At 53.4% G+C, this 93,714-nt stretch carries 90 protein-coding genes, 2 tRNA genes, 1 other RNA gene and 2 pseudogenes; 48 read left to right on the top strand and 47 right to left on the bottom strand.

Annotated features, from left to right (window positions below; all coding sequences use genetic code 11):
* Positions 1-173: 173 nt before the first annotated feature.
* Positions 174-335: pseudogene (locus ACFX4U_RS21955) on the top strand (arsenical resistance protein ArsH); the annotation flags it as partial.
* Positions 336-490: 155 nt separating this feature from the next.
* Here ACFX4U_RS21955 and ACFX4U_RS21950 read toward each other — a convergent pair.
* The 7 genes and pseudogenes from ACFX4U_RS21950 to ACFX4U_RS21920 all read right to left on the bottom strand — a co-directional run.
* A pseudogene (locus tag ACFX4U_RS21950) lies at positions 491-844 on the bottom strand (resolvase); the annotation flags it as partial.
* A gap of 22 nt (positions 845-866) precedes the next feature.
* Positions 867-1,145, bottom strand: coding sequence for a hypothetical protein (locus tag ACFX4U_RS21945; protein ID WP_313507322.1), 279 nt, complete (start codon positions 1,143-1,145; stop codon positions 867-869).
* A complete protein-coding gene (locus ACFX4U_RS21940) occupies positions 1,142-1,828 on the bottom strand; it encodes a hypothetical protein (protein WP_313507324.1) in 687 nt (228 codons plus the stop codon). Before ACFX4U_RS21940 ends, ACFX4U_RS21945 begins: the two co-directional genes overlap by 4 nt.
* Entirely contained in the window at positions 1,825-2,370 is a 546-nt protein-coding gene (locus ACFX4U_RS21935) for a hypothetical protein (RefSeq protein WP_313507325.1), read from the bottom strand. Before ACFX4U_RS21935 ends, ACFX4U_RS21940 begins: the two co-directional genes overlap by 4 nt.
* Positions 2,371-2,427: 57 nt before the next feature.
* Positions 2,428-3,624: a conjugal transfer protein TraF gene (locus ACFX4U_RS21930; protein WP_380218659.1), complete on the bottom strand. Its 1,197-nt coding sequence runs from the start codon at positions 3,622-3,624 to the stop codon at positions 2,428-2,430.
* A 108-nt stretch (positions 3,625-3,732) separates the two neighbouring features.
* Entirely contained in the window at positions 3,733-4,749 is a 1,017-nt protein-coding gene (locus ACFX4U_RS21925) for a hypothetical protein (protein ID WP_349350415.1), read from the bottom strand.
* Positions 4,750-4,925: 176 nt separating this feature from the next.
* Positions 4,926-5,486, bottom strand: a complete 561-nt coding sequence (locus tag ACFX4U_RS21920; RefSeq protein ID WP_380218652.1) for a pili assembly chaperone — start codon at positions 5,484-5,486, stop codon at positions 4,926-4,928.
* 197 nt (positions 5,487-5,683) lie between these two features.
* Here ACFX4U_RS21920 and ACFX4U_RS21915 point away from each other — a divergent pair, with 197 nt between their 5' ends.
* Positions 5,684-7,222: a TraI domain-containing protein gene (locus tag ACFX4U_RS21915; protein WP_313507326.1), complete on the top strand. Its 1,539-nt coding sequence runs from the start codon at positions 5,684-5,686 to the stop codon at positions 7,220-7,222.
* Between the two features lie 40 nt (positions 7,223-7,262).
* Positions 7,263-8,216, top strand: a complete 954-nt coding sequence (locus ACFX4U_RS21910) for a tyrosine-type recombinase/integrase (protein ID WP_313507327.1) — start codon at positions 7,263-7,265, stop codon at positions 8,214-8,216.
* Between the two features lie 276 nt (positions 8,217-8,492).
* On the opposite strand, the gene ACFX4U_RS21905 is transcribed toward ACFX4U_RS21910, so the two are convergent.
* Both ACFX4U_RS21905 and ACFX4U_RS21900 read right to left on the bottom strand, forming a co-directional pair.
* Positions 8,493-8,568 (bottom strand) — tRNA-Phe (locus tag ACFX4U_RS21905).
* Between the two features lie 105 nt (positions 8,569-8,673).
* Positions 8,674-9,390 carry a DUF554 domain-containing protein gene (locus ACFX4U_RS21900; protein WP_017457551.1) on the bottom strand — a complete coding sequence of 239 codons (717 nt, stop codon included), beginning with the start codon at positions 9,388-9,390 and terminating at the stop codon, positions 8,674-8,676.
* 399 nt (positions 9,391-9,789) lie between these two features.
* On the opposite strand from ACFX4U_RS21900, the gene ACFX4U_RS21895 reads away from it, so the two are divergent.
* Positions 9,790-11,925: an ornithine decarboxylase gene (locus ACFX4U_RS21895; RefSeq protein ID WP_313507328.1), complete on the top strand. Its 2,136-nt coding sequence runs from the start codon at positions 9,790-9,792 to the stop codon at positions 11,923-11,925.
* 35 nt (positions 11,926-11,960) lie between these two features.
* Here the strand turns inward: ACFX4U_RS21895 and ACFX4U_RS21890 are convergent, their stop codons facing one another.
* Positions 11,961-12,653, bottom strand: coding sequence for a response regulator (locus tag ACFX4U_RS21890; protein ID WP_017457553.1), 693 nt, complete (start codon positions 12,651-12,653; stop codon positions 11,961-11,963).
* Positions 12,643-14,280: a sensor histidine kinase gene (locus tag ACFX4U_RS21885; RefSeq protein ID WP_313507329.1), complete on the bottom strand. Its 1,638-nt coding sequence runs from the start codon at positions 14,278-14,280 to the stop codon at positions 12,643-12,645. Before ACFX4U_RS21885 ends, ACFX4U_RS21890 begins: the two co-directional genes overlap by 11 nt.
* A 335-nt stretch (positions 14,281-14,615) precedes the next feature.
* On the opposite strand from ACFX4U_RS21885, the gene ACFX4U_RS21880 reads away from it, so the two are divergent.
* Genes ACFX4U_RS21880 through citG form a run of 8 tightly spaced genes read left to right on the top strand, consistent with a single transcriptional unit; the run spans position 14,616 to position 21,962 of the window.
* The gene (locus tag ACFX4U_RS21880; protein ID WP_200553449.1) at positions 14,616-15,980 is read left to right on the top strand and encodes a 2-hydroxycarboxylate transporter family protein; all 1,365 of its coding nucleotides are present in this window, start codon (positions 14,616-14,618) and stop codon (positions 15,978-15,980) included.
* Positions 15,981-16,001: 21 nt separating this feature from the next.
* Positions 16,002-16,865 carry a fumarylacetoacetate hydrolase family protein gene (locus ACFX4U_RS21875; RefSeq protein ID WP_313507330.1) on the top strand — a complete coding sequence of 288 codons (864 nt, stop codon included), beginning with the start codon at positions 16,002-16,004 and terminating at the stop codon, positions 16,863-16,865.
* Positions 16,866-16,881: 16 nt separating this feature from the next.
* Positions 16,882-17,901 carry a [citrate (pro-3S)-lyase] ligase gene (gene citC, locus ACFX4U_RS21870; protein WP_313507332.1) on the top strand — a complete coding sequence of 340 codons (1,020 nt, stop codon included), beginning with the start codon at positions 16,882-16,884 and terminating at the stop codon, positions 17,899-17,901.
* A 17-nt stretch (positions 17,902-17,918) separates the two neighbouring features.
* Entirely contained in the window at positions 17,919-18,212 is a 294-nt protein-coding gene (citD, locus tag ACFX4U_RS21865) for a citrate lyase acyl carrier protein (protein ID WP_020455183.1), read from the top strand.
* The gene (gene citE / locus ACFX4U_RS21860; protein ID WP_086873483.1) at positions 18,209-19,084 is read left to right on the top strand and encodes a citrate (pro-3S)-lyase subunit beta; all 876 of its coding nucleotides are present in this window, start codon (positions 18,209-18,211) and stop codon (positions 19,082-19,084) included. The genes citD and citE overlap by 4 nt, the downstream gene beginning before the upstream one ends.
* Before the next feature lie 10 nt (positions 19,085-19,094).
* A complete protein-coding gene (gene citF, locus ACFX4U_RS21855) occupies positions 19,095-20,621 on the top strand; it encodes a citrate lyase subunit alpha (RefSeq protein ID WP_313507333.1) in 1,527 nt (508 codons plus the stop codon).
* Entirely contained in the window at positions 20,618-21,157 is a 540-nt protein-coding gene (gene citX / locus ACFX4U_RS21850) for a citrate lyase holo-[acyl-carrier protein] synthase (protein ID WP_313507335.1), read from the top strand. The genes citF and citX overlap by 4 nt, the downstream gene beginning before the upstream one ends.
* Entirely contained in the window at positions 21,135-21,962 is an 828-nt protein-coding gene (gene citG / locus ACFX4U_RS21845; RefSeq protein WP_313507336.1) for a triphosphoribosyl-dephospho-CoA synthase CitG, read from the top strand. Before citX ends, citG begins: the two co-directional genes overlap by 23 nt.
* 243 nt (positions 21,963-22,205) lie before the next feature.
* Here the strand turns inward: citG and ACFX4U_RS21840 are convergent, their stop codons facing one another.
* The 4 genes from ACFX4U_RS21840 to mutY form a co-directional block, all read right to left on the bottom strand.
* A complete protein-coding gene (locus tag ACFX4U_RS21840; RefSeq protein WP_200553439.1) occupies positions 22,206-23,459 on the bottom strand; it encodes a nucleoside permease in 1,254 nt (417 codons plus the stop codon).
* A gap of 238 nt (positions 23,460-23,697) precedes the next feature.
* Positions 23,698-24,780: a membrane-bound lytic murein transglycosylase MltC gene (gene mltC, locus ACFX4U_RS21835; protein ID WP_313507337.1), complete on the bottom strand. Its 1,083-nt coding sequence runs from the start codon at positions 24,778-24,780 to the stop codon at positions 23,698-23,700.
* A 109-nt stretch (positions 24,781-24,889) separates the two neighbouring features.
* A complete protein-coding gene (locus ACFX4U_RS21830; RefSeq protein ID WP_200553435.1) occupies positions 24,890-25,165 on the bottom strand; it encodes an oxidative damage protection protein in 276 nt (91 codons plus the stop codon).
* Positions 25,166-25,190: 25 nt separating this feature from the next.
* Complete coding sequence (gene mutY, locus ACFX4U_RS21825) at positions 25,191-26,240, bottom strand: A/G-specific adenine glycosylase (protein ID WP_313507338.1); 1,050 nt, start codon at positions 26,238-26,240, stop codon at positions 25,191-25,193.
* A gap of 142 nt (positions 26,241-26,382) precedes the next feature.
* Between mutY and trmB the strand changes: the two genes are divergently transcribed.
* Genes trmB through ACFX4U_RS21810 form a run of 3 tightly spaced genes read left to right on the top strand, consistent with a single transcriptional unit; the run spans position 26,383 to position 28,203 of the window.
* Positions 26,383-27,102 carry a tRNA (guanosine(46)-N7)-methyltransferase TrmB gene (trmB, locus tag ACFX4U_RS21820; RefSeq protein WP_017457567.1) on the top strand — a complete coding sequence of 240 codons (720 nt, stop codon included), beginning with the start codon at positions 26,383-26,385 and terminating at the stop codon, positions 27,100-27,102.
* Positions 27,102-27,428: a YggL family protein gene (locus ACFX4U_RS21815; RefSeq protein ID WP_313507339.1), complete on the top strand. Its 327-nt coding sequence runs from the start codon at positions 27,102-27,104 to the stop codon at positions 27,426-27,428. Before trmB ends, ACFX4U_RS21815 begins: the two co-directional genes overlap by 1 nt.
* 55 nt (positions 27,429-27,483) lie before the next feature.
* Entirely contained in the window at positions 27,484-28,203 is a 720-nt protein-coding gene (locus ACFX4U_RS21810; RefSeq protein ID WP_200553429.1) for a DUF2884 domain-containing protein, read from the top strand.
* Between the two features lie 185 nt (positions 28,204-28,388).
* Here the strand turns inward: ACFX4U_RS21810 and hemW are convergent, their stop codons facing one another.
* The 5 genes from hemW to ACFX4U_RS21785 are packed head-to-tail and all read right to left on the bottom strand — an operon-like array spanning position 28,389 to position 31,696.
* Positions 28,389-29,525: a radical SAM family heme chaperone HemW gene (gene hemW / locus ACFX4U_RS21805; protein WP_305735039.1), complete on the bottom strand. Its 1,137-nt coding sequence runs from the start codon at positions 29,523-29,525 to the stop codon at positions 28,389-28,391.
* Positions 29,518-30,111 (bottom strand): XTP/dITP diphosphatase, encoded by a 594-nt coding sequence (locus ACFX4U_RS21800; protein WP_305735040.1) that lies wholly within the window; start codon positions 30,109-30,111, stop codon positions 29,518-29,520. The genes hemW and ACFX4U_RS21800 overlap by 8 nt, the downstream gene beginning before the upstream one ends.
* Before the next feature lie 8 nt (positions 30,112-30,119).
* Positions 30,120-30,410: a DUF167 family protein YggU gene (gene yggU / locus ACFX4U_RS21795; RefSeq protein ID WP_305735041.1), complete on the bottom strand. Its 291-nt coding sequence runs from the start codon at positions 30,408-30,410 to the stop codon at positions 30,120-30,122.
* On the bottom strand, positions 30,407-30,973 hold the full coding sequence (locus tag ACFX4U_RS21790) for a YggT family protein (RefSeq protein WP_200553422.1): 567 nt from the start codon (positions 30,971-30,973) through the stop codon (positions 30,407-30,409). Before ACFX4U_RS21790 ends, yggU begins: the two co-directional genes overlap by 4 nt.
* Before the next feature lie 18 nt (positions 30,974-30,991).
* Positions 30,992-31,696, bottom strand: a complete 705-nt coding sequence (locus tag ACFX4U_RS21785) for a YggS family pyridoxal phosphate-dependent enzyme (protein WP_313507343.1) — start codon at positions 31,694-31,696, stop codon at positions 30,992-30,994.
* Positions 31,697-31,713: 17 nt separating this feature from the next.
* Between ACFX4U_RS21785 and ACFX4U_RS21780 the strand changes: the two genes are divergently transcribed.
* On the top strand, positions 31,714-32,694 hold the full coding sequence (locus tag ACFX4U_RS21780; protein WP_380218654.1) for a type IV pilus twitching motility protein PilT: 981 nt from the start codon (positions 31,714-31,716) through the stop codon (positions 32,692-32,694).
* Here the strand turns inward: ACFX4U_RS21780 and ACFX4U_RS21775 are convergent.
* Positions 32,691-34,949 (bottom strand): FAD-dependent oxidoreductase, encoded by a 2,259-nt coding sequence (locus tag ACFX4U_RS21775; RefSeq protein WP_313507345.1) that lies wholly within the window; start codon positions 34,947-34,949, stop codon positions 32,691-32,693. The two genes, ACFX4U_RS21780 and ACFX4U_RS21775, sit on opposite strands and share 4 nt — an antisense overlap.
* A gap of 66 nt (positions 34,950-35,015) precedes the next feature.
* Here ACFX4U_RS21775 and ACFX4U_RS21770 point away from each other — a divergent pair, with 66 nt between their 5' ends.
* Positions 35,016-35,708, top strand: a complete 693-nt coding sequence (locus ACFX4U_RS21770) for an IclR family transcriptional regulator (protein WP_313507346.1) — start codon at positions 35,016-35,018, stop codon at positions 35,706-35,708.
* Between the two features lie 153 nt (positions 35,709-35,861).
* Here the strand turns inward: ACFX4U_RS21770 and ruvX are convergent, their stop codons facing one another.
* The 8 genes from ruvX to metK form a co-directional block, all read right to left on the bottom strand.
* Positions 35,862-36,278, bottom strand: a complete 417-nt coding sequence (ruvX, locus tag ACFX4U_RS21765) for a Holliday junction resolvase RuvX (RefSeq protein WP_017457579.1) — start codon at positions 36,276-36,278, stop codon at positions 35,862-35,864.
* Positions 36,278-36,841, bottom strand: a complete 564-nt coding sequence (locus ACFX4U_RS21760) for a YqgE/AlgH family protein (protein ID WP_017457580.1) — start codon at positions 36,839-36,841, stop codon at positions 36,278-36,280. Before ACFX4U_RS21760 ends, ruvX begins: the two co-directional genes overlap by 1 nt.
* Positions 36,842-36,961: 120 nt before the next feature.
* Entirely contained in the window at positions 36,962-37,909 is a 948-nt protein-coding gene (gene gshB, locus ACFX4U_RS21755) for a glutathione synthase (protein WP_305735047.1), read from the bottom strand.
* Positions 37,910-37,922: 13 nt separating this feature from the next.
* A complete protein-coding gene (rsmE, locus tag ACFX4U_RS21750; RefSeq protein WP_305735048.1) occupies positions 37,923-38,654 on the bottom strand; it encodes a 16S rRNA (uracil(1498)-N(3))-methyltransferase in 732 nt (243 codons plus the stop codon).
* Between the two features lie 81 nt (positions 38,655-38,735).
* Positions 38,736-39,434, bottom strand: coding sequence for a deoxyribonuclease I (gene endA, locus ACFX4U_RS21745; protein WP_305735049.1), 699 nt, complete (start codon positions 39,432-39,434; stop codon positions 38,736-38,738).
* A gap of 87 nt (positions 39,435-39,521) precedes the next feature.
* Positions 39,522-40,031, bottom strand: a complete 510-nt coding sequence (locus ACFX4U_RS21740; protein ID WP_313507347.1) for a SprT family zinc-dependent metalloprotease — start codon at positions 40,029-40,031, stop codon at positions 39,522-39,524.
* Between the two features lie 80 nt (positions 40,032-40,111).
* Positions 40,112-41,506, bottom strand: a complete 1,395-nt coding sequence (locus ACFX4U_RS21735) for a sugar porter family MFS transporter (protein WP_305735051.1) — start codon at positions 41,504-41,506, stop codon at positions 40,112-40,114.
* Between the two features lie 402 nt (positions 41,507-41,908).
* The gene (metK, locus tag ACFX4U_RS21730; RefSeq protein ID WP_305735052.1) at positions 41,909-43,063 is read right to left on the bottom strand and encodes a methionine adenosyltransferase; all 1,155 of its coding nucleotides are present in this window, start codon (positions 43,061-43,063) and stop codon (positions 41,909-41,911) included.
* A gap of 676 nt (positions 43,064-43,739) precedes the next feature.
* On the opposite strand from metK, the gene yqgB reads away from it, so the two are divergent.
* Complete coding sequence (yqgB, locus tag ACFX4U_RS21725) at positions 43,740-43,922, top strand: acid stress response protein YqgB (RefSeq protein WP_200553403.1); 183 nt, start codon at positions 43,740-43,742, stop codon at positions 43,920-43,922.
* Between the two features lie 8 nt (positions 43,923-43,930).
* A complete protein-coding gene (gene speA, locus ACFX4U_RS21720; RefSeq protein ID WP_305735053.1) occupies positions 43,931-45,907 on the top strand; it encodes a biosynthetic arginine decarboxylase in 1,977 nt (658 codons plus the stop codon).
* Between the two features lie 298 nt (positions 45,908-46,205).
* Here speA and ACFX4U_RS21715 read toward each other — a convergent pair whose 3' ends face one another.
* Positions 46,206-46,964 (bottom strand): M48 family metallopeptidase, encoded by a 759-nt coding sequence (locus ACFX4U_RS21715; RefSeq protein WP_313507348.1) that lies wholly within the window; start codon positions 46,962-46,964, stop codon positions 46,206-46,208.
* Between the two features lie 279 nt (positions 46,965-47,243).
* Between ACFX4U_RS21715 and tkt the strand changes: the two genes are divergently transcribed.
* The 8 genes from tkt (at position 47,244) to ACFX4U_RS21675 (ending at position 56,829) form a co-directional block, all read left to right on the top strand.
* Positions 47,244-49,235 (top strand): transketolase, encoded by a 1,992-nt coding sequence (gene tkt, locus ACFX4U_RS21710; RefSeq protein ID WP_313507350.1) that lies wholly within the window; start codon positions 47,244-47,246, stop codon positions 49,233-49,235.
* 302 nt (positions 49,236-49,537) lie between these two features.
* Positions 49,538-50,287 (top strand): phage antirepressor KilAC domain-containing protein, encoded by a 750-nt coding sequence (locus ACFX4U_RS21705; protein WP_313507352.1) that lies wholly within the window; start codon positions 49,538-49,540, stop codon positions 50,285-50,287.
* 354 nt (positions 50,288-50,641) lie between these two features.
* A complete protein-coding gene (gene epd, locus ACFX4U_RS21700; RefSeq protein ID WP_313507354.1) occupies positions 50,642-51,661 on the top strand; it encodes an erythrose-4-phosphate dehydrogenase in 1,020 nt (339 codons plus the stop codon).
* A gap of 48 nt (positions 51,662-51,709) precedes the next feature.
* Positions 51,710-52,873 (top strand): phosphoglycerate kinase, encoded by a 1,164-nt coding sequence (gene pgk / locus ACFX4U_RS21695; RefSeq protein ID WP_305735058.1) that lies wholly within the window; start codon positions 51,710-51,712, stop codon positions 52,871-52,873.
* Positions 52,874-53,088: 215 nt separating this feature from the next.
* Positions 53,089-54,168, top strand: coding sequence for a class II fructose-bisphosphate aldolase (fbaA, locus tag ACFX4U_RS21690; RefSeq protein WP_131408558.1), 1,080 nt, complete (start codon positions 53,089-53,091; stop codon positions 54,166-54,168).
* Between the two features lie 187 nt (positions 54,169-54,355).
* Positions 54,356-55,216 carry a small-conductance mechanosensitive channel MscS gene (locus ACFX4U_RS21685; protein ID WP_017457595.1) on the top strand — a complete coding sequence of 287 codons (861 nt, stop codon included), beginning with the start codon at positions 54,356-54,358 and terminating at the stop codon, positions 55,214-55,216.
* Positions 55,217-55,354: 138 nt separating this feature from the next.
* Positions 55,355-55,990, top strand: coding sequence for an arginine exporter ArgO (gene argO / locus ACFX4U_RS21680; protein WP_313507355.1), 636 nt, complete (start codon positions 55,355-55,357; stop codon positions 55,988-55,990).
* Between the two features lie 95 nt (positions 55,991-56,085).
* Entirely contained in the window at positions 56,086-56,829 is a 744-nt protein-coding gene (locus ACFX4U_RS21675; RefSeq protein ID WP_017457597.1) for an oxidative stress defense protein, read from the top strand.
* Positions 56,830-56,868: 39 nt separating this feature from the next.
* Here ACFX4U_RS21675 and argP read toward each other — a convergent pair whose 3' ends face one another.
* Entirely contained in the window at positions 56,869-57,762 is an 894-nt protein-coding gene (gene argP / locus ACFX4U_RS21670) for a DNA-binding transcriptional regulator ArgP (RefSeq protein WP_017457598.1), read from the bottom strand.
* A 164-nt stretch (positions 57,763-57,926) separates the two neighbouring features.
* On the opposite strand from argP, the gene rpiA reads away from it, so the two are divergent.
* A complete protein-coding gene (gene rpiA, locus ACFX4U_RS21665) occupies positions 57,927-58,586 on the top strand; it encodes a ribose-5-phosphate isomerase RpiA (protein ID WP_017457599.1) in 660 nt (219 codons plus the stop codon).
* Positions 58,587-58,854: 268 nt separating this feature from the next.
* Positions 58,855-60,087: a phosphoglycerate dehydrogenase gene (gene serA, locus ACFX4U_RS21660; protein ID WP_017457601.1), complete on the top strand. Its 1,233-nt coding sequence runs from the start codon at positions 58,855-58,857 to the stop codon at positions 60,085-60,087.
* 36 nt (positions 60,088-60,123) lie between these two features.
* Here the strand turns inward: serA and ACFX4U_RS21655 are convergent, their stop codons facing one another.
* The 3 genes from ACFX4U_RS21655 to zapA form a co-directional block, all read right to left on the bottom strand.
* Positions 60,124-60,720, bottom strand: coding sequence for a 5-formyltetrahydrofolate cyclo-ligase (locus ACFX4U_RS21655; protein ID WP_313507357.1), 597 nt, complete (start codon positions 60,718-60,720; stop codon positions 60,124-60,126).
* A 20-nt stretch (positions 60,721-60,740) separates the two neighbouring features.
* Positions 60,741-60,924: non-coding RNA, 6S RNA (gene ssrS, locus ACFX4U_RS21650), on the bottom strand.
* Between the two features lie 43 nt (positions 60,925-60,967).
* On the bottom strand, positions 60,968-61,297 hold the full coding sequence (gene zapA / locus ACFX4U_RS21645) for a cell division protein ZapA (RefSeq protein ID WP_017457603.1): 330 nt from the start codon (positions 61,295-61,297) through the stop codon (positions 60,968-60,970).
* 227 nt (positions 61,298-61,524) lie between these two features.
* On the opposite strand from zapA, the gene ACFX4U_RS21640 reads away from it, so the two are divergent.
* From ACFX4U_RS21640 to ACFX4U_RS21605, 8 genes are all read left to right on the top strand, one after another.
* Positions 61,525-62,103 (top strand): YecA family protein, encoded by a 579-nt coding sequence (locus ACFX4U_RS21640; RefSeq protein WP_305735061.1) that lies wholly within the window; start codon positions 61,525-61,527, stop codon positions 62,101-62,103.
* A gap of 24 nt (positions 62,104-62,127) precedes the next feature.
* Positions 62,128-63,441 carry a Xaa-Pro aminopeptidase gene (pepP, locus tag ACFX4U_RS21635; protein ID WP_305735062.1) on the top strand — a complete coding sequence of 438 codons (1,314 nt, stop codon included), beginning with the start codon at positions 62,128-62,130 and terminating at the stop codon, positions 63,439-63,441.
* Positions 63,438-64,616 (top strand): 2-octaprenyl-6-methoxyphenyl hydroxylase, encoded by a 1,179-nt coding sequence (ubiH, locus tag ACFX4U_RS21630; protein ID WP_313507358.1) that lies wholly within the window; start codon positions 63,438-63,440, stop codon positions 64,614-64,616. The genes pepP and ubiH overlap by 4 nt, the downstream gene beginning before the upstream one ends.
* A gap of 18 nt (positions 64,617-64,634) precedes the next feature.
* On the top strand, positions 64,635-65,837 hold the full coding sequence (ubiI, locus tag ACFX4U_RS21625) for an FAD-dependent 2-octaprenylphenol hydroxylase (protein ID WP_305735064.1): 1,203 nt from the start codon (positions 64,635-64,637) through the stop codon (positions 65,835-65,837).
* A 423-nt stretch (positions 65,838-66,260) separates the two neighbouring features.
* Positions 66,261-67,355 (top strand): glycine cleavage system aminomethyltransferase GcvT, encoded by a 1,095-nt coding sequence (gcvT, locus tag ACFX4U_RS21620; protein WP_305735065.1) that lies wholly within the window; start codon positions 66,261-66,263, stop codon positions 67,353-67,355.
* Between the two features lie 23 nt (positions 67,356-67,378).
* Positions 67,379-67,768: a glycine cleavage system protein GcvH gene (gcvH, locus tag ACFX4U_RS21615; RefSeq protein WP_086873521.1), complete on the top strand. Its 390-nt coding sequence runs from the start codon at positions 67,379-67,381 to the stop codon at positions 67,766-67,768.
* A 176-nt stretch (positions 67,769-67,944) separates the two neighbouring features.
* Entirely contained in the window at positions 67,945-70,818 is a 2,874-nt protein-coding gene (gene gcvP, locus ACFX4U_RS21610; protein ID WP_313507359.1) for an aminomethyl-transferring glycine dehydrogenase, read from the top strand.
* Positions 70,819-70,879: 61 nt separating this feature from the next.
* Positions 70,880-71,623 carry an SDR family oxidoreductase gene (locus tag ACFX4U_RS21605; RefSeq protein ID WP_313507360.1) on the top strand — a complete coding sequence of 248 codons (744 nt, stop codon included), beginning with the start codon at positions 70,880-70,882 and terminating at the stop codon, positions 71,621-71,623.
* Between the two features lie 36 nt (positions 71,624-71,659).
* Here ACFX4U_RS21605 and ACFX4U_RS21600 read toward each other — a convergent pair whose 3' ends face one another.
* Together ACFX4U_RS21600 and ACFX4U_RS21595 are read right to left on the bottom strand one after the other, a co-directional pair.
* Positions 71,660-73,093, bottom strand: a complete 1,434-nt coding sequence (locus ACFX4U_RS21600; RefSeq protein ID WP_313507361.1) for a 6-phospho-beta-glucosidase — start codon at positions 73,091-73,093, stop codon at positions 71,660-71,662.
* Positions 73,094-73,209: 116 nt separating this feature from the next.
* On the bottom strand, positions 73,210-73,938 hold the full coding sequence (locus ACFX4U_RS21595) for a MurR/RpiR family transcriptional regulator (RefSeq protein WP_305737554.1): 729 nt from the start codon (positions 73,936-73,938) through the stop codon (positions 73,210-73,212).
* A 239-nt stretch (positions 73,939-74,177) separates the two neighbouring features.
* On the opposite strand from ACFX4U_RS21595, the gene ACFX4U_RS21590 reads away from it, so the two are divergent.
* Entirely contained in the window at positions 74,178-74,837 is a 660-nt protein-coding gene (locus ACFX4U_RS21590) for a hemolysin III family protein (protein ID WP_313507362.1), read from the top strand.
* 62 nt (positions 74,838-74,899) lie between these two features.
* On the opposite strand, the gene ygfZ is transcribed toward ACFX4U_RS21590, so the two are convergent.
* Entirely contained in the window at positions 74,900-75,883 is a 984-nt protein-coding gene (gene ygfZ, locus ACFX4U_RS21585) for a tRNA-modifying protein YgfZ (RefSeq protein ID WP_313507363.1), read from the bottom strand.
* A 246-nt stretch (positions 75,884-76,129) separates the two neighbouring features.
* Between ygfZ and sdhE the strand changes: the two genes are divergently transcribed.
* Complete coding sequence (sdhE, locus tag ACFX4U_RS21580) at positions 76,130-76,396, top strand: FAD assembly factor SdhE (protein ID WP_131408523.1); 267 nt, start codon at positions 76,130-76,132, stop codon at positions 76,394-76,396.
* Positions 76,377-76,793 carry a protein YgfX gene (locus tag ACFX4U_RS21575; RefSeq protein ID WP_305735070.1) on the top strand — a complete coding sequence of 139 codons (417 nt, stop codon included), beginning with the start codon at positions 76,377-76,379 and terminating at the stop codon, positions 76,791-76,793. Before sdhE ends, ACFX4U_RS21575 begins: the two co-directional genes overlap by 20 nt.
* Positions 76,794-76,806: 13 nt before the next feature.
* Here ACFX4U_RS21575 and fldB read toward each other — a convergent pair whose 3' ends face one another.
* A complete protein-coding gene (gene fldB / locus ACFX4U_RS21570) occupies positions 76,807-77,328 on the bottom strand; it encodes a flavodoxin FldB (RefSeq protein WP_017457618.1) in 522 nt (173 codons plus the stop codon).
* A 99-nt stretch (positions 77,329-77,427) separates the two neighbouring features.
* Between fldB and xerD the strand changes: the two genes are divergently transcribed.
* The 5 genes from xerD (at position 77,428) to lysS (ending at position 83,518) form a co-directional block, all read left to right on the top strand.
* Positions 77,428-78,324: a site-specific tyrosine recombinase XerD gene (xerD, locus tag ACFX4U_RS21565; RefSeq protein WP_313507364.1), complete on the top strand. Its 897-nt coding sequence runs from the start codon at positions 77,428-77,430 to the stop codon at positions 78,322-78,324.
* A 24-nt stretch (positions 78,325-78,348) separates the two neighbouring features.
* Positions 78,349-79,062, top strand: a complete 714-nt coding sequence (gene dsbC / locus ACFX4U_RS21560) for a bifunctional protein-disulfide isomerase/oxidoreductase DsbC (protein ID WP_313507365.1) — start codon at positions 78,349-78,351, stop codon at positions 79,060-79,062.
* Between the two features lie 5 nt (positions 79,063-79,067).
* Positions 79,068-80,801, top strand: coding sequence for a single-stranded-DNA-specific exonuclease RecJ (gene recJ / locus ACFX4U_RS21555; protein WP_313507366.1), 1,734 nt, complete (start codon positions 79,068-79,070; stop codon positions 80,799-80,801).
* 91 nt (positions 80,802-80,892) lie between these two features.
* Positions 80,893-81,991 (top strand): peptide chain release factor 2 gene (gene prfB, locus ACFX4U_RS21550; protein ID WP_305735075.1). Its coding sequence is split into 2 segments (ribosomal slippage): positions 80,893-80,967 and positions 80,969-81,991, totalling 1,098 coding nucleotides; the frame shifts between segments, so codons are not numbered across the junction.
* A 9-nt stretch (positions 81,992-82,000) separates the two neighbouring features.
* On the top strand, positions 82,001-83,518 hold the full coding sequence (gene lysS, locus ACFX4U_RS21545) for a lysine--tRNA ligase (RefSeq protein WP_305735076.1): 1,518 nt from the start codon (positions 82,001-82,003) through the stop codon (positions 83,516-83,518).
* A 48-nt stretch (positions 83,519-83,566) separates the two neighbouring features.
* Here lysS and idi read toward each other — a convergent pair whose 3' ends face one another.
* The 4 genes from idi to ACFX4U_RS21525 form a co-directional block, all read right to left on the bottom strand.
* Complete coding sequence (idi, locus tag ACFX4U_RS21540) at positions 83,567-84,118, bottom strand: isopentenyl-diphosphate Delta-isomerase (RefSeq protein WP_313507367.1); 552 nt, start codon at positions 84,116-84,118, stop codon at positions 83,567-83,569.
* A gap of 116 nt (positions 84,119-84,234) precedes the next feature.
* Positions 84,235-84,951 (bottom strand): DUF554 domain-containing protein, encoded by a 717-nt coding sequence (locus tag ACFX4U_RS21535; protein WP_313507368.1) that lies wholly within the window; start codon positions 84,949-84,951, stop codon positions 84,235-84,237.
* 15 nt (positions 84,952-84,966) lie between these two features.
* Positions 84,967-85,554 carry a UbiX family flavin prenyltransferase gene (locus ACFX4U_RS21530; protein ID WP_313507369.1) on the bottom strand — a complete coding sequence of 196 codons (588 nt, stop codon included), beginning with the start codon at positions 85,552-85,554 and terminating at the stop codon, positions 84,967-84,969.
* A 10-nt stretch (positions 85,555-85,564) separates the two neighbouring features.
* Positions 85,565-87,058: a UbiD family decarboxylase gene (locus tag ACFX4U_RS21525; protein ID WP_313507370.1), complete on the bottom strand. Its 1,494-nt coding sequence runs from the start codon at positions 87,056-87,058 to the stop codon at positions 85,565-85,567.
* 218 nt (positions 87,059-87,276) lie between these two features.
* Here ACFX4U_RS21525 and ACFX4U_RS21520 point away from each other — a divergent pair, with 218 nt between their 5' ends.
* Complete coding sequence (locus ACFX4U_RS21520) at positions 87,277-88,176, top strand: LysR family transcriptional regulator (protein WP_313507371.1); 900 nt, start codon at positions 87,277-87,279, stop codon at positions 88,174-88,176.
* Between the two features lie 65 nt (positions 88,177-88,241).
* Complete coding sequence (gene actS / locus ACFX4U_RS21515; RefSeq protein WP_313507373.1) at positions 88,242-88,976, top strand: amidase activator ActS; 735 nt, start codon at positions 88,242-88,244, stop codon at positions 88,974-88,976.
* A gap of 55 nt (positions 88,977-89,031) precedes the next feature.
* Here actS and ACFX4U_RS21510 read toward each other — a convergent pair whose 3' ends face one another.
* On the bottom strand, positions 89,032-89,448 hold the full coding sequence (locus ACFX4U_RS21510; RefSeq protein WP_313507375.1) for a hypothetical protein: 417 nt from the start codon (positions 89,446-89,448) through the stop codon (positions 89,032-89,034).
* A 202-nt stretch (positions 89,449-89,650) separates the two neighbouring features.
* Here ACFX4U_RS21510 and ACFX4U_RS21505 point away from each other — a divergent pair.
* A tRNA-Gly gene (locus ACFX4U_RS21505) sits at positions 89,651-89,724 on the top strand.
* 192 nt (positions 89,725-89,916) lie between these two features.
* Here ACFX4U_RS21505 and ACFX4U_RS21500 read toward each other — a convergent pair.
* From ACFX4U_RS21500 to ACFX4U_RS21485, 4 genes are all read right to left on the bottom strand, one after another.
* On the bottom strand, positions 89,917-90,180 hold the full coding sequence (locus ACFX4U_RS21500) for a hypothetical protein (protein ID WP_313507376.1): 264 nt from the start codon (positions 90,178-90,180) through the stop codon (positions 89,917-89,919).
* 258 nt (positions 90,181-90,438) lie between these two features.
* A complete protein-coding gene (locus ACFX4U_RS21495) occupies positions 90,439-91,563 on the bottom strand; it encodes a PAAR domain-containing protein (protein WP_313507378.1) in 1,125 nt (374 codons plus the stop codon).
* 202 nt (positions 91,564-91,765) lie between these two features.
* Positions 91,766-92,014, bottom strand: coding sequence for a hypothetical protein (locus tag ACFX4U_RS21490; protein ID WP_313507379.1), 249 nt, complete (start codon positions 92,012-92,014; stop codon positions 91,766-91,768).
* Between the two features lie 608 nt (positions 92,015-92,622).
* Positions 92,623-93,138, bottom strand: a complete 516-nt coding sequence (locus tag ACFX4U_RS21485) for a ClbS/DfsB family four-helix bundle protein (protein ID WP_313507380.1) — start codon at positions 93,136-93,138, stop codon at positions 92,623-92,625.
* Between the last annotated feature and the right edge of the window lie 576 nt (positions 93,139-93,714).

Here is a 93,714-nt window from a genome sequence, read left to right as displayed (position 1 = left end):
CTTCATGGGGATGTCCTCATGTGGCTTATGAAGACATTACTAACATCGCGGTGTATTAATCAACGGGGAGCAGGTCATTATTGCTGAAGGTGGGGAATTAAAAGATTTTGAAATCAGCTAAAAAGAGCCGGGTATAACCCGGCTCTTTTTTGTGTAGGCCTCAAGTTGCCTTAGAGAATAGTCGAGAAACATTTAGTTCTGTCGATGTAGCCGAGAAGCTGTTTAAAATCACAGTGCTGCTTAAGAGACAAACCGGTTATCTTGCAGATCGTTACAGCGAGCAAAAAGGGAGCCATCAGGAGCTTTCATCCCCATTCAATCAGGACAATATATAATGTATGTTCTTCGTGAATCCATACTGCATGAGCTTAACAACGTCCGTTATTGGCACACAGCGGACTTTACTTACATAGATGAAGCGTCAGGCTGCTAGTTACAGGGCGCTAACTATTATGCCATGATTGCAAAAAAATACTGTTATTTTAATTTTTCAGGCAGATTCACTATTTTTATGAAGCGCTTGTATCCGACAAACCTGTGAAGCACTGTAGCCCGTAGCATCAGCTATTTCCCGGAAACTCAGTTTCTTTGCTTGTCGGTAGTACTGGACTTTCTGATGCAGTTCCTGAACGGCCTGCTTACCCCCGTATTTCCCAAGTGTATGAGCCTGTTCGATTCCCTACTTTTGCTGCTAGCGACGGCTCAGCCAGCCCTTATGTGACATTGCGGCCATCAGGTCGATAAGCATGTTATTGATGGCGATTATTACTGCGCAAGTCATCGGGGCGGCCTGCGAAGGGGCCTTATCTGACAGCTCCTGCCATGATATGGGCATATCAAGGCTGAAAGATATTCAAACTGATCCATTATAGTAGTCTTATCTGAGATGGCATTGCTCCGCGAACGAATTTAATGGTTAGCGGAGCATCAGTTCTGACCTGCAAAAGTGCTTTTACTTCCTCTTCAATTTCAGGCCAGTACAGGCCTGTTTTCTTATATGCAGGGAAAAAGAAAAACCTGATAACGGCAACGATCCTGTTCATCCAGTTTGCCTTCACGGAATTTTGGATGTATTCAAACTCATCCAGTGTCATAGCGCCAATTTCCTTCCCGTTGGCTTCGACTACCCAGAACACATCTTTCATTCTGTCACCTCATCGTTAAGGCTTTCCCGTTTATCTGCATCGTCTTTTAAGGTGTTTGCCTGGAGATGACGAAGTGCGGATTCCAGTGAGGGAAACCCCATCGTTTCCTGACGTGACATAAAGCGATCTGTGGCGATGCCATATGTGCCTGTTTCGATGTTAAAAACGAAGCTGTGGCAGCAGTCCACTGCGGGGTAGTTATAAATCATTAATGATTTTTCTTTTCGCTCATCAGCAATAAGGTATGGCAGAACAAACTCCACCATGTGGATTTTTTGCTCCAGTTCTTCCTCAGACTTTGTTGTGAAGCCGATCCCGTAAACTGACTGTCCGGTATAAATATTGCCGAAGGCAGTCAGACGCAGACCTGCGATCGTACCGACCCATCTATCACGGTATGCTCGCATGGCAGTTGAGGCATCCTCACCCATACTAAATATTCCATGCCAATTGGGAGCATCTCCCCAGCTCGATATGACGAGTTCATCTCTCTGATTTTCAAGGTCTGCAAGGTGGTCTTCGGCTATTTCCAGATTTCGTTCTGCACGTCTGACTGAGCGCTCGCGTTTTGAAATAACCTCTGAGGCATCGCTAATTAGCTTTTCAATGGCTTTGATATTTTCACCAGTTGGTAAACTGGACACATCAGTCTTCTGCGTCCGTGGAGAAGGTGACTTGTTCATTGTCCGACCTCCCGGCTAACCTTCGTACCTCGTGCGACTTCCGGAATTTGTTTCCACAGGCGCGCGGTCCATTCGGGTTTAAGATGATCCGGATTGGAGGAACGATAAGTTGCTGTCACGTTGCTGTGTTTAGCATCGCCTGTGACTTCTATTGTCAGACGATCATTAGCTGCCCAGTTCCGGCTCATGCGATAATAAGACCCAGGTTGGGCTGACCAACTGGCACCTTCTGAAATTGCCGATGCTGACCAGCCAGCATTTCCCTGACCATTGTTTCTTGCGGCTGAAACATCTTCATCAGAAGGAAAACCATAATGCTGCTTCAGGCGTAGTGCAGCAGTGTCTACGCCGACTGGCAGGCTGAATGCCTGGGCAATCTCATTACGTTCAGCCTGTTTTTCAGAAGGATGCTGCTCACCAGGTGATATCATCGTGCTGACATCTGACAGTTGCCGCTGAAACTGATTGAGCTGGTTCTGGCTACACCCAGCAAGAGCCATAAGTACAAAAGAGATACCTGAGCAAAGAATGAGTTTTTTCATAGTGTTCTCCTGAGGACTTCCAGGGCTGTCAGTAAACAGCCCCTTCATTTTGCTGGATCAGAAAGTGAATTGAAGTTGTGCAACCGCCCCGTAGGTACGATCAGTGCCTGCGATGCCCGTGATATCCAGGTGAACCACATCAAACGGAGAGAACCCCAGGCCGGCAGTGAAAGCATTGCCTTCTCCGGAAGCCATGTTCTGGCGGTAACCCGCGCGCACCTGCATCCAGTTCCAGGCATTAATCTCGGCACCTAGACTTGCAAACTGACGCTTATTATCACTGGTGAAACCACTCGCCTCAGTCAGGTCGACATCGAGCGCGGTTGTGATGAAGCTGTTGTGCCATGAGGCGCCGGCAGTGGCCTGCGGTTTAATCTTGAACGTTCCCTTTTCACCATTTACTTCTTTGGTATCGATTGAGCGGGGGATGATATTTTGTACGGCCAGACCAAGAGTCCAGTTGTCGTTCAGGTTTGTGGACAGACCGACGTCGGCGTTAAAACCGGTTTTGGTATTGCGGTACTCGATGGAGTCAATGTCGTTTTTGTCAAAATTACTGACGGAAACGTTGTAGTTAAACAGGTCAACGCGCTGGTATTTTGGTGTGATACCAAAGGACCAGGCATGTCCTGCAGTTTCGAACTCATGCGCCATGGCCACTCCGACATCGGTGATCACAGCCGCACGACCGTAGGCTCTTGACGTAAGTGAGTCAGTATCCACTGCAGAAGGGGGGATTGTGCCATCGGCGACCTTGTCGAGGTATTCCAGGTCGTGATCGCTGACCTTACCATCGACAGAGACAGTACCCCATGATTTCACCACAACGGCGAACGGTAGTGTCTGGTTCGGCACAGTTGCAATAACTGAAGCCCCGACCTGGCCGTTCGCATGTGTGTTTTTCAAATCCTGAAGCTTACTCTTGAGTGCCGCAGCGCTTTCGCTGAAACCGGACTGATTAGCGACGGCGCTGTCGAAACGATCCCAGAGGTCCTTAACATCATCCGCTTTATCCACGGTTTTATCCGGGTCAGAGACCTGGGCGCCCACCGATGGCAGCACCAGGCTGAAATCATCGGTTGGTCCGGACGTAGTTAACAGAGCAGGGTTAGACAGAGCAGCTGTACCGTAGTGCGCGGATGCCACGCCGGTGCCACCCATAGCATCACCGCGTGCCTCCATCCAGTTCGTCGCAGCATTAACCGACTGCGCTGCGGAAACCAGAAGAGCAAGGGAAACGCAGCGGGTAATCATTGAAATTGAAGCTTTCATCATTTATATCCTTTGTCGTTTATGGTGTTTAAGGCAAAAAAATCCCCTGGCGCTGGCGCACCAATAAAACAATGTGTCTGACTGGTTATTTCACTTAATATTGAGGGCTGTTATTTGGCTAACAAATTTACTCCATTCTGGTGTTATAAATTCCTCAGGGAAAAGAAAAGGTTCTCTTTCCTCTTCGGTCCATATATTTTGAGAAAACTTACCTGACTCTGTTCGTTGAAGTTTCTGAATTTCCCACAGTGCAGCGGCCGGAAGTATCTTTCCTTCTCTCAGCGCATCCAGTAAATAACCGGATGCATAAAATGTGTCGAAACTGTTGAGAATATGCGCTCTGAAGAGAATGTTGCTCATACTCAGGAATGAATTAAGTTGTGTTTTATAAGCACCTGAAGATGGACAATGCCCGATACATTCAACTACACGAATTGTTGTGTTATTAACGGTTTTATAGCGCCGAATAAAAATGAAAACATGTCCGGATTCGTCTTTGATATCTCCTGAGGTGTATTGATTCTCTCTGACCAGGAATATGTCAGGACGGGTCAGGTTGTCGTCAGATGTATATTCCTGAATTCTTTTTTTAATTATCATGGCAACCTGAATCCATTCGCTGAAAGCGGTCAGATACACTGGCCGGGGATCACTTCCTTCCAGCCATCTGGTACTTACACAGAACCAGTCAGATAGCTGTTTCAGCAAAGGTGCAGTTAAGTAATCCATCGTTCTTTCACGGCTTTCCAGAACGCTCAGACCGATATTCCAGTCCGAGAGCAGGCGAGCCACGTCCAGTACCGACAGGCGGTGCTCATCCATCAGCAGCCAGAACCGTTCGTGGATATGTGTGATCACAGCCTGTCGGGGGATAAGCGTCTCGCGCATGATACCCTCGACGAGAATATTGACCAGTTCAGCTGATGAAATACCCAGGCGTCCTGATACCAGTGTGACGAAATCCCTGACAGCTGGTTTAAAACGTATTGCAATAGGGCTGCCAGACGTTTTCTTTCCGTCCGAAAGCTGGGCTACCAGCTGCTGCATATTTTCATCCCGTTCAGTGATGATACTGGCAAGGATGGAGGTGACGTTCAGACGGTTCATATAATTTCCCGGTGTTGGCTAATACATTAATTCGACTTAAGTTATTAATTATTGTATCCACTGTGGATACGTTACCGCGCACCAGAGTGGATGTATAACGATGAAAATCGATCGTTCAGATCGACTACATTGATGTAGCCAGTGTGACAACGGGTGAAAAATCAAAACAGGGGAAATTATTTTTCCGGATTGAAAGTTTTTCGTATGACAAGAACGGGCCATAACGTTCTGGACGGTACACGCCAGCGCCACTGTGCAAGAAGAATTTCCAGTTGCATAACTGCACGCGCAGCGGGTGTGAAGGGGACATGTATGACATGGCTTCGGTAATGTCCGGCATGAATCTGAAGATGCCTTCTGATACGTTTAATTCGATAAGAGGTGAGGAGATGGGAGGCAATCACGATGGTGTTCTCTCTGCCACTGAGAGCGTCCTCTATACTGGTTAGCACTCCATTCCAGAACCAGGCCACACGTTCGGATGAAATACTGACGGTTGGCTGGTTTGGCGACAGATGCACGAATATCCTTGAGCTGCGCTTATGGTAGCTCAGGATGCAGGGCTGGTTGATGAGTCTGCGCTGCATCCAGTTCACCACTCTCAGAGAAAAAGGGGATATCAATACAAGCCCCCAGAGATACACCATCCCATCCTGATACCCCGTAATTAGAGCGATGAGCCCGTAACTCGCAAGACTCCAGCAGAGGATAATTCCAGAGACCACTAATCTTTGCATTCCTGTCGCTTCCCTCAGATTTCTGATGGCGCTTAAGGAAGCATGCTGATTAATTCTCTTCATCTGAAAACTGTGAACCGGCCTTTAAGGATTAATGCAAGTTCGTTTTGTTTAATCAGGAACTAAGGCTTTTGACTTGCAAAATACAACCGTCTCCATAGCGTAGCGTCAATTCGGAATTTGGTTATGGGGTGGTTATGCGTGGACTGAAATGGTTAACAGGCCTTGGGCTGGCAGTCGGAACGGAACACTCAGTAAGGCCATCCGTGCAGCCGGCACAAGCGGGAGGGTTCCGGAACGTACGGTCCGGTCAGTTGTTACTGGGAACTGCGGAGCGACAGAAGAACGTCCGGATGTTGCGGGAAAATTGCCCACTGTCACAGTCAGCCTTTGACGAATTCTGGCTAAAACCCTTAGAGCAAATGGCTGCTCGCGTTCAGGAAGTACCGGCAGCCTGGGCGGGGCCGTTCGCCACACCAGGGAGCTTTACTGACCTCAGTTTATCCGTGGCCGCAAGTGCCGTGAGGCTGGTACGCGGTATGATGTTACCTCCGGGAGCGACGCCTGAGGAGCAGGCAGAGCAGGGGCCTGCCTGGATATGCGCAGTGTTCTGGGCTGGGCTTTTTCATCATCTTGACTGGTTGTCGCAGATTGAAGGGAGCCTGGCGAACGGAAAAGCCTGGTGTCCGGGGATGGAAATACCCGGTGCAAACTGGCGGGTGCGTCCCCGGCAGGGGAGAACGGCTTCAATGAACGGCATGTACATTGCCAGTAAACTCATCCCGGATGCTGCGGCTATCTGGCTTCAACGCTGGCCGGCGATTTCAGGTGCGCTATTTTTATACCTCAGCGGACAAAAAGCTCAGTCTGGAATTCTCAACAGCATCATCAGCGATGCGCTTGCCAGCGTTGCCAATAAATCAGGAACCGTTTCTGGTACAGCAAGCCCCTCTGAAAGCGATAAGGTGATCACCTCAGGGGAGGAAGGGGAGGAAGAATCCAGAACAAACAATATCCCAAATTTAATAGACGACGATATGCATCAAACGTCCAGTCACAAAAATATAACACCGGTTCCAGAGCCAATTAACAATGCTTCAATAGGTTACGATACTAACCAGACAGGTGATTATGCTGCTAAGGATGTTACCGGTCAGGTTACGTTGCTTTCGGCATTTGATAATCATGATACACAGTCATCCGATGAACGAACAGGTGATGAAACTGTCCCGGATGAGTCGGTATCAACCGCAGAACTTCTTAGCGTGCTTGACCAGATGTCGGGCTCTGGTGCTCCTGTTGTTGAAGAGAAGGTTGAAACTACTTCTTCTGAAGAGCCTTCGCTGGTCGGGATGGAATCTGGCACTCCAGGAGAAAAGTTTCTGGACTGGCTGAAATCCTCAATCCTTGACGGTACGGTTAGTGTCAATGAGGGCGAGAGTTTTGCACATATTCTGGCTCAGTTTGTATTCATTGTTTCACCTGAGTGTTTTTTTAAATATTTATCGCTGAATACAAACGAGTCACTGGATAAATCAGAGTTACAAAAAAGCTTTGAAGCTCTGAACGTTCATTATTCACGAAATGGTAAAGGCCTCTGGCATTACCATAAATACGATACGCCGGACAAAAGCGGTCGTTACACCAAAATGTCAGGATACATGCTGAGTGCTGACATTATTTACAGAAAAGGAACCTGTCCACCGGACAGTTTATGGCTTGCACGAAGAAATTAATACTATTGTTTAAGTCAGAATAACAATATACGAGGTGAATATGAACAATGCATTTGAAGAAGTGCTGGATGATTATTTTTTCAGTAAATCTTTGCGCCCGGCTACGGAGTGGAGCTACAGGAAGGTAGTCAGATCATTCATTTCCTTTAGCGGGAAAGGTATTTCACCTGAGCAGGTTGATAAAACGCTGGTTTTAACGTGGCGCCGAAAAATTATCCATGAGGAAGGACTGAGCAGAACGACATGGAATAATAAAGTGACTCATATGCGCGCTATATTTAATCACGCCATCGTTAATGGGCTTGTAGCGATGAGGGAAAATCCTTTCAACGGGGTAATTACCCGACCCGATGTCAAACGCAAAAAAACACTGACTGATGTACAGATGAATAAAATTTATCTGCACATGCAGGCGAGGGAGGAGGATGAACGGACTGGTATGATGGAGTTAAGAAAAAGCGCCTTACGGCCAGCATGGTTCTGGTTAACGGTACTGGATGCATTGCGGAGAACAGGAATGCGCCAGAACCAGCTGCTGCACATTCGCCTGGAGGATGTAAATTTTGAGCACCGATGGATTAATCTCCGGCCTGAGGGTTCCAAGAACCATAAGGAACACCGGGTTCCGATTACTGAAAACCTACGACCCAGACTTGAAAGGCTCTATAACCTTTCCCTTGAGCGTGGCGCGAAGATGCAGGACCAGTTGTTTAATCTTTCTCGCTTTGATGGCCGGAAGAATGAAATCAGTAGCAACATGGATTATCCGCCGTTGCGTGCGTTTTTCAGACGACTTTCACGAGAATGCGGTTTTACAGTCAGTCCGCACAGGTTCCGACACACCATCGCGACTAACCTGATGCGTTTGCCGGATCGTAACCTGAAGATGGCACAGGACCTGCTGGGTCATTCAACACCGGCGGTCACGCTGGAGTATGTTGAAAGTGACCTAGATAAGGTCCGGGACATGCTGGAGGAACTGGATGCGGCATAAGACTAATCTTAAGTTAAATCTAAGTTGATGAAATTAAAAATGGAAAAAAAAGGGATGTTTGCTTTACAAAAGATTGACACAGGGAAGATCTGAGGGTAAATACGTTCGTGAAGTAAATTGTGGACGTGAGAAATACAGAGGATGTTGGCATCATCCTCTGGATTTAAGTCCCGTGTTCAACTGATGCGGTAACGCAAGTACCATCATCATGCCGTCTGGGGATTACTGTCTTGCCCGTTAAGGATCTCATCTCTTAACGAACAGGCTCTGAATAAGTGGTGCCCGGACTCGGAATCGAACCAAGGACACGGGGATTTTCAATCCCCTGCTCTACCGACTGAGCTATCCGGGCAACGGGGCGCATTAAACCTGATTCGCCGCGCTCCGTCAACGAAATTTCTTCAATTCGTTGCGGACTGCACAATCTATCACCACTTTGCGCATAATGCACGTTCGCTCAGGCAAAAAATGCTGTCCACAGGGCAGAAATCGGCATCGCAATCACCAGCGCGGGCAGCATATTCGCCACGGCAAACATCTTTATGCCGCAGATGCGCAACCCGGTCGCCAGCAGCAGGATGCCGCCAACGGCGGTGAAATCGCCCATCATTGCGGGCGTGGTCAGCGGCAGGATCAGTGTCGCGCAGGTGGCGAGAGTAAGCTGGATAATCAGCATCGGCACGGAAATCATCGCGACAGCAAAACCGAGCGAAGTCGCGAAGATCACGGCGGTAAAGAAATCGAGAAAAGCTTTGGCGATAAGAATGCTCGGATCGCCGGTCATTCCTTCGCGCATGGAACCAAAAATCCCGGTGCCGCTGGCGCAGAACAGAATAATGATTGCCACCAGGCTCTGAATAAACGACTCGTGAGCGCTGTTGGCATCCCCGTCTTTGCGTTTTTGCAGCAGATTACGTAACGCGTTAACACCGCCGCTGATACCACGCTCGACGTAACAAAGTTCGCCAATTAACGTACCGACCAGCGTGGCGAGCACCATTACGGGTAAATTCACGCATTTGATCACCAGCAAAATACCGATACCCAGTGACGCAAGGCCGAAAATCGAAGGCATGGAGGAACGGATGCGCTCGGGCAGGCGATGGCTGAGCAACGCGCCAAGGGTGCCACCAATTAATACCGCAGCGGCGTTAATAAAAGGACCTGTAAGCACGAGTCACTCCTGTGTTTCATATAACTGAATAATATGCCGCGTAGAATAGCATTTTTATGCGCGACCACGCCCGGCCTGGTTGCGCCTCTTTGGGAAAGGTGACATGATTGCGCGAATTTTATTCCACCTTACGGGAGCTGCCAGATGACGCACATGACTGCTGTTTGTCACGCGTTTTGCACCTGCATGCCTTCGGGCACCCGTGTCATTTTCCCCCATACTTCACTCACCATGCGGTGAGGGTAACGCACGCTCACTGTAGGACAACAGTAAGATCAGAAGCTGTCTGCTTTTACTGATGTCTGGCGGTCGGAGCTGGTTCCAGTCAGACACGTTCGTTGGGCGAAGCAACTGCTTTGTCCGGGGTCTTTTACTCCCCTGAAACGGGTATTCGTGCTTATGAAATCAATGAAAATTGCCGTCAGCCGCGAGCTGATATCTGCGCTTTCCACCCACCGCGAAGTGGTGACGCTGGACAGTACCGATTTTACGGATGTGGCGGCAGTCGTCATGACATTAGCGGAGAGTCGCAGCGGCATTCTTGCGTTACTCAAACGGACGGGGTTTAACCTGCCGGTTTTTTTGTTCACTCAAGAGCCGGAGAGTGCGCCGCAGGGCGTGACAGCGGTGATCGGCGGTAAGGATCAGGACTGGCTGGAGCTGGAAACCGCCGCCTGCGACTATGAAGACAATCTGTTGCCGCCATTTTTCGATACGCTGCGCCAGTATGTCGAAATGGACAACAGCACGTTTGCCTGCCCCGGTCATCAGCACGGTGAGTTCTTTAAAAAGCACCCGGCGGGCCGCCAGTTTTACGAATTCTTCGGCGAGAACGTTTTTCGCGCCGACATGTGCAACGCCGACGTCAAGCTTGGCGATTTACTGATTCACGAAGGTTCGGCCAAACATGCGCAGAAGTTTGCCGCGAAGGTATTCAACGCCGATAAAACCTACTTTGTGTTGAACGGCACTTCTGCCGCCAACAAAGTGGTGACCAATGCGCTGCTAACGCGGGGCGATCTGGTGCTGTTCGATCGTAATAACCACAAATCCAACCATCACGGCGCCTTGATCCAGGCCGGTGCAACGCCGGTCTATCTGGAAGCGGCGCGTAACCCGTTTGGTTTTATTGGTGGCATTGACGATCACTGCTTTGACGAAACTTACCTGCGCGAGCTGATCCGCGAAGTCGCGCCGGAAAAGGCCGATCAGCCGCGTCCGTTCCGCCTGGCGGTGATCCAGCTAGGTACTTACGACGGCACGATCTACAACGCACGGCAGGTGATCGACAAGATCGGCAGCCTGTGTGACTACATTCTGTTTGATTCTGCGTGGGTAGGGTACGAGCAATTTATCCCGATGATGGCGGATTGCTCGCCGCTGCTGCTGGAGCTGAACGAGAATGATCCGGGCATTTTTGTCACCCAGTCGGTGCACAAGCAGCAGGCCGGGTTCTCACAAACCTCGCAGATCCACAAAAAAGATAACCATCTGCGCGGGCAGGCGCGTTTTTGCCCGCATAAGCGGCTGAACAATGCGTTTATGCTGCATGCGTCAACCAGCCCGTTTTATCCGTTATTTGCCGCGCTGGACGTTAACGCCAAGATTCATCAGGGAGAGAGCGGGCGTCGTCTGTGGGCAGAATGCGTAGCGTTGGGTATTGAAGCGCGCAAAGCGATCATCGCGAACTGTAAGATGATCAAACCTTTTGTGCCGCCGGAGATCGCCGGACGACCGTGGCAGGATCATCCGACAGACGTGATCGCCCGCGAGCGGCGCTTCTTCAGCTTTGAGCCGGGTGATAAATGGCACGGTTTTGAAGGGTATGCGCACGAGCAATACTTTGTTGATCCCTGCAAGCTGTTGCTGACCACGCCGGGCATCGACGTGGAAACGGGTGAATATACCGAGTTTGGCATTCCGGCCACCATTCTGGCGCACTACCTGCGTGAAAATGGCATTGTGCCGGAGAAGTGCGATCTCAACTCGATCCTATTCCTGCTGACGCCGGCCGAAAGCGCCGAGAAGATGGCGCAACTGGTGGCGATGCTCGCCCAGTTCGAACAACATATTGAAGACGACACGCCGCTGGCTGACGTGCTGCCAACCATTTTTAACAAATATCCGGTGCGTTATCGCGACTACACGCTGCGTGAGCTATGCCAGGAGATGCACGATCTGTACGTGAGTTTTGATGTAAAAGATCTGCAAAAGGCGATGTTCCGCAAAGCCAGCCTGCCAGCGGTAGTAATGAATCCGCAGGATGCCAACAGCGAGTTTATTCGCGGTAATGTTGAGCTGGTGCGCATCAGTAAGGCGGAAGGGCGCATCGCCGCCGAAGGTGCGCTGCCTTATCCGCCGGGCGTGCTCTGCGTGGTGCCGGGAGAAGTATGGGGCGGGGCGGTGCAGCGCTACTTCCTCGCGCTGGAAGAGGGCGTCAACCTGCTGCCGGGCTTTTCACCGGAGCTGCAGGGCGTTTATTCAGAGACTGACACCGACGGCATCAAACGCCTGTATGGTTATGTACTGAAGTAGTTTTTAGCCCCTCGACCGCACGGTGAGGGGCCATTTCACGCAGCCACCCGGCGGTACATGCGCCTCGGGTGGCCAATTTTCCCGTACTGCATCTCCACCGCCAGAAACCCGGCTTCCACGCAGTGTTCCAGATAGCGCCGGGTGGTGGTTTTGCTCAATCCCGTTTCGCTCACCACTTCATCGACGGAGAAACAGCGCGCGATCTCGTCGGCAAACAGTTTCTGAATCAGCGCCAGCGTACTCTCTTCAATGCCTTTACTGCCATTATCCTGGCGGAAATTCTTTGCCTGTAACTGGTAAAGCGAGTCCACGTTCTGCTGGTCGACAATTTTCCATACGCGTTGCTGCTCGGCGAATTGCACAAAGCGCTCCAGCGACTGGCTCAGCCGCTTCCACGACACGGGTTTGAGAATATAGTCGAACGCGCCATTACGGATCGCCTGGCTACAGGTGTCCATATCACTGGCGGCGGTAATGAAAATCACCGAGCAGTTTGCGCGAATAATCTGCGGATCGTTAATAAGGGTAATGCCTTTGCCATCCGGCAAATAGTTATCCAGTAACACTAACTGTGGTTGCGTATTGCTCAATAACTCCCGCGCTTCGGCAAGCGACGAGGCAATGCCCACCAGGCGCAAGCGCGGGTGTCTGCTGACCAGTTCCGCATTAAGCTGCGCAAGCGTGTTTTCATCTTCTACTATCAGCACGTCTATCAGTTCATGTTGCATAATTCTGATCTTCCAGGGTCGGCACGGGACGCGGTACGTTACCCGTTTCAGGAATAAACAAAGAGAAAATCGTGCCGCGAGGCGTGTTAGCGGAGACCTCAATCGATCCGCCCACTTGCGTGACATAGCTGGCAATCAGGTACAGACCGATACCATGATCGCCACTGCGCTTGGTGGTCATCCCGCGTTCAAAAATATGATCGCGAATCGCTGGATCAATGCCGATACCGCGATCCGCCACTTCAATAATCAACTCCCGTTCGTTCAGCAAAATCAGCACTTCAACCGGTTCGTGAGGCAGTGTGGCGCGCTGGGTTGCTTCAATAGCGTTATCCAACAGGTTACCGATGATTGAGATAAGCTCCGCTTCACCCAACAACCGGCAGGCTCTGTCCATCTGACACAGCGGATCAAAGGCCAGTTCTACCCCTTTTTCACGGGCGCGTGCCGCTTTCCCCAGCAGCAAACCGCACAGCGTCGGCGAGCTAAAACGCGAAGAGATAAAGTCCAGCAACTCCTGCGCATGCTCTGACTGAGCCTGAATGTAGCGCACAGCTTCATCGTAGCGCTCCATATGCAGCAGGCCAGAGAGCGTGTTCATGCGGTTCAACTGCTCATGGCGCATAATGCGCAGGTTATCCACATAGCGCTTCACCTGGCTGAGTTGCGCGCTCAACGTGTCTATCTCGTTGCGATCGCGAAAGGTAATCACCCAGCCCTGCAATTTATTCTCCAGCATGATGCGTACCCGGCTGGCAATCACCGTTAACTGATTAAAACGGCAAATCTCATCGTGCGTGTCGTTTTCCAGCATCATCGAACGGTCAAAAAACGGTACCGGAGCAATGACTTCATCGATGGTTTGCCCGCGCAGCTCGCGCGTCGGCTGGCTTAACTCCAGAAGCTTGCGTGCTGCCTGATTGATCACTTCTATGCGCAGTTCGCTGTCAATTGCAATCACCCCTTCGTAGATCGATTCCATCATCGCCTTTTGCTGGCGTACCAGCAGGCCAATCTCCCGTGGCTCAAGGGAGAAAATCTGTTTTTTAATGCTGCGGGTAAAGAACCAGGAAAAAATAAACAGCGCTGCCAGCAGCAATACAGCGGCAATAAAAATATTGATCACTTTACCGAGCGTGATGGTATCGAGATAACTGGTCAGATACCCCACCGACACAATCCCGACAACGCGCCCGGCATCATCAAAAATCGGCGCTTTACTGCGTAACGAAATACCCAACCCGCCCTTGCGGATAGTGGTGATGCTTTTCCCGTGCAACACCTCGGTATTATCGTCACCCACTAATGTTTTTCCGACCACATCAGAATCGACTGAATGAAATAAATGCATGCCTTTGTTATCGCCGATAACAATAAAGCTTGCATCGCTATGCGCCACCACTTTATGCATAAATTGCGCGATAGCTCGAATATCTTTATCGGCAACCGACTGGCGTAAATTCGGAATAATGGCTATTTCCTCAGCCTGTATTTTTGCTCGTGCGCTCATTTCCTGATATAGCTGGCGACCGACATCCTTGTAATAATAAACGCCAAGCAGAACGAACAAACCGGAGAAAAAAAGCACCAGCGAAATAAAAAGTTTGATTTGGAAAGAGACTTTCATGACGGTTCGCACAGCAGCCAGCAAAGCGCCAATGTAGCATCTTTTTGCGCACGCGTGCGCAGTTTACTGGAAACTTGTGATCCCTTGCACAGCCAGCACTGAAGCGGAAAAATGGTCTGTTAAATATTCTTTTTTGGAAATGTTATTAACTTGTATTTCTATTTAAAAAAACCATAAAAACCACGCCAATAATTAAGGCGTAAATCACACAAAATAAAAGAAACCTTAAAAACCATAGGAGCCATTAAAACTCCGGTTTTAATATGCTATTCCTCACATAAAGTATGCGTTTAGCCCTTTACTCTACAGCCACAAAATAACCAAGGGGCTTAATTATGAGCACAACTGACGATTCATTCTCTGTTACCTCTGAATCGCTGGCGATTCAAAAAACATCACTGAAGGATAAGTGGTGGCACATTATGGATACGTGGAAAGTTGGGATTATTCCACTGCCATTATTCCTGCTAGCCGGTGCGTTAATTGCTATCGATTGTCTTGGTGGCAAGTTGCCGAGCGATATCGTCGTGATGGTAGCGACGCTGGCGTTCTTTGGCTTTGCATGCGGTGAGTTCGGTAAACGTCTGCCGATCGTGGGCAAACTGGGCGCAGCGGCGATTTGCGCCACCTTTATTCCTTCGGCAATGGTGTATTACGGTTTGCTGCCGGATGTGGTGGTCGAGTCCACCACCAAGTTCTACAAATCAACCAACATCCTCTATCTCTACATCTGCTGCATCATTGTCGGCAGTATCATGAGCATGAACCGTACCACCCTGATTCAGGGCTTCCTGCGCATCTTCTTCCCGATGGTGTGTGGCGAAGTGGTTGGCATGCTGGTGGGTATGGGCGTTGGCCTGGCGCTGGGTATGGAACCGTTCCAGATTTTCTTCTTTATCATTCTGCCAATCATGGCGGGTGGTGTAGGTGAAGGCGCCATTCCGCTCTCTATCGGTTACGCCACCTTACTGCATATGGATCAGGGCGTTGCTCTGGGTCGTGTATTGCCGATGGTGATGCTGGGCGGTCTGACTGCAATCATTATTTCCGGCTGCCTGAACCAGTTGGGTAAACGCTTCCCGCATCTGACCGGCGAAGGCCAACTGATGCCAAACCGCAGCAATGGTGATGAACCAGCGCCGGCTGCCCCCGCGTTTTCCGGTAAAACTGATGTCACCACCATCGCGGCGGGCGCACTGCTGGCTGTGTTGCTGTACATGATCGGCATGCTCGGCCACAAACTGATTGGCCTGCCTGCACCGGTCGGCATGCTGTTTGCCGCCGTGCTGGTAAAGCTGGCGCACGGTGTTTCTCCGCGCCTGCTGGAAGGTTCTCAGGTGGTGTACAAATTCTTCCAGACCTCTGTGACTTACCCAATCCTCTTCGCCGTGGGCGTTGCCATTACGCCGTGGGAGGAGCTGGTTCACGCTTTCACTCTCGATAACCTGCTGGTGATCGTGAGTACCGTTTCCGCACTGGTTGCCACTGGTTTCTTCGTAGGTAAAAAGATTGGCATGCATCCGATTGATGTCGCCATTGTTTCCTGCTGCCAGAGTGGCCAGGGCGGTACAGGGGATGTTGCCATCCTGACTGCCGGTAACCGTATGAGCCTGATGCCGTTTGCACAGATTGCGACCCGTATTGGCGGTGCGATCAACGTGTCGGTATCGCTGCTGGTTCTTGGCAATTTCCTCGTCTGATTAAGCACTACAGGAACTGATATGAAACTCGCAAGCTTTGTCCATCAGGGGATCCGTAGCTACGGCATCGTCAAGGCTGATGGTGTCATCAATCTGGGCCAGCGCCTGGGTGACCGCTACGGTGATTTGAAATCGTTGCTCGCAGCCGACGCGCTGAGTGAGGCACAACAGCTGAGCGGTGAAGCGACGGATCTGCGCTTTGACGATCTCAACTTCCTGCCGGTTATTGAAAACCCGGGGAAAATTCTCTGCGTCGGCATGAACTACGCCGAAAAACGCAAAGAGTTTGATCAACATAACCCGGCACCAACGCTGTTTGTACGCTTCGCCGACTCGCAAACCGGACATAACGCGCCGGTGCTGAAACCGCGCCACTCCAGCGAATTCGACTACGAAGGTGAGCTGGCGGTGATCATCGGTAAAGGCGGAGAAAACATCTCTCGTGAGACGGCGTTAAGCCATGTCGCAGGTTACAGCTGCTACATGGATGGCTCTGCGCGTGACTGGCAGCACACCTGGTTCACCGCCGGTAAAAACTGGCGGCAGACCGGCGCGTTCGGCCCGTGGATGACCACGGCTGATGAGATCCCCGATCCGCATCAGCTCGCTATCCGCACCTGGTTGAATGGCCGCATGGTGCAGGACGACAACACCGCCAGCATGATCCATAAGGTCGCCGAGCTTATCGAGTACATCAGCACCTTTACCAGCCTGACGCCGGGCGACGTCATCATCACTGGCTCACCGGGCGGCGTTGGCAAGAAACGCAATCCGCCGCTGTTCATGAAAGCGGGCGATCGCATCGAAGTGGAGATCGAAAACATCGGTCACCTCAGCAATGTGATTATTGATGCGCCAGCCCATGCGCTGACAGCAGCGCACTAAGGACGAAGGCAATACGATGCAAGCACGACCCTCCATCGACTTCCGCGTTGCGGAAGTCAACGGCAATACTCAACGGCTGGCCTCTATCCGCGCGTTGCTCGCAGACAGTGGTTTAGGTATGGACAGTGATATCACCACCTTCGTTGAAGCCTGGTCGGGAAACCGGCTGGTGGGTTGTGCAGGTCTCGCCGCCAACGTCATCAAGTGTGTAGCGGTTGAAGAGCAGTTGCGTGGGGAAAACCTTAGCGCGCGGTTGCTGGCGGAAGTTGAGCACCTGGCGCTGGCGCGTGGACATTTTCATCTGTTCCTGTGCACGCGCCCTTGCAATCGGGAGCGTTTCCAGCACAGCGGTTTTTGGCCGGTTGCCCAGAGCGGCAACAATGCGATATTGATGGAAAATACACCGTCTGGCATTCAGCGTTACTGCCGCACTTTGCAGGCGCGCCGCGTTGCCGGAAATCGCATCGGTGCCATTGTGATGAACGCCAATCCCTTCACGCTTGGCCATCGGCATCTGGTTGAGCAGGCCGCACAGGCCTGCGACTGGCTGCACTTGTTTGTGGTGCGGGAAGATGCTTCGTTCTTTCCTTTCTCCGCACGGCTGAAAATGGTGAAAGCGGGCGTGGCGCATCTGCCAAATGTCACGGTTCACGAAGGCTCTCAGTACATTATTTCCCGCGCTACCTTTCCGGCCTATTTCCTCAAAGAGACTGGCAAAGTGCAGCAGGCGTGGAGCGAAATCGACCTGCTCATCTTCCGTAACCATATTGCCCCGGCGCTCGGTGTTACCCACCGCTTTATCGGCAGCGAGCCGTTTTGCGATATCACCCGCCAGTACAACCAGACTATGCATCAGTTGCTCGCGGGGGCTGTCGAGGTGGTGGAAGTTCCGCGCATTAAAGCGACCGGCACCGCCATCTCTGCCTCGGAAGTGCGTCGTTTACTCAAAACACACCAGTTTTCCCGTATTCGGGAAATTGTACCGGATACCACTTTTGCGCACCTTGAGTCTCATTACAGCGCGGAAGTCGCTTAAAAATCAGGAAAATAACTATGAAAATTGTAAGGGAGGCGCTGGCCGGGACGATGGAGTCCAGCGACCTGATGGTGAAAATCGCCCCCGCAGAAGGCGAGCTGGATATTGTTATCCATAGCGAGGTGATGAAGCAGTTCGGCGATCAAATCCGCAAGGTAGTGGATGCCACGCTGCGCGCGATGGAAGTCCGCCAGGGCTTAATCATCATTGAAGACAAAGGCGCACTGGATTGTGTAATCCGTGCCCGCCTGCAAAGCGCCATTCTGCGCGCCGCCGAAGGCACTGAAATCGACTGGGGGAAACTGCTGTGAAAAAACTACGTCGTAGCATGCTGTTCCTGCCAGGCGCTAACGCCGCCATGCTCTCCACCGCATTCATCTATCGCCCTGATTCGATCATGTTCGACCTGGAAGACGCGGTAGCGCTGCGCGAAAAAGACACCGCGCGCTTGCTGGTGTTCCACGCGCTGCAGCACCCGATGTATCAGGATATGGAAACCGTGGTACGTATTAACCCACTGAACACGCCGTTTGGCCTGCCAGATCTGGAAGCAGTGGTTCGTGCCGGTGTTGATGTGGTGCGTTTACCGAAAACGGATACGCCGGAAGATATCTACGAACTGGAACGCCACCTTGAGCGCATCGAACTGGCCTGCGGTCGCGAAGTGGGATCGACTCGCGTAATGGCGGCGATTGAATCGGCGATTGGCGTGATTAACGCTGTCGCGATTGCGCGCAGCTCGCAGCGCTTAATTGGCATCGCGCTGGCCGCGTTTGACTACGTAATGGATATGCAAACTGAACGTGGCGACGGCACTGAGCTGTTCTACGCGCGCTGCGCAGTGCTGCACGCCGCGCGCGCCGCCGGAATTGATGCGTTCGACGTGGTGTGGTCAGACGTCAATGATGAAGCCGGTTTCCTGCGAGAAGTCGACCTGGTGCGCAAAATGGGTTTCAACGGCAAGTCACTGATCAACCCGCGTCAAATCGATCTGCTGCATAACGCCTATGCGCCAACTCAGCAGGAAGTGGATCACGCGAAAGTGGTTATCGAAGCGGCAGAAGAGGGCGAGCGCAACGGCCTGGGCGTGGTTTCGCTGAACGGCAAAATGATTGACGCCCCGATTATTAATCACGCGCAGATGGTGCTGGAACGTGCAGCTGCGTCCGGCGTGCGTCGTTAAGGACAGAACAATGAATCAAACAGAGCTTCTTCACGTTAATTTTCCCCATCTGCGTGATTTAAAACCCTTTGAAAGCGCGCACTCGGCGACGCCGTGGCTGGCGGATATCAACACCAAACACACGCGCAAACTCTGCGCGACGCTGGAAGACGCGATTTCGCGCAGTGGTCTGAAAGACGGCATGACCATCTCTTTCCACCACGCTTTTCGCGAAGGCGATCGTGTGATCAACAACGTCGTGGCAACGCTGGCGCGGCTGGGTTTTAAAAATCTGACGCTGGCGTCCAGTTCGCTGATGACCTGCAACGACGCGCTGATCGAGCATATTCAGAACGGTGTGATTTCGCGTATTTACACCTCCGGGATGCGCGGCAAGCTGGCGGATGCAATCTCTCACGGCCTGATGGCGGAACCGGTCCAGATTCACTCACACGGCGGCCGCGTGAAGCTGTTGCAGGATGGTGAGCTGAACATTGATGTCGCTTTCCTCGGCGTGCCGTGCAGCGACGAGTTCGGTAACGCCAACGGCACACAGGGGAAATCCTGTTGTGGTTCGCTGGGTTACGCGATGGTGGATGCGCAGTTTGCCAAAAAAGTAGTGTTACTGACCGAAGAGCTGGTGCCGTTCCCCAATATGCCTGCGAGCCTTGGTCAGGATCAGGTTGATCTGATCGTGCAGGTAGAGAGTGTGGGCGATCCGGCGAAAATCAGCGTCGGCGCAGCACGCGTCACCAGCAATCCGCGCGAGCTGATGATCGCCCGCTATGCGGCAGATGTGATTGAACATTCGGGGTATTTCAGAGACGGTTTCTCCATGCAGACCGGCTCCGGCGCAGCAGCGACCGCAGCGACGCGTTTCATGGAAGAAAAAATGGAGCGCCACGGGGTAAAAGCCCGCTTCGCGCTTGGCGGCATCACCGGTAGCCTGGTGGATCTGCATGAGAAAGGGCTTATTGAAAAACTGCTGGATACGCAGTGTTTCGATGGCGAAGCGGCGGCTTCGCTGCACCGTAACCCGAACCACGTTGAGATCTCCACCAACGTCTATGCCAATCCGGGCGGTAAAGCTGCCAGTTGCGATCAGCTGGATGTGGTGATCCTCAGCGCGCTGGAAATTGATGTCGACTTCAACGTTAACGTTATCACCGGTTCTGATGGCGTGATGCGCGGCGCATCCGGCGGCCACTGCGATGTGGCGGCAACGGCTAACCTCACCATTGTCGTGGCGCCCTTGCTACGTAGCCGCATTCCTACCGTTGTAAAACGCGTCACCACGTTGCTGACGCCAGGGGAAAGTATCGATGTGCTGGTCACCGATCACGGTATTGCTGTTAACCCGGCGCGCCCGGATATTCGTGAGCGTTTGCTGGCGGCAGGGCTGAAAATCGTCGACATCGAAGCGCTTTACCAGCGTGCGATTTCACTGACCGGCGAACCGAAACCGATCGCATTCACTGACCGCATTGTTGGCGTGATCCGTTATCGCGACGGCAGCGTGATCGATGTGGTTCGTCAGGTTAAAGAGGACAATCTATGACCACTCTGACGCCCGTGAGAGCGGGCGTCAGCCTCGAAGCGCTGCTGGCGGCGAAAGATAGCCGCGCGGCGCGTCAGGCTGACTGGCTCACTCACTATCAACAACCGGTTATTTCGCTGACGCTGGTTACCCCCGGCGCGATAAAAGACAGTATTCGCTACCGCAATACCATGGGCGTGGCACTCCAGGCCTGCGACCAGTTGCTGTGGCAAAACCACTGGCGCGTGCTGGACAGGCAGGTGTTGTGGCTGCCAACCGGTGCGGAAGCGCTGTGGTGCGTGGAGCATCCGGCAGTGGAAATCAAAGCGCAATGCGTGGAGATGGAACAGACTCATCCGCTTGGCAGACTGTGGGATTTCGATGTGTTTTGCCCGAAAGAAGGACAGGTTGGGCGGCATTCGCTGGATTTAAATACCCGACGCTGCCTGGTATGTGATGAACCTGCACACGGCTGCGCCCGCTCGCGTCGCCATTCGGTAGAAGAAGTCGTGGCTCGCGTGGAGAGATTAATCGATGGCTGGTTTGCTCGCGACTAAATCCGCCATTGCTGACGTGCCTGAGCTTGCGGCGCAGGCGCTGCGTCTTGAGCTGGATTTAACCCCCAAACCGGGGCTGGTGGACAGAGCCAATAACGGCTCGCACCAGGATATGGATCATGCGCTGTTTTTAAAAAGTATTGCGGCGATCGCGCCGTGGTTCAGGGTTTTTGCCGAAGCAGGAAAAACCCATGCACATAAACCGGCCAGCGAACAGCTACGGCTGCTGCGTCCGATGGGTATCGCCTGCGAGCAAGCGATGTTCACGGCGACAAGGGGCGTGAACACACACAAAGGCGGCATTTTTTCACTGGGTCTGCTCTGTTTTGCTGCCGGGCGTTTGCAGGGACAAGGGCGCATGGTTAGCGCTGACGCGCTTTGCCAGCAGGTGAGTGAAATCTGTTGTGGAGTAGTGGCACGTGAGCTGGCAGATCGCCCGCAGGCTATCACGGCGGGTGAAAAACAGTTTCGCCAGTATGGGCTGACGGGCGCACGCGGTGAAGCGGAACAGGGGTTTATCACTGTGCGCCGCGCAGTGTTGCCGTACTGGCATCAGGAGCACGGGGAGCGGCGGTTACACAATGCGCTGCTGCGCCTGATGGCCGCAAACCGCGACAGCAATCTGGTATCTCGCGGTGGTATTGAAGGGCTGCACTACGTACAGGATTATGCGGCGAGATTGCTGGTAACGGGCTGGGATAGCGACGCGCTGCGCGAAATGGATAAGGCGTTAATGGCGCGCCGGCTAAGCCCCGGCGGGAGCGCCGATCTGCTGGCGGTGGCCTGGGTTCTTGCCGGGCTGTAAGCAGGCCATAAAAAAACATTTGTCTGGCAAATGGTATTGATTACGACCCAGAGGCGCGCATTAAAAGCTTTAATAAAACGTCTCTGCCTGTTCTGAACAATTTACATCCAAAGACACTAAGCCAAAGCCTGTTGCTGACCACCTCCGCAAAAAGAGGTGGTCAAATGGCCACAAAAAACCCGGCGCTCAGGCCGGGTTTTGTCTTTGCATCTTTAACCACCTTCAGAGAGGTGGTTAAGGGGCTCAGGCTTTCTGCGCTACGCCTGCCGGCTCGCGCACATGTTTGTATTTAAACAGCATCACGAAAGCGAAGGCCAGCACCAGCGAGTAACCTGCGAAAATTAGCCACACGGTTTTCCAGTCGGTGATGCCCGCAGTGGTGTAGATCTCAACCACTTTGCCGCTCACCATCCCGCCGAGAATACAGCCGAAGCCGTTGGTCATCATCAGCAACATACCCTGCGCACTGGCGCGGATAGCTGGATTCACCTCTTTCTCCACAAATACCGACCCGGAGATGTTGAAGAAGTCGAATGCGCAGCCGTAAACGATCATCGACAGAACCAGCAGCACGGTACCGAACGGCGTCGGGTCACCATAGGCAAACAGACCAAAACGCAGTACCCAGGCAATGATACTGATCATCATGACGTTCTTGATGCCGTAACGGCTCATAAAGAACGGGATCGCCAGGATAAACGCGGTTTCGGAAATCTGCGAAATCGACATCATCACCGACGCATGCGTCACGATGAAGCTGTTGGCGAACAGCGGGTTCGCGTCGAAGCTGTGCAGGAAGGTGTTGCCGAACATGTTGGTGATTTGCAGTTCGGCGCCCAGCAGCATCGAGAAGATAAAGAAGATTGCCATGCGCTTGTTTTTAAACAGCGCGAAAGCGTTCAGGCCCAGCATTTCCACCCAGGTCTGTTTCTCTTTGCTTTTGGCAACCGGCATATGCGGCAGCGTCAGAGAGAACAGACTCAGCACCAGCGACAGCGCCGCGCCAATGTAAAGCTGCATGTGGCTCAGTTCGAAACCGGAGAAGCTCACCGCCCACATCGCCAGAATAAAGCCGATGGTGCCCCAGATACGAATCGGTGGGAAATCGGTCACGATATCGTGGCCTGCGGATTTCAGGCGGAAGTAAGAAATGGTGTTCACCAGGCCCAGCGTTGGCATGTAGGCCAGCGAGTTAAGCAGGATGATGACAAACATTGCGCCAGGCGTGGTGACGCCTGCGGCGATAAATAACGTAATCGCCCCAATCAGATGGCACAGCGCATAAACCCATTTTGCGCTTAGCCACTTGTCCGCAACGATACCGAGCAGCGTTGGCATCAACAGTGATGCAATACCCAGCGAGCTATACACCGCGCCAATTTCCGCGCCCTGGAATTTCAGGGTAACGAACATATAAGAGCCAAGCGTAGTCAGCCAGCTTCCCCACAGGCAGAACTGCAGAAAGATAATGACTTTCAGCTGCAGCTTAAGATTCATGCTAATTTCCTCACAAAGGAGAGTGATAGATGTTGGAATGGGCACAATTGCGTTTGTTATGTGTCAGGATTCTACCATCTACGGGGTGGCGAATTTGTTATGCCCGACATAAAAATGCAAACTTCCTCTGATTGCATTTTTATATGGTGACGTATCTCACACTTTAGCGCAACCGTTTGCATCACTCACATGAATACCTTATGCCTCTTTCGTCGGGGCAGACGAAAGAGGCAGCAGATTAGTTGCGACGGTAGGTTTTTTGCGCAGCGTTAACTTTGTAGAGATAGCGGCGGGATTCCGCCGAGGGGTGACGGGTAGTCAGGGTTTGGTACACATCTCCTGGCGTCATGGTGTTGATGATATTTGCCGCCTGCACTTTATCGGCGGAAAAGACGCGCAACACGCTGCCGGCACCGCCGTTATAAGCGGTAATAACCGCATAGCGCCGTGACGTTGGGTTATTGATCCCGGAGAGATAAATGTTATTCAACATCGCCAGATAGGCAGTGCCGGTATCAATGTTACTTTGTGGATCAAACAGATAACTGCGATCGGGCGTGCCAGATTTCCCCTGTGCGCGGAATACATCTTTACCGGCGCTATGCTGCACAACCTGCATTAAGCCCAGCGCATCGGAGCGGCTAACGGCGTACGGGTTAAAGGAGGATTCGGTTTGCATAATCGCCAGAATCAGCGACTCTTCAACGCCATATTTATGCGACGCTTTTCGCACCATACCGACGTATTTATGTGCGCGTTTATCCAGGTGGTTTGGCACCAGTTTAATGGTCACGCTGTAGATCATACGTAAACCATTGCTGCGGCTTTTCAGCCGTGTTTGCAGCAAATAGTCCGCAAACTGCGCGGCACGCCATTGCCAGCGAATGGCTTCGCCGTTGTTATCCAGCACCTGGCCGTACAGGAACGGCTCTTTCGAGATCTGGATATCGTCAACATCAGAGTAAAGATCGATAGAACCCGGATCGTCGCCCATCAACAGGGTTTTAATAATCGCCTGGCGCAAATGCGCCGCAGGATCGGTGCCGGAGATCGTCTCGACGGTGATCGTTCCCTCATCGAAGTTGATGTGGCTGCGGGTTTGGTACTGGTCGGTGTATTTAACGTAGTCCTTTGGGCCTGCGATCAGAACTTCGTTAAACCCCCATAAATTCTCAATATTATGGGCAAATTGACCCATCAGGATGTCAAAACCGTTGGTGTCTTTAATCCAGGCTTCGTTGTAGTCGTCGCCCGTTTTATTCGAACTGGAACAAGAAATCAGCAACGGCGCAATAATCGCTAGCGCTAAATATTTTTTCATCATTCCGGGATGCAATTGTGTTGGTGTGTTAGCGCCGGTGTCCTCTGCGCACTGGCAATGCCTTCCCATGCATTCGCGGCATTACCAGTGATTGCGCATGAACAGCGGCTTATTTTTTTTCTTGCGGCGTATAGCCTTCAATGTGCACGTCTTTGCCTTCAAACAGGAAATTCACCATCTCCTCTTCCAGCAGCTTGCGGTGCTCGACGTTCATCATGTTGAGTTTTTTCTCGTTAATCAGCATGGTTTGCTTATGCTGCCACTGTTTCCAGGCCTCTTTCGAGATCTCGTTGTAAATGCGTTTTCCGAGATCGCCCGGATAGAGCTGGAAGTCTTGCCCTTCCGCTTCACGTTGCAGGAAGGTACAAAAAATAGTTCTGCTCATAACATAATCCTCTTTGCTTGCGCGCTTAACGGACTTCGGCGCGTAATTGCTGTATCAGGCGTTCCACGGGAGCCGCCAGACCGACGGATGGCGGTTGCGCTAAGTTATACCAAAGACCTGCGCCCTCATCCATGCAAGACGAGAACGAGGACACGCCAAGCCACATAGGCACAATATCCAGATGGAAATGGCTAAATGTATGGCGAAACGCCACAAGTTGGCTGAGATTATCGGCGCTAATCTTCCTCTGCGCCAGCCAGGCGCGCAGGCTGGCCTCATCGCTGAACTGCGGGAAGCAGAATAACCCGCCCCACAGCCCGCTTGGTGGTCGCTGCTCAAGGTACACCTCACCTTCATGCTGCATCAGCAGAAGATAACCGGTGCGTTCGGGCAGTGTCTGTTTCGGTTTTTTACCCGGATATTGCGCCCAGGCGTTCGCCGCGTAGGCTTCACAGCCCGTTTGCAGCGGGCAGAGCTCGCATTTCGGTTTCGAACGGGTGCAAACCATCGCGCCCAGATCCATCATCGCCTGGTTAAAGCGCTCGACGCCCTGAGCCGGGGTGACCTCTGTGCTGATCTCCCACAAACGCTTTTCCACCTCTTTTTTACCCGGCCAGCCGCCGACAGCGTAACAGCGCGCCAGCACGCGCTTCACGTTGCCATCGAGAATAGGATAGTGTTTACCCAGCGACAAAGAGAGGATGGCGCCCGCGGTCGAGCGGCCGACGCCCGGCAACGCAGCAACCTCCTCGAATGTTTCCGGGAAACTACCCGCGTGCTGGTTTGCGACCTGCTGCGCGGCTTTATGTAAGTTGCGTGCGCGAGCGTAATAACCCAGCCCGGTCCATAAATGCAGCACTTCATCCAGCGGTGCGTTCGCCAGATCGGTCACCGTTGGAAAACGCGCCATAAAGCGCTGGAAGTAGGGGATTACGGTTGTTACTTGCGTTTGTTGCAACATCACTTCCGATAGCCATACTTTGTAAGGCGTTTTTTCAATTTGCCAGGGCAGGGTTTTTCGCCCGTATTTGTCGTACCAGCCCAGCACCTGGGCTGAAAATTGAGACGCTTGCATGGTCACCAGAATCACGTAATCAGGGGCGAAGATTGCAGCACAGAGGCGATGAGCTGTAAACCGGAACTTTCCGGTGCTTGCATCGGGCGATTAACTTTGGATAATGCCCGTTTCCTGAACACTCTCACAAGCAGATCACTTTATGAATAACGACGTCATTTCACCGGAATTTGATGAAAACGGCCGCCCGTTGCGCCGCATTCGCAGCTTTGTCCGTCGCCAGGGCCGCCTGACGAAAGGGCAGCAACACGCGCTGGATAATTACTGGCCGGTGATGGGCGTTGAGTTCACTGAACAGCCGCTTGATTTCACCGCGCTGTTTGGCCGCACTGCCCCGGTTACGCTGGAGATCGGTTTTGGCATGGGTGCGTCGCTGGTTGAAATGGCGAAGATGCGCCCCGAGCAGAATTTTCTCGGCATTGAAGTGCACTCGCCGGGCGTTGGCGCTTGCCTCTCCTCCGCACATGAAGAGGGCGTGGAAAACCTGCGCGTGATGTGCCACGACGCAGTAGAAGTGTTGCACAAGATGATTCCTGACAATTCTTTGAATATGGTGCAGCTCTTTTTCCCTGACCCGTGGCACAAAGCGCGTCATAATAAACGCCGCATCGTTCAGGTACCCTTTGCTGAGCTGGTGAAAAGTAAGCTTAAGCTGGGCGGCGTGTTTCATATGGCGACAGACTGGGAAGCTTACGCGCAGCATATGCTGGAAGTGATGACGTCCATCGATGGTTACAAAAACCTGTCGGCGACCAACGACTTTGTGCCGCGTCCAGAGTCACGCCCGGTAACCAAATTTGAACAGCGTGGCCATCGTCTTGGTCACGGCGTATGGGACTTAATGTTCGAGAGGGTGAAATAATGGCAACAAACCGCAGCCGTCGTTTGCGTAAAAAAATGCACATCGATGAATTTCAGGAACTGGGTTTTTCTGTTGCATGGCGCTTCCCGGAAGGCACCAGCGAAGAGCAGATTGATAAAACGGTTGATGACTTTATTCAGGAAGTGATTGAGCCGAACAAGCTGGCGTTTGACGGTAGCGGTTATCTGGCGTGGGATGGTCTGATTTGCCTGCAAGAGATTGGCAAATGTACCGAAGAGCATCAGGCTATCGTGCGCAAATGGCTTGAAGAACACCAACTGACCGATGTGCGCGTCAGCGAACTTTTCGACGTTTGGTGGGACTAACTAAAGCATAAGGGGCCAGCATTTGCTGGCCCGTTTTGTCTCTACAGGAGTTTTTATGATGCGCAAAACGCTACTGGCGGCGGCTCTAACGCTCACAGCATTCGCGGCTCAGGCCGACTATCAATGTAGCGTCACGCCGCGTGACGATGTGATCATCAACCCGCAAACCGTGCAGGTGAAAGGGGAGAACGGCAATCTGGTTATCACACCGGATGGCAATGTGATGTTCAACGGCAAACAACCGACACTTAGCGCCGCTCAGCGCGAGCAGGCAAAAGATTACCAGGCCGAACTGCGCAGCGCGCTGCCGTGGATTGACGATGGAGCGCGTAGCCGCGTTGAGAAAAACCGCATCGCGCTGGATAAAATCATCGTTAAAGAGGTAGGTGAAAGCAGCAGCATGCGTAATCGCCTGACAAAGCTTGATGCACAATTAAAAGAGCAGATGAACCGCATTATTGAGCATCGTAGCGATGGCCTGACCTTCCACTATAAAGCGATTGAGCAAGTGCGCGCGGATGGCCAGCAACTGGTGAATCAGGCAATGGGTGGCATTCTGCAGGACAGCATTAATGAAATGGGCGCGAAAGCGGTGCTGAAAAGCGGCGGCAACCCATTACAAAACGTCTTAGGCAGCCTGGGCGGTTTACAGACCGCTATCCAGAACGAGTGGAAAAATCAGGAAGCGGATTTCCAGCAGTTCGGGAAAGATGTTTGTAAGCGTGTAGTGACACTGGAAGAGAGCCGTAAGGCATTAACCTCTGGGCTTAAGTAACCGCTATCAGCAGCCTTTTTTCTACGAAGGCTGTTATTTTACCTTTCGCGTCGTCATTTTCTCGTTGCGGCAGTCACCCTGACTGCGTTAATCGACGGGATGTTCTGCGGTACTTGCGGAGTATTTTGTAGGGCCTGGCTAATATCTGGCTGGCTGTTCAAATAACCGAACAGCCAGCACCTGAATTATTCGGCAAGAAATAGTTCCAGCAGGGAATTAAGAAATAACTTACCGTGTTCTGTTATCTGCCAGCTCTCTTCATTTTCCGTCAAATAATTCAGCTTCAGTGCTTCCTCAATTTGCGGGCGAATAACGCGTTCATCCAGCCCGGTATACCGTGAAAAATCAGCACGCGGTGCGGGTTCCAGCAGGCGGAAACGGTTCATAAAGAACTCGAACGGTTTATCTTGCGCTTCCACATCGTGCTGCTTATCCAAGTAATTGCCCTGCATATAACCGCGCGGATGACGTGTTTTTGCCGTACGTAGAATACGTCCATCCTGAAACGTCACTTTACCGTGCGCACCGCAGCCAATCCCCAGATAGTCGCCAAAACGCCAGTAGTTGAGATTGTGCTGGCACTGATAACCGGGCTTCGCGTAAGCCGAGGTTTCATATTGCTGATACCCGGCGGCGGTCAGGATCTGGTGGCCCTGTTCGAAAATGTCCCAGAGCGCATCGTCGTCTGGCAGCACCGGAGGACGTGAGCCAAACAGCGTATTAGGTTCAATGGTGAGCTGATACCACGACAAATGCGGCGGGTTGAGCGCAATCGCCTGGCGCAAGTCATCCAGCGCTTCTTCCAGCGACTGATCCGGCAGCCCGTGCATTAAATCAAGGTTAAAGCTGCGTAACCCCAGCCCGCTCGCCAGGCGCGCGGCGCGTTTGGCTTCCTGCGGGCCGTGAATACGACCCAGGCGCTGCAACTTCGTTTCGCTAAAACTTTGTACGCCAATGGAAATGCGGTTCACGCCGGCACGTTGGTAGTCGACAAAGCGGTCGGCCTCCACGGTTCCGGGGTTGGCTTCCATCGTTATTTCTGCATCCAGTGCGAGCGGCAAACGCGCACGCACGCCGTCCAGCAATGTTTGCATTGCCGGGCCAGAGAGCAGGCTCGGCGTACCGCCACCAATAAAAATGGTCTTTATTTCACGCCCCTGTGCGTAGGCGACATCCGCATCGAGATCGCTAAGCAAATGCTGAACGTAGTCATCGTGCGGCACTTCGCCCTTCAATGCATGGGAATTAAAATCGCAGTACGGGCATTTCTGCACGCACCACGGAATATGTATATAAAGGCTCAGAGGTGGCAAATCAGCCATTACGCAGTGCTTCCAGTAACAGTTTCAATGCTTGTCCACGGTGGGATATCGCGCTTTTTTCTTCGCGGGTGAGCTCCGCTGCGGTTTTGCCCTCAGCAGGGACAAAGAAAATCGGATCGTAGCCAAAGCCGCCGTTACCCGCAGCCTGCCGCGTAATTACGCCAGACCAGCGGCCGTGGCACACCTGCGGGGTCGGGTCATCCGCATGACGCATATAGACCAGTACGCAATGGAATTGCGCTTTGCGCTCAGCGTCCGGCACATCTTTTAGCGCGTCGAGCAGTTTTTCCAGGTTCTGCTGGTCGCTGGCATCAACGCCGGAATAACGGGCGGAATAAATCCCCGGCGCGCCGCCGAGGGCATCGACAGCCAGGCCGGAATCGTCAGCGATAGCGGGCAGGCCGGTAACCTGTGACGCGTGGCGCGCTTTGAGGATCGCGTTTTCAATAAACGTCAGGCCGGTCTCTTCGGCGGACTCCACGCCCAACTCAGTTTGTGCGACAACATCAAAGCCAAAATCATTCAGCAGCGAGGCCAGCTCGCGCACCTTACCGGCATTACCGGTAGCGAGGACAACTTTTTGCATAGCGGATCCTAATGTATCAGCGCCGCGACTTCCGTCGGGATCTGTTGCGGATGTGAGATTTTAATCTGTTTGTGGCGGCCCAGTTCGCCTTTTTCAATCACGACCTGGTTTTTCGCCACGCGGAACTGCTTAGCGAGGAATTTTACCAGGTGCGCATTGGCCTGGCCGTCCACTGGCGGGGCGGTGATGGCGACTTTTAACTCGTCGCCATGCAGCCCGATAATGGCGTCACGGCTGGCTTTAGGCTGAATATACAGCCGCAACACCAGCCCGTCTTTACAGGTAACAACGGCACTCATAGTGCCATCCACAGCCCCGGCAGCAGAATATCGCCGGTAGACTGCAGCACTTCCGCAATCCCCATATTCAGAACATACAGCAGCAGCACCAGAATCATCGGTGAAAAATCGATGCCGCCCATGGCTGGCAGCAAACTGCGGATTGGGCGCAGCAGGGGCTCGGTCAACTGCATCAGCACATACTCTACCGGGCTGCGTCCCTGGCTGACCCAACTCATGATGGCCATCACCAGCAGTACCCAGAAAATCATCAAGCCGATGGTTTTCAGTAAAATAAGCAGGGCGGAAATCCAGATAATCGGCTGGAAAGTGATCACCATAAATATCACTATCGCTTTGATAAACGACAGAATAAAGGCAATCAGCAGCGAGGCGCTATCCAGCGGCCCCATTGCGGGCAGCACGCGGCGCAGCGGCCCGACAATCGGCTGCGTGGCTTTGACCACGAACTGCGAAAACGGGTTGTAAAAATCGCAGCGTGCCCACTGCATCCAGACACGTAACAGCAGAACCATTGTGTAGAGTTCAATCACTGTCGAGAGCAGGAAAGTCAACGTCTTCATGGCGTTCCTCAGTTTTCCTTAATTTTTCGTGTAATCGCGCGCACCAAAAATGGCCGTACCAATGCGCACCATCGTGCTTCCCGCCGCAATGGCGGCGGTCATATCGTCGGACATGCCCAACGACAGGGTATCCACCGTCGGATAGCGTGTTTTCAACGCCTCAAATGCTACAGCCATTTGCCGTGCCACGGCAAACTGGCGTTCGTAATCTGCTTGCGGCGCGGGTATCGCCATCAACCCTCGCAGACAAACGCCAGGTAGCTCGACCACCTGAGCGGCCAGCGCATCCAGCTCGCTGAGCGCAATACCGGATTTGCTCTGCTCATCGCTGATGTTGATTTGAATAAGCACATTCAGCGGCGCCAACGTTGCCGGGCGCTGCTCGCTTAAACGGCTGGCAATGCGCAACCTGTCTACCGTGTGGCACCAGTCGAAGTTCTCTGCCACCAGACGGCTTTTGTTGGACTGTAGCGGGCCAATAAAGTGCCATTGCAAACCCTGAAAGCCTAGTTGCCTGAAGTGATTAATTTTATCCACCCCTTCCTGAACATAGTTTTCGCCAAAAGCACGTTGCCCGGCGTCGATCGCTTCTGCGACAGCGCTCGCAGGTTTGGTTTTACTGACTGCAAGCAATGTCACTTCTTCTGAAGCACGGCCGCAGCGCGTTGCGGCGGCTGAGATTTTGTCCCGGACCTGTGCCAGGTTATGCGCAATATCGTTCATGATTCCAGGATGGCTATATGGATATAGAAGAAATAGTGGCGCTTAGTGTAAAGCATAATGTCTCGGATCTACACCTGTGCAGTGGCTCAGCGCCGCGCTGGCGGCAGCAAGGCCGTCTGGAACCCGCGCCGTTTGAAATAGCAGATCTCACCGGGCTGATTGATCTGCACCTCAATACGGCTCAGCAGCGTCTGTGGCGAGAGCGGGGGCAGGTCGATTTTGCCCTGACGACAGCCGCAGGGCATAGGCTGCGGGCAGGTGCCTTTACACGTCACGGTGGCGTTTCGCTGGCGTTACGTGTGCTGCCGCAAAGCTGCCCACTGCTGAGTGAGCTGGATGCGCCCATATCGCTGAGCGAATTACTTGGGCGTGAAAACGGCCTGATACTGGTGACGGGCGCGACCGGCAGCGGCAAATCCACCACTCTGGCAGCCATGGTGGACTACCTGAATCAGCATAACGATGCGCATATTCTGACGCTGGAAGATCCGATCGAGTTTGTTCACACCAGCAACCGCTGCCTGATTCAGCAGCGGGAAGTGGGTCTGCATTGCATGTCATTTGCCGACGGCCTGCGCGCGGCGTTGCGTGAGGATCCGGATGTGATCCTGCTCGGTGAGTTGCGCGACAGCGAGACCATCCGTCTGGCGCTGACCGCCGCAGAAACCGGGCATCTGGTGCTGGCGACGCTGCATACGCGCGGTGCGGCACAAGCTGTAGAGAGGTTGGTCGATACCTTTCCGGCGCAAGAAAAAGATCCTGTGCGCAGCCAGCTGGCGGGAAGCCTGCAGGCGGTGCTGGCGCAAAAACTTGAGGCGGACAAGCGAGGAGGACGAGTGGCGTTATTCGAGTTGCTGATCAACTCTCCGGCGGTGGCGAGCCTGATTCGCGAAGGCAAAACCCACCAGTTGCCCGGCGTAATGCAAACCGGGCAACAGGCGGGAATGCAAACTTTCGCACAAAGCCACCAACAACGGGTACTGCAAGGTTGGCTTTAGCGGATGTTTAGCGAGTAAACCGCAGGCAGCGCACCCGCCGTTTTTAGGACCTCCAGCCTGACGCTACGCACCGTCAGCGGTTCTTCCAGCCTGTGCTGGCACACCGAGTGGTGGTTGTTTTCCACCTCGGCCAGGAGCTGTTCATCGGCCCACAGGCGGTAGTGCGTGATGCAATGCGGCGTTACGGCATAGTGGTGACCCATCTGGACCGACTCCATCGCGTTATCGAAGTCGTTATCCTGTACCAGTGTAAGATGCTGCAACGTCTGCGGCTCCGCCCAGCGCCAGATGATCTCCGGGGCGACATCGTCAGCGGCGGGCGTCCATGCGTTGGTTTGCTGCTCCGGACGCAAGCGGCCATTTAATACATTCTGCGCACACCAGGCATTCAGTGGCTGGCTGAAACGCAGGGCAGGGAAAATCTGCTGCGGGTGGCGGCGTGGCAGCCAGAAATCGAACTCGTCGACGCCATAATCGCTGTCTGCGACCTGCCGGGTGTGTTTTGCCACACGGGCGTTAAGGCTGTTAAAAACCGTCATAATGCCTGGCAGGTGGGTATCCGTGAGCGCAATTTCGATACCTTCCTGCGCTTCGAAAGCGACAAACACATACTGGTCGCGATCGCTTTGCCACTGGAAGGCCAGGGTATACTCCGCTTCGCCGGAGACCTGAAGCAGGTTTTCGTCGTATTGATAGTCCGGGGTGAAGTTCCCGGCGCGTGCGCTGCCAAGCAGCGAAACCGCCAGTGGCTGCGGTGTTGATGACCGTAAACGCAGTGTCATCTCGGGTAGTTGCGCGCCTGCGCGTACGGGTAACAGTAACGCCATGCGTTCCGAAAGCGACTGCCAGCTGCCGTTGGGTTTCAGCTCGCTCAGTTGGTATTCGCTGCTGGCGCTGACGGTGGCGCCTTGCGCCGGGTCGTTCAGCCACTGGCGTGGGATATAACAGCCAGTGGCCTGTAAATGTTGCTGCAAAGCGCTGATATGCTCGCGCTGCGCCAGCTCACGCGGTAGCAGGTTAAGTGCTTTACACTGCGCGGCGGCGCGCCCGACAACTTCGCCCAACAGACCGCAGGTACACATCACACGGGCGCTGCCGAAGGCGACATGCGAAGCGGAGATCAGCCGCCCGGTAAGCAATAAGTTATCGAGCGAGCGGCTGTAGAGGCTGCGAAACGGAATGGTGTAGGTGCCTTTGCTGTGAAACTGCCGGCAACCGTCGTGGGTGCTGTAAACGCCATCCGCCGGGTGCAAATCTATCGACCAACCGCCATAACCTACGGCGTCGTAGTGATCGCGCTGCTCAATAATGTCCTGCTGGCACAGCAAATGATCGCCAAGGAAACGGCGGCTTTCGCGTTTGCCGGGGATCGCGCCGACCCATTCGATAGTCATATTGGCAGCTTCAGGGAATTCGCCAGAATTTTTAATGTGATCCCAGACGCCCCAGACTATCTTCCACAGTTCCCATTTGATCTCTTCACTTTCATGCACGGTATCGAGGCGGCCTCCCCACTCCAGCCACCATAAATCGCAGCCGTTCAGCGTTGATGTCAGGCGCTTATAGCGCGGGATCTCAGTGATATCTTTCAGGGCAAAAGAGGGGGGCACAAAGTTTACTGGCCCGGCGGTTTGCTTAGTGTAGAAATAGATGGAGTGCCCCAGCTTATGACCAAAATTGTCACCGGGCGCCATTTTTTCGCCCAGCTCTTCTGCTTCTTCCGCGCCTTCGCGGTATTCTGCACCCGCCAGAAAACCGAGCACGCCGTCGCCGGTAGCGTCGCAGAACTGCGCGGCGCTGACGGTGTAAAAGGTTTCGTTAATGGGGTTGAAGGCTTTTACCGCAGTGAGGGCATTTTCCGTTTTTTCGACCTCAAAGACGGCAGTATTGAGCAGCAATGTCAGCCCCGGCTGGCTTTTGGCAAGATCCAGCAGCACCAGGTCGAACATCACCGGATTCCCCTCTTTGTTCCGCCAGAGGTTCTCTTCCATGATTTCGCCCATGATGCCGCCTTCGCGCGCCCAGCGGTTATTATTGCCCATATGTGACGTTGCGCCGTTGGCCCACAGACGCACTTCGCTGGAGGCATTACCACCCAGCACTGGCCTGTCCTGAACGAGCACTACCTGCAGGCCGTCTCGCGCTGCCGCCAGCGCGGCACAAAGCCCTGCCAGCCCGCCGCCTGCAACTAACAGGTCTGCGTACAGTTGCTGCGCTGGAAATGTTCTGGCATCGGTTTGAGGAAAGATTTTCATAACCTTGTTTCCTTCTTTACTGGCGGTAAAATCGGTTTTTCGAGCAACCTGAAAAGTGAACCTGCAATGTCTTCACAACCCAATCAAAGCCTGATCGACGGCATTCGCTGCCTGCAGTATCTGGTTTCCAGCGATCGTGCCATTGGCTGTCGCGAACTGGCGCGCCTGATGGGCATTAACACAACCCGTGTAAACCGGCTGTTGATGACCATGGCTTCTATTGGCCTGACGATGCAGGACGCACAGCGTCGCTATTTGCCTGGCCCCGGTATTCATGCGCTGGCGGCGCAGGCCATCCGTGGTTCAGCACTTTTCTCCCAGGCGCTGCCTCTACTGGAAAGCCATGCCCCGAAAGACATCGTGGTGGCAATGGGCGTGCTCTGGGAGGATCAGGTGATCTATATCTATCACTCCGAGCCCGGTAGCCAGGTCAGCCAGGCGCTGGCTGGTTTTCATATGCTCCCGGCCTGGCAGTCCGTCATCGGCATGGCGTTACTGGCGGCAGAAAGTGATGAAACCCTGCAACAGCGCTTTAGCGAAGAGCAGTGGCTGCTGCTTGGTCCGCATGTCGCTGAACAGCGCGAGCGTGGCCATGTGGTCTGGCACCATGACGACGGTGAAGTCTCAATGGCAAAACCCCTTGGCGCGCACTCCGCCGCGCTCGCCTTTGCCGGAATGTGGCACGTTGACGACACGGTCGTGGAAACACGACTGCAGGCACTGCACGCGCTGGTCGAACGCCTGACGGAAAAATCGTGATACTGGCTAATGTCTGTATGTTTCTTTTATAGAAACAAGCGGTGAAATGCAAAAAGCACAGCCAGAAATTGTGAGAACGATCGGCAGAAAGCCGCGAACAGGTCGCGGCTTTCGTCGGGTCAGTAACAGGGAGAACTGCTGGTCGGGGCAGGTTCAGAAGTGTTGTTCGAAGTAGCTCTCAAGGATGATAACTGCGGAAGCGGAATCGACACTGCCTTTATCGAGTGCGCGAAACCCGCCGCGTTCGAACAGCCCGGCGCGGGCTTCTACGGTGCTTAAGCGCTCATCATGCAACGTAACCTGCACGCCAAAACGGCCATGAACTTTGTTGGCAAAATTACGGGCACGGGCGGTGAGGGGTTGCTCGGTACCGTCCATATTCAACGGCAAACCCACAATCACAGACTCGGGCTGCCACTCTTTTAATAGCTTTTCGATAAGCTTCCAGTCCGGCGTGCCGTCCTGCGCTTTCAGCGCGCTGAGCGGGCGAGCCGTGCCCGTAATGCGCTGCCCTATGGCAACGCCAATGCTTTTGGTGCCGAAATCAAAGGCTAGCAGGGTTCCGCTCATCAGGCGTGCCCCGCCACGCCAGGCATGGTGGAGATATCGATGCCGATAAGTTTGGCCGCTTCACGCCAGCGATCGGCGATCGGCGTTTTAAACAGAATGTTGAGATCCGCAGGCGCAGTGAGCCAGGCGTTATCAAGGATCTCCTCCTCGAGCTGCCCTTTCTCCCACGAGGCATAGCCCAGCGCTACCAGCACTTCGCTCGGTTGCTCTGCCGTGCCAAGCGTCTCCAGCACATCGCGCGAGGTGGTGATCACGGTGTTATCCGACACGCGAATGCTCGACGAGAATGCCGCTGGTGGCGTGTGCAGAATAAAGCCGCGATCTTCGGCCAGCGGGCCGCCAAGCAGCACCGGCTTATCCAGGCGGATTGCTGGATCGCGTTCTGTGGGCTGGATTTTGAGTTTTTCCAGAACACCTTCCACTTTCAGGTTTTCCAGAGGCTTATTAATAATCAGCCCCATCGCACCTTCATCGTTGTACTCGCAAATGTAAACCACGGAGCGACGAAAGAGGGGATCCTGAAGAGCAGGCATGGCAATAAGAAAGTGATGCTGTAAATTCATTGTCAGAGGTTCTGTTTCCTGGTTCAAAAAAGCGACAGCTTAGTATGGGGGGAAAGCGGAGTGCTGTCACTAGCCAAAGCTGGCGAGGGGCGGGATCCGTCCCGCACCTTTCTATGATAGTTATTTTTCGAGGCGTTTCTCGATAGCGTCCATCAACATACCGGTAATGGAGATCGGGAATTCCGCTTCGATTTCGCGTATGCAGGTCGGGCTGGTAACGTTAATTTCGGTCAGGCGATCGCCGATAATATCCAGGCCGACAAAGATCAACCCTTTGGCTTTCAGCACCGGCGCGACTTTACGCGCGATAGCCCAGTCGCTTTCGCTTAACGGGCGTGGTTCGCCACGTCCACCTGCGGCGAGGTTACCGCGGGTTTCACCGCCCTGCGGAATGCGCGCCAGACAGTAAGGCACCGGTTCGCCATCAACGACCAGCACGCGTTTGTCGCCATCTTTGATGGCGGGCAGGTAGTTCTGCGCCATGCAGTAGCGGCTGCCCAGCTCGGTGAGCGTTTCGGCGATAACCGAGAGGTTTGGATCGCCCTCTTTCACGCGGAAAATTGAGGTGCCGCCCATGCCGTCCAGCGGCTTAAGAATGATGTCGGTGTGCTTTTGCCAGAAGGCTTTCAGTTGTGCTTTGTTGCGGGTGACCAGCGTTTCCGGGGTTAATTCCGGGAACCAGGCGGTGAACAGCTTTTCGTTGCAGTCACGCAGGCTCTGCGGTTTGTTAACGATCAGCGTGCCTTTTTCTTCCGCGCGTTCAAGGATGTACGTCGCATAAATATATTCGGTATCGAACGGTGGATCTTTACGCATCAGGATTGTGTCCAGCTCAGCGAGAGCAAGATCCTGTTCGCTGCCGAACTCATACCATTTGTCGTAATTGTGTTCGACGGACAACGTACGGGTACGGGCGCGGGCTTCACCGTTAATCAGATAAAGATCTGCCATCTCCATATAGTGCAGCTCGTAGCCGCGGCGCTGAGCTTCCAGCAGCATGGCGAAGCTGGAGTCTTTTTTGATATTGATGTCCGCGATGGGATCCATCACGATGCCGAGCTTGATCATTCTGCTTCTCCTTTCATCCCAGGTCGCCGAAGCGCACCTGAAGCGCGGTGATGGCGGTAAGCGCCGTAGTCTCTGTGCGTAGCACACGGGGGCCTAACAAAATATCTGTGAACTGATAACGCGCGGTCATCGCAATCTCGTCGGCGGATAACCCGCCCTCCGGGCCAATCAGTAAGCGCACGCGTTCAACGGGCAACGGCAGCGTGTTGATGCTCTGGCTGGCGCGCGGATGCAGATTCAGCTTTAAACCTGCTTCCTCTTCGGCGCACCAGGCTTCGAGATCCATCGCCGGGCGAATTTCCGGCACCCGATTGCGCCCGCACTGTTCACAAGCGGCAACGGCAATCTTTTGCCACTGCTGAAGCTTCTTGTTCAGACGTTCAGCATCCAGTTTAACCCCGCAGCGCTCAGAAAAAAGTGGCGTAATGAGGCTTACCCCAAGCTCAATCGATTTCTGGATAGTGAATTCCATTTTTTCACCACGCGACATCACCTGGCCGAGGTGAATATGCAGCGGCGATTCACGATCGTCCACTTCACTGCTCAGGATTTTCACCACCACGCTTTTTTTATCAGCGCTGATAATTTCGGCCTCAAACACCTGATTGGAGCCGTCGAAAAGCTGAATGGCCTGACCTGGTCCCATACGCAGCACGCGTCCGACATGGTTGGCAGCATCTTCGCTGAGGGCGATATCATGGCCTGGCTGGATAAGTTCTGGGTGGTGGATGCGGGGAATGCGCATGGTATTTCGAATCCGCTTAGGTTGCTGCCCCGGCCGGGATTAACGGGCGGGGCGGACTGTAACAAATGTCGCTAGTGTAGGTTAGCTCTTTCGCGCCATGCAAGCGCGCTGCACGTAAGGGTTATGGTTGCCCTGCACGTTGGCGATGCGCTCATCACGTTTGCACTCCCAGTCAGTTACCGGATAAAGCTTGTCCCATGCAGTGAAAAGCTGAGTTTGCTGGCGTGAAAGGCTGAGCTGGTACTGGTCACGCATATAGAAATAGGTACGGGCAATCGCACCGCGGGCGCGCACCGGCGGTTCGGCGAGTTTTTCTTTGAAATCGATTTTCATGCCGCACTGACCGTACTGGCTTTCACCGCCGTTCCATTGACCGTACATAAAGTTGCCGCGATCGCCATTTACCTCACCAACGGCAGGTTGCAGGTTGTGCATATCGCTTTCGATTTTACGGTACACCGGATCTTTGGCGCAGTTTTTACGCCCGCCATCCTGCCAGCACTGGCGCAGATGGCCGAACTGCCAGGCGGGCATGACATGTTCCCATTCGACCCGGCTGGCGCGGTTTTCGTTTTTACGCACCTGATAGCCGCAAGACGCGAGGTCGATAACCCCTTTTTTACCCTGCCAGTTGATTTTACAGCCGCAGTAGAAATCACCCGGCACATCGGCGTTAACTTTAACGCCCGCTGCTTTGGCCTGGGCAAAACTGTTAATGCCGTCCGCTGCGAAGGCGGGAACAGCGATCAGCGCGAAGAAGAGTGAGATAAAACGGAACATGGCGAACTCCCTGTCAAAACGAGTTCGCAACGTAGCGGAAGCTGTTGCCTGATGCAATCAGTTCGCGCGGAAAACTTCTTAATGGATTCAGTTACTCGCGCCGCCGGCAGCCAGCGGCTCGCCGCAGTGTACGCAGCGGTAAACCGCCTCGCCGCGCAGCACACGGTTGTGTCGTCGCACCGTTAACTGGTGCTGCTGGCATTTGCAATGGTATGGGAAAGTATTGCGTCGCACGGATTCCAGTTCGAACTGATGAGTGCGGCGAGCGGGCACACCGAGCACGCTCTCCATCATCCACTTCCACTCTTTGCCGTGCGGTGCGACGCGCCCAAAGTGCTTCCACACCAGCAAGTGCGCCAGTTCGTGGGGAACCACCTCTTTAATAAACGCCTGCTGGTTTTCGAGTAGCAAAACGGGGTTAAGCCGGATCTCATAATCGGCCAGCCAGGCGGTGCCCGCTGCCGTGCCGCGCTGTTGATACACCAGCTTCGGTTCCGGGTAGTTGCGCCCCAGTTTCAGATTCGCTTGCGCGAGTTTATCCCGCAGGCTGCGCATCACGGCTTGCTGAAGGGCGATTGGGAGACGGGGTGTTTTCATAAGTGCAGAGAATAGGTGGGGCGGGGCATGAGTGCAACAGGCAAAAGCAAAGGCTTCCTCTGCGGAGGAAGCCTTTAGGGTTAGTTATGGGAACCAATTTCGCGCAGCGGGCGGCCACGCATCAGGTTACGCTCGATGTGCTCCAGCGAAACATGTTTGGTTTCAGGCACCAGCCACAGTGTCAGTACGATGAACAGGACGTTCAGACCGCCGTAAACCCAGAAGGTATTTGCGTTGCCCAGCGTGTTCAGCATAGTCAGGAAGGTTGCGCCGACAATCATATTGGCAATCCAGTTGGTCGCGGTGGAGCAAGTGATACCGAAGTCGCGGCCTTTTAGCGGCTGAATTTCGGAACACAGCACCCAAATCAATGGACCGGCACTCATGGCGAAGCCAACAATAAACATCAGCAGCATGGCGACCGCAAAGTATTGTGCCGACGGCGAATGGATACCCAGATGCAGCATGGTGCCCAAAATGCCCATACCGGCCGCCATTACCATGAAGCCCAGTACCAGTGTGGGTTTGCGTCCCCAGCGATCCACAAGGCCGATGGCAATAAAGGTCGCCAGTACGTTAGTCAGACCGACAATCACCGTGCCCCACATCTGCTCGGTGGTGTTGGTGTAACCCGCCAGTTCAAAGATCTTCGGCGCGTAATACATGATGACGTTCATCCCGGTGAACTGCTGCATTATCTGCAACAATACGCCCAGGAACACCGCACGGCGGAAGTTGCTGTTCTCTTTGAACAGCGCCCAGCCTGACTGTTTTACCTGCAGGCTTTCGCGGATCTCTTCCAGCTCGTTTTTCGCTTCGGCGCTGGTATCACGCAGGCGCAATAACACGCGTTCGGCGTCATGGAAGCGGCGCTTGGCAGCAAACCAGCGCGGGCTGTCCGGCAGGAAGAACACGCCAATCAGCAGCAAAATCGCCGGAATGATGATAACGCCCAGCATCCAGCGCCATGCGCCACTATAGCTGAACGCGGTGTCAGAGAGATAAGCGCCCAGAATCCCGATAGTGATCATCAACTGATACATGGAAATCATGCTGCCGCGAATTTTTTCCGGCGCGATTTCAGAGAGATACAGTGGCGCGGTATAGGAAGCAATACCAACGGCCAGACCAAGCAGTACGCGGGAAATAATCAGCACTTCCACGTTTGGCGCAGCCGCAGAACAGAGCGAACCGATGACAAACAAGATCGCGCCAATCATCAGGCTTTTTTTACGTCCCAGGCGCCAGGAGAGCCAGCCGCTGCCGACGGCACCAACAGCGGCACCGAACATCATTGAACTGACCACCCACTCCTGCGTGTGTGCGCTAATCTGAAAATCTTTGGTAATAAAGGGCAACGCACCAGCGATTACCCCAATATCCAGGCCAAAAAGCAGTCCTGCCAGTGCAGCGAGGAAACAAACAAAGAAGGTCATTGCCTTGTTTGAATACCCCTGTTTTTTATTGTCAGGCATTATGCCCTCCATTCATGTCATTGGTTTTTTCGATGTAAAAGGTAGGCCACTCGTCACTAAAAATACGTGATTTACATCACACGAGTGTAATCGGTTACATTGCGATAAGGCCGTCAATGTAAATAAAAGTGTTAATTATTATAGAATTGTTGGGCAGTAAAGGAGAGGAGACGCGGCGAGTTTCAGACTAAACCGAAACGGAATGTAACAGTCATGTTGTATTCGATTTTCAAAAGGAAAAGTCTGAAAAATCAGCGAAGCGCAGCGGTGTAATCGCTTTCAGATAGATGCGGTGCGGGATAAGTGAGTATAGGTGCTGGAGAAAATCGTGGCGGAATGAACAGAAGTAAAAAATGAAAAGGCCAGCACAAGGCTGGCCTGAATAGCAACACGGTTAGAGAATTATTCCAGACCGGCCGCTTCACGCAGCAGCGCCGCTTTGTCGGTTTTTTCCCATGGGAACGTTTCGCGACCAAAGTGACCGTATGCAGCGGTTTGTTTGTAGATCGGATGCAGCAGATCCAGCATCTGGATCAGGCCGTACGGACGCAGATCGAAGAATTCACGCACCAGCAGCGTCAGCTGTTCGAGGGCAATTTTCTCCGTACCGAACGTTTCCACCATGATGGAAGTGGGTTCAGCCACGCCGATAGCGTAAGAAACCTGGATTTCGCAACGATCGGCAAGGCCAGCCGCAACGATGTTTTTCGCCACGTAACGCGCAGCATACGCCGCAGAACGGTCAACTTTTGACGGATCTTTACCGGAGAATGCGCCGCCGCCGTGACGAGCCATGCCGCCGTAGGTATCAACGATGATTTTACGCCCGGTCAGACCGCAGTCGCCCATTGGGCCACCGATAACGAAACGGCCGGTCGGGTTGATGAAGAATTTGGTTGAGGCATTCAGCCATTCGGTCGGCAGGATCGGTTTGATGATCTCTTCCATCACCGCTTCTTGCAGGGATTTCTGATCGATATCTTCTGCGTGCTGAGTAGACAGAACTACAGCGTCGATACCGACGATTTTGCCGTCGTCATACTGGAACGTCACCTGGCTTTTCGCGTCCGGACGCAGCCACGGCAGCGTACCGTTTTTACGCACTTCAGCCTGACGCTCAACCAGACGGTGAGCATAGGTGATCGGTGCCGGCATCAGCACGTCGGTTTCATTGGTCGCGTAGCCAAACATCAGGCCCTGGTCGCCAGCGCCCTGTTCCAGCGGGTCTGCACGGTCAACACCCTGGTTGATATCCGGAGACTGTTTACCAATTGCGCTCAGTACGGCGCAGGAGTTCGCGTCAAAGCCCATGTCCGAATGCACATAGCCGATTTCACGTACGGTGTTACGGGTGATCTCTTCGATATCTACCCACGCGCTGGTGGTGATTTCGCCACCTACCAGTACCATGCCGGTTTTGACGTAGGTTTCACAAGCAACGCGTGCTTTCGGATCCTGCTCGAGAATAGCGTCCAGCACGGCATCGGAAATTTGGTCTGCGATTTTGTCAGGATGCCCTTCAGAGACGGACTCGGACGTAAAAAGGTGTTTTGCCATAGTAAGTTTTCACCCTGGAGTAATACGGTTAGCTCGAATTCTGTGTCCGGAGGTCTTCGCGTCTGGCGGACGCGGACTGCAGAAGGTGACACATGAAGTCTGCGTGTTAATCGGTTCTGCGCATACATTCTTCACGTATGGACGGATTAACATCTGGATGGCTATTCTAGGTTAACTCTTGACCCTATTGCCAGCGTTTTTTGATGCTCGCCACATCCTGTCACAAATAGTGACGGAAAATTTTCCTGGCAATGCGGCAAACACAGCTTTTTTATTTTGCATTTTCACCCCGTTATCGGTATAAAACGCCGCGCGCGGCTCATTAAAAAAGCGCACGGCAGAAACGCTGTGTCGCCACTTCCAGCCGGGTTAAGCAGTGAATTTAATGGCTTTGGCTTGTCGCGGGTCTTAACGGCTTGCGTGGAGGTGATAAGAGATAATGAAGCGCTGTTTTCTACAGGACCTGTCGCGTCGTTCTGACGTGCGTTTATTCCCCGCAACCTGCATTTCGAATCTGCAAACCTGCCGATGTTATACCCATTTCGGCGCTTCTCAGGACTCCAGGGCCGGTAAGGCATTGTGATAACTGAACAAGGGCTCTCCTGTTAGATCAGGGGTTTTCTCGTGGTTTCGCCGGGCTGTCATACTCGAGTCCCGATACGTGTTTTACAATGAAATGAATAAGAAACCGGTCGCACAGTCGGTGCTTCAGCATATTTCGCTGAAAAGTCAGACTGTTTATGGGTTGTTATCGCTATGTGTCACTGCGATAGTAGTCAACTATTTTATCCGTATGCATTTTCGCGCAGCCGCCTTTGGGCGTCGTGATGTGCACAGGGTATACACTTTCATCTATTGAGGTTCGTTATGTCTGACGACATGTCTTCGTTTTCGCCTTCGTCAGCAGGCGAACAGGGTGTACTACGTTCCATGCAGGAGGTTGCGATGAGCTCCCAGGAAGCCAGCAAGATGCTTCGTACTTATAACATTGCCTGGTGGGGCAATAATTACTACGACGTCAACGAGCTGGGCCATATCAGCGTTTGCCCGGATCCGGACGTCCCACAAGCCCGTGTCGACCTGGCGCAGCTGGTGAAAGCGCGTGAAGCGCAGGGGCAACGTTTGCCCGCGCTGTTCTGTTTCCCGCAGATCCTGCAACACCGTCTGCGTTCGATTAACGCCGCCTTCAAACGTGCGCGTGAATCCTACGGTTACAACGGTGACTATTTCCTGGTTTACCCGATCAAGGTGAACCAGCATCGCCGCGTGATTGAATCGCTGATCCATTCCGGCGAACCGCTGGGGCTGGAAGCGGGCTCCAAAGCGGAGCTGATGGCGGTACTGGCGCATGCGGGCATGACCCGTTCAGTGATTGTGTGTAATGGTTATAAAGACCGTGAATACATTCGCCTCGCGCTGATTGGCGAAAAGATGGGCCATAAGGTCTATCTGGTGATTGAGAAAATGACCGAAATCGCCATCGTGCTGGAAGAAGCCGAACGCCTGAACGTGGTACCGCGTCTTGGCGTACGTGCGCGTCTGGCATCGCAAGGCTCCGGGAAATGGCAGTCCTCCGGCGGCGAGAAATCAAAATTTGGTCTGGCGGCAACCCAGGTTCTGCAACTGGTGGAAATGCTGCGCGAGCGCGGGCGTCTGGACAGCATTCAACTGCTGCATTTCCACCTCGGTTCGCAGATGGCGAACATTCGCGATATCGCCACTGGCGTGCGTGAATCGGCGCGTTTCTATGTTGAGCTGCATAAGCTTGGCGTCAATATCCAGTGTTTCGACGTGGGCGGCGGCCTGGGCGTGGACTATGAAGGTACGCGTTCCCAGTCAGATTGTTCAGTGAACTATGGCCTGAACGAATACGCCAACAACATCATTTGGGCGATTGGCGATGCCTGTGAAGAGCACGGCCTGCCGCACCCGACGGTGATCACCGAATCTGGTCGCGCCGTCACCGCGCACCATACCGTGCTGGTTTCCAACATTATTGGCGTTGAGCGTAACGAATACACGCCAGCGATCCCTCCGGCCGAAGACGCGCCGCGCGCGTTGCAGAGCATGTGGGAAACCTGGCAGGAGATGCATGAGCCGGGTACGCGTCGTTCGCTGCGCGAATGGCTGCACGACAGCCAGATGGATCTGCACGATATCCATGTCGGTTACTCTTCCGGCACATTCAGCCTGCAAGAGCGCGCGTGGGCCGAACAGCTGTATCTGAATATGTGTCACGAAGTGCAGAAACAGCTCGATCCGAGCAACCGCGCACATCGCCCGATTATCGATGAGTTGCAGGAGCGCATGGCGGACAAAATGTACGTCAACTTCTCTCTGTTCCAGTCGATGCCGGATGCGTGGGGTATCGATCAGCTGTTCCCGGTTCTGCCGTTAGAAGGGTTGAATCACGCGCCGGAACGCCGTGCCGTGCTGCTGGATATTACGTGTGATTCCGATGGCGCTATCGATCACTACGTGGATGGCGACGGGATTGCGACGACCATGCCGATGCCGGAATATGACCCGGAGAACCCGCCGATGCTGGGCTTCTTTATGGTCGGTGCTTACCAGGAGATCCTCGGTAACATGCATAACCTGTTCGGCGATACCGAAGCGGTTGACGTATTTGTCTTCCCGGATGGTAGCGTTGAAGTGGAGCTTTCTGATGAAGGCGACACCGTGGCGGATATGTTGCAGTACGTGCAGCTCGATCCGAACACGTTGCTGACGCAGTTCCGCGATCAGGTGAAACAGACCGGGCTTGATGAGACGCTGCAACAGCAGTTCCTCGAAGAGTTCGAAGCCGGGCTTTACGGTTACACCTATCTGGAAGACGAGTAACGCATTTATAGCGTCTGACCGGTAACGAACGGAATCCCTTCCTCGCCAGCACGGCGCGGAAGGGATTTTTTTATCAGCAGGTCAAGCTGCTCTTCTGGTAGAGACTGACTTTATTTCGGCGGGATAACTCGCCATTGCAACCGCTGACAACATCCTGCCGCGTAATCGGGAAACACGCGTGTTGTAAATTATTCACCGTGTTGCGATCCGTTCGAACTCTTTGGTAATTGAAGCGTTTTATTCGCTGTGCTTCTTTTCAGGTGAAACAAAAAGGGAGGCAAGGTTGCCTCCCAATAGATTATTTAATGCCATCTGCCGCCATGCGATCGCGGATATGCTGCGCACGTTCAGCCGAAGCCGGGTGATCGTCAAACATTGTACTCTCACGGCCTTCTTCCATCTTCGCCAGTTTTTCGAAGCTGGTGGCTAACCCGGCTGGACTAATGCCGCGTTTGCGCAACAGGTCATAAGAGTAATCATCCGCTTCGGCTTCCTGGCGCTGAGAGAATTGGGAGTTAACCAGTTGCTCGCCTAGTGCGCCAAGCTGCGACTGTGACAAGCTGCCCACAATCCCGCCGGCGGAGGCTGCTGCCGCGCGCACCGCATTGGTGCCGAGCGCAACCTGCATGCCTTTCTTCACATGACCTAACGCCACGTGGCCCATTTCGTGACCAATCACCGCTTCGACTTCGTTATCGGTCATCATGTCCATCAGCGCACTGTAAACACGGATGCAGCCATTCGCCATGGCGAAGGCGTTGACGTCTTTCGCCACGTAGACTTTGTAATTCACCGGCTGGCCATTGATGTTGTCACCCAGAGCGGTGGCAATTTTATTCAAACGCTGCGTGTACGGGCTGCTCGTCGGAGCGATGGTCGCTTTGCTGTCCATTTGTTTACAGGCGTCATCGCTTAGCGCTTTTACCTGCGCGTCGCTCAACGTGTAGGCCTGGAACGCTTCCGCTCCTGAGCTGAGAAAACCGTTGGAGTTCATGTTCTGACACCCGGCAAGCAGGATGGTCATTCCCAGAGCAAGCAGGGCTGGGCGAATTTTCATTTGTTCTCTTCCGCAATGATTGGATAGCCATTCTGTTCATACACCAATTCAGGCGAACCGGTGGTGAACGTAAGTATAAGGAACAGAACAGAAGGCGGGCGAGGAGATTGCGCAACATGCGAGCAGCTTCCAGAGATTTCTGAATCGGCAAAAGGATGCTCCATGTACATGACTTGTCGCTTGGGTTACATTGTTGGCACTTTTTTCCGGCGTAGCCCAAAACGCGCTGTCGTCAAGTCGTTACGGGAATAGCCCTTAACAGTCCGATCTGGAGTCAAAATGTCCTCACGTAAAGAGCTTGCTAATGCTATTCGTGCGCTGAGCATGGACGCGGTACAGAAAGCCAAATCCGGTCACCCGGGAGCCCCGATGGGGATGGCCGATATCGCCGAAGTGCTGTGGCGTGATTTTCTGAACCATAACCCGACAAATCCGGCCTGGGCTGACCGTGACCGCTTTGTGCTGTCTAACGGCCACGGCTCAATGCTGATTTACAGTCTGCTGCACCTCACCGGCTACGATCTGCCAATGTCCGAACTGCAGAACTTCCGTCAACTGCACTCAAAAACGCCGGGCCACCCGGAAGTGGGTTACACCGCAGGTGTTGAAACCACTACCGGTCCACTGGGCCAGGGCATTGCCAACGCGGTAGGTATGGCGATTGCTGAGAAAACTCTCGCAGCGCAGTTCAACCGTCCTGGGCATGACATTGTTGACCACTTCACCTATGCCTTTATGGGCGACGGCTGCATGATGGAAGGCATCTCCCATGAAGTTTGCTCGCTGGCCGGTACGCTGAAGCTGGGCAAACTGGTGGCGTTCTACGATGACAACGGCATCTCCATTGATGGTCACGTGGAAGGCTGGTTTACCGACGATACGGCGAAACGCTTTGAAGCCTATGGCTGGCACGTGGTTCGTGGCGTCGACGGTCACAACGCAGACGCCATCAAACGCGCCGTTGAAGAAGCACGTAGCGTGACGGATAAACCGTCTCTGTTGATGTGCAAAACTATCATTGGTTTCGGTTCACCGAACAAAGCCGGTACCCACGACTCCCACGGTGCGCCGCTGGGCGACGCGGAAATCGCGCTGACCCGTGAGCAGCTTGGCTGGAAATACGCGCCGTTTGAAATCCCGTCTGAAATCTATGCGCAATGGGATGCAAAAGAAGCAGGCCAGGCGAAAGAAGCGGCGTGGAACGACAAGTTTGCTGCTTACGCAAAAGCCTTCCCGCAGGAAGCGGCTGAATTCACCCGCCGTATGAAGGGCGAGCTGCCGTCTGACTTCGACGCTAAAGCGCAGGCCTTTGTTGAAAAACTGCAGGCCAATCCGGCGAAAATCGCCAGCCGTAAAGCCTCTCAAAATGCTATCGAAGCCTTCGGCCCGCTGCTGCCGGAATTCCTCGGCGGTTCCGCTGACCTGGCTCCGTCTAACCTGACTATCTGGTCTGGTTCGAAAGCAATTAACGAAGACACTGCCGGTAACTACATTCACTACGGCGTGCGCGAATTCGGTATGACCGCGATTGCCAACGGTATCGCGCTGCACGGCGGTTTCCTGCCGTACACCTCCACCTTCCTGATGTTTGTCGAATATGCCCGTAACGCGGTGCGTATGGCAGCGCTGATGAAACAGCGTCAGGTGCTGGTTTACACCCACGACTCGATTGGTCTGGGCGAAGATGGCCCAACTCACCAGCCGGTAGAGCAGGTTGCTTCCCTGCGCGTTACCCCGAACGTCAGCACCTGGCGTCCATGTGACCAGGTAGAATCTGCGGTGGCGTGGAAATACGGTGTTGAGCGCCATGACGGCCCGACCGCGCTGATCCTCTCCCGCCAGAACCTGGCGCAGCAGGAGCGTACCGCGCAGCAGCTGGCAGATATCGCCCGCGGTGCGTATGTACTGAAAGATTGCGCAGGTCAGCCGCAGCTGATCCTGATTGCCACCGGCTCAGAAGTTGAACTGGCTGTCTCAGCGTGGGAAAAACTCTCTGCCGAAGGCGTGAAGGCGCGCGTGGTTTCTATGCCGTCCACCGACGCGTTCGACAAACAGGATGCGGCTTACCGTGAGTCCGTACTGCCGAAAGCGGTCTCCGCTCGTGTGGCGATTGAAGCCGGTATTGCTGACTTCTGGTACAAGTATGTCGGCCTGAACGGCGCAATCGTCGGTATGACCACCTTTGGTGAGTCCGCCCCGGCAGAGCAACTGTTCGAGGAGTTTGGCTTCACCGTCGACAATGTTGTAGCAAAAGCGAAAGCGCTGCTGTAATCATCCTCTGGCCCGGCGGCGCAAGTCCTGCCGGGCCAGCATGATCTCCATTCCAGAGGGTATCTGTAAGACTACAGCTTTGCAGGCCTGCTAAACATAGCGTCATCCACCCATATCAACCCATCAATCAGCCTACCTCTGCTTTAACTTCTCCAGCCGCTTATTACTTATTTAGCCCGCTCTTCACAGCACGACGTATACGCTGTTGAGTTATGCATAAAAAATATACTGGATATTTGTACAGTAAGTCGTATAATAATTCTACAAATTATCCAAGGTGAGTATGTGTAAGGAGTGAACCTATGGTAATCCCTGGTGAAAATTTCAATTCGCAACAGGCTCCGGCGACGATCAGCAGCCGCGAAATCGCAAAACTGACAGGCCTGACTCACACCGAAGTGAAACGGATGGTGAAAAGCCTGGAAACTGCGCAACGACTCTCCCAGCCGGTGAACGAGCATATGTATGAGCGGGAAGGTGAGATGCGACAGGAGTTTTTGCTCAATAAGCGAGATTCATTGATGACGGTTTCGCGTCTCTCGCCCGGCTTTACCGCAGAAATGCTCGATCGCTGGCAGGAGAAAGAGACGCTTATCAGTTTGCCCGATTTTACGAACCCCGCAGCCGCGGCGCGCGCGTGGGCCGAACAGTATGAAAAGCGTCAGCGTGTGGAAGCGCTGCTTGCCGTTTCTGCCCCAAAGGCGGAATTCTTTGACCGGTATGTCAAGGTTGAGGAGTCGCTTGGCTTCCGTCAGCTTTGTAAGATGCTGCGGGTGAAGGAGTCCCTGTTCCGTAGTTTTTTGCTTGAGCGCAACATTATGCAGCGCGTCGACGGTGCGCTGATGCCGCCGCAGTACCATATCGATGCGGGCTACTTTACCGTCCACGGCGGCGTAGGGGAAAATAAGCGTAGCTGGTCTCAGGCGCGTTTTACCGCCAGGGGCGTGAAATGGGTAGCCGATCTGTGGGCTAAACAACTCTCTTCGCTGCCGGTTGAGATGCCGCGCACAGAACGCAGCGAATCAAAAGCACCGGAACGTAGCTGGTTTTAACCATCCTCAGTAAAGCGTTTTGCCGGGATCACCCCTTCTTTATCAACACATCGCGCAGGGATGCTTTGTTGCGCTTGTTCCCCCTTTCTGTAAATTCTTAACCTCAGCAAAAAGCCCTCCGGGCACGCCAATTATTCCAGTAAAAATGTGATGCAGGTCAGATAACTGGCGAAACCGCCTGGACAATCATTCCTTTTATTCCAGGTTTCGCTTATTCTAGCTGAAGCGTTTCAGTCGGCTAAATGTTCGACAAATAATCAAACAGACGCAGTTTAAGCAGGCGAGGATTCCCCTTCTGTGGTGGCTGGATTACTCTGTCATCCACTTCAGGCTGGCTAGCCTTGCAGGAGAGTTATGACCGTACGCATAGCGATTAATGGTTTCGGTCGCATCGGGCGCAATGTGGTTCGTGCTTTATATGAATCAGGGCGTCGGGCGGAAATCACTGTGGTGGCAATCAACGAACTTGCCGATGCCGTGGGCATGGCGCATTTGTTGAAATATGACACCAGCCATGGACGTTTCGCATGGGATGTTCGCCAGGAGCGTGAACAACTGATTGTCGGTGATGACGTTATTCGCATCCTACATGAGCGTGCTATCGACGCGCTGCCGTGGCGTGAGTTAGGCGTCGATGTGGTGCTCGACTGTACAGGCGTGTATGGCAATCGTGAAGATGGCGAGGCGCATCTGGCGGCGGGCGCGAAAAAAGTGCTCTTTTCCCATCCTGGTAGCCACGACCTTGATGCAACGATTGTTTTCGGCGTTAACCAAAACACGCTGCGAGCCACTGACCTGCTGGTATCTAACGCGTCCTGTACGACGAACTGTATTATTCCGGTCATAAAACTACTCGACGATGCGTATGGCATTGAGTCAGGAACCGTGACAACGATTCACTCGGCGATGCACGACCAGCAAGTGATTGACGCCTATCACCCCGATTTGCGGCGTACGCGCGCGGCCAGCCAGTCCATCATCCCGGTGGATACCAAACTGGCGGCAGGCATCACGAGAATTTTCCCGCAGTTTAATGACAGATTTGAAGCGATAGCGGTACGTGTGCCGACAATTAATGTCACCGCTATCGATCTGAGTGTAACGGTGAAGAAACCGGTAAAAGCCAGTGAAGTCAATGCGTTGCTGCAAAAAGCAGCGCAGGGAACATTTCATGGTATAGTTGACTATACGGAATTACCGTTGGTTTCAACCGATTTTAACCACGATCCGCACAGTGCCATTGTTGATGGCACGCAGACACGGGTCAGTGGCGCGCACCTGATTAAAACCCTGGTATGGTGCGATAACGAATGGGGCTTTGCTAACCGAATGCTCGACACGACGTTAGCAATGGCGGCTATTGGTTTCAGGTAGGGCGCAATAGCGCTCGCAAAACTTTAAGAATCATTGAGAGGATTCACCATGTCTGTAATTAAGATGACCGATCTGGATCTGGCTGGTAAACGCGTTTTCATCCGTGCTGATCTGAACGTGCCGGTTAAAGATGGCAAAGTGACCAGCGACGCGCGCATTCGTGCTTCTCTGCCGACCATTGAACTGGCGCTGAAGCAAGGTGCGAAAGTAATGGTGACTTCCCATCTGGGTCGTCCGACCGAAGGCGAGTACAACGAAGAATTCTCTCTGCTGCCGGTTGTTAACTATCTGAAAGACAAACTGTCCAACCCGGTTCGCCTGGTTAAAGATTACCTGGACGGCGTAGAAGTTGCCGCAGGTGAACTGGTCGTTCTGGAAAACGTTCGCTTTAACAAAGGCGAGAAGAAAGACGACGAAGCGCTGTCTAAAAAATACGCTGCACTGTGCGACGTGTTCGTGATGGACGCATTTGGTACTGCGCACCGCGCGCAGGCGTCTACGCATGGTATCGGTAAATTTGCTGATGTTGCTTGCGCAGGCCCGCTGCTGGCAGACGAACTGGAAGCACTTGGTAAAGCGCTGAAAGAACCGGCTCGTCCGATGGTTGCTATCGTTGGTGGTTCTAAAGTTTCCACTAAACTGACCGTTCTGGATTCTCTGTCCAAAATTGCCGACCAGCTGATTGTTGGCGGCGGCATTGCTAACACCTTCGTTGCTGCGCAAGGCCACAATGTTGGTAAATCCCTGTACGAAGCCGATCTGGTTGATGAAGCCAAACGCCTGCTCAGTACTTGCGATATCCCGGTTCCGACAGATGTTCGCGTTGCGACTGAGTTCTCTGAAACCGCAACCGCGACCCTGAAATCTGTTTCTGATATCAAAGATGATGAGCAAATTCTGGATCTGGGCGACGTTTCTGCACAAAAACTGGCTGAAATCCTGAAAAACGCCAAAACTATTTTGTGGAACGGTCCGGTTGGCGTGTTTGAATTCCCGAACTTCCGTAAAGGTACCGAAATTGTGGCTAACGCGATTGCAGACAGCGACGCGTTCTCCATCGCAGGCGGCGGCGACACTCTGGCGGCGATTGACCTGTTTGGTATCTCTGACAAGATTTCCTACATCTCCACTGGCGGTGGCGCGTTCCTCGAATTTGTGGAAGGCAAAGTACTGCCGGCAGTAGCCATGCTCGAAGAGCGCGCTAAGAAGTAAGACATTCAAGGGCAGGGAAACCTGCCCTGTTTTCAGCGCGCTTTCGGGCTCGCTTTAATTCTCTACACAAAATCATTCAAGTTGCATCAAGGCGGCAACGGAGTGAATCATCAGGAACTGACTGAAATAAGTCTCTGATGTAAGCGAAGGCAGCCAGCGCCGAGTCAGCTTGATGGATGATGTGTACAACGGCCGAAGATACAGGACTACGTAACATGTCTAAAATTTTTGATTTCGTAAAACCTGGCGTGATCACTGGTGATGACGTTCAGAAAGTGTTCCAGGTAGCTAAAGAAAACAACTTCGCTCTGCCTGCGGTTAACTGCGTGGGTACTGACTCCATTAACGCTGTTCTGGAAGCTGCAGCGAAAGTTAAAGCGCCTGTTATCGTTCAGTTCTCTAACGGCGGCGCTGCGTTCATCGCAGGTAAAGGCGTGAAAACCGACGTTCCTCAGGGCGCGGCAATCCTCGGCGCAATCTCTGGTGCGCATCACGTACACCAGATGGCAGAACATTACGGCGTGCCGGTTATTCTGCATACCGACCACTGCGCGAAAAAACTGCTGCCGTGGATCGACGGCCTGCTGGACGCGGGTGAAAAACACTTCGCAGCTACCGGTAAACCGCTGTTCTCTTCTCACATGATTGACCTGTCTGAAGAGTCTCTGGAAGAGAACATCGCGATCAGCTCCAAATATCTGGCGCGTATGGCCAAAATGGGCATGACGCTGGAAATCGAACTGGGTTGCACTGGTGGTGAAGAAGACGGCGTAGACAACAGCCATATGGACGCGTCTGCACTGTACACCCAGCCGGAAGACGTTGATTACGCTTACACCGAGCTGAACAAAATCAGCCCGCGTTTCACCATCGCTGCTTCCTTCGGTAACGTACACGGCGTGTACAAACCGGGTAACGTGAAACTGACTCCGACTATCCTGCGCGACTCTCAGGAATATGTTTCCAAAAAACATAACCTGCCGCACAACAGCCTGAACTTCGTATTCCACGGTGGTTCCGGTTCTTCCGCTCAGGAAATCAAAGACTCCGTAAGCTACGGCGTTATCAAAATGAACATCGATACCGACACCCAATGGGCAACCTGGGAAGGTATTCTGAAGTACTACAAAGAAAACGAAGGCTACCTGCAGGGCCAGTTGGGCAACCCGAAAGGCGCAGACCAGCCGAACAAAAAATACTACGATCCGCGTGTATGGCTGCGTGCAGCGCAGTCCAGCATGGTGACTCGTCTGGAGCAGGCTTTCAAAGAGCTGAACGCGGTAGACGTTCTGTAATTTGTACTGCTTTTGTCTGAAAAGGCCCGCAAAATGCGGGCCTTTTTTATTGCGAATTCAACGGAATGCCTGAGAACACAAAATGTGATCAGCTTGGCGAAATGGCGGCTTTTTGTTTACCCTTTAGGGATCTCTCCTTACTTGAAGGGGTGGTTTTCCCGTTTTGGAACAACATAAGGAAGCTCGAATGGAAGATCTTGACGTTGTCGACAGCATTAATAATGCAGGTTCATGGCTGGTAAACAACCAGGCGCTGTTATTGAGCTATGTCGTTAATATCGTGGCGGCTATCGCCATTATTATTGTCGGGATGATTGTGGCACGCATTGTCTCGAATACCGTTAATCGCCTGATGGTGGCGCGACACATTGACGCCACGGTGGCGGATTTTCTTTCCGCGCTGGTACGCTACGGTATTATCGCGTTTACGTTGATTGCCGCGCTGGGGCGCGTTGGTGTGCAAACAGCCTCGGTGATCGCGGTTCTCGGTGCAGCCGGTCTGGCTATCGGTCTGGCGCTGCAGGGCTCGCTCTCTAACCTCGCGGCTGGTGTGCTGCTGGTGACTTTCCGCCCGTTCCGCTCTGGCGAGTATGTCGATCTGGGTGGCGTGGCCGGTACGGTATTGCAGGTGCAAATTTTCTCCACCACCATGCGCACTGTCGACGGGCGTATTGTGGTTATTCCTAACGGCAAAATCATCGCCGGAAATATCGTTAACTTCTCTCGCGAACCGGTGCGTCGCAACGAGTTTATTATTGGTGTGGCGTATGATTCCGATATCGATGAGGTGAAACGCATCCTGACTGAAATTATTCAGGCTGACGAGCGCATTATCAAGGATCGTGAAATGACGGTACGCCTCAATGAACTCGGGCCTTCATCGATTAACTTTGTGGTACGCGTCTGGAGCAAGAGCAGCGATCTGCAAAACGTTTATTGGGATGTACTGGAACTTATCAAACGCCGTTTTGATGAAAACGGCATCAGTTTCCCGTATCCACAAATGGACGTGAACTTCAAACGCGTGAAAGATCCCGCCGCGCAATAAACATCAAGGCCGGGGTTCCGGCCTTATTTATGCTCTTCATTATTAGGCGAGCTTATTAGCGATTAGCATTATCCATTTCATCTAATGATTTTCCCGCGCTATAGTCAGCGTTCGAAACAACTCTGACGGAATTACCACGTGCTATCTTATTATTTTCAAGGAGTTATGCTTGGGGCTGCGTTGATCTTGCCGCTTGGGCCACAAAATGCCTTTGTCATGAATCAGGGCATCCGCAGGCAGTACCACATTATGACTGCGGCGCTTTGCACGCTCAGCGACGTATTACTGATTTGCGCGGGCATTTTCGGCGGGAGCGCATTGCTGATGCAGTCGCCGTGGCTATTGGCACTGGTGACGTGGGGCGGCGTGGCGTTTCTACTGTGGTACGGCTTTGGCGCACTGAAAACGGCGTTCGGTAGCACCATTGAACTGGCGAATGCTGAAGCAATGCGCCAGGGACGCTGGCGCATAATCGCCACCATGCTGGCGGTTACCTGGCTGAACCCTCACGTTTATCTCGATACGTTTGTGGTACTCGGCAGTCTTGGCGGTCAGCTTGATGCGGAGCCAAAACGCTGGTTTGCACTGGGCACGGTGAGCGCCTCCTTCCTGTGGTTTTTCAGCCTTGCTTTACTTGCGGCCTGGCTTGCTCCTCGTTTGCGCACGGTGCAAGCACAGCGGGTGATTAACACCCTGGTGGGGTTGGTGATGTGGTTTATCGCTTTCCAGCTGGCGCGCGAAGGCGTGCACCATATGCTGGGATTATTCAGTTAAGGTAAGTCCGATGGACAATTCACGCTTAGCCGCTAAGCTTGCTGCCAGGCGTCCTGCAATTCTGGGCGTAACAAAAGCACCATGGAGGAGCAACTGTGAAATTTAAAGTGATGGCCCTGGCGGCAATGGTCGGTTTCAGCGGGATGGCAGTACAGGCGAGCGAATTGCCGGACGGTCCGCATATTGTCACCTCAGGTACGGCAAGCGTGGACGCGACCCCGGACATCGCCACGCTGGCGATTGAGGTTAATGTCGCCGCGAAAGACGCTGCCTCAGCCAAAAAACAGGCCGATGACCGTGTTGCGCAATATCTTAGCTTTCTTGAGCAAAACGGCATTGCCCGGAAAGACATTAATTCCGCGAACTTACGCACACAACCTGATTATGACTACCAGAACGGCAAAAGTATCCTGAAAGGCTACCGCGCAGTGCGTACCGTGGAAGTCACGCTGCGTGAGCTGGATAAACTTAATTCACTGCTGGATGGCGCGCTGAAAGCGGGGCTGAACGAAATTCGTTCTGTATCGTTGGGCGTTGCGCAACCGGAGTCATTCAAAGATAAAGCGCGCAAAGCGGCTATCGATGATGCAACGCATCAGGCGCAGCAGTTAGCGGCAGGCTTTAACGCTAAACTCGGTCCGATCTACAGCGTGCGCTACCATGTGTCCAACTATCAGCCGAGCCCGATGGTACGCATGATGAAAGCGGATGCGCCAGAAGCCGCTTCCGCACAGGAAACCTATGAGCAACCGTCGATTCAGTTTGCTGATCAGGTAGATGTCGTATTCCAGTTGGAACCGACCCAGAGCCAGCCGCAGACTGCGGCACCGGCGAAGTAATCCTTTTCGCCCTCTCCCGACCGGGAAGAGGGCGTTTTATTAATCCTGCCGTAACACCCGATGCCCATATTCCAGCAGCGCGTCCGTGACGTTGCGCATCATCCGGCTTTCCGGCGCAAAACGGTGCCAGTACAGCATCCGGCGTTGCAGCAAACCGGGAGTCAGGTCGATCAGATCACCACTGTTCAGCTCTTTTTCGATTTGCAGATGCGGGATCATGCAGCAGGTCGTCCCCTGGCGCGCCAGTTGAACAAACGCTTCGGAAGAGTTGACGATATGGCAAGGCACGCTGCCCGGCGGTAAGTCGAAATACTGCTGTAAAAACGCCTGATGCATATCATCGAGATGATCAAACGCGACCGCCGGTGCTTTTAGCAGCGCAGAGCGGGTGACGCCGTTCGGGAAATAACGCTCGGCGAACGCTTTCGAACCGACAAACAGGTAATCCAGCGCGCCAAGTTGGTCGACAAGGCAACTGGGCAGCGCTTGCGGCTGAATACTCACTGCGCCAACCACTTCACCGCGACGCAAACGCTCCTGAGTGCGGGTTTCATCTTCCACCTGAAGATTCAGGCGAATCGGTGAGTCGGCCAGTACCGGGGCTAATGCAGGCAGCAGCCAGGTCGCCAGGCTGTCGGCGTTGACCGCCAGCGATAACAGTAGCGGTGTGGAGCCGGTTTGTTCGTCGCCAAGCCACTCCTCTTCCAGCAGTTCGACCTGGCGCAGCAACGCCAGCAGTTTTTGCCCCTGCTCGGTAGGGCGAGGCGGCACGGTGCGCACCAGCAGTGGCTGACCAAACATATTTTCCAGTTGCTTAATGCGCTGCGACACGGCGGACTGGGTAATACACAGCTTTTGTGCGGCACGTTCAAATCCGCGCTCACGAATAACCGCATCAAGCGCCTGTAATGTTCTGTAGTCCGGACGTTTCATTGCTCGGGCATTCTCCTGAAAAAATCGTACTCAGCACTATGACATAAATTTTTGTTCGGTACAGACGAAATTGGACGTTGCGTAATGTGACACTGGTCACAGGGACATTTAGGGTAACGCTGGTCTATAATGCGCCTGAAATTTCACACCACAGGCAAACGACCATGACGCAGGATGAACTCAAAAAAGCAGTGGGCTGGGCAGCGCTGAAGTATGTAGAACCTGGCACCATTGTTGGGGTTGGCACCGGCTCTACCGCGGCACACTTTATTGACGCGCTGGGCACGATGAAAGGCCAGATTGAAGGCGCAGTTTCCAGCTCGGACGCGTCCACCGAGAAACTGAAAAGCCTTGGTATTACCGTATTCGATCTCAACGAAGTGGACCGCCTGGGCATTTATGTGGATGGCGCGGATGAGATTAACGGCCAGATGCAGATGATCAAAGGCGGTGGTGCGGCGCTGACACGTGAAAAAGTTATCGCCTCGGTGGCGGATAAATTCATCTGTATCGCGGATGCTTCCAAGCAGGTTGATATCCTAGGTAAATTCCCACTGCCGGTGGAAGTGATTCCGATGGCGCGTAGCGCTGTTGCCCGCGAGCTGGTCAAGCTGGGCGGTCGCCCGGAATATCGCCAGAACGTGGTGACGGATAACGGCAACGTCATCCTGGATGTTTACGGTCTTGAGATCATCGACCCGATTGCGCTGGAAAACAGCATCAATGCGTTGCCGGGCGTAGTGACTGTAGGGTTATTTGCTAACCGTGGTGCGGATGTGGCGCTGATCGGCACCGCTGACGGCGTGAAAACTATCGTGAAATGATCTGACAGGGAGGCGCATGCCTCCCTGTAAAAAATCTGCAATGGGCAAATTTGGTGATATCTGTCACGTTTTCGCCCTTGTCATGCTTTACCTGCCGCTTGCTTCTTGTTTCTTAGCATTTTTCTCTGCCATTTCCCGCTGTATGACATTTCTTCAGGTGCCTGACGCAAACGTTCATATTGCCGCGATAGTTTTTTTTGATATGTTGACTAACGCGGATTGCAATCTGCACAACATCACAGTCAAGACAAAAAACAGGGTCGGGTAAATGGCAAAGGTATCACTGGAGAAAGACAAGATTAAATTTCTGCTCGTCGAAGGGGTGCACCAGAAAGCTCTGGATAGCCTTCGCGCTGCGGGTTACACCAACATTGAGTTTCACAAAGGTGCGCTGGATAGCGAGCAACTGAAAGAATCCATCCGTGATGCCCACTTTATCGGCCTGCGATCCCGTACTCAACTGACTGAAGATATCATCGCTGCGGCGGAAAAACTGGTGGCTATCGGCTGTTTCTGTATTGGTACCAACCAGGTGAATCTGGATGCGGCGGCGAAGCGTGGTATTCCGGTATTCAACGCGCCGTTCTCCAACACCCGTTCGGTGGCAGAGTTAGTCATTGGTGAACTGCTGCTGCTGATGCGCGGTATTCCTGAAGCGAACGCCAAAGCGCATCGCGGTATCTGGAACAAGCTGGCAGTTGGTTCGTATGAAGCGCGCGGTAAAAAACTCGGTATTATCGGTTACGGCCATATTGGCACGCAGCTCGGTATTCTGGCGGAATCGCTGGGGATGCACGTCTATTTCTATGATATTGAAAGCAAACTGCCACTCGGCAATGCAACACAGGTGCAACATCTCTCGGACTTGCTGAATATGAGCGATGTGGTGAGCCTGCATGTGCCGGAAAACGCTTCTACAAAAGATATGATCGGGCCGGAAGAGCTGGCGCTGATGAAACCGGGCGCACTGCTGATCAACGCCGCACGCGGTACGGTGGTGGATATTCCGGCACTGTGCGATGCGCTGAAACGTAAACATCTGGCGGGCGCGGCAATCGACGTGTTCCCGACTGAACCAGCAACCAATAGCGATCCGTTTGACTCTCCGCTGTGTGAATTCGACAACGTCCTGCTGACGCCGCACATTGGCGGTTCCACGCAGGAAGCGCAGGAAAACATCGGCCTGGAAGTCGCCGGTAAACTGATCAAGTACTCCGACAACGGTTCGACGCTTTCTGCTGTGAATTTCCCGGAAGTCTCTTTGCCGTTGCATGGTGGGCGCCGTTTACTGCACATCCACGAAAACCGCCCTGGCGTGCTAACCGCACTCAACCAGATTTTCGCCAGCCAGAATATCAACATTGCAGCGCAGTACCTGCAAACCACGCCGTATATGGGTTATGTGGTTATTGATATTGAAGCGGATGAGGATGTGGCGCAGAAAGCGTTGCAGAGCATGAAAGCGATTCCGGGCACCATTCGTTCCCGTCTGCTGTTCTAAACGTTGCTTTTTCCTCTCCCGCAAGGGAGGGGAAAGTTACCACTGCCATATTCTGGACGGCGTAACCACTGCAGGCAGCGGGATATCCCACTCTTCCACCGGCAGCTTCTCCACACCCTGGCAGTCATGCGCGTAACCCACCGGTTGCAGGCCGTATTCGCGCCAGTTTTGTAATGTGCGATCGTAAAAACCACCGCCCATGCCTAAGCGCTGCCCTTGTTCATCAAAGGCGACCAGCGGCGTAATCAGCACGTCGAGCTGGCTGAGCGGCAACACATCGCGCACATCCAGCTTCGGTTCCTGAATTTTCAGACGGTTGACGACCAGTTCACTGTGTGGGTGGTAATGCAGAAACAGCAAATTGCCGGGGCTGAATGGATGCAACACCGGCAGGTAAACGCGTTTACCGCTACGCCAGAGTTGCTCAATCAACGGTTGGGTATCCAGCTCGCCATCAAAAGAGAGAAACAACGCTACGCTATGTGCCATCACAACCGGCGCATATGCCATCATGCGTGCCGCAGCCTGCTGGGCGAAGTGCGTTTGTTGTTCAGGAGTGAATTCACGCCGGCGCTGGCGAATAACTTTGCGGATTTCTTGTCGTGACGAAGGGAAATCAGGAAATTGCGTCATGGTGATTATAAAAAAAGAAGGGAATCTCCGAGATGCCGCCGCTGGCTGTAACCCTTGAACCCTTGGTTCAAGGTGAATGCGTCGTCATAGCTTTAAGGCTTCTCGGACGGACCGAGCATGCTCACCAACCATGGATCGCCACATTCTTGTGGTATGAAATATCGGCTCAGGGGACTGGCCCGCTTGCAAACATCTCAGAGATATTTTTTGGCTTCACGGTCACTCTAACACAGATGACCCTGAAGCGTTATTCAAACTTTGGTCCCGGTCTTTCTGTTATGCGACCTTGATCAAGCAATGCTTGTTCGATGGTCTGCTGTAACATCCGAATACGCTGTTCCATGCTGGCGGCGTATTCGCGGGTCTTTGCTTTTTCCTGAGTCAGCTCGTAACTAATGTTTAACGCGGCGATAAACACCAACTGCTCAGTATTTGTGACTCTAGTGCGAACCTTCAGATCTTGCAACCGCTGATTCAGATCCTCCGCGGCCTGATTCAGAGCATCTCTCTGTTCAGGCGGGCAATTCACTCGCAGTGAACGGCCAAAAATTTGGATATCGACGGGTTGTGCAGACATGCCACCTTCCTGCTGTTTGACTGCGCTCTGCCTTCGCATTCGAGCCCTGGGCTGCGAAGGGGCGACACTATAAGCTACCCCGGCGCGCGCTTTCAAGCTTTTTGCGTCTATACCTTAATGATTCGGAGTGCATGCAAACGCATGGAACGTGAAGCATCACGGGTATATCACCAGGGGCCAAAGTGGTAGCATATCATGAATATTCCCCCCAACGACGACGAATGCGCATGTCTATACAGAACGAAATACCTGGTTACAACGATGTAGCCCAGCTACTCAACCAACAGGGCGTGGGATTACTTCCTGCTGAAATGCACGGGCTTATCGCGGGGATCCTCTGCGGCGGTAACAAAGACAGCTCCTGGCAGCCGCTGCTGCATGATTTAACCAACGACGGTCTGGCATTCGGTCACGAACTGGCGCAAGCGCTGCGCAGCATGCATTCAGCAACCAGCGACTCGCTGGAAGACGACGGTTTCTTGTTCCAGCTCTATCTGCCGGATGGCGACGATGTTAGCGTTTTCGACCGCGCCGACGCGCTGGCGGGCTGGGTGAACCATTTCCTGCTGGGGCTGGGCGTCACCCAGCCGAAGCTCGATAAAGTGACGGGTGAAACCGGCGAAGCGATTGACGATCTGCGCAACATTGCGCAACTGGGTTATGACGAAGACGAAGATCAGGAAGAGCTGGAAATGTCGCTCGAAGAGATCGTCGAATACGTCCGCGTCGCGGCGCTGCTGTGCCACGACACGTTCACGCGCCCGCAGCCTACCGCACCGGAAGTGCGTAAGCCCACGTTACATTAATTCACTTTGTAGGGAGTCGGTGTCATGACACAGCTTGAATTTCTCCGTCGCCGCCAGGCATTGCTGGCGCAAATGGTGCCGGGCAGCGCGGCGTTAATTTTCGCTGCACCGGAAGCCACGCGCAGCGCAGACAGTGAATACCCGTACCGCCAGCACAGCGATTTCTGGTATTTCACCGGTTTTAACGAGCCGGAAGCGGTGCTGGTGCTGATCAAAAGTGATGACACCCACAACCACAGCGTGCTGTTCAACCGCGTGCGCGACAAAACCGCCGAGATCTGGTTTGGTCGTCGCCTTGGTCAGGAAGCCGCACCGGAAAAGCTGGGCGTCGATCGCGCACTGGCTTTCCCGGAAATCAACGAACACCTTTATCAATTACTCAACGGTCTTGATGCGGTGTACCACGCGCAGGGTGAATTCGGCTATGCCGACACCATTGTGTTCACTGCGCTGGATAAGTTGCGCAAAGGTTCGCGTCAGAATCTGCTTGCGCCGCCAACGTTAACCGACTGGCGACCCATCGTACACGAAATGCGTTTGTTTAAATCTGCCGAAGAGATAGACGTGATGCGTCGCGCCGGGGAGATCTCCGCGCTGGCGCATACCCGTGCGATGCAGGTTTGCCGTCCGGGGATGTTTGAATATCAGCTTGAAGGTGAGATTCAGCACGAGTTTAACCGCCACGGCGCGCGTTTTCCCTCCTATAACACCATCGTGGGTTCCGGCGTCAATGGCTGCATCCTGCACTACACGGAAAATGAGAGCCAGATGCGTGATGGCGATCTGGTGCTGATTGATGCCGGTTGTGAATACAAGGGATATGCCGGTGATATCACCCGCACCTTCCCGGTAAACGGCAAATTCAGCCCGGCGCAGCGCGAAATCTACGATATCGTGCTGGCGTCACTGGAATGTGCTCTTGCGCTTTTCCGCCCAGGTACGTCGATCCAGGAAGTGACCAGCGAAGTGGTGCGCATCATGATTACCGGGCTGGTGAAGCTCGGCATCCTGAAAGGTGAAGTCGATGAACTGGTGGAAAAAAACGCGCACCGCCCGTTTTTTATGCATGGCTTAAGCCACTGGCTCGGGTTGGATGTGCACGATGTCGGTGTGTATGGCAAAGATCGTTCGCGTGAACTGGCACCTGGCATGGTGCTGACGGTTGAACCAGGTCTTTACATCGCGCCGGATGCCGATGTGCCGGAGCAGTATCGCGGTATTGGTATTCGTATTGAAGATGACATCGTCATCACTGAAGACGGCAACGAAAACCTGACCGCCAGCGTCGTGAAAAGCGCTGACGAGATTGAAGCGCTGATGGCGGCACCACGTTCATGAGTGTGATTATCGTTGGCGGTGGCATGGCTGGCGCAACGCTTGCGCTGGCGATTTCTCATCTTACTCACGGCAAATTACCCGTTCATCTGGTAGAAGCCAGCGTTCCTGGCGCATCCGCGCATCCGGGATTTGACGCCCGCGCCATTGCGTTAGCGGCAGGCACGTGCCAGCAGCTGGCGCGCATTGGCATCTGGCAAGCCATCACTTCCTGCGCAACGCCAATTTCAACGGTGCATGTCAGCGATCGCGGCCATGCAGGCTTTGTCACGCTGGATGCACAGGATTACCACATCGATGCGCTTGGTTACGTTGTTGAACTGCATGACGTTGGGCAGCGGCTGTTCACGCTGTTGCAAAATGCGCCCGGCGTGATGCTGCATTGCCCGGCGACAGTCAGTGCGGTTGCCCGTAATGAGCAACAGGTGAGCGTGACGCTGGAAAGCGGTGAATGTATTACCGGTCAGTTATTGGTGGCGGCAGACGGCTCCCGTTCACGCATTGGTGAGCAACTGGGTGTGGACTGGCAGCAAGCGCCTTATCACCAGGCGGCAGTTATCGCCAATGTCACCACTTCTGTGGCGCATCAGGGGCGGGCGTTTGAGCGTTTTACCGAACACGGCCCGCTGGCAATGTTGCCGATGTCACAAGGTCGCTGTTCGCTGGTGTGGTGCCATCCGCTGGAGAAACAGCAGCAGGTTGCCGGCTGGTCTGACGAACGTTTTTGCCACGAGTTACAAAAGGCTTTTGGCTGGCGGCTCGGGCGCATCCTGCATGTGGGCAAACGCAGCGTTTATCCGCTGACGCTGACCGTGTCCTCTTCGCCGGTCTCGCACCGCGCGGTGCTGGTCGGCAATGCCGCGCAAACGCTGCATCCTATCGCCGGGCAGGGTTTTAACCTCGGCATGCGCGATGTGATGACGCTGGCGGAAACGCTGGCTGAGGCGTGGGCGGCACAACAAGATGTTGGTTACTACCCCGTGTTGACGAGCTACCGCGATCGCCGTCATGCAGATAAAAAAGCCACTATCGGCGTCACCGATGGACTGGTGCATCTGTTTGCCAATCACTGGATGCCGTTGGTCGTTGGGCGGAATGCAGGGCTGATGGCTATGGAATTATTTACCCCGGCGCGCGATGCGCTGGCGCAGCGTACCCTCGGTTGGGTTGCCCGTTAAAGACAAAAGGAGCGAAGAGTGCAGAGTGTTGATGTTGCGATTGTCGGCGGCGGTATGGTCGGGCTGGCGCTGGCCTGTGGTTTACAGGGCAGCGGGTTGCGCGTGGCGGTGCTGGAGCAGAATGAACCGACACCGCTGGCGGAAGATGCTCCTCCGGCGCTGCGCGTGTCAGCGATTAATGCTGCCAGCGAAAAGTTACTGACGCACCTTGGTGTCTGGTCAAACATTATTGCCCAACGTGCCGGGCGTTATCACGGCATGGAAGTGTGGGACAAAGATAGTTTTGGCAGTATCGCGTTTGACGACCAGAGCATGGGCTACAGCCATCTTGGCTACATTATTGAAAACGCGGTGATCCACCAGGCGCTGTGGGATAAAGCCCGGCAATGTAAGGACGTTACTCTCCTGGCACCGGCTGAACTGCAGCAGGTGGCGTGGGGCGAAAACGACGCGTTTCTGACCTTAAAAGATGGCACCATGCTTACCGCACGGCTGGTGGTTGGCGCAGATGGCGCGAACTCCTGGCTGCGCAACAAGGCCGATATTCCGTTGACGTTCTGGGATTACCATCATCATGCGCTCGTGGCGACCATTCGCACCGATGAACCGCATCAGGCGGTGGCGCGTCAGGTGTTTCACGCCGACGGCATTCTCGCTTTTTTGCCGCTTAGCGATCCGCATTTGTGCTCAATTGTCTGGTCGCTGCCGCCAGAGCAGGCGAAAGCTATGCAGCAGGCGAGTGATGAAGCATTCAACCAGGCGCTGTGTGTGGCGTTCGATAACCGCCTTGGGCTGTGTCGCGTTGAGAGCGAACGTCAGGTCTATCCGCTCACCGGACGTTATGCACGCCAGTTTGCCGGGCACCGCCTGGCGCTGGTTGGCGATGCCGCACATACCATTCACCCGCTGGCGGGGCAGGGTGTGAATCTCGGGTTTATGGATGTCGCTGAGTTGATCACTGAACTGAAGCGTCTGAGCCGCGAAGGTAAAGACATTGGTCAACATCTCTATTTGCGCCGCTATGAGCGCAGCCGTAAACACAGCGCGGCGCTGATGCTGGCCGGGATGCAGGGCTTTCGCGAACTCTTCTCGGGTTCAAACCCGGCGAAAAAGCTGCTGCGTGATATTGGCCTGAAACTGGCGGATACCCTTCCCGGTGTGAAAACGCGGTTGTTACGCCAGGCAATGGGGCTTAACGATCTGCCTGAGTGGTTACGTTAACTGCGTCACACTTTCCCTTCCCGGTCCCGGGAGGGGATGTCTCTTCCTCATTTGAAATATTCTAATTTCACCGCATTTTTCGGATTAGATTTTCTCATGTCGTGTTTTTTTCTTTTCGGGAAAACTCGCTCTTTTGCAGAGTGAAATACTGCAATATCCTCATCGGCTTCATTAATGTTGATTTTTTATGAAGGGTGAATCGTCATTGACCAGAATAATACTCTGATGGCATTTTGTGCGCGATGGGTCATAAGCTAATGTGATGGACCATTTTTCTTTATGGTTAAGCGCTGCTTTCGGTGATAAGTTCAGGCCAAAGAGAACGTTTGCGTCGACGTCGTAAAACGGTGTCGGCACCAGTTGTTTTGGCGCAAATCACGCCGCCGAAAAACGTGATGGCTCCGCTTATTCGACGAGGAAAAGATGGCTCAGCAGACCCCTTTATACGAACAACACACGCTAAACGGCGCCCGCATGGTGGATTTCCATGGCTGGATGATGCCGCTGCATTACGGCTCGCAAATCGACGAGCACCACGCGGTGCGCACCGATGCCGGAATGTTTGATGTGTCGCACATGACCATCGTCGATCTCAAAGGCAGCCGCACCCGGGAGTTTCTGCGTTATTTGCTGGCAAACGACGTCGCCAAACTCACGAAGCCCGGTAAAGCGCTCTATACCGGCATGCTAAATGCCTCGGGCGGCGTAATTGATGACTTAATCGTCTATTACTTCACTGAAGATTTCTTCCGCCTCGTTGTAAACTCCGCCACCCGCGAAAAAGACCTCTCCTGGATTTCCCAACACGCTGAACCTTATGCCATCGACATCACCGTCCGTGATGATTTGTCGCTGATTGCGGTCCAGGGTCCGAACGCGCAGGCGAAAGCCGCCAGCCTGTTTACTGACGAGCAGCGCCGCGCCGTTGAAGGTATGAAGCCGTTCTTTGGCGTTGAAGCTGGTGATCTGTTCATTGCGACCACCGGTTATACCGGCGAAGCAGGGTATGAAATTGCGCTGCCCAACGAAAAAGCGGCCAGCTTCTGGCAGGCGCTGGTCAATGCTGGCGTGAAACCCTGCGGCCTTGGCGCGCGCGATACTCTGCGTCTGGAAGCGGGCATGAACCTGTATGGTCAGGAGATGGATGAAGGTATCTCTCCGCTGGCCGCCAACATGGGCTGGACAATCGCCTGGGAGCCGCAGGAGCGAGACTTTATTGGCCGCGATGCGCTGGAACTGCAGCGTGAAAAAGGCACCGAACAGCTGGTTGGCCTGGTGATGACGGAAAAAGGCGTATTGCGTAATGAATTGCCGGTGCACTTCACCGATGCGCATGGCAATGTGCAAAAAGGCGTGATCACCAGCGGTACGTTCTCGCCAACGCTCGGCTACAGTATTGCACTGGCGCGTGTTCCGGCGGGGATCGGCGAAAACGCCGTTGTACAGATCCGTAACCGTGAAATGCCGGTCAAAGTCACTAAACCTGTTTTTGTGCGCGCTGGCAAAGCTGTCGCGTAACCTTTTTATCTGGAGAGAATGAAATGAGCAACGTACCAGGCGAACTGAAATACAGCAAAGAACACGAGTGGCTGCGCAAAGAAGCGGACGGCACCTACACCGTTGGCATCACCGAACACGCGCAGGAACTGCTGGGCGATATGGTGTTTGTCGATCTGCCGGAAGCGGGCGCAACTGTTAGCGCGGGCGATGATTGCGCCGTTGCCGAATCAGTAAAAGCGGCTTCTGATATCTACGCGCCAATCAGCGGTGAAATCGTGGCGGTCAACGACCAACTGGCGGATTCGCCAGAGCTGGTCAACAGCGAGCCGTATGGCGAAGGCTGGATCTTTAAAATCAAAGCCAGCGACGAAGCAGAAGTTGCCGCGCTGCTGGACGCCACAGCCTACGCCGCACTGCTCGAAGACGAGTAAATACGCCTTATCCTTCGCGTAGCAGACGCGTTGGCTTCCTCGCTCCCCCCAGTCACTTACTGATGTCAGCGCCTGGGGATGTACTGCGTCGCCGCCTTCCTGCTTAACGCAAAGGACTTAGCGTATTCAGGTAATTTCCAAATACGATTCACTGCACGTTTCAGGAACCATCGCTCATGACACAGACTTTAAGCCAGCTTGAAAACCGTGGCGCTTTCATTGGACGTCACATCGGGCCGGATGCTCAGCAACAGCAGGAGATGCTGAACACAGTTGGCGCGGATTCGTTAAACGCACTGATTGGCCAGATCGTGCCAAAAGACATCCAGCTTGCAACACCGCCGCAGGTTGGGGAATCGACCACTGAATTCGCGGCCCTGGCCGAGCTGAAAGCCATTGCCAGCCGCAACAAGCGCTTTAAGTCTTACATTGGCATGGGTTACACCGCCGTGCAGTTGCCGCCGGTTATTCTGCGCAACATGCTGGAAAATCCAGGCTGGTACACCGCTTACACCCCGTATCAGCCGGAAGTGTCGCAGGGCCGCCTTGAAGCGCTGCTCAACTTCCAGCAGGTTACGCTTGATCTCACCGGGCTGGATATCGCGTCCGCGTCGCTGCTGGATGAAGCCACCGCGGCAGCAGAAGCAATGGCCATGGCGAAGCGCGTCAGCAAACTGAAAGGTGCCAACCGCTTTTTCGTCGCGGCCGATGTGCATCCGCAAACACTGGATGTCGTGCGCACTCGCGCGGAAACCTTCGGTTTTGACGTGATTGTTGATGATGCAGCCAAAGTTCTTGATCACCAGGATGTGTTCGGCGTACTGCTCCAGCAGGTCGGCACCACGGGTGAAGTGCATGATTACAGCGCGCTGATTAACGAACTGAAATCCCGCAAAATTGTGATCAGCGTTGCCGCCGATTTGCTGACGCTGGTGCAACTGACAGCGCCTGGCAAACAGGGCGCCGACATTGTGTTCGGCTCCGCGCAGCGCTTTGGCGTGCCGATGGGCTACGGTGGCCCGCACGCGGCATTCTTTGCTGCAAAAGATGAATTCAAACGCTCCATGCCAGGCCGCATTATCGGCGTGTCGAAAGATGCCGCCGGTAACACCGCGCTGCGCATGGCGATGCAAACGCGCGAGCAGCATATTCGCCGCGAGAAAGCCAACTCCAACATCTGTACTTCGCAGGTGCTGCTGGCCAACATTGCCAGCTTGTACGCGGTGTTCCACGGCCCGGACGGGCTGAAACGCATTGCCGGGCGTATTCATCGCCTGACCGATATTCTTGCTGCCGGCTTGCAGCGTGGCGGCCTGAAACTGCGCCACGCGCACTACTTCGACACTCTGTGTGTTGATGTTGCCGATAAAGCCGCCGTGCTGGCCCGCGGCGAAGCGCACGAGATCAACCTGCGTAGCGACATTCTCAATGCCGTTGGCATCACGCTGGATGAAACCACCACGCGTGAAGATGTGCAGGTGCTGTTTAACGTGCTGCTGGGTGATAAACACGGTCTGGATATTGACGCACTGGATAAAGAGGTTGCGCTCGACAGCCGTTCCATCCCGCAGAGCATGCTGCGTGAAGACGCTTTCCTGACGCACCCGGTGTTTAATCGCTATCACAGCGAAACCGAGATGATGCGTTACATGCACTCGCTGGAGCGTAAAGATCTGGCGCTGAACCAGGCGATGATCCCGCTGGGCTCCTGCACCATGAAACTGAACGCGGCGGCGGAAATGATCCCGGTAACCTGGCCGGAATTTGCCGAACTGCACCCGTTCTGCCCGCCGGAACAGGCGGAAGGTTATCACCAGATGATCGCTCAGCTCTCCGACTGGCTGGTAAAACTGACCGGTTATGATGCGCTTTGCATGCAGCCGAACTCCGGCGCGCAGGGCGAATATGCGGGATTGCTGGCGATTCGTCACTACCATGAAAGCCGCAATGAAGGTCACCGCGATATCTGCCTGATCCCAAGCTCTGCGCACGGTACTAACCCGGCATCGGCGCAGATGGCGGGGATGCAGGTTGTGGTGGTTGCTTGTGATAAAAACGGCAACATCGATCTGGCCGATCTGCGTGCGAAAGCAGAGCAGGCGGGCGACAACCTCTCCTGCATCATGGTGACGTACCCGTCCACCCACGGTGTGTATGAAGAGACGATCCGCGAAGTATGCGAAGTGGTGCATCAGTTTGGCGGCCAGGTTTACCTGGATGGCGCGAACATGAACGCCCAGGTGGGTATCACATCGCCGGGCTTTATCGGCGCGGATGTGTCGCACCTCAATTTGCATAAAACCTTCTGCATTCCGCACGGCGGCGGCGGCCCAGGAATGGGGCCGATTGGCGTGAAAGCGCATCTGGCACCGTTTGTACCGGGTCACAGCGTGGTGCAGATTGAAGGGATGCTTACCCGTCAGGGCGCGGTTTCTGCAGCACCGTTTGGCAGCGCGTCGATTCTGCCGATCAGCTGGATGTATATCCGCATGATGGGCGCGGAAGGGCTGAAACAAGCGAGCCAGGTGGCGATCCTTAATGCCAACTACATCGCCAGCCGTCTGAAAGAAGCTTTCCCGGTGCTGTATACCGGTCGTGATGGTCGCGTCGCGCACGAATGTATTCTCGACATTCGCCCGCTGAAAGAAGAGACCGGCATCAGCGAGCTGGATATCGCTAAGCGCCTGATCGATTACGGTTTCCATGCGCCGACCATGTCCTTCCCGGTTGCCGGTACGCTGATGGTGGAGCCGACTGAATCAGAAAGCAAAGTCGAACTGGATCGCTTTATTGATGCCATGCTGGCAATTCGCGCGGAAATCGAACGTGTGAAACAGGGTGAGTGGACGCTGGAAGATAACCCGCTGGTTAACGCACCGCATACGCAGAACGAACTGGTAGCCGAGTGGAATCACAGTTACACCCGCGAACTGGCGGTGTTCCCGGCAGGTTTTGCCAACAAATACTGGCCGACCGTGAAGCGTCTGGACGATGTGTACGGCGACCGTAATCTGTTCTGTTCCTGCGTACCGATGAGCGAATATCAGTAATACGCTGATTCAGCTATCTTTTGAGGGCGCTTCGGCGCCCTTTACTTTTCAGGAGACACAGATGGCGATTGCATTAGTCACCGGTGGTAGCCGGGGAATTGGCCGCGCAACCGCGCTGCTGCTGGCGCAAGAAGGCTACACCGTTGCAGTCAATTATCACAGCAACAAACCGGCTGCCGACGATGTGGTGGCGGAAATCACCGCGCAGGGTGGACACGCGTTCGCGGTACAGGCCGATATCAGTGATGAAGCGCAGGTACAGGCCATGTTCGCCTGTCTTGATGAAAAACCGGAACCGCTTACCGCGCTGGTCAATAACGCCGGGATCTTGTTTCAGCAAAGCCGGGTAGAGCAACTGAGCGCAGAACGCATTAATCGCGTGCTGGCGACCAACGTGACGGGTTATTTCCTCTGCTGTCGCGAAGCGGTCAAACGGATGTCCACTCAACACGGTGGGCACGGCGGCGCGATTGTTAATGTTTCTTCGGCTGCGGCGCGTCTCGGCTCGCCCGGTGAATATGTGGATTATGCGGCGTCCAAAGGGGCCGTCGACACGCTCACCACCGGGCTGGCACTGGAAGTTGCGGCGAATGGTATCCGCGTGAATGGCGTGCGTCCGGGTTTTATCTACACCGAAATGCATGCCAGCGGCGGTGAGCCGGGGCGTGTGGATAGGGTGAGTAGCGCGATCCCGCTGCGGCGCGGTGGGCAACCGGAAGAAGTGGCGCAGGGCATTGTCTGGCTGTTGAGCGACAAAGCGTCGTATGTCACCGGCAGTTTTCTGGATTTAGCCGGTGGCAGATAAGTACTCCTCTCCCGTCAGGGAGAGGAGTTGATAGCGTCAAAGATTTTCGCCGTTGCTGGCAATCACTTCTTTGTACCAGTTAAAGCTCTTTTTACGGGAACGCGACATATCGCCGGTGCCGTCATCGTGCTTGTTCACGTAGATAAAGCCGTAGCGTTTGCTGTACTGGCCGGTGGTAAAAGAGACGCAGTCGATACAGCCCCACGGGGTATAACCCATCAAATCCACACCGTCGTAGGTCACTGCTTTGACCATCTCTTTAACGTGCGCACGCAGATAATCGATGCGGTAATCGTCGTTGATGCTGCCGTCCGCTTCGACTTTATCGTACGCGCCGAAACCGTTCTCCACGATAAACAATGGTTTCTGATAGCGTTCGTATAGCTCGCACAACGCATAACGCAGGCCAACCGGATCAATCTGCCAGCCCCAGTCAGACGCTTTAACATGCGGGTTAGGGACGCTGCCCTGGAAACCGGAGAGCGCATCGCCAGCGCCGCCTTCCGCTTTCACCGCGTTGGTCATGTAGTAACTGAAGCCGAGGTAATCACAGCAACCTTCGCGAAGAATCGCCTCGTCACCGGCTTCCATGTTGATGATAAAACCACGGCGTTCCCATTCGTTCAGCACATAAGAAGGGTAGTAGCCGCGCAGTTGCACGTCGGTAAAGACATAACGCTCACGCATTGATTCCTGCGCGTACATTACATCGTCCGGCTTACAGGAGAAGGGATACAGCGGCACCATCGCCAGCATGCAGCCAATTTTCATTTCCGGGTTAATACGATGGCCGATTTTCACGGCCATGGCGCTGGCAACAAACTGGTGGTGCAGCACCTGGTACATGGTCTCTTCCGGGTTTTCATGTTCGGTGTAGACCACGCCGGAACAGCAGTAGCCAAACAGCGGCGCGCGCCAGTTGCGCTGGTTGTTGATTTCGTTAAAGGTCATCCAGTATTTGACCTTGCTCTTGTAGCGCTCAAAAACAACTTCGGCGAAGCGTACAAAGAAATCGACCACTTTACGGTTGGTCCAGCCGCCGTATTCCTGCACCAGGTGCAGCGGCATTTCGAAGTGGGACAGCGTGATGACCGGCTCGATGTTGTATTTCAACAGCTCATCAAACATGTCGTCGTAAAACTTCAGCCCTTCTTCATTCGGCTGTTGCTCATCGCCCAGCGGGAAGATGCGGGTCCAGGCGATGGAAGTGCGAAAACATTTGAAGCCCATTTCGGCAAACAGCTTGATGTCTTCTTTGTAGTGACCATGAAAATCAATGGCTTCGTGGTTCGGGTAGTACTTGCCGGCTACTACTTCCTGTGTGATTTCACGTGGAACACCGTGCGCGCCGCCGGTCAGGACATCGCAAATGCTCGGGCCTTTGCCGCCTTTATTCCAGCCACCTTCAACCTGGTGTGCGGCAACCGCGCCGCCCCATAAAAAGTCTTTCGGTAAGGTCAATTTTTTCATCGTTGCTATTCCCGTTATATTGGCTGATAACGAGTCTAACAAAGGCGAATTAAATGTCACGATATAACAAATTGCCGCTGGGGTAATTTGTTACACCGAAAAAACACACTGTTTTTTTATGCTATTTTCTTCGCCAGTTTACGTCCCAGCGACTCGAGAATATAAATAACAGGGATTTGCGTAGTAATATCGTAGCCGCCGCTAATGCGCATTTGCGGCACATGCCAGGAGATATTAAAGTCCGCCAGTTTTGCCAGTCGCGAGTGTTCGTGGCTGGTGATCGACAGTACTTTGCAGTGGTGCAGGCTGAACTGGCTGGCAAAGCGCAGGATCTCTTCCGTCTCACCAGAAACTGACAGGACAATTGCCAGCGCGTTTTTGGCCATATCATTGGTGACCGGGAAATAAGGGTCGTCGATATGGTTACTGAATTTACCAATATTTGAGAAGAATCTTGCGCCATATTTCGCCAGCGCGCCAGATGTGCCTGCGCCGACAAATATAATGCGCTCGGAAGATAATATAATATCAACGGTGTTATCTAATAATTTATCAAACTCGTCATTGTTGACGCTTTTAAAAAAGCTGATTACTTCGCTGGCGCCAAAATTCGCTTGCGGCGGCTCATTTTGTTCTAAATATAATTTAAAACGTACGCGAAATTCAGAATAGCCTTCGCAATTGAGCTTGCGGCAAAAGCGCAACACGGTCGTGGTGGAGACGCCTGCGGCATCGGCCAGCTCACGAATGGTCATGTACATCACTTTGTCGCGATTTTTGATGACAAAGTTGTAAACCAGCATCTCCAGAGTATTCAGGCCGGCGATGGCGGAGTGAGTAAACATTGTCACGGCGATATCCTTTGCTTGCTGTAAACGTAGCCCAGTGCAACCCGGCAGGCTTTTTGCGTGCTCACATGCTGCCATAACTCCGGCGCCGTTTCCCTGACTTTCGCATTCATGGAGGGCTGCCCGCGTCATGAAACATTCATCAACGATATTTATTTTAGCGTACAGGTGTGCACTGGAATCATTCTCAGTTACTCTAGTGTTGCGACGTTTTTTTGAGTTTTCCCGGAGTTACCATGGTTAAGAAACCTTTAATCGCACAGGGATACACACTGGCAGAGGAAATTGCCAACAGCATCAGCCACGGTATCGGGCTGGTGTTCGGTATTGTCGGGCTGGTACTGCTGCTGATACAGGCGGTAGACAGCAACGCCAGTATGACGGCGATTACCAGCTACGCGCTTTATGGCGGCAGCATGATCCTGCTGTTCCTCGCCTCCACGCTTTATCATGCGATTCCGCACCAGCGCGCAAAAAAATGGTTAAAGAAATTTGACCACTGCGCCATTTATCTGCTGATTGCCGGAACCTATACGCCTTTTTTACTGGTCGGGCTGGATTCACCGCTGGCGCGTGGGCTGATGATTGTTATCTGGAGCCTGGCCCTACTGGGGATCTTGTTTAAGCTCACCATTGCGCACCGGTTTAAAGTGCTGTCGCTGGTGACATACCTGACGATGGGCTGGCTGTCGTTGATTGTGATTTATCAGCTTGCGACGCGGTTATCCGTGGGCGGCGTGACGCTGCTGGCTGTCGGTGGGCTGGTGTACTCGTTGGGCGTCATTTTCTACGTCTGTAAACGTATCCCCTATAATCATGCAATCTGGCATGGCTTTGTGCTGGGCGGCAGCGTGTGTCATTTCCTGGCGATCTATTTGTACGTCGGACAAGTTTAAGCAGTAGCGCCGGGCGGCTTGTGCCAGCCCGGCTGTAGCATGTGCAGATGTGTTAACGCGGATTATTCTTCTTCAAGCGAGTAGGGCAGCGGCTCAATGCTTAACGTACTGGCGTCGTCGCGTACGCGGAACACGCTGTTTGGCTCCATGTCATTATTCATCACGACCTGAACCAGCACGCGGCCGTCATCCAACTGAGTCGATGCCAGCACCGTACCGGTTCGACGCCAGTTTTCACCCATTTTTAATTCAAGATCTTCACCCGCATCCGGCGTGCGGCTGGCAGTGCCTGCCAGGTACCACAGCGCACGTTTGTTGGCACCACGGAATTTCGCGCGAGCCACCATCTCTTGCCCGGTGTAGCACCCTTTTTTGAAGCTAATGCCGCCTAACGCCTGCAGGTTGGTCGCCTGCGGAATAAATTGTGCGCTGTTTGGCTCGTCAATCACCGCTAACCCGGCTTCGATATTCAGCGCCAGCCACTGTTGGCTATTGTTGAACTGTGCCTCACCGCGCAATTTTTCCGTTACCTGCTCTGCCGTTGCGACATCGGTAACCAGCAGGAAGCGTTCACCTGGATGTTCAAACCACAGAATGGTTGTTTCCCCTTCTTGTACAACCTGCTTTTCGCTGTCCGGCAGCGTTGTGAAGAGATTGGCCAGTGCGGCGCGAGCCTGAAAACCGGCAACGCCCAGCAGCACATGTTCGTCATCTGCGGCGATAGTGACTTTTGAGAAAACGGCGTACTTTTTCAGTTCACGAAGTTGCGATTCACGCACGCTGCGGCGCAAAATCCAGGCAAACCCTTCCTGATAGTGAAACAACCGCATATTGCTCCACATTTTGCCTTTAGAATCGCAATGCGCCGCCAGCAGATGCTGATCTGCCGCCATCTTCGACACATCCGCGGTGACCTGGCCTTGCAGGTATTTCTCGCTATCCGCACCGGTAATGGTAGCCAGCGCCCAGTCATCGAGCGTCATAAGCGTCAGCGGCAGACGGGCGGATGCGGTCGGCTGGCGCGGAGGAAATGGAGTAAAAGCCATAATAATGTCCTGATTAGCTTAACGCTGTGTTGGTACTTAATGGTAAAAGAGCCATTGTTCAATGCAAGCGATAAAGCATGCGATTTGTGCCATTGTGCGAGCATTGCGAGGCGCTACGCAGCACAGTGATAATTTTGCAGACGATGCGATTTATTCTGGAAGCTGGCCCGGGAAGCTAAATATTCCGCAAAAGGAATATTAAAAACACGTTACAATAGGCCTTCATGCCTATGAAGGGAGAAGAACATGGATATTAATAATAAAGCCCGTATCCATTGGGCCTGTCGCCGCGGAATGCGCGAACTCGATATCTCCATCATGCCTTTTTTTGAACACGAGTACGACTCGCTCAGCGACCATGACAAGCAATTGTTTGTACGTCTGCTTGAAAGCGATGATCCTGATTTATTCAACTGGTTGATGAATCATGGCAAACCCCAGGACGCGGAGTTGCAGCGAATGGTGCAGTTAATTCAGACACGGAATCGGGATCGTGGTCCTGTGGCAATCTGATTTACGCGTCTCATGGCGCGCACAATGGATTTCGTTATTACTGCACGGATTGGTGGCGGCCTTCATTCTTTTTATGCCCTGGCCGTTGAGTTATACGCCGCTATGGCTTTTGCTGCTGTCGCTGGTGGTTTTCGACTGCGTACGCAGCCAGCGGCGGATCAACGCCTGCCACGGCGAAATCAAACTGCTGATGGATTCCCGCCTACGTTGGCAAGGTGTGGAGTGGGATATTGTCGGTACCCCCTGGATGATTCGCGGCGGCATGATGTTGCGTTTACGCCGTGCAGAAGATGGGCGGCGCCAGCATTTATGGCTGGCGGCAGACAGTATGGATTCGCAGGAGTGGCGCGATCTACGCCGGATGATTATCCAAAAGCCGGCGCAGGGGCTGCATTAAGGCGGGTGATGGCTCAGCCGAGCCGTTCCGCCATTTCCGTCAGTATTTGCTCGCACCAGCCTTGAATGCGTTCATCGCTCAAATCGTACTGATTGGTCTCATCCAGCGCCAGCCCGACAAAGAGCTGCCCATCGGCAATAACCGGTTTTTTACTGGTAAATTCGTAGCCTTCCGTCGGCCAGTAACCGATGAACGTTGCGCCTTTGGGTGCCAGTTTGTCGTGGAGCATGCCGAGCGCGTCGAGGAACCATTCGCCGTAACCGAGCTGATCGCCCATGCCGTACAACGCAATTATTTTTCCGTCGAGATTGAGGTTATCAAGCTGATCCCAAACCGCTTCCCAATCTTCCTGCAGTTCGCCGAAATCCCAGGTTGGAATGCCCAGAATAAGCGCGTCGTACTGTTCCATCAGGGTGGGCGCATCGTCTTTCAGGTTGTGCAGCGTCACCAGTTCCGGGCCGATAATATCGCGGATTTTTTCCGCCGCCATTTCGGTGTAGCAAGTGCTGGAACCGTAAAACAGACCGATATTCATAACGTAAACTTCTCGATTCTTGATGTGTCTTTTCACGCAGTGTACCAGAATCGTACATCAATCAGGCATAATGCAGCGTTTGAGTAAAGGAGACGCTGGATGGAACAGGATCTCGCAAGTATCGAACATTTTCTCGATGCTCTCTGGCTTGAGAACAACCTGGCGGAAAATACGTTAAACGCTTACCGCCGCGATTTGAAAAGCGTGGTGGAGTGGCTGCACCACCACGCCAGTAGTTTAGAAAAAGCGCAAAGCGGTGATTTACAAGCGCTATTAGCTGAAAGGGTAAGCGGTGGTTATAAGGCTACCAGCTCGGCGCGCTTGCTTAGCGCCGTGCGACGTTTTTTTCAGTATCTTTACCGGGAAAAAGTACGCAGCGACGATCCCAGCGCATTACTCGCATCACCTAAATTGCCGCAACGTTTACCGAAAGACTTAAGTGAAACGCAGGTGAGCAGGCTTTTGCAGGCACCGATGGTTGACCAACCGCTGGAGTTACGCGATAAAGCGATGCTTGAGGTGTTGTATGCTACCGGCCTTCGCGTCTCGGAACTGGTTGGCCTGACGATGAGTGATATCAGTCTGCGCCAGGGCGTGGTACGAGTGATTGGTAAAGGCAATAAAGAACGCCTGGTGCCGCTGGGCGAAGAGGCGGTGTACTGGGTCGAAAACTATCTGGAGTATGGCCGCCCGTGGCTGCTTAACGGTGTTTCAATTGATGTGCTGTTTCCAAGCCAGCGCGCGCAGCAGATGACGCGCCAGACTTTCTGGCATCGCATCAAGCACTATGCGGTGCTTGCGGGCATCGACAGTGAAAAGCTCTCGCCCCACGTTTTGCGTCATGCGTTTGCCACCCATCTGCTGAACCACGGCGCGGATCTGCGAGTGGTGCAAATGCTTTTAGGCCACCAGGATTTATCGACCACGCAAATTTATACGCATGTCGCTACCGAGCGGCTGCGCAAGCTTCATCAACAGCATCACCCGCGGGCGTGAATGCTGACAATTAAAGGATGTGTTATGAAAAAAGGTTTAGTGATGTTCACCCTGCTGGCGGTGGCGTTTACCGGCGCGGCACATGCTGATGACGCGGCTATCAAACAGTCGCTGGCAAAATTGGGTGTACAGAGTGGCGAAGTTCTGCCCGCGCCTGTTGCCGGAATGAAAGCCGTGTTGACCAACAGCGGCGTGCTGTATGTGACCGAAGATGGCAAACATATCATCCAGGGCCCGATGTACGATGTCAGCGGCGCACAGCCAGTGAATGTCACCACTAAGATGCTGTTACCGCATCTGAACGCGCTGGAAAAAGAGATGATTGTCTACAAAGCGCCGCAGGAAAAACATGTCATTACCGTGTTCACCGACATCACATGTGGCTACTGCCAGAAACTGCACAGCGAAATGGCAGACTACAACGCGCTCGGCATCACCGTGCGTTACCTTGCATTCCCGCGTCAGGGTGTGCCGAGCGAAGTTGAAAACCAGATGAAGGCTATCTGGTGTGCAAAAGATCCTAAAAAAGCCTTCGATAGTGCGATGGAAGGTAAAGACGTCAAACCGGCCAGCTGTGATATCGACATCGCCAATCACTACGCGCTGGGCGTACAGTTTGGCGTCAACGGCACGCCAGCCATCGTGCTGAATGACGGCTACCTTGTTCCGGGGTATCAGGCTCCGGCGGAAATGAAAGCCTTCCTCGATCAACATCAGAAAGCGACCGGCGGTAAATAATTCGCGTGAAAGCTCAGATACAACTTCGCCGCCGTGAGGTGGATGACGCAGCAGAACTGGCAGCAGACTTGCCGCCGCTGCTGCGTCGCTTATACGCCAGCCGCGGTGTGCGCACGGCCAGTGAACTGGAACGCAGTGTTAAAGGCATGCTGCCGTGGCAACAACTTACCGGTATCGATGACGCGGTGGCGCAGCTTTATAACGCCTTGCGTGAAGGGCTGCGCATTATTGTGGTGGGTGATTTCGATGCGGATGGCGCAACCAGCACCGCCCTTAGCGTGCTGGCATTGCGCGCGCTCGGTTGCGAAAACGTCAGTTACCTGGTGCCAAACCGTTTTGACGACGGGTACGGGCTTAGCCCGGAAGTGGTCGATCAGGCGCATGCGCGTGGCGCACAGCTCATTCTGACGGTGGATAACGGCATCTCTTCACATGCCGGCGTGGCGAGAGCTCATGAACTGGGGATCCCGGTGGTGGTAACCGATCACCATCTGCCGGGTGACACGTTGCCGGATGCCGAAGCGATTGTTAACCCGAATCTGCGCGACTGCGATTTTCCGTCGAAGTCGCTGGCCGGGGTTGGCGTCGCGTTCTATCTGATGCTGGCTTTGCGTGCCTTTTTGCGTGACCACGGCTGGTTTGAGGCGCGCGGCCTGGCGATGCCAAATCTGGCGGAGCTGCTCGATTTGGTGGCGCTGGGAACGGTGGCAGACGTGGTGCCGCTGGATGCCAATAACCGCATTCTGACCTGGCAGGGGCTGAGCCGTATTCGCGCCGGGCGCTGCCGTCCGGGCATCAAAGCGCTGCTGGAAATTGCCAACCGCGATGCGCAGAAGCTGGCGGCAAGCGATCTCGGTTTTGCGCTCGGGCCGCGCCTTAACGCGGCGGGCAGGCTGGACGATATGTCGGTGGGGGTTGCGCTGTTACTGTGCGATAACCTTGGCGAAGCGCGCCAGTTAGCCAGCGATCTCGACGCGTTGAACCAGACGCGCAAAGAAATTGAGCAGGGGATGCAGGCAGAAGCGCTGACGCTGTGCGAGCAGCTTGAGCGCAGCGGCGAAACGCTGCCCGGCGGCTTAGCGATGTACCATCCCGAGTGGCATCAGGGAGTGGTCGGTATTCTCGCTTCGCGCATTAAAGAGCGCTTTCACCGCCCGGTGATCGCCTTTGCGCCAGCCGGAGACGGGGTGCTGAAAGGCTCGGGGCGTTCGATTCAGGGGCTGCATATGCGCGATGCGCTGGAGCGTCTGGATATGCTGTTTCCTGGCATGATGCTCAAATTCGGCGGTCACGCAATGGCAGCCGGTTTGACGCTGGAAGAACACCGTTTTGAAGAGTTCCGCCAGCGCTTTGGCGAGCTGGTGACCGAATGGCTGGATCCGGCGTTATTACAAGGTGAGATTGTCTCTGACGGCCCGCTGTCGGCGCAGGAGATGACGCTGGAAGTCGCGGAGATGTTGCGAGAAGCTGGCCCCTGGGGGCAAATGTTCCCGGAACCGCTGTTTGACGGTGAGTTTCGCCTCCTGCAGCAGCGGCTGGTGGGCGAGCGTCATCTCAAGGTGATGCTGGAGCCGGTTGGCGGCGGCCCGTTGCTCGATGGCATCGCTTTTAACGTCGATACCTCCTGCTGGCCGGACAACGGTGTGCGGCAGGTAAATATTGCTTATAAACTGGATGTGAACGAGTTTCGTGGCAATCGTAGCGTACAGCTGATCATCGAGAATCTCTGGCCACTTTAGCGCCAGTATTCGCTATAAAACAGGGCGGGAATCCGGTAAACTTCCGCCCTTATCACCGCATTTTGACTAGTCCATTAAAAGAAATCAGACCATGTTTGAAATTAACCCGGTAAAAAATCGTATTCAGGACCTCACGGAGCGCTCCGACGTTCTTAGGGGGTATCTTTGACTATGACGCCAAGAAAGAGCGTCTGGAAGAAGTAAACGCCGAGCTGGAACAGCCGGACGTGTGGAACGAACCTGAGCGCGCACAGGCGCTGGGCAAAGAGCGTTCCTCACTCGAAGCTATCGTTGATACGCTGGATCAAATGCGTCAGGGGCTGGAAGATGTCAGCGGCCTGCTGGATCTGGCGGTTGAAGCCGAAGACGAAGAAACCTTTAACGAAGCGGTCGCTGAACTGGATGTGCTGGAAGAGAAACTGGCGCAGCTGGAGTTTCGTCGCATGTTCTCTGGCGAGTACGACAGCGCCGACTGCTACCTGGATATTCAGGCCGGTTCCGGCGGCACCGAAGCGCAGGACTGGGCGAGCATGTTAACGCGCATGTATCTGCGTTGGGCGGAAGCGCGCGGCTTTAAAACCGAGATCATTGAAGAGTCCGAAGGTGAAGTGGCGGGCATCAAATCCGTCACTATCAAGATCATTGGTGACTACGCCTACGGCTGGCTGCGTACCGAGACCGGCGTTCATCGCCTGGTGCGTAAGAGCCCGTTCGATTCCGGCGGCCGTCGCCACACCTCGTTTAGCTCCGCGTTTGTCTACCCGGAAGTGGACGACGATATTGATATCGAAATCAACCCGGCGGACCTGCGCATTGACGTGTATCGCGCATCCGGCGCGGGCGGTCAGCACGTAAACCGTACGGAATCCGCGGTGCGTATTACCCACATTCCAACCGGGCTGGTCACGCAATGCCAGAACGACCGCTCCCAGCATAAGAACAAAGACCAGGCCATGAAGCAGATGAAAGCGAAGCTTTATGAACTGGAAATGCAGAAGAAAAATGCTGAGAAACAGGCGATGGAAGACACCAAGTCGGACATCGGTTGGGGCAGCCAGATCCGTTCTTATGTCCTGGATGATTCCCGCATTAAAGATCTGCGCACCGGGGTTGAAACCCGCAACACGCAGGCGGTGCTGGACGGCAGCCTGGATCAATTTATCGAAGCAAGTTTGAAAGCAGGGTTATGAGGAACCAACATGTCTGAACAACAAGCACAAGGCGCTGACGCGGCAGTCGATCTTAATAATGAACTGAAAACTCGTCGCGAGAAGCTGGCGCAACTGCGTGAGCAGGGCGTGGCGTTCCCGAACGATTTCCGTCGCGATCAAACCTCTGACAAGCTGCACGCACAATTCGATGCCAAAGAGAACGAAGAGCTGGAAGCGCTGGGCATCGAAGTTGCCGTTGCGGGCCGTATGATGACCCGCCGCATCATGGGTAAAGCCTCTTTCGTTACCTTGCAGGACGTGGGGGGCCGTATTCAGCTGTATGTCTCTCGTGACGATCTGGCGGAAGGCGTCTACAACGAGCAGTTTAAAAAATGGGATCTCGGCGATATCCTCGGCGCACGCGGCAAGCTGTTCAAGACCAAGACCGGTGAACTCTCTATCCACTGCAGCGAGCTGCGTCTGCTGACCAAAGCGCTGCGCCCGCTGCCGGACAAATTCCACGGTTTGCAGGATCAGGAAGCGCGCTATCGTCAGCGCTACCTGGATCTCATTTCGAATGATGAATCCCGCAACACTTTTAAAGTGCGTTCGCAGATCCTGGCCGGTATCCGCCAGTTCATGGTAGGCCGCGACTTTATGGAAGTGGAAACGCCAATGATGCAGGTGATCCCGGGCGGTGCCTCTGCGCGTCCGTTTATCACCCACCATAACGCGCTGGATCTCGACATGTACCTGCGTATCGCGCCGGAACTGTACCTCAAACGTCTGGTGGTTGGCGGCTTCGAGCGCGTGTTCGAAATCAACCGTAACTTCCGTAACGAAGGTATCTCCGTTCGCCATAACCCTGAGTTCACCATGATGGAACTCTATATGGCATACGCGGATTATAAAGATCTGATCGAGCTGACCGAATCGCTGTTCCGTACGCTTGCGCAGAACATTCTCGGCAAAACCGAAGTGCCGTACGGCGACGAAGTGTTTGATTTCGGCAAGCCGTTCGAAAAACTGACCATGCGCGAAGCGATCAAGAAATACCGTCCGGAAACCAACATGGCGGATCTGGATAACTTCGACAGCGCGAAGGCAATCGCCGAAAACATCGGTATCAAGGTTGAGAAGAGCTGGGGTCTGGGCCGCATCGTCACGGAGATCTTCGAAGAAGTGGCCGAAGCGCACTTGATCCAACCGACCTTCATTACCGAATACCCGGCGGAAGTTTCGCCGCTGGCGCGTCGTAACGATCAGAATCCGGAAATCACCGATCGCTTTGAGTTCTTCATTGGCGGACGTGAAATCGGTAACGGCTTTAGCGAGCTGAACGATGCAGAAGATCAGGCGCAGCGCTTCCAGGATCAGGTTGATGCGAAAGCCGCGGGCGACGACGAAGCGATGTTCTTCGACGAAGATTACGTGACCGCGCTGGAACATGGCTTACCGCCGACTGCCGGTCTGGGCATCGGTATCGACCGTATGGTGATGCTGTTCACCAACAGCCACACCATTCGTGATGTGATCCTGTTCCCGGCGATGCGTCCGGTGAAATAATCGCTCAGCGATAAAAAAAGCCCCGGCGTTTGTCGCGTCGGGGCTTTTTTATTGCGCTAGTTCTGCGGCAAAGTGTCGTAACTGTTGCTCTGCGCTTGCGGCTTCTGCCGCCATCCACGGGCTGAAAGCCCACGGCGCGGCGTTAAGCGCACGCAGCAATGCATCCAGTTCAACCCACTGATATTCCATTACTTCATCACTGTTTATTTTAAGCGGCGATACGATCTCTGCGGCAAAAACCGGGCAAATCTCATTTTCGACAATGCCTGAAGGATCGGTTTCGCGGTAGCGAAAACCCGGTGCGATGGCGGTGATAGCGGCGATCTCAACACCCACTTCGTAGCGGCAGCGGCGGACAATCGCCTGCTCAATGGTTTCACCCATTTGTGGATGACCGCAAACTGAGTTGGTCCAGACGCCGGGCCAGGCTTTTTTACTCATTGCGCGGCGGGTAACCAGACATTCGCCTGTCGGGCGAAAAAGCCAGGAGGAGAAAGCCAGATGCAGCGGTGTATGCGATGTGTGTGCGGCGTATTTTTCCTGCGTGCCGAGAACCTCTCCCTGGTCGCTAAGCAAAATAACGTGTTCTTGAATAACCATAACGACTCCCGAACATAACCACGCCGGGTGGCGCTATGCGTGACTTACCGGGAGAACGCGATCTCACGGATCTACCAGGCACAGCGCCACCGGGCAAACGCTAGTATATCCGAGGCTCAGGCAAAAAGAGTGGCCCAGAGAGCGGAAAAGGGCATCACCAGCACCAGACCGGGAAGCATGTTCGCCACCGGAAAGGGCTTGATATTACAAATTCGCAGCCCGGTCGCCACCATGATCAAACCACCCGCACAGGAGAAGTCGCCCATCATATCCGGGGTGATGATATGCAGGATAAAGATCGCGAGCGTAGCCAGCGCCACCTGGACGATGATCAGCGGAATACCGATAGTCATCACCGAGAAGCCGAGCATGGTGGCAAAAATCGCCGCCGTGAACAGATCCAGCACCGTCTTGATATACAAAATCGACGGATCGCCGGTCATGCCCTCATGCATGGCACCGAAAATCCCCGTGCCGCTGGCGCAAAACAGCACCAGAATGGCGACGAACTTCTCGGTGAATTCATCATGGGTAAGCCCCTGGACCGGCGGGAAAATACGGTTGATTAAACCGCGCGTGGTGCCGGCCGCTTTGCCGATCTGTTTTTCGAGGAAAAACGCTTCGCCGATCACCGCGCCGATCACCATCGCCAGCACCACGGCGGGCATAAATTTCACTTTAATAACGAGATTGATACCCAGACCAACGGAGCACAAACCAAATGTCAGCGGCAGCGCCACTTTCACGCGTTCGGGAATGCGCGTACCAACCAGTGAACCGAGCAGACCACCAACAATGACGGCGGCGCCGTTCACATAAGGACCGATTAACATAATGTTTCCTGCACGTTACGCGTGATGAGCGAGGTTTCTCTCGCCCCAGCGCGGGAGATTTTTCACATCAATACCAAACAGATCCAGCGCACGGCTGACGCTGTGGGTAATGATCTCATCAGTGGATTGCGGGCGCTGGTAGAGCGCTGGCACCGGCGGGAAAATAATCCCGCCCATTTCTGTCACCGCCTGCATATTGCGAATATGCCCGAGATTAAGCGGCGTTTCGCGCGCCAACAACACCAGACGGCGGCGCTCTTTGAGCACCACGTCGGCGGCGCGGGTTAGCAGGTTATCCGTCAGGCAGTTGGCGATAGATCCCAGCGTTCGCATGGAGCAGGGCGCAACCAGCATGCCCATGGTTTTATACGATCCGCTGGAAATGGCAGCACCAAGATTGCCGACAGGATGCACCACATCCGCAAGCGCCATCACCTCATCCAGCTGGTAATCCGTCTCCAGTGCACAGGTTTTTTCCGCCCCTTTCGAGACAACCAAATGGACTTCCAGTGGCTGCCCGCGCAAAAGCTCAAGTGCTTTCACGCCATACTGAAAACCGGAAGCGCCGCTGATGCCAACAATGATGCGTTGCAATGTGGTCACACCGGCCTCCTTATTCGAAATCTGGCAGGAAGCGTTTCACATCCACCGCTTTGAATTTCGAGCGTTCAAAGTGGCTTTTCAGATGGAACGGCACCGTACAGTCAAAGATGGTTTTGCAGGACATGCCCTGCTGCAAAATGCTCGGGCTGTATTCCGGCACCTGCGATGGATCGAGCGGGTGACAACGTACGCCGGGAATGGTGACGGTATCGACATCACCCTGATAACGGGTTTGCATCGCCCACAGCACATCGTCGCTGTCAAAAATGTCGACATCTTCATCAACCAGAATCACGTGTTTCAGTTCCGGGAACGCAGAGAACGCAAGCAGCGCGGCCTGGCGTTGACGGCCTTCATCAGCAGGCGAGAATTTTTTGAATTGCATCACTGCCAGCAGCTTGCCGCCGCCTGCTGAGTGCGCGAAGACGTTAAGCAATTTACCCGGCATGGCACGACCTACCATATCAAGGATGCTGGCTTCGGTTGGAATACCTGCCATGTTGACGTGTTCTTCGCCCGGCCCAACCGTGGTACGCCAGATCGGGTTATAGCGATGGGTTACCGCTTTCACTTTGATAACCGGTAGGGCTTCTTTGGCTTCGCCGGTGTAGCCAGGAAACTCAGGCATCGCTTTGCCGGTATCAGTGTTCTGATCTTCACGCAGACGCACGTGCGGCAGCAGTTCGCCTTCAATAACAATTTCCGCATGGGCAATGGCGCGTTCGTTGATGGTTTTACACTGCACCATTTCCACGGCGTGCCCGCGTAGCGCACCGGCAACGCTCAGTTCGTCATAACCCAGCGGCGTGGTCGGCGGCTCAAAACAGGCGGCAATTTCAATTGCCGGATCGACACCGATACTGATGGAGATCGGCAGCGGTTTCCCCGCGGTTTCCGCTTTCATGCGAAATGCGTCGATATGGCGACCCGGCGTTAGCCACATCGACAGTTCATCGCGGCTCTGCACGCACAGGCGGTGAATGGTGATATCGGATTCACGCGTTTCTGGATCAGAGGCGTAGCACAGCCCCATGGTGATGTACGGACCAGCATCTTCTTCGGTGTTTGTTGGCGCAGGTAGCAGTTTGCGCAGATCGAAATTCGCATCGCTTGCCAGATGCACCACTTCCTGGCACACCGCGTGGTCCTGGGTTAGCACCGGTGGAATCGGATTTTGTACCGAGTCTTTCAGCAGGTGGCCTAGTTTTTCCGGTGCGCAATTGAGGAAGTGGCTGACACGTTTGCGGGAACCGTTGAGGCCAATCGCGACGCTGATGTCCTGAAAACCTTTCACCTTGTTGAACACCATCACCGGACCGTTTTTCCGCGTCGGGCGCTGGCAGGTTCCGCCTGCGCCAACATAACGATAAACCCCGGAGAGCTCCGCGTGCGGATCAACCTCGGTGTCGGTTTCCACATATTCGCCGGGCAGTGTTTTGAGTAATTCAAGTGCAGAGCGTAAATCGGAAACGCCGCTGGCATTATTATTTTTGCTATTTGACATGGTCTTTTCCATTTTTAGAGGGGAATTTACTGATTGCCGTTACCTTATTTTTCCTGCGGTGATTAAACAAATACCGTTTTCCTGAGGCAGACCAGATCAAAAAAGTACTCTTTATAAGAATGTTAAATTGAGGTTGATAAATGGCATAAAACGTCGTGCTTTTCCTTTTTTACGCCAGGTGTGATACTGAGCGCTCAGGTACAGCGGAGATAAGCGGTATGGATTTGAAAAGATTGCGTTATTTTTGCCGTGTGGTGGAGCAGGGCTCCGTAAGCCAGGCGGCGAAAGTGCTGAATATGGCGCAGCCGCCGCTCAGTAAACGGATTCAGGAACTGGAAGAAGAGTTACAGGTTTCCTTATTTTTGCGGCAGGGAAATCGAATAGAACCCACCGAAGCCGGTTATTTTCTTTATCGTAAAGCCTGTGAAATATTACGTCAGGTTGAAGATACGTCGCGGGAAACTGTAGCAATTGCCAATAAAGAAAAATTCCAGCTAAGACTCGGCTTAACTCATCTTTTTCAATCCTATTTTAAACCGTTATTACTGGAGCTTTATAAGCGCCACCCCGACGCTGAAATTAATATATCCGTTACCGATTCCAGCCATTTAGAAACCATGCTCAATGAAGGCACGATCGATCTGGCGATGATCCAGCGGCCTTATCGCAGCGAAGGTTTCGATTATGTCTCTTTTGATCCGGTACGGCTGGTGGCGGTGATCAGTAAACAGTGCCTGGCGCAAGTCCCTGTCAGCCCGTTTGATTACCAGGCGCTGGCGGCGTTTCCACTGGTGCTGCTGCATCGGGCAAAAGACGCGGGTACTTACGAGATGCTGATCGATCTGTTTCGTAAAGCGGGCGGTAATCCGAAGGTGATTATGCATATTACCCAGCCGGGAGTGATCCTGGAGTGGCTGGAGTCTGGTCTGGCCGCGGCAACGCTGCTGCCGTCATCGGAAGTCGACGCCCGCAAACTCAGCCATTGCCATGTCGTGGATGTGTTTCCCTCACCGCAGGTATTTTACCCGGCGTTGGTGAAGATGCCCTCCACACCTTATTTGCCGGAGATAATGGAAATCATCGCGCAGGGTTACCCGATTGCGCACAAGTCAGTTTGAAGGGTTTAGCAACCGGCGAGTGGCTGGTATGATATGTCGCCATTTATTCTATTCGAGGATCTGTTTTGCGCGCAGGATGCCTGACGAAAAGCCCGTTTCGTATTGTCATTTGCCTGGCAATCAGTTTGCTGCTGGCGAGCTGCGCCGGAAGTAACTCTACTTATTCCGGCTCCGTTTATACGGTGAAGCGGGGCGATACGCTGTACCGCATATCCCGTATTACCGGCACCAGCGTAAAAGATCTGGCCAGCATGAACGGTATTTCGCCGCCGTACACCATTGAAGTGGGGCAGCGGCTGAAAGTGAATGGCGCGTCGAAAAACACCTCATCCTCGACAAAATCCGGCACTAAGACTGCAAAAGTGGTGCCTTCCTCGCAGGTTCCGCTCTCGTCGTGGCCGCCGGTAGGGCAGCGCTGCTGGCGCTGGCCGACAACCGGGAAAGTCATCATGGCCTATTCCACGTCTGACGGCGGGAACAAAGGCATTGATATTGCCGGTACACGCGGCCAACCGGTTTATGCCTCCGGCGCCGGGAAGGTGGTCTATGTTGGCAATCAGCTGCGCGGCTACGGTAACCTGATCATGATTAAGCACAGCGAAGAGTACATTACCGCTTACGCGCACAACGACACGCTGCTGGTCAACAACGGGCAGAGTGTGAAAGCGGGGCAGAAAATCGCCACCATGGGCAGCAGCGATGCGGATTCCGTGCGCTTGCACTTCCAGTTGCGCTATAAGGCAACGGCTATCGATCCGCTGCGTTATCTACCGCCTCAGGGCAGCCCGCCGAAATGCTAATGAGTAAAGCTAACAGGCGGCCGCCCGCCCTGTTAGCTTGTGTGTTGGTGTGGAATTAATTGTTTTGCGTATCCTGACCGCCGAAGATATTCGCGCGGCTGGTTGAGGATTTACCGTTGCTGTAGTCCGTATCCTGGCCGTCGAAAATGTTGGCCCGACTGCTCGAATGGGTACCGTCGCTGTAATCGGTGTCCTGGCCACCAAAGATGTTGGCTCTGCTGCTGGATGATTTACCGTCATTGGACGTCGTATCTTGCCCACCAAAAATATTGGCTCGGCTGGTTGTCGTTCTTCCGTCGCTGTAGTTAGTATCCTGCCCACCGAAAATATTGGCCCGGCTGCTGGAGGTTGTGCCTTCGTCATAGCGGCAATCCTGTCCACCAAAAATGTTGGATTGGCAACTATCCGCCAGTGCAGTATTCAACGAACCCGCCAAAATAATAAATCCCAAAACCAACGGCTTAGCGTTCATAGCGATTCTCTGAAATGAGTGGGAACAACGGGAGCTATGCTATGCCTGAAAGCGTAACGCGGGAGGTTATGTAGTCCTAATTTTCACGACAAAATAATGGTGCTACATCAGAGAAGATTAATTGCTTAAAACTCCAGCGGTTACCCGCAAACTCGCCTTGCTCTCACGCGCTAAGAGGTTATAATGCCTGTCGCATCTCAATGCGGGCGTAGTTCAATGGTAGAACGAGAGCTTCCCAAGCTCTATACGAGGGTTCGATTCCCTTCGCCCGCTCCAGAATTCTCTCCCCCCTTTCTTATAAAACACCGCCAAAAGTTGGTTTGCATGTGTTTGGCTATCAAAAAATACTAAGCAAAAGTTGTTTTTGATTGTTCTGACATTGAACAACGAACCACCAACCGGCATTCGGCTTGTATTGTCTAAATTCAGGAAGAAAGGGAAAGGCTGGGTTCCCCCAGCCTTTGGCGGTCATCTCACTTGTTTGAAGATGAGTAAGATCAGAGGCACACAAATAGCGAAACCCATAAGTGAGGCTAACGCCGAATCCTCGTGATTTTGCGATAGCTCCATAACAAACCAGGTCAACTGAGAGGGTGTAAAATCCCACCCCTGGCTTAATGTTTCTGAAAAGTTCACTGCGAATACAAGATCGAAGTAAAGCACGATAACGTAATATGCAGCGCAGATGAGCGCGATACTCGCCCACCTGACCCAATACTTCTTATTCATCATCGTACCTTTTTAAAGATAATTAAGATCAGCGGGACACAGATCGCAAAGCCAAAGAAGGCGACACTAAAAACGCCATCAGTGGCTTGCATGAGCGAGTCTATTGATGCTTTGTATTCTTTTAATGGGATTGGGCCATAAAACTGCATACTTTCTCGTTCACTGAATGCACTGTAAGCGAGTGTTGATGCTATCAGTGTAATAAAGTAGCAAAGTGATACTGCGACTATCCCGCCCCATCGAAGAATAGTTATCGTTAAATTACTCACCATATTCTCCGAGAATTCCACCAACATTCGCACCTGAGTATGGGGAAATCGAACCTATTGAAGACATTGTTTCTGCGGCGTAGCGTTTAGCTTTACCTTTGATTCCTTCTGGGGATACATATTGTCCGTTTATGTTCGGATACTGATTTTTAAACTCGTCAGTAACTTCAACAACTGCCATAGACTTTAGGTTTCGGCTTTTACCGAGAAGATGATTTTGTAATGATACTGGGATAGCAAAATACTCTTCTGCTTCAATAGGGAGCTGAGTGCTCTTTGAGTTGTAGCTTGTATCAAAGATCGTCGAGCCCGCTGCTTTTATGCCCGCTACTGTGTGGGTTGTGCAGTTTCTTCCTGTTACATCGTAGGAGTCAATTGAGTGACCTGTTCGATCTGTAACACTGTTTTCCTTTATCCCCACAGGCTTTGTCCCTTTTTCCCACAAATTTTCAAAGAAAGCGCGGGTTTTCGGTATGCTTGCGTCATTGATGTTAAAAACGCGGGCATTATTTTCGTAAAGTTCCTTTCTGTAGTACTCCCTGGCATCATCACCTTTCATAAAATCGAGAATGCCGTCACCTGTCGTTTCAATTGGCCCGCCAGTTCTTCCGTATCTGCCATAGGTGTAAAGGTATACAACGTTATTTTCATGCACGGAAACAAAAGCGTGCCCGGTTTCTGTGATTTCAGTCCAGATATAAACGCCATTCAATAGCGGGTTATCTTCTGGCTTACAGGTGTCAGCGAAGATACTTTCCTGGCGATCTGGTATTGGCCCCGGTAGTACAGGCACCTCGGTGAGGTGAGATAAATCGGTGTGTGTTACCGTCTCTTCGCCGCCAGGCTCATAATCAGAATCGAAAATTGACGGAACAAATTTTGATTTGCAGGGACAAGAGCTATAGCTATGCAGTGTTCCGGCAATCCTTTTGCCATGTATGTCGTCGTCAAGACCCCCACAGATACGGTAACGGCCTTCATGCTTGCCGCAAGTCACTTTATGCCCTTCACAGGCCATATCCTTATCAAAGTGTTGATGGTCACTCCATCCCTCGATGATGACACCGCCGCATACCGTCCTGTCATCTCTGAACAAATAATAACCTTTAGCTGCCATTAATGTTTACTCCCTGGCATGTTTATAAATCCCTGTGGAAAAGTATTGCCTTCACTGAATATCAAGGTGTTGCAGTACTGGGGGAGATTATTTCATCGCCCTTATTGAGCATACTGCCAACAAGTGCAGCGGATGAACCTTGCATAACTGCTTTACCTGCTCCGGAAATAATGATGGTTTCACTGCCTCAGCGTAAGCAATTTTATTTCCAACCCTTGCGATCTGATATCCTCCGGCGGTACTTCCTCCCTGCGAATGGCATCCCCGTTATTAGCAAGGTTTCCTGCTGTGGCAAGCTAAATAAAGGGCGGCTCATCTTCTGTCTGTTGAGTTCTTCAAGTTCCCTCCGTGTGCTGTTGTCGCAGAGGGATAAAAGTTCTTCACTGAATGGGGGCTGAGAAAAATATTGGCGAGTCTCTGGAGTAATCTCGTTACTGTATTGCTGTTCCATGCCTTAGTCCTTTAAATGATAACAGTCGAAATCGATGCAATGTTAATCGAGAATTAATTTAACTTAAGGTTGCTATTTATCATTTGGATATGGTGATTTTGCATAAATGTGAGCGGACTGGAAAATCACGTTGTTGGAACTCCACAGAATACGGCTCTCAGGGGGAATCTACCATGTGGCGAACCACTACCCGGCTCAGTTCGCATTCTACCGTTGGATGTAAAGCTGTATCCGTCTCGTTTGGGTATACTGTTTGCTGCCATCCATCAATTTTGGCGATGCTAATTTCTCTCATTCTGCCGCAACAGTGGCAGGCTGCGTGATGTAACTGAATATCCCAGCAAGATTTGAAATAACAGAATGAATCCGTTTAATCGGGTTATCCAGTTTCATCATGAGCTGTATAGCTTACGAAACTCTGATAAGTATTAGGTATGGGAAATAGCGGCTTGCATGATGTCACGCATGCCTGTTGATTTCTTGAGAGAGCCGTCTGCTCCAGAATTATCCTGACTTTCTTCCCTATCCCCCTGACACAGAATAACGATACAATTGCTGCCCACAGGCAAGGTATCTGTTATCGCGCCAGATTTTCCCGTCAGCTTTACTCATAGCTTGAGGTTATTTTCCTTCGCCCATTTTCTTAACCTGCCGCAGGCATTGGAGTAGGGTGACGATGTATTGAAAGAAATCATCCTTCCCATGGTCCATTTGCCATACCATGCTTTTCCATACAGGTCATCGTCTGACTGTTTATTGATAAATTCAACGATCTCGTTTTTCGCGTCCTGAAGTTGATTGATGAGTGAGCGTAAATTCACATCGCTATAGTCGCGATAAAATTTTTGGGCGAGCAGACCAAGCTGATTCCATTTATAACCCGTGTCCGGGAAGTCAATTGGTTTTCCCTCTTTATCAAAGCTTAACCATTTGATAACCAGTTTATTCCAGCCGAGTAAGTAAGCGACAAGATTGCAAACACTCATAACTGTGTCTTTTGCATGTCCTTCCATTGATGCATCTGATGCTAGCTCTGGCGGAATTGCTTCAAGATAACCTATTAATTTATTGAAATTTTGGTCAATTGCTAAAAGAAGTTCTGATTTGGTTTGAGGCACACTCATGAGAATTCCCTCTCCGCTTGTGGGTTTACTGGCTATTTTGGCAATGGAGAAGGGCTGGTGCGAACACTTTATAAAAAAGATGTGAGTCTAAACCTCTTTTCTCCGGGAGATGTGGCAACCACGACATTACAGGTTTCAATGCTGATTGTCTTATTGTTGGATATGTCTGTATTTTTTTTCGTTATTCCATAAGACAATACACTAATTAATATGGACGCTAAATACAAGTGCGCGATCGTGATTATGCAGCCCGGATAAAGCATTTCGATTTACCTGTTATTTTCATCCTAACCATTCAGATAACCGCTAATTGTGTCGCCCTGATAGCCAGTTGATGAATATTAAATAGAGGTCAGTTATTGTTCCATTATATTTCTCCCCTTTGAATTTGGTTTGTCACTCTCCTGTCGGGGAATTATTCTACAAACACGTATCCTGATTTTTATAGAGAATATGCTTACGTTAAATTCTGATTTTTAAATATCATCAGAATAGACATTTTGACCTGCTCCCCGTTGATTAATACACCACGATGTTAGTAATGTCTTCATAAGCCACATGAGGACATCCCCATGA

The sequence above is a fragment of the Kosakonia sp. YIM B13588 genome (assembly GCF_042788165.1).
Classification (GTDB): domain Bacteria; phylum Pseudomonadota; class Gammaproteobacteria; order Enterobacterales; family Enterobacteriaceae; genus Kosakonia; species Kosakonia sacchari.
The sequence above is the reverse complement of the archived record's forward strand: the minus strand, read 5'-3'. Positions and strand labels throughout refer to the sequence as shown.

Excerpts from the sequence above, each read along its gene's own strand:
- ACFX4U_RS21945 (WP_313507322.1), bottom strand. The coding sequence starts at position 1,145 with ATGAAAGATGTGTTCTGGGTAGTCGAAGCCAACGGGAAGGAAATTGGC.
- ACFX4U_RS21940 (WP_313507324.1), bottom strand. The coding sequence starts at position 1,828 with ATGAACAAGTCACCTTCTCCACGGACGCAGAAGACTGATGTGTCCAGT.
- ACFX4U_RS21935 (WP_313507325.1), bottom strand. The coding sequence starts at position 2,370 with ATGAAAAAACTCATTCTTTGCTCAGGTATCTCTTTTGTACTTATGGCT.
- ACFX4U_RS21930 (WP_380218659.1), bottom strand. The coding sequence starts at position 3,624 with ATGATTACCCGCTGCGTTTCCCTTGCTCTTCTGGTTTCCGCAGCGCAG.
- ACFX4U_RS21925 (WP_349350415.1), bottom strand. The coding sequence starts at position 4,749 with ATGAACCGTCTGAACGTCACCTCCATCCTTGCCAGTATCATCACTGAA.
- ACFX4U_RS21920 (WP_380218652.1), bottom strand. The coding sequence starts at position 5,486 with ATGCAAAGATTAGTGGTCTCTGGAATTATCCTCTGCTGGAGTCTTGCG.
- ACFX4U_RS21915 (WP_313507326.1), top strand. The coding sequence starts at position 5,684 with ATGCGTGGACTGAAATGGTTAACAGGCCTTGGGCTGGCAGTCGGAACG.
- ACFX4U_RS21910 (WP_313507327.1), top strand. The coding sequence starts at position 7,263 with ATGAACAATGCATTTGAAGAAGTGCTGGATGATTATTTTTTCAGTAAA.
- ACFX4U_RS21895 (WP_313507328.1), top strand. The coding sequence starts at position 9,790 with ATGAAATCAATGAAAATTGCCGTCAGCCGCGAGCTGATATCTGCGCTT.
- ACFX4U_RS21890 (WP_017457553.1), bottom strand. The coding sequence starts at position 12,653 with ATGCAACATGAACTGATAGACGTGCTGATAGTAGAAGATGAAAACACG.
- ACFX4U_RS21885 (WP_313507329.1), bottom strand. The coding sequence starts at position 14,280 with ATGAAAGTCTCTTTCCAAATCAAACTTTTTATTTCGCTGGTGCTTTTT.
- ACFX4U_RS21880 (WP_200553449.1), top strand. The coding sequence starts at position 14,616 with ATGAGCACAACTGACGATTCATTCTCTGTTACCTCTGAATCGCTGGCG.
- ACFX4U_RS21875 (WP_313507330.1), top strand. The coding sequence starts at position 16,002 with ATGAAACTCGCAAGCTTTGTCCATCAGGGGATCCGTAGCTACGGCATC.
- citC (WP_313507332.1), top strand. The coding sequence starts at position 16,882 with ATGCAAGCACGACCCTCCATCGACTTCCGCGTTGCGGAAGTCAACGGC.
- citD (WP_020455183.1), top strand. The coding sequence starts at position 17,919 with ATGAAAATTGTAAGGGAGGCGCTGGCCGGGACGATGGAGTCCAGCGAC.
- citF (WP_313507333.1), top strand. The coding sequence starts at position 19,095 with ATGAATCAAACAGAGCTTCTTCACGTTAATTTTCCCCATCTGCGTGAT.
- citX (WP_313507335.1), top strand. The coding sequence starts at position 20,618 with ATGACCACTCTGACGCCCGTGAGAGCGGGCGTCAGCCTCGAAGCGCTG.
- citG (WP_313507336.1), top strand. The coding sequence starts at position 21,135 with ATGGCTGGTTTGCTCGCGACTAAATCCGCCATTGCTGACGTGCCTGAG.
- ACFX4U_RS21840 (WP_200553439.1), bottom strand. The coding sequence starts at position 23,459 with ATGAATCTTAAGCTGCAGCTGAAAGTCATTATCTTTCTGCAGTTCTGC.
- mltC (WP_313507337.1), bottom strand. The coding sequence starts at position 24,780 with ATGAAAAAATATTTAGCGCTAGCGATTATTGCGCCGTTGCTGATTTCT.
- ACFX4U_RS21830 (WP_200553435.1), bottom strand. The coding sequence starts at position 25,165 with ATGAGCAGAACTATTTTTTGTACCTTCCTGCAACGTGAAGCGGAAGGG.
- mutY (WP_313507338.1), bottom strand. The coding sequence starts at position 26,240 with ATGCAAGCGTCTCAATTTTCAGCCCAGGTGCTGGGCTGGTACGACAAA.
- trmB (WP_017457567.1), top strand. The coding sequence starts at position 26,383 with ATGAATAACGACGTCATTTCACCGGAATTTGATGAAAACGGCCGCCCG.
- ACFX4U_RS21815 (WP_313507339.1), top strand. The coding sequence starts at position 27,102 with ATGGCAACAAACCGCAGCCGTCGTTTGCGTAAAAAAATGCACATCGAT.
- ACFX4U_RS21810 (WP_200553429.1), top strand. The coding sequence starts at position 27,484 with ATGATGCGCAAAACGCTACTGGCGGCGGCTCTAACGCTCACAGCATTC.
- hemW (WP_305735039.1), bottom strand. The coding sequence starts at position 29,525 with ATGGCTGATTTGCCACCTCTGAGCCTTTATATACATATTCCGTGGTGC.
- ACFX4U_RS21800 (WP_305735040.1), bottom strand. The coding sequence starts at position 30,111 with ATGCAAAAAGTTGTCCTCGCTACCGGTAATGCCGGTAAGGTGCGCGAG.
- yggU (WP_305735041.1), bottom strand. The coding sequence starts at position 30,410 with ATGAGTGCCGTTGTTACCTGTAAAGACGGGCTGGTGTTGCGGCTGTAT.
- ACFX4U_RS21790 (WP_200553422.1), bottom strand. The coding sequence starts at position 30,973 with ATGAAGACGTTGACTTTCCTGCTCTCGACAGTGATTGAACTCTACACA.
- ACFX4U_RS21785 (WP_313507343.1), bottom strand. The coding sequence starts at position 31,696 with ATGAACGATATTGCGCATAACCTGGCACAGGTCCGGGACAAAATCTCA.
- ACFX4U_RS21780 (WP_380218654.1), top strand. The coding sequence starts at position 31,714 with ATGGATATAGAAGAAATAGTGGCGCTTAGTGTAAAGCATAATGTCTCG.
- ACFX4U_RS21775 (WP_313507345.1), bottom strand. The coding sequence starts at position 34,949 with ATGAAAATCTTTCCTCAAACCGATGCCAGAACATTTCCAGCGCAGCAA.
- ACFX4U_RS21770 (WP_313507346.1), top strand. The coding sequence starts at position 35,016 with ATGTCTTCACAACCCAATCAAAGCCTGATCGACGGCATTCGCTGCCTG.
- ruvX (WP_017457579.1), bottom strand. The coding sequence starts at position 36,278 with ATGAGCGGAACCCTGCTAGCCTTTGATTTCGGCACCAAAAGCATTGGC.
- ACFX4U_RS21760 (WP_017457580.1), bottom strand. The coding sequence starts at position 36,841 with ATGAATTTACAGCATCACTTTCTTATTGCCATGCCTGCTCTTCAGGAT.
- gshB (WP_305735047.1), bottom strand. The coding sequence starts at position 37,909 with ATGATCAAGCTCGGCATCGTGATGGATCCCATCGCGGACATCAATATC.
- rsmE (WP_305735048.1), bottom strand. The coding sequence starts at position 38,654 with ATGCGCATTCCCCGCATCCACCACCCAGAACTTATCCAGCCAGGCCAT.
- endA (WP_305735049.1), bottom strand. The coding sequence starts at position 39,434 with ATGTTCCGTTTTATCTCACTCTTCTTCGCGCTGATCGCTGTTCCCGCC.
- ACFX4U_RS21740 (WP_313507347.1), bottom strand. The coding sequence starts at position 40,031 with ATGAAAACACCCCGTCTCCCAATCGCCCTTCAGCAAGCCGTGATGCGC.
- ACFX4U_RS21735 (WP_305735051.1), bottom strand. The coding sequence starts at position 41,506 with ATGCCTGACAATAAAAAACAGGGGTATTCAAACAAGGCAATGACCTTC.
- metK (WP_305735052.1), bottom strand. The coding sequence starts at position 43,063 with ATGGCAAAACACCTTTTTACGTCCGAGTCCGTCTCTGAAGGGCATCCT.
- yqgB (WP_200553403.1), top strand. The coding sequence starts at position 43,740 with ATGAATAAGAAACCGGTCGCACAGTCGGTGCTTCAGCATATTTCGCTG.
- speA (WP_305735053.1), top strand. The coding sequence starts at position 43,931 with ATGTCTGACGACATGTCTTCGTTTTCGCCTTCGTCAGCAGGCGAACAG.
- ACFX4U_RS21715 (WP_313507348.1), bottom strand. The coding sequence starts at position 46,964 with ATGAAAATTCGCCCAGCCCTGCTTGCTCTGGGAATGACCATCCTGCTT.
- tkt (WP_313507350.1), top strand. The coding sequence starts at position 47,244 with ATGTCCTCACGTAAAGAGCTTGCTAATGCTATTCGTGCGCTGAGCATG.
- ACFX4U_RS21705 (WP_313507352.1), top strand. The coding sequence starts at position 49,538 with ATGGTAATCCCTGGTGAAAATTTCAATTCGCAACAGGCTCCGGCGACG.
- epd (WP_313507354.1), top strand. The coding sequence starts at position 50,642 with ATGACCGTACGCATAGCGATTAATGGTTTCGGTCGCATCGGGCGCAAT.
- pgk (WP_305735058.1), top strand. The coding sequence starts at position 51,710 with ATGTCTGTAATTAAGATGACCGATCTGGATCTGGCTGGTAAACGCGTT.
- fbaA (WP_131408558.1), top strand. The coding sequence starts at position 53,089 with ATGTCTAAAATTTTTGATTTCGTAAAACCTGGCGTGATCACTGGTGAT.
- ACFX4U_RS21685 (WP_017457595.1), top strand. The coding sequence starts at position 54,356 with ATGGAAGATCTTGACGTTGTCGACAGCATTAATAATGCAGGTTCATGG.
- argP (WP_017457598.1), bottom strand. The coding sequence starts at position 57,762 with ATGAAACGTCCGGACTACAGAACATTACAGGCGCTTGATGCGGTTATT.
- rpiA (WP_017457599.1), top strand. The coding sequence starts at position 57,927 with ATGACGCAGGATGAACTCAAAAAAGCAGTGGGCTGGGCAGCGCTGAAG.
- serA (WP_017457601.1), top strand. The coding sequence starts at position 58,855 with ATGGCAAAGGTATCACTGGAGAAAGACAAGATTAAATTTCTGCTCGTC.
- ACFX4U_RS21655 (WP_313507357.1), bottom strand. The coding sequence starts at position 60,720 with ATGACGCAATTTCCTGATTTCCCTTCGTCACGACAAGAAATCCGCAAA.
- zapA (WP_017457603.1), bottom strand. The coding sequence starts at position 61,297 with ATGTCTGCACAACCCGTCGATATCCAAATTTTTGGCCGTTCACTGCGA.
- ACFX4U_RS21640 (WP_305735061.1), top strand. The coding sequence starts at position 61,525 with ATGTCTATACAGAACGAAATACCTGGTTACAACGATGTAGCCCAGCTA.
- pepP (WP_305735062.1), top strand. The coding sequence starts at position 62,128 with ATGACACAGCTTGAATTTCTCCGTCGCCGCCAGGCATTGCTGGCGCAA.
- ubiH (WP_313507358.1), top strand. The coding sequence starts at position 63,438 with ATGAGTGTGATTATCGTTGGCGGTGGCATGGCTGGCGCAACGCTTGCG.
- gcvT (WP_305735065.1), top strand. The coding sequence starts at position 66,261 with ATGGCTCAGCAGACCCCTTTATACGAACAACACACGCTAAACGGCGCC.
- gcvH (WP_086873521.1), top strand. The coding sequence starts at position 67,379 with ATGAGCAACGTACCAGGCGAACTGAAATACAGCAAAGAACACGAGTGG.
- gcvP (WP_313507359.1), top strand. The coding sequence starts at position 67,945 with ATGACACAGACTTTAAGCCAGCTTGAAAACCGTGGCGCTTTCATTGGA.
- ACFX4U_RS21605 (WP_313507360.1), top strand. The coding sequence starts at position 70,880 with ATGGCGATTGCATTAGTCACCGGTGGTAGCCGGGGAATTGGCCGCGCA.
- ACFX4U_RS21600 (WP_313507361.1), bottom strand. The coding sequence starts at position 73,093 with ATGAAAAAATTGACCTTACCGAAAGACTTTTTATGGGGCGGCGCGGTT.
- ACFX4U_RS21595 (WP_305737554.1), bottom strand. The coding sequence starts at position 73,938 with ATGTTTACTCACTCCGCCATCGCCGGCCTGAATACTCTGGAGATGCTG.
- ACFX4U_RS21590 (WP_313507362.1), top strand. The coding sequence starts at position 74,178 with ATGGTTAAGAAACCTTTAATCGCACAGGGATACACACTGGCAGAGGAA.
- ygfZ (WP_313507363.1), bottom strand. The coding sequence starts at position 75,883 with ATGGCTTTTACTCCATTTCCTCCGCGCCAGCCGACCGCATCCGCCCGT.
- sdhE (WP_131408523.1), top strand. The coding sequence starts at position 76,130 with ATGGATATTAATAATAAAGCCCGTATCCATTGGGCCTGTCGCCGCGGA.
- fldB (WP_017457618.1), bottom strand. The coding sequence starts at position 77,328 with ATGAATATCGGTCTGTTTTACGGTTCCAGCACTTGCTACACCGAAATG.
- xerD (WP_313507364.1), top strand. The coding sequence starts at position 77,428 with ATGGAACAGGATCTCGCAAGTATCGAACATTTTCTCGATGCTCTCTGG.
- dsbC (WP_313507365.1), top strand. The coding sequence starts at position 78,349 with ATGAAAAAAGGTTTAGTGATGTTCACCCTGCTGGCGGTGGCGTTTACC.
- lysS (WP_305735076.1), top strand. The coding sequence starts at position 82,001 with ATGTCTGAACAACAAGCACAAGGCGCTGACGCGGCAGTCGATCTTAAT.
- idi (WP_313507367.1), bottom strand. The coding sequence starts at position 84,118 with ATGGTTATTCAAGAACACGTTATTTTGCTTAGCGACCAGGGAGAGGTT.
- ACFX4U_RS21535 (WP_313507368.1), bottom strand. The coding sequence starts at position 84,951 with ATGTTAATCGGTCCTTATGTGAACGGCGCCGCCGTCATTGTTGGTGGT.
- ACFX4U_RS21525 (WP_313507370.1), bottom strand. The coding sequence starts at position 87,058 with ATGTCAAATAGCAAAAATAATAATGCCAGCGGCGTTTCCGATTTACGC.
- ACFX4U_RS21520 (WP_313507371.1), top strand. The coding sequence starts at position 87,277 with ATGGATTTGAAAAGATTGCGTTATTTTTGCCGTGTGGTGGAGCAGGGC.
- ACFX4U_RS21510 (WP_313507375.1), bottom strand. The coding sequence starts at position 89,448 with ATGAACGCTAAGCCGTTGGTTTTGGGATTTATTATTTTGGCGGGTTCG.
- ACFX4U_RS21500 (WP_313507376.1), bottom strand. The coding sequence starts at position 90,180 with ATGATGAATAAGAAGTATTGGGTCAGGTGGGCGAGTATCGCGCTCATC.
- ACFX4U_RS21495 (WP_313507378.1), bottom strand. The coding sequence starts at position 91,563 with ATGGCAGCTAAAGGTTATTATTTGTTCAGAGATGACAGGACGGTATGC.
- ACFX4U_RS21490 (WP_313507379.1), bottom strand. The coding sequence starts at position 92,014 with ATGGAACAGCAATACAGTAACGAGATTACTCCAGAGACTCGCCAATAT.
- ACFX4U_RS21485 (WP_313507380.1), bottom strand. The coding sequence starts at position 93,138 with ATGAGTGTGCCTCAAACCAAATCAGAACTTCTTTTAGCAATTGACCAA.